The organism is Candidatus Krumholzibacteriota bacterium (genome assembly GCA_016932415.1).
Taxonomy (GTDB): Bacteria; Krumholzibacteriota; Krumholzibacteriia; order Krumholzibacteriales; family Krumholzibacteriaceae; genus Krumholzibacterium.
In genome coordinates, this window is record JAFGCX010000034.1 from 57,672 (window position 1) to 138,955 (window position 81,284).

Below are 81,284 nucleotides of genomic sequence, written 5' to 3' on the forward strand. Positions count from 1 at the left end.
TTCTTTTTTTCGGTTATATCCGCTCATACAAGGGGCTTGAGCATCTGCTCCGGGCGATGCCTGATATACACCGCGCGACGGGAGCGAGATTGCTTGTCGTCGGGGAATTCTATGAGGACAGTGCTCCCTATTTTGATCTTGTTTCGAGACTGGGAGTCGCCGATCAGGTGGAATTTGTCGATCGTTATGTCGGAAACGACGAAGTGGGCAGATATTTTATCGCTTCCGACCTTGTCGTGTTGCCGTATAATACGGCGACGCAGAGCGGCATAGCCCAGATATCAATCGCGTTCGACCGGCCGATGGTCGTCACATCTGTCGGAGGTCTTCCCGAGGTTGTTTCCGAAGGAAAGACCGGATTTATCGTTCCTCCGGGAGATCCCGGAGCGATATCAAGGGCTGTGATCCGGTTTTTCAAGGAAGGGTGGGGAGAGAGGATGGCTCCGAATTTTGAGAAGGAGAAAGAACGGTTTTCGTGGAAAAAGATGGTATCTGTGCTGGAAGGGCTGATCGATGATCTTCGATAGAAAAGGACGACCGGTTTGAAAGATCAGATTCTTGACGTGATCATACTTAACTGGAACGGCGAGGACGTGATCGGCCAGTGTCTCGAATCGCTTGAAAAGGTGAAATCTCCACCTCTGAGGATAACTGTCGTCGATAACGCCTCGACTGACTCCTCGGTCGAAATGATCAGGGAGAGGTTTCCCGAAATCGAACTTCTGATCAACGACAGCAACCTTCTTTTCGCCGAGGGGAACAATGTAGGGATCAGAAAGGCGATGGAGAGGGGTGGACAGTACATTCTCCTGCTGAACAACGATACGGAAGTCGATCCCGATTTCGCGCGGAGGATGATGGAAGCTGCCACCGTTCCCGGCATAGGGATCGTGGGACCGAAGATATATTTTTTTGATGACAGCGATCGGATCTGGTATGGAGGCGGTGAATTCTTTCCCGGAATCTGGATACCAAAGCACAAGGACCTGAGGAAAAGGGACAGTGATTCAGATGGCAGGAGCGTTGAGACCGGGTGGGTGACAGGGTGCGCGATGCTTGTCAGGAGAGAAGTGTTCGAGGATATAGGGCTTCTGGACAGGTCGTACAGGATCTATTGCGAGGATATTGATTTTTGCCTGAGAGCAAAAAAGGCCGGATGGAAGTGTTATTATGAAGAGTCAGCCAGAGTATGGCATAAGGTCAGTTCAAGCAGCGGAGGAGGAATGACTCCCTTCAAGCTGGAAAACCGTATTGCCAGTACTAACAGGCTTTTTATCAGGTTCAGGTCGCTCTGCTGGCGCCTTTTCTTTTTTCCGGCGCATCTGCTTATATTCCTGTCGGTTCTGGGAGTACTGCTTGTCACTGGCAGATGGGCGCTTCTCAGGGGGGCCCTCAGGGGCGCGATGAGAGTGGTATCTTTCGATTGATTCCGTTGCTTCGGGGACGCGGCCCGCCATGCGTATCTCTTCCTGAATCCGCAAATCATCCGTTCTCCGTGACCGGTTCCGGAACGATCGGTGTCCCGATCCCGCCACGCCACGCGGGAGAACCGGCAGGTAAAGATGATAGATTTTGAAGGTTTACTAGGATAGTGGAAAATGTTATTATTATTGAAATTGTAAAATATAACCTTTGAGGAGGCTGTATTTGTCAAAAAATATCAGATCTGGCGATCAGAAGCGGCGCGAGTTTGATCCGGATCAGTTTCTCGATAATGCTGCCGGTTGGCGAAGGGGTATTCTGGTCGCGCTATTTCTTGTCGTTGTGCTGGCGATCGTCATGCCGGAATTGATCTTTCATGGGGATATTTTTCTTGTTCCCGACACAAAGGCTCCGATCAGTTTCAGCGAAGTCGGCAGGGAATATCTTGAATCGGGAAAATATCCTTTGTGGAACCCGTATATATTCTGCGGAATGCCGAGTTATCCCAGCCTGTCGTATACTCCGTATGTCTATCCGATCGCCTATGTGACTTATATTCTTCAAAGATATCTCGGATTCCCCGAGATGACATGGCTGCTGGTCCATTACATCCTGGCAGGAATGGGAATATATCTTCTTCTCCGTTCCTTTGGGGTGAGGAGTTCGATCTCGATGCTGGCAGGTGGCCTTTTCATGATCATGCCTAATCTTGTCGCGAACGGAGCTAACGGGCATGGTTCCCAGGCGTGCGCGGTCGCATATATGCCCTACGTATTTCTGTTCTGCAGGAATATATTGACCGGCAGAGGAAGGGTCGTAAACACTGCCTTTCTCGCCATTGCCCTTGGTTTTCAGATGCTGAGGGGGCATGTTCAGATATCGTATTATACATATCTCATCACAGGCCTTCTTTTTATTATGGAGACGATCCGCCTTGCCCGGACGGGAAAGGGGAAAGAGATCGCGGTGAACTCTGGATTCATTTTCGCGGCGGTCATTCTTTCGGCAGGTATAGCGGCAGTGCTGATCTTTCCGGTGAGGGAATATGCCGATTATTCGATACGAGGCGGAACAGGCGGGGGGCTGGACTATGATTACGCCACCGGGTGGAGCCTTCCTCCGAAGGAATTGCTTACCCTAATCTTTCCGTGGGCGTCAGGTTTCGGAAAAATGACATACTGGGGCGGGATGCCTTTTACCGATTATCCGAATTATCTCGGGATTGTCACTGCGGTCTTTTCGGTTATCGGTTTTTTTATCGTACGCAGCAGATGGAAGTGGTATCTGGCCGTGATCATCATAGTGGCGACTTTTGTCAGTTTTGGCAGGTTTATGCCGGTCCTGTACGACCCGCTCTTCAGGCTTCTGCCCTTTTTCAATAAATTCCGTGTCCCGGTGATGATCCTGATTGTACAGCAACTGGCCGTTACAGTCCTTATGGGACTGGCTATAGAGGAATATCTTCAGCTGGTTGCCAGGGACGAGCTGCCAGCGATCCTTAAAAAAGAAAGTTTAAAATGGGGCCTTCTCGCGGCGGTCGCCCTCTTTCTCCTCGTCATCGCCGCTTCAGGCAGCATAAAACAGGATCTCGCGGCAAGCGAGGCGATAAGAAGCAGGGTCCGTCCAGAGTGGATAATGATGGCAGTCTCAGCCTATTCGTCTGATCTGGTGAGAACTTTATTTTTTCTCGTCGCGACCATAGCCACTCTCTTTTTCGTATCCTGGAAGAGGCCGAAGGGCTCTCTTGCCATCATCATCCTTTCAGTCCTGTTGCTTTTTGATATTATTTCCGTGGACCGATCGATCGTGCATCCGGAAAGTACGTGGAACAACAGCGGGTACAGGATCGTCAGACCGGTAACGGCGAGGGAAAGGTACAAGGAACCCGGTGTCATGGCGAAATATCTAGCCGCGGACACCACTTTTTTCAGGGTCTTTCCCGTTCCCGCTTCAAGGCCTGGAAGCTGGAACCACAGCACTTTCCCTTTCAGCGACAATAGCTATATGATGTCGGGGATATTCTCCATGGGGGGATATCACGCAGCCAAGCTCAAAAACTACCAGGATGTGATGGATCTTCTTTTCGCTACATTCAACAGGGGCGTCGTTCCGAAACAGATATTGAATATGCTCGGAGCGAAGTATTTTCTGTCGATGCATCCGGTCTTCCCGGAAGGATCGGAATATCCTCTGATCTATCAGAAAGATAAAAACTACATCTACAGAAATCCAGAGGCTCTTCCCAGGGTCTATTTCGTCGACAGGATCAAGTTGATGACAAAAGAAGACGCGCTCCTTTCGCTGACGTCGAATGCATTTGATCCCTCACGCGAAGTGATCCTGCAGGCGATGCCCGATGGAGAGATAGATTCAGCCGGAGGAAGCAGAGCCGAGATCACGGCGTATGATCTTAACACGATCAATATAGAGGCTCATGTCGAAAAGTCATGTATAATGGTCGTCAGCGAGGTAGACTATCCCGACTGGAAAGTCACCATTGACGGCAGAGAAGGCGATATCCTGACGGCGAATTACTGTTTAAGAGCGATAGAGCTTCAGCCGGGAGAACATCGGATCGAATTCACATTTGAATCCCCGGTCCTGAACAGATCACTGATGCTTTCGATAATCTCCATCGCGATAGCTCTGTCAACCGTTATCATCTCATTTCTCGTCACTGGCAGAAAGGGGGATTGAGTTGAAGGCTCTGGTCGTGATTCCAACATATAACGAGAACGAGAATATCAGAAATATAATCAAAGCCGTTCTGAGTCAGGATGAGGGGGTGGATATTCTCGTCATAGACGATAATTCTCCGGATGGTACCGGAGCTATCGTTGATGAACTAATCGTATCGGAACCGAGGATCCATGTCATCCACCGGAAGGGGAAGCTTGGGCTGGGGTCTGCGTATATAGCCGGATTCAAATGGGCGCTGGCCAATACTGACGCGAAATATATTTTCGAGATGGACGCGGATTTTTCCCATGATCCTGGCGACATAAAATTTTTTCTCGAGGCGATCAAGGATAACGATCTCGTCATTGGATCGAGATATCTCAATGGGATCCGGGTCGTAAACTGGCCGCTCAGCAGATTGATCCTCAGCACCGGAGCGAATATATATACCGGAATCGTTACCGGGCTTCCCCTGAAAGATTCAACCGGCGGGTTCAAATGTTTCCGTCGCGAGACACTGGCCGGCCTTCCTCTTGATACGATCAGGAGTGACGGCTACTCTTTTCAGATAGAGATGAATTTCTTCTGCTGGAAAAAAGGTTTCAGGATAAGGGAAATACCAATAATATTTTCCGACAGGAGAGTCGGCGTTTCGAAGATGTCAAAAAAGATAATATGGGAAGCGGCGTTCATGGTCTGGCGCCTGAGGTTCATGTCCCCGCGGCGATGGAAGTAAATGGATCTTTCAATAATAATCATTACGCACAACAGCCTTGTCCCGGTCGAAAAGTGTCTGGAATCCCTCGAGGCCTGCCCTCCCTCGGGCAGCTACGAGACGATCGTCATCGATAACGCCAGCAGTGACGGTTGCGCCGACATGATAGAGGAGTCGTTTCCCAGATGCATGGTGATCAGAAACGAGGAGAACAGGGGATACTCCCGCGGGGTCAATCAGGGGATCGATCTTTCGATTTCGGAATTGATACTCATACTCAATCCCGATATCGAGGTGAGAGACGGTTCCATCGACAGGCTCGCCCGGTTCATGAACGATAATCGATCGGCAGGTATGGCTGGATCGAAGCTCCTCTATCCCGATGGACGGCTACAATATTCCTGCCGGGCTTTTTACACAATAAAGGCGCTTTTTTTAAGGCGGACGTTCCTTGGAAGGATCTTTCCGAAGGCGCGCGCTTTGAGAGAACATCTGATGATCGACTATGATCATGAGCAGGCGCGCAAAGTCGACTGGCTCATAGGCGCCTGTCTGATGGTCAGGCGGGAAGCGATAGAAAAGGTCGGCAAGATGGATGAAAGGTTTTTTCTCTATTTTGAAGATACCGACTGGTGCTACCGGATGAATCAGCACGGATGGGATGTCTATTACATTCCCGATTCGGTGATGACGCACCGGTACGAAAGATCAAGCGCGAGGTCGGTATTTAAAAAGCCTTTTCTCATGCATCTTCTCAGTCTTCTGCGATATTACGAGAAATGGAATAAAATATTCTACTTTTTCAGGCGGCACCGGGGCGCCCTGAAATCAATCATATTCGCCGCGTCCGACCTTGTCGCGGCGAACGCGGGATTCTTCATAGCGTATTATCTGCGTGGTCTGTTCCAGTCCCTGTTTACAAACAGCCTGTATCCTCTCGACTGGTACGCTTTCTTTATCTACTTCTATAATTTTATCTTCTTTTTCACATTCCTCTTCGGCGGTCTCTACCAGATCAGGAGGGAGACCGGGGCGGCCCTGGAGTTCTCGAGAGTCGCCAGGTCGGTCTTCGCCTCTTTCGCGATCCTGCTGGGAGCGACATATCTTACCCGGATAAGGATATATTCCCGGGCTGTCCTTGGAGGACAGGCGCTGTTGAGCCTTATTCTCGTCTTTGGTTTCAGGAGGATCATCCGGCTTGTTCACAACCAGCTTGTCAGAGCCTCTTTTGACCTTAAAAGGGTCATCCTGGCAGGTGACGAGGATGAGGTAGAACGGTTCAGGGGACTTGTGCAGGCTGATCCGCATCTGGGAATCGATGTCGTCGGAGATATTTCCGGTGGACCGGGATCTATCGGAAAGATGGAAGATCTCGAGAGTATAATCGACAGGTTCAAGATACAGGAGGTGCTGATACTTCCATCGTATGTCGAGAGGGGCCTGATCTTTCCGTTCCTTTGCATTCATGGTACGCGGATGCTTGAGATAAGAATAGTGTCACCGGTCGCCAGATTCATGGGCAGGGAGGTCAGGGTCCAGAAGATCGGTGATAGTTATATGTTTTCCATCGAAAGAGGGACCCAGTTTCTACTTCTGAGATTATTGCAGCGTTTGTCCGATATCGTCACTGGCGCTGTTTTTCTCCCCCTGTCGGCAGTCTGTCTCTTTTTTTTCAGGATATCCGGAACGGCAGGTCGAAAAGCGTCGGTCTTTTCGGAAAAAAGGACAGGGTACAGGGAAAAGACAATAGACTGGCCGAGAATCATGACTCGATCAGGCAGGGAGGGATCGGACATGATCAAACCGGCACTCTGGGCCGATCTGCTGTTCGGGAGACTGGCTCTCGTGGGACCGCCACCTTCACCGGTATCTGATGACGGTGGTCACGCCGGCCCTGACGGAGGAATGAGGCCGGGGATAAGCGGAAGATGGAGGATCTCTCCCGAAGCTGACTGGAAAAAATCTTTCGAAAACGAGGTAATCGAAACTAGGACACGTTCAATCACTGATTATCTGGAGATACTTTTCAGGTCTGTCGGCATGTTTTTTTCAGGCAGATATCCGGAATGGTATTTTAACAAGGGGGATAACCCGTGAGACGGCTCTGTTCATTTTTCATCCTGATGTCGATACTGTCCACCGGCCAGGCAACGGCAGATCCAGGGGACTGGAATCTATTTCTCGATGCCAGCGCCGTAAACAGGATCACCTGTCTCGGCGACAGTCTCTGGTGCGGAACCAACGGAGGAATCCTGCTTTTCGACCTCACTGATTCGACTATGACACAGTTCTATTCCGGGCTGGGATTGAGATCGAATGAGGTGTCGGCTGTCGCGCTTGATCCAGAAGGCGTCCTCTGGGCGGCATTCAGGGGGGAGGGCCTGGTAAGGATCGAAAATATAGCGACAAACCCGGTAGTGAGCCATTACAACGAAAAATCGACACTCATCCTCAGCGACAGTATCAATTGCCTTCTCTCTGTCGATGAGGATGTATATTACGGCTCTGACAATGGAATAGCCAAATTTTTCGACAAGAGCCATTCCCTGGAACCGAATCTGTCCGATAACCTTGCTGGAAAAAGGATAAACGACCTGCTTCTTGACGATGAAAACCGGTTGTGGGTCGCTCATGAAGATGGCGTGGCAAGCTTTGGCCGCGACACGTTCATTTTTACTGACTATCCCATAGGCACAGCGTTTTCGATCACTTTGCATGAAGGGATGATATATGCCGCAACCTCGACAGGGATAGCGAGATTGAACGGCGAGTCATGGGAGCAGTACGGGACGACTTTTCATAATGGTCTTCTCCCGGTAAGTATAGCTTCAGGTGGAGGCGAGATATACGCGGCGACCGAGGAGAGAGCGTACAGGCATAACGGGTCATACTGGGAGAGTATCGCCACCGCGCAGATGAAGGCTATGTTTCTCGACAATTACAGGATCGGTCAGTATCATCTCCGCTCTGTCGCGGTCGACGGGAGAGGTGACCCCTGGATCGGGGGAAGACTCCCGAGCGGTTCGTCGAGGGGAAGTTATATCTCCGGATTCAATGGCGAAGAATGGGTCAACAGAGCCCTGCCGACATTGAGTCAGAATGACGTCATTGCTATCGGAATCGCCCCCGGAGGAGCGGTATGGTCGAGCACTCTCTACGGGATCAACTACAGATCCGGTACCGGTGACTGGATCAGGTATTCAAAGATAAGATCGGACACGGGAAATGATGACGCTCTTTCATATTTTGCCTACAACCTGGCGCTGCTTCATGATTCCGGTAATATCCTGTGGTGCAATTCTCTCAATTACGACCTCGATATGATCGACCTGGGAAATATCTTCGATAAGGATGATGATATCTGGCGGCATTTCGCGATAGAGGATGGCAATACGATCACGACTGACAGGTTTGTAAAGGCAAAGGAAGACCCGGCCGGGAACAGGTGGTTTCTTTCCGATGACGATTATTACGAATCGAGCGGGATATGGGGAATAAATATCACCGACCAGTCAGCGGATCAGTGGTTCGCCGTAAATCCCCTTCTCAATCCTTCGATGAAAGGCGGCAATATCTTCGACTGCGTCTTCGATCAATTCGGAGTATATCTGGCCATAAAGGGATTTGGAGTCCAGTACTGGAGAACGGGCGGGTTCAGCTGGAGTACACTTACTTCGGAGACCGGTGATATATGGCTCACGCTGATGGATGAATCGAACCTTGTCAGTACGGAGATAGAAGCTATAGAGGTTGGAAGCGACGGAACGGTATGGGTCGGGACGGGAGGCGGCCTGGTCAGGTATCGCCAGGGTGAAATAGAGGTGTATACTGAAAAGGGAGAAGAGACCAATTACGGATTGATCGGACTTTCCGTGAGCGATCTCGAATTCGACAGTTTCGGAAATCTCTGGGTCGCGACAGACAAGGGACTGAACAGGATCGATGCCGACGGGATCATAGACGCGGCGTTTACTACCGCTACTTTCTGGGAGAACAATATACAGGCATTCTATTCAGAGTCGGTCATATCACCCCTTCCGAGTCATGTATGCCAGGTGCTGGCGTGTGATGCCGATGAGGATCTTCTCTGGATAGGGACCGACAGGGGCCTTGCATCTTTCGACGTGAGGCCACTGGTACAGGTTTCGATCCCACTGTCTCGCGCTATACTCTACCCCAACCCGATACATATCGGCCGGGGTGATTCATCCCTTAAGATCTCACGCATCTCGGGAATCGTCGATATAAGCGTCTATAATCTGGAAGGAGAACTGGTGCATGAGATAGAGGGTGTCGCCGAGGGAGAGGATGCCTGGGATCTGCTTACGATAAACGGGTTCACTGCCCAATCCGGGATCTATATAGTAAGAATATCCGGAAGTTCCGGCATAGAGACAAGAAAGGTTGCGATTATCAGGTGAGAAGCTCGAGCAATAAGAAAATACTGGTAGTAGGGGCTGGCGAAGCCGGCCGGATGGTCCTGGGAGAGATAGAAGGACACCCGGAGATCGAATCATCGGTGATCGGATTTCTTGATGACGACGATGAACTGGCGGGAAAAACGGTGCGATCCGTTCCCGTTCTAGGTACGACTGACCGGCTAGAGGAGATCGCCGCTTCGATGGATATCGATGAGGTCATCATCTCGGTGCCGACTGCTCCGGGACGATTCGTGCGGGAGATGATAAGGCGGTGCCGCAGGGCGGGAGTCGTCTACAGGATAGTACCCGGTGTGATGGAGATAATAAAGGGAGATGTCCACATCGACCAGATCAGGGATGTGCGCGTCGAAGATCTGCTTGGACGCGAAACGGTCAGTTTTGACCTGGAGTCGGCAAGATTGGAACTTTCCGGCAGGAAGATCCTGGTCACGGGGGCGGGAGGTTCGATCGGTAGCGAGCTTTGCAGGCAGCTCGCAAGAGTCGGACCGGAAGAACTGATCATACTCGGAAGGGGCGAAAACAGGATATTCATGATAGAGGAGGAGCTCAGGTCCTCTTTTCCCGGTTTGAGGATATCTACTGTCATCTGTAACCTCACCGATATGGCAAAGATAAAAAGGATGATGAAGGAGATCGCTCCCGGTATCGTATATCATGCGGCGGCCCACAAGCATGTCCATTACATGGAAAGGGACCCTTCAGAGGCGGTCATAAACAACGTCGCCGGAAGCATAAATGTAATCAGAGCCGCTGAAGAGTGTGGAGTCGAACGTTTCGTGTTCATATCGACCGATAAGGCGGCGGATCCCGATGGAGTGATGGGAGCGACAAAGAGAATAGTAGAGCTTTACCTCGGGTCTTACAGCGATCACAGCAGGTGCAGGTATATCACTGTGAGATTCGGAAACGTGATAGGGAGCGCCGGAAGTGTTGTTCCTCTTTTTCTCAGGCAGATCGGATGGGGAGGTCCGGTAACGGTAAGTGACGCCCAGGCGACAAGGTTTTTCATGACGGTAAAAGAAGCTGCTTTTCTTGTCATAAGGTCATCGCTCATCGGCAACGGAAAAGAGACATTTATCCTCGATATGGGAGAGCCTCTGAATATCTATGAGATGGCGAAAGATATAATAATGTTGACCGGTCATGAACCGGAGACCGAGATCCCGATCAGGATGTCAGGCTTGCGTGACGGGGAAAAACTCCATGAAGTCCTCGTAAGTAAAAATGAACAGCTTAAGCCTTCCGGTGAGGACAAGATCCTCATTGCCAGTTCAATTGAGAGACCTCCAGAGGGCCTGGAACGTATGATATCGGAGATGATCGAGGCCGCGGGAAAAGGGGACGATGGCGCAGTGCTTGGATTGATGTCGAGTATCATTCCCGGATTCGACCGCGGGGACTGACGGTCAGATGACAGAACGAGGCCGTGGTGAATATTGAGATCGAATATGATATCGACAAGGAAGAGATAAGCGAATTCATCGGATCATGCCGGGGTGCGACCTATTTTCATTCCCCTTCCTGGATGAATATCCTGGTCCGCGCTTTTCCGCGTTTCAGGGGAGGATGGATAACGGCACGTGACGGGAAGTCGCTACGCGGCGTCATGCCTTTTATAAGGATAGACAGGGGAGCGGTATTCTCGATATGGTCGATGCCGTTCGGCACCTACGGAACGCCTCTTTGCGAGCGGGAGAGCGTCAGGCTGGCTCTCGTCGACAGGTTTTCACAGATAGCCGGATCGTCACGCTGCGCGGAGGCTGTGGCATCTCTTTTCGAGATCGACGGCGGCGACGGGAGTATGATCGGAAAGGCCGTGGTGGACAGGAACGAATGCAGCCTGATAATGCTCGATGGTGATTTCACCGAGTACAGGTCGAAGAGGCTCAGCAGGAAAAAAAGGCAGATATGCAACGGATGCGAGAAGGATGGAGTAGAGATCAGGCTGATTGAAAAAGACGAAGACCTGTCGATTTTCTATGACATATATTTTTCGGGGTCGACGGGGTGGGGAGGCGTCCACCCCTATCCCAGGGAGTTTTTCAGGGAGCTTTTTAAAAGAAGGGATGAAGGGATCCTTTTCTGGGGAGCGTTCGTCGAAGGACGGATGCTTGGAGGACATATCGATATTTATTATAAATCGATGGCGCAGGCATGGCAGGCCGGGATCTCGGACGAGTCCCATTCGGCCGGGATCGCCTGCTACCTCGTGTACAGGGCAGTAGAAGAGGCTTATAAAAGGGAAGTAAAGGTCTTCAATCTCGGAAGCAGCTGCGGGGACAGCGGGATGCTGTTCTTTAAAAGATCGATGGGAGGGATCGAACACATTTATCCCGAACTGAGAATTCGAAAGAAATGGTGGAAATGGCTCACGAGGAAATGAGGAAAGGGAGATCGAAGATCGCTGGGAATTCCATCTCCCTGGCCGTGTCCGGAGCCGGTGGGATGTTGTTCACCCTCGTTCAACTCAGCATTCTCAGCAGGACGCTTGAGGGAGATCTTTTCGGCGCATTCGTCGTTCTTAAAGGCTTTTCCCTTTTTCTCGCCACAATCATCCTTATCGGTCTTCCCCAGGTGATAATCAGATTCTTTCCCTCGTACCAGAACCGGGGAGAGAACGGCAAAGCGCTGAGACTTTTCGTAGTATCATCGATCGTCGTTCTTGTCCTTGGTTCCTCGATCTATTTATCCATAGGACGATTGAAGGCTCTCCTGCCGGACGCGCAGAGCGTTTTCTCGACCGACGAGATACTCTACTGGATGGTGATCTCCTCCATTACCGTGGCATTGAAATTGATACTGTACGGAGGATTCAACGGATTGCGGGAGATGCGCACGCAGATGTACTTCGAGATATCTTATCTCGCCGTGCTTACCGCTCTGATCGTGTTTTTCCAGGATTCCCTTTCCCTCACCGCGCTTTTCAGGATGATATCGTTGCTGAATGGAATTGTCTACGTGGCAGGAGCGCCGGTCCTGTTAAATATGATCGGCAGGATGAATGCTTCCACCGGGACAGGGGATGCCGCGCGAGTCGTCCAGCCGGTTTTTTTATCTTATATGGGTTATTCGCTCGTACTCAGTTTTGTGGCGTTGGCCTTTACTGATTTCGACAGGTTTGTGATGTCATCCGTCCTGCCGTTGTCGGCGATTTCGATATTTCACGTCGCGTCGAGGATTAACAGCCTGATAAAAAGATTTCTCGGATTTCCCGTTATCGCGCTTCAGCCCGAAGTCACCAGGATCTACGAAGAGGGAAGATGGGAACAGCTCCCGGAGAAGATCACATTGTTCACGAAGACTACGGTGATAGCCGCTTTCTTTTTTTCCGTCCTTGCCGCCTTGGCCGGTAATGATGTCATCCTTCTTCTGAGCGGGAAAAAATACGAAGCAGCGTACCCGGTCATGCTCGTGCTGCTCGCCGGCGTGCCTATTGCCGCATTCATAGCCCCTGTCCTGACGACGATGAGGGGGCTCAATCATATCAAGTGGGCGGCTCTCTGCGATTTCCTGTGGATGGCGGTATATTTCGGTTCGTTCTTCATATTCGTTACGATCTGGGGCGTGACGGGGATGGCTATCGCGCAGGTTCTGGCATCAATCGTGCAAATGGCCGCGGCGGTCGCGCTTTCGAAGAAAGAGGGGTTCTACGGAGGACTGGGAAAAAATACGGTCAAGGCGATCATCTTTATTCTGCTTCTGGCCATCCCGCTGATAATGGTGACTCGATACCTTGGAATATACGCTGTCATATCAGCCATGGTATTTTCCCCTCTTATCCTTAGGATCCTGCTGGTGAAGCTGAGAATATTCGAATCGGCCGAGATAGCCGTCTTAAAGGGAATGATACCTCAGAGAGCAGGCCAGAGATTCATGGTATGGTTGATCGATCCGGAGGCCTGATTGAATCGAAAAAAGATATTGATGATGATAAATTTTTTCCCGCCATCGGCGGGAGGAGGAGTGTACCGTCCATTATCATTTGTACGGTATCTTTCCGGATCAGGATGGGACGTGACGGTGATCACCCCGAGACCCGGGGAATTCTGGATAAATGATCCCGGACTGGAAAGCAAAGTACCGCCGGAAGTCCGTGTTATAAGGACGAAGTCTTTCTCCGGTCAGAGGATCCTCGCAAACCTTGGAAAAGGAAAGCAGAGTGGCTCATCGAGATCTTCATCACGCTTCGGCCTGATGAGAAAAGCCGGTGAGTTCGTGCTGATTCCCGACACCTATGTCGGATGGGTCCCTTTTGCGGCCGGCGCGGCCGCGAAGCTATGCCGGTCTGAAAGATTCGATATGATATATTCGACAAGCCCGCCGGACAGCACCCATCTCGCAGCGGGAAGGACCTCGAGAAGGTTTCATCTTCCATGGGTAGCGGATTTTCGTGATCCATGGATCTCTCTCTATCTCAGAGATCCCGCGACGCCTATCCACGCGGCGATCCATAAAAATCTGGAAAAGCGGGTTTCAGCCGCGAAGCTCGTTCTCGTGACGACTACATGGCAGAAAGAGAAGCTTCTCTCTCTTTTTCCTTCATGCCGGGTCGAGAAGATCCCGAACGGTTATGAGGAAGAGGATTTTCCCGAAGGTTTGGCGATCCCGGACGGCGACGGAAAGTTGAAGATCGTGCACGCCGGGATGCTTACCCTTGGAAGAAGTTCGCGGCCTTTTCTCGAAGGATTGAGGCTTTTTCTCGACCGAAGACCCGGTGCCGGAGAATCTGTAGAAGTGACCTTTATCGGACCAAGGGAGTCGGCCAATGAGGAATGGGTCGGAAGGCTCGGCCTCGGTGGCAACGTCAGGTTCCGTGATAATATCGCTCACAGCGAATGCGTAAATATCGAGAGGGCAAGTGATCTGCTTCTGCTGATAAAACATGACGATCCGAGATATACAGGTCTGGTTCCCGGAAAACTTTTTGAATATATAGGAGCTAGGCGTCCCATTCTCGCCATCGCTCCCGATGGAGAGGCAGCTTCGATAGTCAGGGATCTGAATCGGGGAGAGGTTGTTCCGGCAGGTGACAGGGAGGCTGTCGCGGCAGTTATCGATAAGTTCTTTATCCTGCATAAAGAGGGCAGGCTGGGCAGTTCATATTCCCTCGGCGTGGTCAGGGAATATTCACGCCGTGTTCTCGCTGGAAAGCTCGAACTGTTGTTAAGGAGTATCGCGGGAAACGACCATAGTCTCGGAGAGGCGTGAACGGATATCAGAAGGCCTGCGGGGCGCGTCTTTCAGGAGTAGCGTGATATGACCATCGATGGAGAATGATCGAATGGAAAGAGCGATGAAGAGAAGCGATTATCTGGTCGTCACGGCATCTGTCGCGTTGATGATAATACTTGCCCTGCCACTCAGGGGTTCGATCACCGACGATACGTATATACATATGCAGTACGCGCGTAATCTGGTCGAAGCGGGTGAACTCTCATTCAACAGGGGGGAGCCGACCTATGGCGCTACCAGTCCACTCTGGGTCCTCCTTCTCGCCACGGTGTACCGGCTCGGTGGCGAGATGGCTCTGTGGAGCAGGATACTTTCGCTTTTTTTCGGCGTAGCTTCGATATATATGGTCTACAGGTTTATGATCGCGATCGGGATGGGGAGTTATCCTTCCGCGATAGCCTCGGCGATCTTCGCTTCGGAAGCATGGGTGATACGATGGAGTATGGTCGGAATGGAATCATCGATGGCAGTTTTCATCGTGATAGCCGCAGTAATGGCAGCTCTGGGAGCTACACGTTCGTTGAGGAGGTCGATGCTGTTTGGAGCCCTTCTCTTCCTTGCCTATCTTGCCAGACCTGAAACACTTTTGCTACTGCCCCTTTCCCTGATCTCATTCAGCCTCTTTCGCGGCGGCGCCGGAGGGGCTCGTCGATATGGGTGGCTGCTGATATTTATTCCCGCGATCGTCATCTGGTTCCTTGTGATAAGGGATCATACAGGCACGTGGTTCCCTCTGACTGCCGGTGCCAAGCAGGGAACGTTCGATTTTTCTCCTGTTCTGCTGACCAGGATGCTCGTCCCGGTAAAAATCCTTTCAATGAGCGTCGGGATCGCGATAATCGTCCTTCTTCTTTTTCTGACCGCCGGTATATTTTTCAACAGGGATCTTCTCCGCGTCGAGGATGAGACGAGGCGCCCCGGTCTGTTTCTCGCGCTGATATGGATATTCGCCCTGCCTGCCGCTTATGTACTGATAGATTTTCAGATAATATCGAGGTATCTCATCCCGGTCTCTCCCTTCATAATCATTTTCGCGACAGGGTCGATCGTGATCTTCTCCGGCCGGCATATCAGAAGAAGGACGAATCTGTTACTGACCGTCTTCGCCGCGGCCGTCATCGCGCAGAACATACTTTTTCTCAATCTCTTCGTAGTGGGACCGACCAGGGATTTTTCGCGGGGGCTCGAGGATGTCCTCGTGAAGATCGGCATATACCTTTCTGAAAACTCCGATCCCGGAGATGTGATAGCAGCTCCCGATATAGGGGCAGTAGGATATTTTTCAGGAAGAAAGATCCTGGATCTCGGAGGTCTGGTCACTCCGGAGATAAATAAAATGCGTTCAAAGGTAGACTACGAGACGCTTATAGAAAGGGGAGACTATCTTCCCCTTGGAGCGGATTACTTTCTCGACCGCAGCAGAGTGCCGGTGAGGTTCAGCGGTCGTGTCATCCGCGGCGTACTTTTTACTCCAGTGATGAGCGGCACGGTCGCCAACCTTGGGATAAGGCAACCGGGGGAAGTGACTTATGTCCTGTATCGACTTGACAGACCCTCGGGTGACGGCGGGTCGGAACTGCCCGGTGTGCCGGAAGAAAAGAGTCTTGATGCGCGGAAGATCTGATCTGCCCGATACTGTCGCGGCAGGACCTGAATTCCAGATGGAGGAAAGATGCTGAAGCTTCCGGAACCGGTGATCCCTGGCGATATCCCCGCGGAAAAGGTCCCGAGCCTTCTCAGTAACTGGTTTCTTGGTTCGAAAGCCAGAAGGTATCTGAGCAGAAGGCGATTCGTGACGGTAACGGGATTACTTCCGGAAGTTTCGCGGGGAAGGGCTCTCGATATAGGCTGCGGCTGGGGATATAACCTCTTTCTGCTGAGATCGAGAGGTTTCGCGACCTGGGGTATAGATATAGTCCAGAACGATTTCTTCGCCGCCAGGAGGATAGCCGACGCGAACGGTTATTCGAATAATCTCCTTGGAGCCGATATGAGCGCGCTGCCGTTTGACGGCTGTTCTTTTGACGCGGTCACTGCTGTCGAGACTTTTGAACATGTATTCCATCCCGATCGGCCCGATGCTGTCCGGGAAGTGGCCAGAGTCCTCAGGAGAGGCGGAAGGTTCGTTCTCTCGACTCCGAATTACTATTCCCTCGTCGAAGCGGGGAAACGATTGATAGTGCGTCTGCCCCTTATGAAAAAAATCTTCCCCCCGATGTGCTACCCGGTCTCTGATATCGAGAGAAGCGATTATCATCCATACAGCTATCACCGGCCGTCGCGATATTCAGAGATAAGAGCCCTCCTCGAGGAGGAAGGCTTTGAGATCACCGAGGTAAAGAAAATAATATTCGTCTGGAAATCTGTCCCTGATCTGTTTTTTGCTCCCTGCGCCGCTCTTGAGGCGGTTCTCGAGAGGTTGCCGTTCCTTAAGGATCTCGCAAGCACTCTTGTAGTATCGGCAGTAAAAAAACAGTAAGGTCCAGGACCGGGCCTTCGCGGTAGATCACCGCCCACGTCAAAGCAATTCCCGGATTCTCTCTCCCCCACATGGAACGCCGCGTCGATTCCCGGCCGGCATCCCTGATCGCTTGAAAGGAAGATCATTTTTTCTCTTTTTACTGGGAGAAAGTGGGAAATCAGTGTTTTTTTCGCGGTTTTATTGAAAAATAATTCAATTATTACGTATCTTATTATATAACAACACAATAAAAATCAACAAAAAACAGACACAATCGGTATTTTCCCTTGACATGGTGGGAAAAAATGGGATAAAGTGGGGCGCAATGGTAGAAAAACAGGTTGATATTGTATCAACTCAGAGTTATTGACAGATCAATTAATGAATCAATAGTCACTGGTTTGGAAGTTTGATGATGCAGAATTTTCTGGGAAATTTCGATTGTACCCTTGATTCGAAAGGGCGACTTATGATCCCGGCCCGTTTCAGGCACCAGATCCCCGAAGCTTCCGGTGGTGAATATGTCATCAGCATGGGAAAAGACAGATGCCTGAATCTTTATCCTCTGAAAGAGTGGGACGAAGTCGTAGTCAAAAAACTGCATGAACTCCCATCGGGTCCGGAAAAAAGGCAGTATATCCGTTTTTACAGCCGGAAATCACGGACGGTCAACCTCGACAAATCCGGACGGATAGCTATACCTGCGAATTTTCTTGAAGCGATAGGGAATCCGGGGAAAGTCGTCGTTGTCGGAGTCCTCAACTATCTGGAGATCTGGACTCCAGAGGATCATGCCAAGATGAGCAAAGATGGAGACGAGGCGTTTCTTGAGGGCGATTGGGAATACTAGTGCGGGAGAGGGCAATGAGAGTATACCGTACCGAATGCGAGGGAGTCTCGATACTGAGGTTGTCCGGAGAGGTGAGAAGCGAGGAGGCACGGATGCTCCTAGATTTCATCGAAGAAACGACATCCTCCAGGCAGGAAGGGTATATTCTCGATTTTCAGGGCGTCGAGCATGTCAACTATCACGTATTCGAACTTTTCGAAGAATGGTTTTCCGTTCACCCGGACGTCCTGATAAGCGGTTTGAGCGATTATATCCTTGATATCCTGGCCTTCGTCCGAAAAGGGGACACCATACCTGTTTTTTCCGACTGGAGAACAGCTTTTCGTTGCCTGAAGGCAGGGAGCAGAAGACTCTCTCCTTCCGGCGCGCGCGAGCTCGTCGCCAGTTGCTGAATTGGAGAACCGCGCAAGTGCATCATATTCCGGTCATGCTCGAACAGGTTGTAAGTCTTCTGATCACGGATCCGGATGGAAGATACGTTGATTGTACGCTGGGTCTTGGTGGACATTCGCTCAGAATACTCGATACTGCCGGCAGCCGGATGGAGATAACAGGAATAGACAGGGATCTGGACGCGATCGAGGAAGCGAAAAGACGTCTGATGAAGTTTGGAAGAAGAATGAATTATATCCATGGCAATTTCGCCGATATCGACCTGCTTCTGGCGGGTGGAAAATACGAAGGATTCCTATTTGATCTCGGGCTTTCCTCATTTCAGATATCTGACAGAAAGAGGGGGTTCAGCTATCTCGACGACCGTCCTCTCGACATGTGCATGGGAAGCGGGGGAGGTTCTGTCATAAAGCTTCTCGCCACGGCATCCGAGGGCGAGTTACATAGAATAATCAGGGATTATGGAGAGGAAAGAAAAGGAAGAGGCATAGCCAGGACGATCGTCAGGATCAGGGGGGAAAAAGAGATCAAAACCACAGGCCAGCTCCGGTCGATCGTTGAGATGGCCGTGCCTTCCGGACATCTTATCAATTCTCTTTCGAGGGTTTTCCAGGCTTTCAGGATATGGGCCAACAAAGAACTGGAGAATCTTGAAGCGGTCCTTCCCAAAGCCGTCGAAATGCTGATGCCTGGCGGGCGGATCGTGGTCATGAGTTACCACTCACTTGAAGACCGAATCGTAAAAAATTTTTTTAGAAGTGAAGAGAAAGGGTGTATATGCCCTTCTGATTTTCCGGTCTGTAATTGTGGGAAAAAACCCGAGTTGAAAGTGCTCACCCGGCGCCCGATGATTCCCGGCGATGATGAGATCGCCGCTAACAGCAGGGCAAGGAGCGCCAGACTCAGGGCTGCAGAGAGGTTGTAACGATGAAAAGTAAGAAAAATTATGTCGACCATGTTTCCATCGTGCTGAGAAGGACTTTTGAAGGCAAATTGAGTCCGATGAATTTCCTCCTGATCCTCGGCTTCTTCTCAAGCCTCGTCATGCTTTACATATCGCTTCACGTGCATTTTTATTCCCTGTCGGAAAAGATTAGCGAGGGTGAAGAAAGAGTGGAGATGCTGCGAGAGGAAAAAATCTATCTTACCGCTGAACAGGACAGGCTGACTTCCCACGAAAGAATCATACCTATCGTTCAGGATCTTGGTTTCAGGGCCGGTTACTCGAGCGAGATAAACCGCGTGGCATTGTATGAGGATCATAGAAAGTTCAGCAATGAAGCCCCCTTCTGGGCGCAGGCGCAGGCGGCGGGAATCGGTCTTTCAAGTCCGTTGTTCAAGCCGGAGCGTTGATGGCAAAGAAATTTCCAGAATGGCGGTTGCGCCTCGTGTCGGTCCTGGCGGCCGTGATCGTCTGTGTCCTCTTTTACCGGATAATCCAGGTTCAGATAATTCGTCACAAGTCATACAAGGAGATAGCTCTCAACCAGTGGCACCTGAAAGTAAAGTGGCAGGCTCGCAGGGGTACTATTTTTGACAGAAGGGGTTATCCTCTCGCTGTTTCGTACAAATCGTACGATATAGGGATCACTCCGGCGGATTTTCCCGAATCAGAAGAAGCTGTGAAGTATCTCGCGGACGTTCTTGGCAGGGACAGAAAATCGATCAGACGTATCCTGAAACAGAAAGAGAGGTATATTCCTCTTGCCAAGGGAGTGAACCTGACCGGGGAAGCCGAAGCGAGGCTTTCTTCACTTTCAGGGATAAAGATCGATTCATTTCCGGAGAGGCTTAATCCTCTAAGTTCTATCGCTCCTGGATTCATCGGTACAATAGACAGGAATGGCAAGGGCATGGGAGGGATCGAAAGCGCTTTCCAGGATGATCTCGGCGGAGTCGACGGATGGCTGCTCATAAACCGGGATGCCAGGGACCATACTTTCAAACCGGTCAATGCTCCGGGGATGGCGCCGATCGATGGAAAGGACATCTACCTTACTATCGATTCGAGGATCCAGTCTATCGTCGATTTCGAACTTCAGCAGGGCGTGGATAAATACGGGGCTGCCGGGGGAGTAGCCCTGATAGTCGATCCTTCCAACGGTGATATAATCGCGATCTCTGAAAAAAAGGGGGAACGCGATAAGACCGGATCAGATGAATACAATGTGGGCAAACTGTTTTCGACGAGCTGTATCTATGAACCTGGATCGACATTCAAACTGATCACCGGAGCCTTTCTCCTCGAATCGAAGATGGTAGAACCGTACGATGTTTTTTACGGAGAAAAGGGAACGGCGGATTTTGAATTCGGAAAATTCAAGGACGATCATCCCGGAGACTGGATGACCTACAAGGAATCGTTCGTTCATTCAAGCAACATATGCACGATAAAAGCTGTCAAGGACGCCGAGATCCAGAAATTCTACAGTTTTCTGCTGAGGATCGGATTCGGAAGCAGGACAAGCATAGATCTTCCCGCTGAATCAAAGGGCAGACTGCAGGACCCTTCGTTATGGTCGGGACGTTCGCTGGCAAGTATCGCGATAGGTCAGGAGATCGGCGTGACTCCGATCCAGATGGCAATGGCATACTGCGCGCTGGCCAACGGGGGGACGCTTCTTGTTCCGAGAGTCGCGTTGATGAAGAGAGACGTTCTTGACGATGAGGTAGAACAAATTCCCGTCATAGAGGTCCGCAGGGTGCTCTCACCGGGAACTGTCGAGACCCTTGTCGATTTCTGCAAGGATGTGATCAGGGAGGGGACGGGGTCAAAAGCAGCCGTAGACGGGATCGATATCGCGGGAAAGACAGGAACCGCACAGAAATCAGACCAGTACGGATATGTCGACGGGAAGTATGTCGCTTCATTCATTGGATTTGCTCCCGCGGAAGACCCGCGCATGGTATGTCTCGTGATGCTCGATGAACCGGAGTACCTCTATCACTATGGCGGTTCATCATCGGCGGTGATCTTCAAAAAGATCATAGAGGGAGTAAATCTCTCCACTGATCTTTTTGTCGATGGAAAATACAGTGATTTCGCGATCGGGTACAAAAAAGGAAAAAGGAACAAAGCACCGAATTTTCTCAGATTGAATGTTTCTGAGGCGGAAGAGCTCGCTTCGAAAAGTAAAGTCGGAATCGTCTATTCCCATGACGCGGGAGAAGTTTTTTCCCAGATACCGGGTCCCGGAACTCTGTTATCCGATGATGAACAGGTCATCCTTTCATTTTACCCGGTCAATAGAGATGAACTGGCCAAAGTAAACGTACCTGATCTGACAGGTCTTTCCATCAGGAAAGCCAGGAGGATGCTTCTCGAATGCGGTCTGAAAAGCATAATCAGGGGAACTGGCACGGTCAGGTCACAATCGCCGGGCGCGGGAAAGTCGATCAACGCAGGAAGCGTCATAAAACTTGATTGCAGACCTGTCAATACCGGTCTGAAAGGGCTGGCTATGAATATTAAGAATAAAATAAAAGCGGGAGAAATCGATTGAAGCTGTCGGAACTTGCAAAAGATCTGGAGATCAGGGAAAAACGTCATTTCGCTGACGTGGATATAACAGCTATTTCTTCTGACTCAAGAAAGGTCGAGGAAGGGTCGCTCTTTGTCGCGATTAAGGGATACACGGTAGACGGGCATGATTTTACGCGCGCGGCTGTCGAATCCGGCGCCTCGGCGATAGTGTCAGAGCGCCCGGTCGAGCATCCCGTACCTGTGATCGTAGTCAGTGACTCGGCGAAGGCGGGAGCCCATATGGCCAGGCGATTCTACGGGGATCCCGCTTCGGGGATATTCCTTGCCGGGATCACCGGGACAAACGGCAAGACATCGACAGCATTTTTTCTGAGATCGATACTTGAGACAGGTATGGGAGCTTCAGGGATCATCGGAACGATAGGATTCGGGTCCTCCAATGATATTCTGCCTACCGCAAATACTACTCCCGATTCGCTCGAGCTTTTTTCCATACTTGCCGGTTTCGTAGCCGGGGGATGCAGTTCAGCCGTCATGGAGGTCAGCTCGCACGCCGCTGTCCAGGGCAGGATAAGCGAGATCGAGTTCGACGCGGGGATTTTTACCAATATCACGCGGGATCATCTTGATTTTCACGGTACCCTGGAAAAATACATGGCAGCCAAGGAGACACTGGCTGAAAGTCTTGTTTCGCCGGGGAGGAAGAAACCTCCAGGATTGCTCGTCTATAATACCGATGACAGGTATGTAAACGAAATCGGTGAAAGATTCCAGGGCAGAAAGATCTCTTTCGGTTTTTCCAGAGGAGCGGGAGTTCGCGCCGAATCCTTGCTCGCCGATATCAGCGGTACAAGGTTCTCACTCGTCACGGACAGGGAGCGTATCGGCATCAAGCTTAACCTCCATGGCAGGTTTTCCGCGTATAACGCTCTCGGAGCTGCTGCCGCCGCGCTGGAAGCGGGGATATCCGTGGAACAGATAAAAGAAGGGCTTGAAAAGATATTAAAAGTGCCTGGCCGGTTCCAGGTCATCAGGCGTGAGGGCCTGCCGACCGTGGTGATCGATTATGCCCATACACCCGATGCTCTTGAAAATCTCCTGGGATTCTGCAGAGAACTCGGTAATGAAAAAGTCATAACAGTCTTCGGCTGCGGAGGGGATCGCGACAGGGGGAAACGCCCGATGATGGGCGCCGTCGCCGCCAGGTTGAGCGACAGGGTCTTTATAACGAGTGATAATCCAAGGTCGGAAGACCCGGAGAAGATAATAAACGATATCCTTGAGGGGATCAAGGATCGATCTGCCGCTATAGAGGTAGAGATAGACCGCGCGATTGCTATTAAGAAAGCGATCGGAGGTTCGTCGGCGGGCGATCTTGTCGTGATAGCGGGTAAGGGCCATGAAGATTACCAGGTCCTCGGTACGGGAAAAATAGATTTCAGCGATTCTGGAGAAGCGGAAAAAGCGTTGAGTGAGATGGAGGATGGATATCAAAACTGATCTCGAATGGATAAGCAGTTCGCTGGGCAAAACGGGTCCTCAGGATGGACTCTTTTCCCGGATCATCGTCGAGGGCGTCGCGATCGATTCAAGAAAGGAATGCGATGGCAAGCTCTTTGTCGCGATAACCGGCGAGAAGACCGATGGACATCTCTACGTCAGCGAGGCGGTATCGAAGGGAGCTCGCGCGTTGCTGGTCGAAAGCGGAAGGGAAGAGAGGATAAGGAATGAGAATCCCGGTATTCCGGTCCTTGATTTTCCCGATACTATTGCCGCTTTGGCGACGCTGGCGCGTAAATGGTGTGAAAAAACCGAGCCTGGTGTACTCGGTATCACAGGTAGTGCCGGAAAGACCGGAATGAAGGAACTTGCCGCTTCAGCCCTCTCCGCCGGGTATGCAGTTCACGCGACCGAGGGGAATCTTAACAACCATATCGGAGTTCCTCTTACGATTCTGGCAATGCCTGAAGATGCCCGGCTGCTGGTCGTCGAAATGGGAGCGAGCAGAAAAGGTGACATAAAGCATCTTACTTCGATCGTCCGGCCACGGGTCGGCATCATAACCAATATAGGATATGGACATCTTGAGCATTTCGGTTCGCTCAAGGGTGTCGCCTCGGCGAAAGCCGAACTGATCCAGGCTCTTGACAGCGACGGGACAGCTGTATTGCCAGCCGATGATGAATTCCTGGAGTTTCTCCGGAAAAAGACAGACGCGGCAGTACTGACTTTCGGCTTTAACGAGGGAGCTGACTATCGCGTGGAAGATATTGAAAAGAAGGAAACGCCGGGATACCGGTTCACAATCGCCGGCTCGGCGATGGAGACATACATGTACGGGAAGCATCATCTCGTCAATGCTGCCGCGGTCGTTGCGGCGGCCTCGGTATTCGGGGTCTCTCCTTCAAGTGTCGCCGGGGCCATTTCCCATCAGGAGGGGGTCGCCGGAAGAGGGACTGTCTTCGATATAGGCGGGATCATTTTTGTCGACGACTCCTATAATTCAAATCCGACATCACTGAGAATAGCGATAGAGGCTTTCATGGAGATGCCGGTCAGTGGAAAAAGATGGTTCGTACTCGGGGATATGCTTGAACTGGGAGAATCGAGCCGGGACCTTCATATAGAGATGGGTGAGTTGTGCGGAAAGGCAGGAGTGGACGGATTGCTCACTCTCGGTAATTTTACCGTCGAATTGAGCAGAGCGGCGGCCATCCAGAGGAAAGCCCCTGAAAATATCAGCCACTTCATAGATACCGGGAAACTGGCGACATATCTCGATTCATTTCTCAACGAAGGCGACTGCGTCCTTGTCAAGGGATCAAGGGGAATGCATATGGAGAAGGTAATCGAGGAGATGGAAAGAAGGAAAGAGACTGAAAAAAGGAGTGTTGGCTGATGTTGTACCATCTTCTCTATCCCTTGAAAGAATATTTTTTCGCGTTCAACGTTTTCCGATACATCACGTTCAGAGCCGCTTATGCCACAGTCACCGCTTTGCTGATCTGTTTCATAATCGGTCCGAAAATGATCCGTTGGCTGGAAAAATTCCAGATCGGACAGAGGATAAGGGACGAGGTGCCGGAGAGGCATATTCAAAAAGAAGGGACTCCGACGATGGGCGGAGTCCTGATGATAGCGGCGATCATAATCCCGACCCTTCTCTGGGCGAACCTTGCGAATCCATATATACAACTGGTCACGGTAGTCACTATCTGGACGGGACTGATAGGATTCGTCGATGACTATCTCAGCGTCGTGAAAAAGCGCGACAAGGGACTGGTCGGAAGGTACAAACTCCTCGGCCAGCTACTATTCGGAGCGGCTCTCGGGATCTATCTGCTTCTCAATCCACTTGTAAGTGAAGGGATCACCCGAACGGCGGTACCTTTTTTCAAGGATCTTTATATTGACTGGGGTTTCTTCTACATCCCACTCGTAATGATCGTCATCACGGGTACCTCCAACGCGGTGAACCTGACCGATGGTCTCGACGGGCTGGCGACGGGAGTGGCGGCTTTCTGTTTTCTCGCATTCGCCCTTCTTGCCTATTTAAGCGGTAATATGGTCTTTTCAGAATACCTCAATATAACTTACCAGGAAGGCGCGGGAGAACTGACGATCTATTGCATGTCAGTTGTCGGAGCAGCGCTCGGCTTTCTCTGGTTCAACACGCATCCGGCGCAGATATTCATGGGCGACACGGGGTCGCTCGCGTTGGGTGGAGCCCTCGGTACTGTCGCGGTATTGCTGAAAAGCGAACTTCTTCTGATCATTTTCGGTGGCGTATTTGTCGCTGAAGCCGTTTCCGTCATATGCCAGGTCGCTTCATTCCGCCTGACGGGAAAACGGATATTCAGGATGGCCCCCCTTCATCATCATTTTGAACTGAAAGGGTGGACAGAAGGGCAGGTAGTCGTCCGGTTCTGGATAATATCAGCGCTTCTTCTGCTTCTTGGTATGAGTACGTTGAAGCTTCGTTGATAGGAAGGAAACGATTCGGCGAGAGGCCTGTTCGCCAGAGAGGATAAATCGATCGAATGAATCGCGGAACAAGAAAAAAGGTACTTGTGCTAGGGTTGGCAAGAAGCGGGCAGGCCGCTTTGCGTCTGCTCGCCTGCGAAGGTCTTGAGGTCAGGGGTGCCGATGATGACAGGTCGGCGAATATTCCCGGAGACCTCGGAGAGATCGAGGTCTTTACCGGAGATCTCGGGCCGGAAATCCTCGACGGTGTGGGCGAGATAGTTATAAGTCCGGGAATAAACCTCGATCATCCAGTCATCAGGGAAGCTTCCGGGATGAATATCCCTTTCATCGGAGAACTCGAGCTTGCCTCAAGGTACGCCAGAGCGCCGGTAATCGCCGTGACAGGCACTAACGGAAAGTCCACCACCGTAGCGATGATTGGAGAGATCCTCCAGGATGATGGCCGCGATGTCATAGTCGCCGGAAATACGGGGACTCCGTTCAGTTCTGTGGCGACCAAGCTCGGTCCGGACGGTATTTATGTTATCGAAGCAAGCAGTTTTCAACTGGAGACTATCAGGGCATTTCATGCCGTCTCGGCAGGTATTCTTAATCTGACCCCCGATCATCTCGATAGATATGAGAGTCTTGAAGATTATTATGAAATAAAAAACCGGATTATCGAAAACAGCGGTCCGGAAGACCTGTTTTTTTATAACGCTGATGATCAGCGCTGTTCTTCAATAGCCGGCGATTTTAGAGGCAGGACAGCGCCTTTTTCAGCGAGCAAGGCATGCAGCGGAGGAGTATTCCTCGACGGGACGCATCTGATCCGCTCGATCCACGGAGAGATGGAAGAGATCGTGATCGAGAAGAAAGAGATCGGAGTCATAGGCAGGCACAACCTTGAGAACGCCATGGCGGCGGTAGCAGCACTACAGGGTCTCGGCGTCGCCAGGGAGTCGTGCGAAAAAGCCCTGCGGAATTTCAGGGGATTAAGGCACAGGATGGAAAAGATCGCCGAGATCGGCGGTGTCGCGTATTACAACGATTCAAAGGCAACAAATGTCGAAGCAGCTGTAAAATCGCTTTCGGGGCTTTCAGGTAAAGTCGTTTTGATAGCCGGTGGTTACGACAAGGGAAGCGATTATTCGATCTTCAGGGAGGTCCTCCCATCGATCAGATCGATCATTACGATAGGAAAGGCCGCTCCCCTGATAGAAGATGCGCTGAAGGGAATGATTGAGATTGAGCGGGCCGGATCAATGATGGATGCGGTAAGAAAAGGATCTGAAAAGGCTCTTGAAGGGGACATGGTGGTCCTTTCTCCCGCCTGCGCCAGTTTCGACATGTTCAGGGACTTTGAGGAACGTGGAGATGTGTTCAGGGATTGCGTCCTTAAGCTTGGGGGCCAGGAGGGTGACTAAAAAATCGAAATATGACCTGACTCTTTTCTGTGTGACGCTTCTTCTCGTCTCTCTGGGCCTTATTATGGTCTTTTCAGCCAGCAACGTTATCGGCAGGGAAAAATTCAAGTCGTCGTTTTTCTTTATGCAGAACCATATGATAAGGGTCGCTATAGGACTCTGCTGTTTTTTCATCTTCACCAGGATACCGGTGAGAATATACCGGAAGTCATCTGTCTGGATACTTGTCACCGGGATTATTCTTCTGGCGGCGTTGTTTGTTTTTGGCAGGAACGTCAGGGGCTGCAACCGGTGGCTGCCTCTTTTCTCCTTCATGCTCCAACCGGTAGAGGTCGCGAAATTCGCTCTCATCATATATATAGCTTCAACGATAACGGAAAGCCGGAAAAAGATCAAAAGGCTGAAAGACGGTTTTCTTCCGCTGATGGGAGTCGTTCTGTTGATCGCTCTCCTTGTGGGGTTACAGCCGAATCTCAGCAACTCGATCCTCATCATCATGCTTTCGTTCGTTCTGATCTTTATCGGCGGATGCAGGCTTGTCCATCTTCTCTCCTTTGGCGCCGGGCTGATAGCGGTAGCAGTGCCCGTTCTGTACAGTTTTGATCATGTCCGCGAGAGAGTCTCCGTTCTCTTCAACAGCGGAGTGGACGCTCAGGGAGCCGGATATCATATCAACCAGTCACTGATCGCCCTCGGATCGGGGTTCATTTTCGGGGCGGGTCCCGGTAATGGACATCAGAAATTCAATTATCTGCCAGATGCCCATACGGATTTCATCTATTCGATAATCGGCGAAGAACTGGGGATAGTCGGAACAGCCACGGTCCTTATCCTGTTTTTCGTGATCTTCAGAAGAGCGGTAAGGATCGCGAAGCGGGCGAATAATGATTTCGGATATCTTTTGTCGATAGGGATCGGACTGATGATCTTCTCGACAGCGCTTATAAATATTTCCATGACGCTCGGATTGATCCCCGTGGCGGGGTTGCCACTTCCATTCGTGAGCTACGGAGGATCGTCTCTTGTCACTTCCCTGTCGGCGATGGGGATCCTGCTGAGTATCTCCTCTTCCGGAAGGGATCAACAGGGAGCGACAAAGAGGATCGCTTCCGCGGCCCGGTCAAGAATCTACGCGAGAAAGGTCGCCCAAGAGGAGACGCGATGAGAGTGGTATTCGCCGGCGGTGGAACAGGCGGACATGTCTATCCAGCACTTGCGGTCGCCGACAGGCTCGCCGAGTTGGATCCCCGGTTCGAAGCGCTCTTCATCGGGACAAGATCAGGCCTCGAATCGAAAATTGTACCTGAAAACGGATACAGGATCGAGTTTATCAGTTCACGAGGAGTGAGGGGGAAGGGAATAACGGGAAAGATAATAAATATGGCGAGTCTCGGGATGGGAGTATTCCAGTCTTCTCTGCTGCTGAGAAGATTCGATCCGGACCTGGTCTTCGGTTCAGGAGGATACGCAAGTGCCGCTGTCGTATTCGCGGCGTGGCTCCAGAGGCGCAGGATAGTGCTCCAGGAGCAGAATTCCGTTCCCGGCATGGCCAATCGTTTTCTTTCTCCTTGCGCGGACAGGATATATCTCGGGTTTGAGAAGGCCGCGTCATATCTGAAAAAGAAAAGAGGAGTAGTATTCACCGGTAACCCGATCCGAAAAAGTATCAACGAGAGTGCTGGCGATCCGGCATCTGTCTTCGGATTGAACGGCGATCTGCCTGTCCTGCTGGTATTCGGGGGTAGCCAGGGAGCCAGCACTCTTAACAAAGCGGCTGTTGAATACCTGCTGGCAAATGAGGGTATCCAAGGGATCATTCAGACGGGGAAACGGGATTTTGATGAAGTAAAAGAGAGACTCGAGCCCGCGGGGAACAGGGTTCATGTCTCTGAATATATATCAAGGATATCAGACGCGTACGGGGCCGCCGATATAGCGCTGGCAAGATCGGGCGCGCTGAGTGTATCGGAACTTATAGCAGTGAGGCTTCCCGCCGTCCTCGTACCATACCCGTGGTCGGTGGACGATCACCAATTATATAACGCCAGCGCTGTCGTCGAGAAAGGCGGCGCGGTCATGATCCCTGATTCTGAACTTGACGGGAAGAGCCTCGATGTGGCGATATCCGGGATCCTTCAGACCGGGGGCAGGATCGAAAAGATGAAAGAGGTCCTTGGAGGGATATCCAGGATCGATTCGACCGGATTTATCGCGGGCGATATTATTGAAATGATAGGGCTGCCGGGACGCCATTCGGAAGGCGAAAACCGGGAAGAAGGTAAATAGGATGGCCGGGAAGAAAAAAATAATGCTCGGGTCAGCGAGACATATTCATTTTGTGGGAATCGGTGGAATCGGTATGAGCGGGATCGCCGAAGTCCTTCTTAATCTTGATTTCATCGTCAGCGGCTCCGATCTCCAGCTGTCCCAGGTGACCGATCATCTTGAATCGGTCGGAGCGACGATCTATGAAGGACACTCAGGCGAGAATATAAAGGATGCCGACATCGTAGTAGTGTCTTCGGCAGTGCCATCGGGCAATCCGGAGATCGTAGCGGCGAAAGAGAACCAGATACCTCTGATACCCCGTTCCGATATGCTTGGTGAACTGATGAAGATCAGGACGGGGATAGCTATTGCCGGTGCCCATGGCAAGACCACGACGACGTCCCTCGCCGCGGTCGTTCTTCAGGAAGCGGGTCTCGATCCGACTGTAGTGGTGGGCGGAAAGTTGAAAAGCCTTAATACTAACGCCAAACTCGGAACAGGGGATTTCCTTGTCGCCGAAGTCGATGAAAGTGACGGGAATTTTGTCCGGCTCTCACCGGCGATAGCTCTCATTACCAATATTGACGCTGAACATCTCGATTTCTATGGAAGCCTCGACAGAATATGCGATGCATTCGTAAGTTTTGCCAGGCAGGTGCCTTTCATAGGCACGGTGATCTGTTGTATAGATGATCCCCAGATCAGGGGGATCCTTCCACGGATCGACAGGACGATCATTACGTACGGGTTCGGAAGCGATGCCGACATCAGGGGTGAGATACTGGATTATCAATCTGATGGAACGAGATTCAGGGTCTTTACGGGAGATGTCGAGACGGGAGAGATATTCATAAAGTTGCCTGGGAGTCACAATGTTCTCAATGCCCTCGGGGTCGTCGCGCTCGCCCATGTCCTCGATATAGATTTCAGGCACATGAAAAAGGCTCTTTCCGGATTCAAGGGTGTAGGAAGGCGTTTTGAAACGAAAGGGACGGCGGCCGGAGTACTCGTGATCGATGATTACGGTCACCATCCGACTGAAGTGAAAGCGGCAGTAGAAACAGCGCGCAGAAGTTTTGACAGGAGAGTGGTAGTAGTTTTTCAACCTCATAGATTCACAAGGACAAGGGATCTTCATAATCGTTTTGAAGGTGTGTTTCAGGCGGCGGACGAGGTTTTTGTCACATCTGTATATCCCGCGGGAGAACATCCCATACCGGGAGTGGAAGGGGAACTTGTCTACAGGAGCGCGCTTAAGGGCGGCGTAAAAAAGATCACCTATTACCCTGAATGGGATGACCTCAGGAAAGCGGTATTCGAATCGATGGGGGAAGGAGATCTTCTCCTCACTCTTGGCGCGGGGGATATTTTCAGACTAGGCGAGGAATTTTTAAGAGAAAAGGAAGAGAATTGATGGTCAAAGGTAAAAAGTCGCGGTTGATGAAAAGAAAGAAGACTTCGCGTGTCAGCATCAGGACCATGGTTGTGGCGGGGATTTCGGTCGTTGCTGCCGGCTCCATCGCTTATCTCGTCTTTTTCACTTCGATCTTCGAGATCAGGGAGATCAGGCTGCATGGTGGAAGGTATCTTCCGATAGATTCCCTCAGGATCGCCGCTGATGGTTATCTCGGGAAAAATATTTTTACCTTCGGCGGCGATGAATTTAAAAAGTCAATGACCTCTTTTCAGGAGATCAGCACGGTGAGTTTCAGACGCAGACTGTTTCATACCGTTGATTGCTACCTTCACGAACGGACTCCGGTAGCGCTCATAGCGATCGATGAGATGGCCGGTGTCGACGCGTTTGGAACAGTCATTCCACAGAGAGCCGGTTCGGTATCATGGGATGTCGATCTACCGGTCATCACGGGGATAGAACCGGGCGAGATCTTCGAGGAAAGTGGAAAGATCAAGATAGCAAGCGCTCTCGAGATACTTGGATTGCTGAAGGATTTCGGGTTTTCGCCGGCCGAGGAGCTCTCCGAGATCCATCTCGACAGCTATGACGTTGTTCTCGTATGGATGGGAGGGGGGACGGAGATACAGATAGGTAAAAAGCGTTTTCATGAAAGGATCAGGAATTTCAGGGCGGTATATGATGCTTTGGGAGAAGCGGGGACTTTTCCCAAATCGATAGATCTGAGATTTGAACGGCAGGTAGTCATTCGTTGACAGGCAGGAGGAGGTGCAGGATCTGATATGAATCCGGAATACCTGGTAAGTGTCGATATCGGGACGACGAAAATAGCAGTACTCGTCGGTGAGTTCAGTGAGGAAGGGAAGATGAAGGTCATCGGGGCGGCGAGCGAACCGTCAGCGGGTATACGAAAAGGCAGCGTCGTCGATCTGGAAGAAGCGGCTTTATCGTTGCAGCGATCGGTAGAGCGGGCTTCCAGGATGGCAGGTGTGGAGATCGAAGGTGTATGCGCCGGTATCTCGGGACCAAGGATCGGCAGCATAAACAGCGGCGGACTCGTCACCATCAACAGGATGAGTAATGAAGTCACATCGGCGGACGTCGCCAGGGTCACTGAAAAAGCGGGGAACATCACACTTCCCGCGGATATGGAAGTAGTTCATATCCTGCCCCAGGATTTTACAGTCGATTCCCAGACAGGGATCAAGGATCCTATAGGGATGGCCGGATTGAAACTGGGAGCCGAGGTCCATCTTGTCACGGCAGAGACGGCGCATATGGAGAATCTGGTAAAAATCTTTGAGAAATGCGGGCTGGATCTGATAAACGCGGTATTTCTTCCGGTAGCGTCGGCCGAAGCAGTCCTTTCAAAGGAAGAAAAAGAATCGGGATCTCTTCTGATAGATATCGGAGGAGGGATAACGGACTTTGCTTTTTATTACGGAGGATCGGTGCGGGCGAGTGGAGTGATACCTGCCGGGGGAGACAATATAACGAGGGATCTCGCCATCGGGTTGAGAGTCTCGGAGAGGGTCGCAGAGGATATCAAGATACGTCACGGTCTCGCGCTCGAATCGATGGCGGGAGAGGATGAGATATTCGTCATGCCGGGAAACCAGGAAAACGGTGGGAGGGAGATAAGGAAACAGATCGCCGCGGCGATCATCGAACCGCGCTGCGAGGAGTTGTTCAGCATGGTCAAGGCTGTCGTATCAGCAAACAGATATTATTCGATGATGGGGGCGGGAGTAATCATAACCGGTGGAGGGTCGAAGGTCATGGGAATGAGAAGCGTCGCTTCCCAGGTATTTGACATGCCGGTTCGCAGGGGAGTCCCTTCCGGACTGGACGGGCTTTTCGAGATCGTGAGTGAGGAATCCTGGAGCGCGGGAGTAGGGCTGCTTCAGTTCGAAAGCGACCGGTTACGGCGCGAAGAGGCAGGTAAAAAGGCGCAAAACAGTATTGACTGGATGTTTAAAAGTATCAGGAAAATCGCGAGTCTCTTTTAACGGGGCCGCGAAAACCAGAAGGGAGCGGATAATGAGGTTTGAATTCGATGAGATCAACGAGCTTGCTCATCTGCGGGTGATAGGTGTCGGGGGAGCAGGTGGAAACGCCATTAACAGAATGATCTCGGCAGGTCTTCAGGGCGTCGAGTTTGTCGCTGTCAATACCGATGCCCAGGTCCTTGAGCTTTCCCAGGCGCACAAGAAGATGCAGATCGGTGGCAGATTGACCAAGGGGCTTGGATCGGGTGGAAATCCTGAAGTAGGAAGAAAAGCGATAGAAGAGGATGAAGACCTTATAAGGGAAATGATCGACGGAGCTGACATGGTCTTTGTCACCGCCGGGATGGGCGGAGGGACCGGGACCGGCGCGTCGCCCTTTGTCGCGAGGATTGCCCGGGAACTCGGCGCTCTTACAGTCGGTATAGTCACCAGGCCTTTTTCCTTTGAGGGAAAACGCAGGGAAAAGCAGGCGCTTGAGGGGATAGAAGCGTTTAAAAACGAAGTCGACACGATGATAGTCATCCAGAATGACAGGCTTCTCTCTCTTGTCCCGGACAACACTCCACTGGCAAAGGCTTTCTCGAAAGCTGATGAAGTCCTTCATCACGCGACAAAAGGTATATCGGATCTTATCATGACTCCCGGTCTGATAAATCTTGATTTTGCCGATGTCCGTTCGATCATGAGCGGTATGGGAGACGCCCTTATGGGGACAGGGACCGCCGAAGGCGAGAACCGGGCCGTCGAAGCGGCGAGGATCGCCCTGAGCAGCCCTCTTCTCGACGATATCTCGATCAAGGGTGCCAAAGGCGTTCTTGTCAACATAACGGGCGACGAGAATATGTCTCTGCACGAAGTCTCCAGGGCTACGGCGATCATCAGCGAGGAAGCGGGGGAAGAGGCCAATGTCATCTTCGGCGCCGTTATCAACAAGGAAGGATCCAAGAGTCTCAGCGTCACCGTGATCGCGACCGGTTTCGAGACCCGCGAAAGAGAGATAATGCCTTCGTTCGTCGAGCAAAACGCGGGCAGAAGTGTCTTTGATATTGAAAACAGTTCAAAAAAACCTGATAATGCGGTAGATATTCATGAAGAGAGAGAATACGATCTGGTAGCTTCCGGTTGCGGTAGTTCCCAGAACCTTGATATTCCGACTTTTCTACGCAAGCAGCTTGATTGATGAGCAGGTGATCTATTTTGTCGATTTGGGGAAGGATATTCGGACTCGAAAAAAATCCCGAGTATGAGCTTGGTATTGAGTATTTCAATCAGGGAAAGTACGGCCTGGCGGTAGAAGCGCTTGAAAAGGCTATTACAGACCTCGGGCCGAGTGATCCTGTCTACGCGCTCGGGATGTTCTACGCTGCTGAATCGCACGTCCATCTTGGAACCGCGCTTTTTCACTCGGGAGATCTTGACGGAGCGTTCAGGCATTTTGAGATCGCGGTCAGGGAGAATCCGACATATCCTGATCTATACTACCGTATGGGCGTGATCTACCACCAGAGGGGCAGCCTGGAAGAAGCTGTCGCGATGCTTGAAAAAGCGATCGATCTTAACAGCAGCTATTTTGAAGCTGTCTGTTACCTCGGGATCATTCTGCACGAAAAAGGCGAGACAGAGGATGCCGACGAGGTCCTTGCAAAAGCGCTCGAACTTGTCGCTGAGAATCCTTCACCGATAAGTAAATTCCTTAGCGATCATATGGCCAGCAGGGAGACGGATATTCCTCCACTGGCAAGGATAAGGGAATATGTAAAAGCCGACTCGGAATTCGAGATCTGCGTAAAAGACGGGATCGAAGCGTACAACACCGGTGATTTCACGCTGGCGATATCCGCGTTCAGGGATGCTTCGGCACTACATCCCGATTATGCCGATATCAGGTTCAAGCTGGGACTTTCTCTTTTGCGCGGCGAGCAAAGATCGGAAGCACGGAAGGAACTTCATAACGCTCTTGAGATAAATGAGAGTTATACCGAAGCAAGGTTTTATCTCGGTATCGCGTACCTCGATGAGAAAATGTTCCGGGAAGCACTGCCTCACTTCGAACAGGCCGTGAGGGAGAAACCAGGGTACGCGGACCTTCAGTGCTATCTTGGCGCCACATATTTTTATCTGGGAGAGATCGCGAAAGGGCGTTCTTCCCTCGAGGAATCCCTGAGAATATCCCCGCATTATTCAAAGGCTGAATACTACTACGGCCTTCTTCTGTACGAGTCAGGGGAAAAGGAAAAAGCGATAGAATATCTGTCGCGCGGGATCGGTGATCATGACAAGCCGGACAATGCCGATATAAGCCTGGCTCTGGTCCATCTGCGCGAGGATAATCTTGAAGAAGCGATGTATGTCCTTAAGGAAATACTGAAGACCGGCGGGGAAAGCGCGGATATACTGTATTTTATCGGCGACGTCTATATGCGGATGAAGAGGACAGGAGAAGCTGAAGAATTTTTCAGGAGATCGCTGGCGATAAACAGTCACTATACGCGCGCCAGAGAGAAACTGGCGTCAATCCTGATCAGGCGGGAAGAATATCAGCAGGCCGAAGAACTTCTCGAAAGCAACGGAGATAATTTCGCCGACCTTTACAAGATCATGGGGGATATTCAATTCTATAAGGGAAATCTTGGGCAGGCTGAGACCTATTACAGGAAAAGCCTGAAAATCAATTCAGAATACAGTGAAGCTATCATCTCGCTGGCCCTGACGATCAGGAAAAAAGGATCGGATAAAGAGGCGGAAGAGCTACTGAGGAATCTTCTAAAGTTCGATCCCGAGAATGTCGTCGCGAGGAATCTTGTCGGCGATGGCGCGATCGGCCTCGATCGTAAAAGATCGCTGTGAGGTCCCCTTGAACTTGCCCTCATCCAGCCGCAAATCAAAAAACCCTGATATAAGGGAAACATTCCTCGACAGATATCCATCAGTCCCAAAGAGGTCTCCTTCCATATATGTCGGTTATCCAGCAAGATACAGTATCGGGATGTCGAATCTCGGTCTGCATTTCATCTACCGGGCCCTTGCTTCGAGGGGGACGATGAATGTCGAACGGTTTTTTTCCGATTCAGTCCCCGGGACTTATGAGACCGGAGCAGATATTTCACAGGCAGAAGCACTGCTTTTCACCATCTCGTATGAAGAAGATTACCTCGAACTTATAAGAATGCTTTCCAGCTCGGGAATTGAACCGCTTCGAACGAAGAGGAAAGAAGGGCCGCTGATCATAGCCGGTGGTCCGGCGATAAGCGCCAACCCCCTCCCTCTTTCCAATATAGTCGATGCCGCGGCCCTGGGAGAGGGAGAGTTGATCATTGAAGATCTGGCCGGCATTCTCGAGAACCCTCGAAATGAAAGCCGATCATCCCGGATCGACAAGATGGGGGCGATCGATGGTATCTATATTCCATCGATACCGGAAAAAGTGCCGGTAATAATGAGGGGATCTCCAGCCAGCTTATTTCCGTATTCATCGATACTCTCCTCCGGGGCTGTTTTTCCCGACACACTCCTTATAGAGACGGGAAGGGGATGCACTGGAAACTGCGGGTTCTGTCTTGCCAGGGTCCTTTACAGCCCGTACAGGGCGACGCCGGTCGAGTCGATAGGCGCTCTTCTCGAAAAGACCGCCGGAAGAGTCGAAAAGATCGGTCTGGTCAGCACGGCGGTCACGTCTCATCCCGATTTCGGCAAGATCATAGAAATGATCCTTCGATACCGGCTGAAGGCTGGATTCAGTTCATTAAAGGCGGAAGATCTTGACAGGGAAAAAGTGATGATGATAGCCAGTACCGGGGTCCGCTCTGCAAGCCTCGCCCCGGAATCAGGGAGCGAACAGGCGCGTTTCAGGCTTGGCAAGAAGGTAGGTGACGATGTCTATATTAACGCAGTAAAAGAACTTGCGTCGAACGGAATCACTAACATAAACCTCTACATGTTGACAGGGTATCCCGGAGAAGACGGAACGCTGTTCGATGAGACAAGAAGATTTCTCACCAGGATCAGGGATGTTTCGGGAAGAAGCAGGATAACTCTTCATACCAATCTTGTCGTTCCAAAACCATGGACTCCTTTTCAATTCTACCCGATTCCCTCCGAACGGGAACTTGGCAGAAGGTTTGCGGCCATTTCCGGGATCTGCAGGGAGACGGGGATCGTCTCGCAATCGAAATCGATCCGTTCTTCCCTGAGGCAGGCTGTCCTTTCGATCGGTGGAGTTGATGTGGGAGAAGCACTTATCAGATATTCAAGAGGCCGTATCTCATGGAAAAAAGCCCTTTCAGAAAACAGGATCGATCCGGAGGGTATACACCGTGAAAGAGGGATAGAGCGGCCGCTTCCCTGGGAAGAGCTGACAGGCGAGGGAACAAACGAAAAACTGGTCAGAAGATACAGGGGGATCGCGGCCGAGGGGAAAAGGTGATCATCACGTTCAGGCGGATGAACCGGCTTGATGGTCAAAAAAAGACCGGAAACAACAATTTCCGGTCAGAAATCCCAGAGGAACAGGGTGCCAGAATGATGTCAAAGGACTTTCTTAGCAGCTCCGCTCCTGATGCAGTTGGTACAGACGTAAGTCTTTTTCATCTTGCCGGCGATCTCTATCCTGATCTTCTGAAGGTTCGGAAGCCAGCGCCTTTTGGTCAGGTTGTGGGCATGGCTTACATTATTGCCAGTCATGGGTTTCTTCCCGCAGATGGCACATTCTTTACTCATAGCATTTCTCCTTATATATTCTTATTAGCAAAAGATTATATAATCTAGAGGATAATAACAGATTTGGCAAGTGTTTTATGGAAAAAGAGATCTTTGATAAAAATATTCTTTCAGGCAGCAGCCAGTATGTAAAGGGAGTAGGACCCGCCAGACAGGTCCTGCTTTCCAGACTTGGGATCGAGACGGTAGAAGACCTGCTGTCGCACTACCCGCGGGATTATTACGACAGGTCGGAGTTGAAAAAGATCAACAATCTGGAGGAAGGCAGACGGACCGGTTTCACCGGTACTGTGCTCGCAGTTTCGAACAGGAGACTCGGTCCGAGGCGGTCGCTCCTGACTGTCGCTGCCGGAGACGAGACGGGGATAATCAACCTGGTATTCTTTAACCAACCGTACCTCGAGAAACAGTTCAGACAGGGGCTTCAGATAGTAGCCAGCGGAACACCCCAGTCATACAGGGGGCAGAAGCAGATCGTCGCTCCCGAATACGAGATCATAGCCGGCGAACTGGGAGATGATCTGATCCACACCGGAAGGATCGTGCCGGTATATCCCCTGACAGCTGGAATATCCCAGAGGATGATCAGAAGGATAATCAGATCGGCGATTGAAAAGAGCGAAGGGATGATAGCGGAAAATCTGCCTGAACGGCTGATGAAATCTATGCACCTACCGGGCAGAGCTGAGGGGATCAGGCAGATCCACTATCCCGATGACTGGAAATCTCTGGAAAGGACGGTCCGTCGGTTCAAGTTTGAAGAGGTCTTTTTCCTCCATCTCCTGATCCACCAGCGGAGGAAGCTTTTCACCGGAGGAAGGCCTAGACCGACTCTGGTCCGTCCATTTAGACTGGTAGATGCTTTCATCGATTCTCTTCCGTTCCATCTGACAGAAGCTCAGAAAAGAGTCCTCTCAGAGATCGAGAACGATATTACCGGCAAGAGGGGTCTTGGCAGGCTGCTTCAGGGAGATGTGGGAAGCGGAAAGACGATAGTGGGAATCGTTGCCATGCTGATGGCGGTGAGCAGTGGATATCAGGCGGCGATGATGGTACCGACCGAGATCCTGGCCGAGCAGCACGCTCAAAAGATAAGGGAATATCTCAAGGACCTTTCGGTCAATGTGGAGCTTCTGATCGGCTCGATGAGACCCTCTGAAAAAATGGCGATAAATGAACGACTCGCCGATGGTTCGATAGATATCGTCATAGGGACGCAGACGCTTATACAGGATGGAATATCGTTCAGGGACCTGGGGCTCGCCGTTATCGACGAACAGCACCGGTTCGGCGTAAAACAGAGAGCCAGACTGGGAAAAGGAGATACGATCCCGCATTTTCTCGTGATGACCGCCACACCGATACCGAGATCCCTCGCCCAGACTGTATACGGAGACCTCGACCTGTCGATCATAGATGAACTTCCGCTGGGCAGGAGAAGGGTCAGGACCGAGATAGTAGAGTATGGCGGGAGGGAGAAGGTATTCCAGAGGATAAGGGAAATATTCGATTCCGGGAAACAGGCGTTCATACTCTATCCACTGGTGGAAGAAAACGAGAAAAGTGATCTGAAAGCTGCCGTAGACGAATACGAAAGGTTGCAGAAAGGGGAATTCGCCGGTTATTCGATCGGTCTTCTGCACGGAAGGATGAGTTTTGAGGAAAAATCGAAAGCGATAGAGATGTTCCGTGAAGGAAAGATAAGCGGGCTGGTCACTACTACCGTGATCGAAGTGGGAGTCGATATTCCCAATGCGACAGCTTTACTGGTAAACCATCCGGAAAGATTCGGACTGGCCCAGCTTCATCAGCTCAGAGGCAGGGTCGGCCGCGGTGGGGACGAAGGTGAATGTTACCTCGTACCAGGCGATAACGCGGGAAGCGGCAGCAGCAGAAGGCTCGTTTTTTTTGCGGGGAATGACGACGGGTTCAAAGTCGCCGAAATGGACCTTAAAATGAGAGGACCGGGAGAGATATGGGGTCTGAGACAGTCCGGATATCCAACTTTCAGACTTATCAACCCCCTTTCCGATAAGGAACTCGTAGAAAGGTCGTGGAGTGAAAGCCTCGCCATACTGCAGGAGGACCCTCATCTGGAAAAGAAAGAAAACGAGGTTGTCTCAAGCTATTATCACGGTTATTATAAGAAAAAAATGGAAATCGCCGACATAGGTTGATTCAGGATCCATAGAAGGGAGAGCCTGTTGATATCGAGAAGTGAAGCCATGAGACTCGTCGAAAAGAAACTGACCAAAAAGAATCTCGTTAAACATGTCCTTGCCGTAGAAGCCATTATGCGAAAACTTGCCGGGAGGTTCGATCAGGACCCTGAACTATGGGGACTTGCCGGATTGCTTCACGACCTTGATTATGAGGATACATTCGAATCTCCGGAAAGACATGGATATCTCACCGTGGATATTTTAAAGGAAATGGATGTGCCTGCCGAGATCGGCCAGGCGATCCTGGCCCACGCGGGCCAGGTCGAGTGTAAATCTCTGATGGATAAGGCTATATACTGTTCTGACCCAGTTACTGGCTTGATTGTTGCATCAGCACTGATGCATCCCGAAAAGAGCCTGGCTGCTACCGATGCCGGATTTGTCGGGAAGCGTTTCAGTGAAAAGAGGTTTGCCGCGGGCGCAAACCGCGAGGCTATTGCAAGATGTAACGAGTTGGGTCTTGATTTGCACGAGTTTCTCGAGATATCGATCGAAGCGATGAGGGGTATCTCGGATCAACTTGGATTATAGAGTCTGCGCGTCGGGCCCATCCAGTAACTTTAAGGAGTGGACAGATGATCGTCACCTGCGGCGGATGTCAGACAAAATATATGCTGGGAGATGAAAAGATCCCGAATAAGGGGATAAGGGTCAGGTGTCCAAAATGCCAGTTCGTCTGGCGGTTGACCCAGGCTGCTCCCGAACCGGTCTTTGAAGTGAGCAGAAGCAGCTTCGACTCCGAACCGGCAATATCGGAGAGACAGGCAAGTGGTTGGGCGGCAGGTGAAAGCAAGGCTTCAGCTGTCATAGCCGAACCCGAGGTCTCGGAGATGGAAAAAGAGTTTGTCATCTCGGAGCCTGAGCCTGAAAAGGAACCTGAGCTCAGGGAGACACCCGAACAGCAGAAAAAAAGAGACCGGACTAAAAGGTTGGCAAGGGTCTTTGTAAGTGATATCCTGATCTACAATCAGGAGAAGCGAGATCACGCTCTCTCGGAGGGGAATCTGATGACAGCTCTCGGGCCGGAGATTAAAAAAGCCTGGGAAGCGTACAAGGAAAAAGTGGGGACGGATATCGTCGAATCGAATGAGTATTTCCGTAATGCCCTTAATGAGATTCTCGCCGACGGGCAGAAAGTATTCTGATTACTGGCGTGAATAAAAAATCTTTATATATTCTGAACCTTGCTCCTGATGTTTACTCCAGGTTCTTCAGCGGGGCGGGCCTGCCTGATGATATCGACGTGAAAGTCTACAAGACTTTCCCCGGTTTTATGAAGGGTTTTCAGGCCCGAACAGAGGATTCACCGAATATAATAATGTTTCTCCGGCAAGCGAGGTTCGATTGCGCCAAGGCCCGTTCGTTGAGATTATCCGACCTGGATTCGCCGATCTATATCGTATCTGACTCATGTGACGAGAAGACCTATCTGATGTACCTTTCGATGGGGATAAACGGTATTATCACGCCTCCATTCAGCAAGGTCGATGTCCACGCGGTACTCAACGGCCGGAGCGAAAGGGAGTTGCTTTTTCCCCGGAATAACGACCTTATTAAAGAAGGCCAGGTCAGGCTTGATTTTCTCGTTCCAAGCAAACTCTCAAGAATACTTGGTGTAAACCGCCTGGTCTCCTTTCTCGCCACCGAATTCGGTTTTCCCAGTGAAGAATGCAGAGTCAACCTGCCGATGGTTATGGATGAAGCGCTGAGCAACGCGATCGAACACGGGAATAACGGAAATGAAGAACTTAAAGTACACGTGCGGATATATATCAGTTCCAGCCGGATCATCATACAGGTTGAAGACCAGGGTGACGGATTCATACCTGAAAATATAGATGACCCGAGAGACCAGGAAAATATTTACAAGGGGTCAGGCAGAGGTATTTATCTGATCAAAGAGATAATGGACAAGGTCACATTCAGGAAGGGCGGGCGGCTCATAGAGATCGAAAAGATTAATCCACTCAGCAGTTGATTCGATCATCGCGCGATCTTCCTATTTACTTTTCTCCCCATTTCTCACGGGATATCTTGTCAAGAAGGCCGTCGATCTGGTTTTTGATCCTGTCATTCTGGTCAGGTTCGAAAAGGACCTTCTTTATACGGCCGTCTTCGTCTTTTTTTACGTATCGAAGAGCTTTTATATTTTCAAGCGGCATAAGGATATCTTTGCTTACCCTGACCTCGATACTCCTGTCATCAAGGTTTTTGTCGTTGCTGTTGAAGGGGTGCATACCCATGCCCCATCCGTGAACGAACATCGAACATATTATCGCCCGGAAGGTGTTCTGGCGCTGAATCGAATCAAGTTCAAACGTGTCCTGGAATTTTTCCATCATCCCGTCTATGACGATCTGCAGTTTATTAAGGACCTCTTGTTTCGGTTCTGTATTAAGAAGCCTGTGGAAAACCTCTTTCAGGATTCTTTCTGTTATTTCCATCATACCCCCAGTCAAGCGCGACTTCCAGAGCGACTACGATTGCCGATGAATTTAAAAACTGTCTGTCAGTCGTAAATATGCAAAAAGAATACCAATATACGATCTCTCCCCGTTTGCTGCTCCCTTTAGGTCATTGATCATACCGGTGAGGGTCCGTAATCGGCAGTCAAGGAAGGAGCGCCGATATGAAAATGGCACAATTCTGGCTTGAATGCGTGTAAGAGATTCATCAGAGGGGAGATATATTGCAGTCTACTATTGAAATCACCATTTTCATGCAAAAAGCGATATATTACTGCAGCAGATTGATTGCTGCCAGAGGTGTCCTCGAACTTACCGACAGGATGCTTAACTTCGAGGTCTCTTCGCTCGACGCTTCTTTCGGGATAAAGAATGTCTCCGTAGACCTGACTGACGTGACCGATATCAGGATCGAGGCAGGAGACCTTAATCCGAGAGTAGTCCTCTGCACGGTCGCTAGGAATTATGAATTCGTCCTGTCCGGCGGACAGGAACTCTATGACAGGCTCAGGGATCTCGTTGCCACGCCTGGAGAGATAGCTATGAGGAGGGATAGAGCCCTGTTGACACTGACATGCAATTGCGGCCGGGAGATCGACGCCCATTATAGATTCTGCCCCTGGTGCGGCACGAAATTATGACCTGCCAGCGAAATATATATTTTTTCAGTTGTTAAAACCTTCCCATTTTATTACATTCTTCTCAGATGGTTTACCGCCTGTTCCAAAGTTGATAATCGGCAGGAGGTCGTTATGAGGCGGATCGTTGGGTCTATATTTACAATAAGTTTAATAATGCTTTTATTTGTACCAGGGTGCAAAGATTCTCAATCTTCAGCCGAAACAGGTTTTGAGCTGTCGACGACTAACTGCGTAGCGATAGGTATCCATGTTCATATCGATGACGAATATCAGGGATTGGCATCAGCCGAGCAGCCTCAGTTTTTCGCTCTTCCAGCAGGCACTTATCATCTTTACGCGCGCAGCAACGCCAGCACTTCGGTTGTTATCGATCCCTTGTGCTGGTCGATGGAGATCTCGATCTCGGACGGGAATATAACCGAGGTGGTCCTCGATTGCACCAACACGATTCCGTGTGAGGATTGAAGCGGAAGAACTCATCGGGCCAATAATCGCAGATTACAAAGCTCTTTCTCAATTTCAGGGAAAGAGCTTTTTTACAAGGTTGCCCTGCAGACGTAAATGCAAGTAATATAACAAGATAAAAAACGATTTGAGGGGAAAAAGGTGGCACATTAATTGCGCATGCAGTTGATGTCGGGGTGGATTATTCCTGATTCTAACGAAGTAATAACACCCTAGCTCAAGTGACGTTAGCCTGCTCCGGATTCTGCTTCCTTCGTCTGTGCATCGAGTGAGTGGGATGGAAGCTGCCCCGACATAAAATTATAAGGAGATCATCAAGATGGCAGTCTATAACTATGCAGGTGGAGAGATCAATGTCAAGATAGTCTATTATGGCCCGGGAGTAAGCGGGAAAACTACGAATCTTGAACTTATGTATTCGAAACTACCCAGAGAGAACAAGGGAAAGATGGTTTCGATGAAGACCCGTACTGACAGGACCCTTTTCTTTGATTTTCTTCCGATTGAAATAGGCGATTTCAAGGGGATGAAAGTGCGTTTCCTCCTGTACACGGTACCAGGCCAGGTCTACTATAACGCCACCCGGAGACTTGTCCTCAAGGGAGTCGACGCGGTAGTCTTTGTCGCTGATTCTTCTCCAGGCAAGATGGATGAGAACATCGAGAGTCTTCATAATCTTGAGGAAAATCTCAACGAGCTTGGAATGTCACTCAGCACGATACCATGGATAATCCAGTACAACAAGCGCGACATCGAAGGATGCATAAGCAGAGATGTGCTTGATATAGAACTGAACACATGGAACGCCGACGCGATAGAATCAGTAGCCGTGACGGGTCAGGGAGTCTATGAGACTTTCGAGGGTATAGCAAGAAAAGTCTTTGAATCACTGAAGGATATGCTGAGCGAATCGGAACCGGAAGAAGAACCGGTGGACGAGGAGCCTGAAGATGAAGATATCAATGTCGAGATAGTTGCTCAGGGTATATCAAGGAATCAAAGCTCAGGGACGGATGAGAGCGAGTCTTTAGGTTACGCAGAGGAGAGAGAAGAGGAGCACGAGTCTGTCTCTGAGTTTGTAGAAAATGTCCTCAAGGAAGGCGATCTGCCTGAGAACAGCATAGATCTGGGAGCAACCAGGGGAGGATACGAGGAGTACGGACACGTCGTGGAACTCGGTGGCACGGGGGCGGAGGGTGAAGCTGAGGAGGCTCCAAAGATGACAGTAGCGGTCGAAGAGAAGAAACCCGACTTTATAACCGACCCACTCGATAATCTGTCGGAAAATGGACCCCGGGCGGATTCTGATAGCAGTGACGGTGAAATGCTTATATCGGACGAATCGTTCGAGAAGCTGGTGACGATTCCAGTCGAGCTGACAGAAGACCAGGTCAGAAACAACATCCCGGTCAAAGTCATTCTCGAGATCAAGGTGACACCCTGATCCGGCGGAGACCGAGGCCGGTCTGATATCTCCGTTCAGGCACACTCCCCGCGATTCCCCTCACTTAAATATTCCTTGACCGGCAACCAAAATAAGACGAAGATATATAACGGGTCCAGTGATGCTGATCCGGAATTTTGCCTGGAGAGGAAGTATGCCTAAAATACTTATTGTCGACGATGAAGCGAATGTCAGAATGCTCTACAGGGAGGAACTTCAGAATGACGGTTACGAGACTGTTCTGGCAGAGAATATCAGTGAAGCGATAGCTTCTGTCAAGAATGACGCTCCTGATCTTGTCATTCTCGATATCAAACTGGACAAAGAAAGTGGAATAGATGCCCTGACAAAGATCATGGAGCAGCGCAAGGACCTGCCGGTGATCCTTAATTCGGCCTATTCAGTGTATAAGGATAATTTCCAGACATGGGCAGCTGACGCATATATAGTGAAATCAGTCGATCTTGATCCTCTGAAGGAAAAGATCAGGGAACTGCTGGACAGGAAAGCAAAGACCGGAGAATCAGAGGTTTAGCGATGTCAAGGATCCAGGCGGTCATTTTCATCCTGTTGATCCTGTCAGCCGGTCGTCTGGCCGGGCAGGAACCGGTGGCCGGGAGTGTATTCGAAGATTATCTCAATCCCTCCACACAGGCACGGTATCTGAATCTTCCCGGGTTGTCGTTCAACAGTTCGATGGGATTCAGTTACTCATCATACGGTAACGACAGATCTCAGGGATATGGTTACTATATGGGGCACATCAGCTACAGGCTTGGTCCCGACTGGTCGCTTAACTGTGATATCGGCGTTCGGACAACGATGATGGCTTCGGATGGTATGCGGGAAAGCTCTGAACTGTTTATTCCAAATTTTGACCTTACCTACCGGCCGAGCAGCAAACTTATGATAAGTTTCCAGTACAGGCAGTACCAGTACCCGGCTGGTTCGAGGTATCTCTTCAGGTGATCCGCCCTGCGTCCGTTTCAGAGAGGAAATCGGTAAAAGGGATGATCAAAATGAAAAAAAGACCATTACTCTCGATATGCTCTGCCTTGATATTCATGCTTTTTCTTGCTTCCTGTGGCGATGAACTTACCGAACCGATCTATGACGGATACACGCTGCAGGGGACAGTGATCGATGATCTGAGCGGAGAACCTCTTGAAGATGTCGAAGTGCTTACAGGGTGGGAGAGTTCGTTTGAGTTCAGATCCCACTCCCTGACTGATTCAGAGGGTTGTTTCGTCTTCCATGGGTTTCCGGGAACGATGCCGAGCCGAGAGGTCTTCCGGTTCGAGAAAGAAGGGTATCGGCCGAATGAGGTCCCGGCCAGCACGGCGACCAGAAAAGCATCTTTCAGGTATCATCTGCAGGTCCGAATGACCGCCGAAGATGATATCTCCTGATCTCCGGAAGGAATCGCGTTCGCTGATGAACGGAGCGAAGTTCCTGCCACAATCGGGAAGCGGGAGCCCGCTCGGCTCGCCGTGCTGATTCGATCTGTTACTAAACTCTTTACCGCTTCTGGAAATCCCTTGACAACAGGCTGTTACTCGGCTAGCCTGCCAGCAGGAACAAGTCTTGACGTACTGAATTCCCGAGGGGAGTCTATATATGAAATTACGCTGGGACAAGCTGCTTGAATTCACCAGGGGTGAGGTCAAGGAAGAGAGCAGAGAAATAGCCCGGCTGAGAAGAAAGTATGATTCCGGCGAAGCCGGAGTCGGCGAGATCCTCGAGCTTGCCAGGTATCTTTTTGAAAAAAAGGAAACGAAGATCTCGGAAAGACTGTTAAACGAACTTCTTACTCATCCCGACATAGATGAACCGGCGTTGTTCGATATATGTTCTCTCTTCGAAAGGGCGGGGAATTATGACGCTGCCTATTGCGGATATGAAAAATATTGCGAATTGTCAAGCGGCGACGCGATGCCTTTGTACCGCATGGGCAGGCTTCTCGAGATGCAGGGAAAACTCGATGAAGCGATAGACCTGCATAACAGGGCGCTTGCTCTTGAGCCTGAAAACCCGGAATGCTTCTACAGGCTCGGTGTCGCCTTTACAAAGTGCCGGAATTTTGATGAAGCGGAGAAGAATTACAGAAAAGCCCTCGAACTCGATCCGACTCATTCGAAGTCATACACAAATCTGGGGTATATACTTGATCTTGGCGGAAGGAGAAACGCAGCCCTTCAGCAGTTCCGTAAGGCTGTCCAGCATAATCCTAAAAGCGCTGAAGCTCATTTCAATCTTGGAGCCCTTTATGGGGAAGAAGGTGACCGCCAGCAGGCGATCAAGGAATTCCGGATCGGACTGGAGATCGATTCCAACTGCATAGAGGGACATTATAATCTGGGAGTGGCTCTTATCAACGAAGGCAGATATGACGATGCCAGAGATGAATTCAAAAGGATCCTGAAGATAGAAGGTGATAATGTAAACGCTCTCTTTTATCTCGGGTTGATATATTACCGCAAGGGGGTCTACGCGAAGGCTTTGAAATATCTTCAGCATGCCGTCAGGTTGAACCCTGGAAATTCGACGATTCTTTACTACCTTGGCGAATCGTATAACAAGCTGGAACAGCCCGACAAGGCGCAGGAATATTTCAAGAGAGTCGCAGAAATAAATCCGGCGGATCAAAGAGTATATTTCAGCATGGGCATTTCCTACGAAAAGCAGGATGACAAGAGGAAAGCAAGGGAATGGTACCGGATGGCTGAAAATGAAAGATCATTGAAAATGGGGGAGTCACACCGGATAACAGGATGAGGAGTGCGAATTCGATATTGATGATCCTGTTGATCGCGGGGGCTTCTTTACTTTTCTCTCCCGAAGCGGTTTACTCCTCAGATGAGAATATAGAGGCAGGTTCCTGGGTCTATTCAGCCCTGAGATCGTTCGAACTCGCCGGGTTTGTAAATCTTCCCCCCGATATTCCATTTACAAGAACAGAGGTCGAATACCATCTCAATACGATCCTGGAAAGGCTCGGAGACGATGGAGAAAAACTATCGCCAAGGCTTGATTTTCTGCTGGAACGTCTTAAAAAGGAATTCCTGGGAAAGGAAAAGAAGCCGACCGGGCGCGAAGACACTCCGCTGTGGTCGATACGCGAAGGGAAGAGATATCTTCTTTTTGATCTAGCAGCAGGCAGTACCGTCCAGAAAAGGCCCGAGAGAGACAACGGTGAGGTCGACGGCCTCGCGATTCCTTCGATCCTTGCCGATCTTGGACAGGGGGTGACCTTTTTCACTTCGTACAGGCTGAAGATGCAGCCGGAACGTGATTCAAATACCGCTGGCGTAAAACCATCGGCGCGTGAAAGATCGTTTCGCGGATTGACCTCCGAATACGAGAGGGCCTATCTGTCGATAACCGGAGACAGATGGAGGGTGCTGATAGGGCGTGACCATATCAACTGGGGTAACGGGAGAGATGAGGGACTTGTGATATCACGCAGCGCCGGGTCCCTGGACCAGGCAGGTGTTTCGGTTTCGCTCGGAAGATTCAGACTGACGACTCTCCAGGTATTACTTGATCCGCAGAGCCGCAGACGCATGGCCGGCCACCGGCTGACGGTACGTCTTCCCGCCGGCGCGTGGCTTGGCGTAAGCGAAACGGTATTGTACTCCGGCAGAGACCTTGATTATTCCTACCTTCTGCCCGCGGGTTCTTATTACGCCAACCAGTACAACGAAAGAGACGATGATAATATACTTGTAGGAATCGACTGGAAGATACCCCTGTTCAAAAGTGTCATTACGTACGGTGAACTGTTGATAGACGATTTTCAGTATGAAGATCGTGGAGATGCTCCGGACAGGCTTGGTTACGATGTCTGCGTCGAAGGCCGCTTGTGCTGTTGGGGAAGGGAGATAGAACTTGGCGCGGAATATACCCGTATCGACATCTTCACGTACGCTCACAAGGAAGATCTCCTTACCCGTTACGTCACCGGAAATGGCGATCAGTACCTGAACCCGCCCATAGGGTCTCCCCTGGGACCTGATTCCGACAGGTGGAGGGTCAGAGCCGCCGCCGCGGTACATAGAAGAGTCGTAATATCGACCGCTTTCGAATATGTCAGGAGAGGTGAGGGGAATGACTTCAGGGAGTGGGACAGGACAGAGGATCCCGACCCGGCCTTTCCCAGCGGGGCTCTTACGATAGAGAGGGATCTATCGCTCACCGCATCTCTCGACCTCGGCAGGGGATCTCTTGTCCGCGCCGGAGGAGGGATAAGGGTCATCGACGGTCCCGGGGATGATGATGAAGAGACGGGATTTGGATGGTTTGAAATTCTCCTGGATTTTTAGATGCGCAGATTTCTCAAGATCATACTGATAATCCGGCCTCACAATGTTGCTGCCGCAGTTCTCTGCGTGAGCGCCGGCTTTGTGCTTGCCTCTTCGACAGGGGATATTCCGATCGCGCTCCTGACAGCGGTAGCCCTTGTAACAGCCGCCGGAAATGTCATCAATGATTACTATGATCTCGATATAGATTCGATTAACAAACCTCGCAGAGCGATTCCATCAGGCTCAGTGTCGGCCAGCCAGGCGAGGGTGATTTATATTATCCTCCTAGCGGCGGCTGCCGCGCTTCTTATGTTGCTCGATCCCGTAGCCCGCGTATGGATAATCGCGTGGATCGTCACGCTGCACATATATTCAGCCTTCCTTAAAAGAATGTATCTCAGCGGAAATCTGGCCGTCTCACTCGTTACGGGAAGCGGTTTCCTCCTTGGCTCGTACTCGGGAGGGAGTATGGCAGCCGGAGTATTTCCATCTGTCTGCACCGCTTTATTCGTTCTTGGAAGAGAGCTGGTCAAGGATTGCGAGGATCTTGACGGAGATGCCAGGTGTGGAGCCCGCACCGTGCCGGCAGTCTCGGGCAGAAAGCCGGCGCTGAGGTCCGCGGCCCTGATATTTTTATTTCTTGCCGTCCTCTTTCCGGCAGCGGGGATCGTCGGGCTTTATAACCATATATATACTGGATTAATGTTTATTTCTGTCTTGCCGATACTTGTCTTATCGGCGATATTCTCGTTACGCGGAAAGTACCATGCTCTTTCCAGCCTTCTTCTTAAACTGGGGATGTTTTTCGGTATCCTCGCTTTTTTATTCGGTTCGACAGGCTAGATCAACGAGAAGGGTGATCGTTATATGTCATTTGAGATGATAAATGTATTGATTCTGGCCGTGATACAGGGTGTGACGGAATTTCTGCCTGTCAGTTCATCAGGCCACCTTGTTCTGGCCGAATCGATTCTCGGCAGTCCCGTCGGAAGAGGGCAGGGATCCCTGATGTTCGAGATTGCGGTCCATACCGGAACGCTCGGCGCGGTAATTGTGATATACCGGGAACGGGCCAGATCCCTGTTGAGCGCCCTGTTCCAATGGGTATCGGGTGCTTTTAAAAGTGATGAGGGAAATATCGGGGAACTTCGCTACCTGGTATGGATACTTCTTGGATCGCTACCTGCCGCTGTAGTGGGGATATTCCTTCGCGTCCACATCGTCAGATTTTTTGATTCCCCCGTCCTGACTTCAGTCTGTCTTCTTGTGACAGGTTTCTTCCTGCTTTTCTCCAGAAGGCGATCGGGCGATTCCGATCTGACCTGGAAGATCGTCCTGTTGATCGGGGCCGCCCAGGCAGTGGCTATTCTCCCCGGATGTTCAAGAAGCGGGTGGACGATTACCGCGGCGCTTCTTGCCGGCGTGGGATTCAGAAAGGCTGCCGAGTTTTCATTTTTTCTTTCGATCCCCGCGGTGCTCGGCGCCCTTCTGCTCGAACTTATCAATGGAGAGGCTGTATTTACAAGCATGGGGGTCATATATCTTTTGACCGGGATGATCGCCGCCTTCGGGTCTGGATTACTCGCGTTAAGACTGCTCATCTATCTTCTCGAAAAAGGCAGGCTTTACAGGTTTTCGTGGTACCTGTTACCGGCGGCAACGGCCGCCCTGTGGTATTTTATAAAGACCGGGTGAGAGATCAGCATCATTGAGGCGACTTCACCATTCAGGAGTCGTTGTTGACCAGGAACGCGCTCTGTGATAGATTTAATCTTTTGAAAATACGGGCCTGACCAGAATCAAGGAGTGACAATGCTCGACAAGGTCTATGATCCGGCATCGATAGACAAAAAATGGAGCCGGATATGGGCGGAAAAAGATGTATTCCACGCCGGTGGCCGTTCCGGCAAGCCTTCTTATTCGATAATACTGCCGCCGCCGAATGTGACCGGAAAACTGACTGTCGGACACGCTCTGGGAACGACTGTCCAGGATATATTGATAAGATGGAAGAGACTTCGCGGATTTGACGCCCTCTGGCTTTCCGGGACAGACCACGCTGGGATCGCGACTCAGAACGTAGTCGAAAAGGCATTGAGGGAGCGGGGGATCGAAAGGTCTGACCTGGGCAGGGAAAAATTCCTTGAAGAATGCTGGAAATGGAAAGAGCAATATCACGGAAGGATAGTCGAACAGCTTGAGAGGCTTGGAGCATCGCTCGACTGGAGCAGAGAGGCCTTTACTCTGGACCCCGGAGTATCGCGCGCTGTCAGAAAGGTATTCGTCTCTCTTTATGAGGAGGGAGCGATCTACAGGGGAAGGTATATAGTCAACTGGTGTCCTTCCTGCCAGACGGCGATCTCGGATGAAGAGGTGGATTTCAGGGAAGAAGACTCGAAACTCTATTATATCAGATATCCATTTACGGACAGGCAGGGGGGCGTCACTGTCGGTACGACAAGGCCCGAGACAATGCTCGGTGATGTCGCCGTGGCCATGAGTCCCGAAGACCCGCGCGCCGGTGAGTTCAAGGGACTCACCGTGCGGCTACCCCTGACAGACAGGGATATTCCGATAATCTTCGATGAAGCAGTCGATCCCCAGTTCGGTACCGGATTTCTTAAAGTCACGCCATCCCACGACTCGACGGATTTCGAAATCGGCCTGAGGCACCGGCTCGACCCCGTCACCGTGATCGACAGGCAGGGGAAGATGAACGATGATGCGGGAGCTTTTGCCGGAATGGATATTCTTACCGCCCGAAAAGCGGTCCTGTCGGAACTTGAAAAAAACGGTTTTCTCGAGAAGATAGATGACTACAGGCACTCGGTCGGGCATCACGACAGATGCGGGGTCGTAATCGAACCATATATATCCAGGCAGTGGTTTTTGAAGATGGAGCAGCTGGCAGCTCCAGCCATATCGGCGGTAGTCGACGGAGAAATAGGGTTTTTCCCCGTTCGATGGAAAAATATCTACCTTAGCTGGATGGAGAATATCAGGGACTGGTGCATATCAAGACAACTCTGGTGGGGCCACAGGATCCCCGTTTGGTACTGCGGCGACTGCAACGCGGAGATAGTCTCGATGGACGATCCCACCGAATGTACGCTCTGCGGGAGCTCTGTTCTGAGCCAGGATGAGGATGTCCTGGACACATGGTTCTCCTCATGGCTATGGACTTTTTCGCCGATGGGGTGGCCCGATGAGACAAAGGACCTGGAAAGATTCCATCCTACCGACGTTCTTGTGACCGGGGGGGATATCATTTTCTTCTGGGTCGCCAGGATGATAATGGCTTCACTGAAGTTCAGGAAAGAGATCCCCTTTTCTTCAGTCTACATCACCGGAATAGTAAGGGATGCAAAGGGTCGAAAGATGAGCAAGTCGCTCGGCAACTCCCCCGATCCTATCGATATCATAGAGAATAACGGAGCAGATGCTTTTCGTTTCTCTCTCATGATGCTTTCACCTCCCGGCCAGGATATCATGTTCGATGAGAAAAAGGTCGAAGTCGGCAGGCATTTCGCCAACAAGATATGGAACGCCACGCGTTTTGTCACGGGCCAGGGTGGAAGCGATCTGGATCTATTCGGAGGGCGGGTAGATCCCGACCAGGATGATCCCGTGATAGACCTCTTCGGGGCCCTTTATGGCAGAGAACCGGCGGGAGAAATCCGATTCGGATGGGAGGACAGGTGGATCCTGAGCCGGCTGGCGACGAGATTCGGGGAATTCGAGAAGAATCTTGATTCTTTCAGGTTTGACGAAGCGGTCAAAACGATCTATGATTTCTTCTGGCATGAGTTCTGTGACTGGTATCTCGAACTTTCAAAGCCGGCGTTCCGCGAAGGGGGAGAAAGAAGTGCCGGAGCGGCAGTGGCGGTGAGGGCGGTACTGGGAGTATCAATGGTGATGCTTCATCCGGTGATGCCGTTCATATCAGAGGAGATATGGAGCATGCTCTCTGAAGATCCTCCTCTTCTCGCGGGATATCATTTTCAGGGGATCGACGGAAGGCTTGTCGATACCGGTCTTGAAGAGGATGTCATCGTATTCAGGGAGATCGTGACCAGCATTAGAAACCTCAGACAGAGTTTCAATATTCCACATCAGCAAGAGGTAAAGGTCATAATTAACTGCGAACAGGGAAAGTCGCTTCCCGAAAAGCTTTCCCGATTCAGCAGCCAGATAGCCCTGATGACCACGGCAGGTTCGCTTCATATAGCGGAAGGGGCGGAGAAACCAGGAGCCAGCGCGGCGGCAGGCCACGCGTCAATAGAGATATACCTTCCCCTCGAGGGGATCATCGATATAGAGGCTGAAAAGGCCAGGATCGAGAAGGAGCTTGGAAAACTGGCAATCGAATGTGATAAGATAGGCGCGAGACTCTCGGGTGGCGGATTCGCGAAAAAGGCTCCTGCCGAAGTGGTTGAAAGGGAAAAGACAAGATTCGAGGAGATGTCTGACAAGAGAAGCAGGCTGGAAAGAATACTGGAGGACCTCCGGTGAACGAGGATAAAAAAGAAGAGAAGGAAGAAAAGAACGAAAAAGAGATCATCGCGGAATCCCTCGATATAAAAGGGGAAAAGACCGTCGGCGAGATCCTCCTGTCCGCGAGGGAAAGATCGGGGTTGAGTCTCGACGCGGTCAGTCTTGAGACGAGGCTGCCAAAAAAATCGCTTGAATATCTTGAGACTGATAATTTTGAAGCGATACCGGCAAAGGTTTATGTGACCGGTTTCCTGAGAACGTACGCCGGCGTCCTCGGCCTTGACGTGCAGCAGATCCTGAGCAAGTATGAAGTCCAGACAGGGCAGACCCATCGCAGCAAGGGGGATTGCTGGGAGATAGAAGAGAGTACGGTCGAGGAAACGCTGGCCTCTCCCAGGATCTTCAGAAAATATCTCCTTCCTGTAATCGGGCTAGGGATCATTATCGCAATCGTGATCTGGCTGGCGGTGAGAACGGGAAGCGACAGTGTCGAATTGCCGGATGATTTTCCGATTGCCACCGGGCAGGGAGTCACCGCAGGGCAGGAACTTCCGATCGATGAGTCCGGCGGAGGGGACGCCGAGTCTTCAGGTGAAGTGCTTCAACCCGAAGAGGTCGAAGCGAAACAACCCGTATCTTCTCAATCTTCTCCGGCGCGCGATGAGAATAACAGTGAGTTTGAACTGAAGATCATCGCCGGCAGGGAGGATACGACCTGGTTTGATATCGTGATCTACACAAGCGTCGATTCGAGACCGGACAGTATCTTACGTGATTTCATCCTGTTCCCCGGACAGGTCGAATCGATCAGGACTAACCGATCGGTTTTTTTCAGGACTATCGGTAATGCCGGCGGGTTTACGATGGAACGAAGCGGAAAGAGACTTCCCTCCTTCGGTAGAAAAGGCGTCGTAAGAAAAAATATTACAATTACCGGCACCGATATCATCAACGATTAGAAACAGTTTCCGGCAGGCAGGATCCCCTGCGCCCTGGCTGGTCTGCCGGCCAGAATCCCTTCTGTCCGGAACTGAAGATTTGGTTCATGCCTATTATGACGCAATACAGGATCAGTACTGATTATTCCCTGACCGGAGATCAGCCTCAGGCGGTCGAACTACTTCTCGACGGGATCGCGAGGGGGAAGAAACACCAGACCCTTCTCGGGGTGACCGGATCGGGAAAGACTTTTACGATAGCGAACGTGATCGCCAGGTCACAGCTGCCAGCACTGGTGATCTCGCATAACAAGACTCTCGCTGCGCAGCTCTATGGCGAATTCACATCTCTTTTCCCTGAAAGCGCCGTGGAATATTTCATCAGCTATTATGATTATTATCAACCCGAAGCCTTTATCCCATCGACCGATACCTATATCGAAAAGGATGTCTCGATCAACGATGATATCGACAGGATGAGACTTCGAGCTACCGGGTCGCTGATGACAAGAAAGGATGTCATCGTCGTTGCAAGCGTCTCCTGCATATACGGTCTCGGATCGCCGGAGTCATTCGCAAGGATGACGTTTTCTCTCAAGGAGGGAGAAGAGTTCGGCCGTGACCGTCTTCTCAGGAAACTCGTCAATATCAGGTACAGGAGAAGTGATATCGATTTTGTAAGAGGGAGCTTCCGGGTCAGGGGGGATACGATCGACCTGATGCCTTCCTACATGGAGAAGGCCCTGAGGATAGAAATGTTTGACGATCAGGTAGAGAGGATCTCGGTGATCGACCCCGTTTCCGGCAAGATCGAGCGCAGGGCTCCTGAGATCTCCGTTTTTCCTTCTTCGCATTTTGTCGTATCGGAAGAAAGTATCGGTTCCGCCGTTGAGGCCATAAGGGCAGACCTTGAGACCAGGGTGGCAGAGCTCAAAAATAACGGGTTCGATTACGAAGCCAGGAGACTTGCCACGAGGACAAAGTACGATATCGAGATGATGCTTGAGATGGGGTACTGTACCGGGATTGAGAATTATTCGAGATATTTCACGGGACGCTCTCCCGGTGAGAGGCCTGCAACGCTGATAGATTATTTTCCCGATGATTTTCTTGTCGTTATCGACGAATCGCACGTGACCATTCCTCAGATAAGAGCGATGTACAACGGGGACAGGAGCAGGAAGCAGACACTTGTAGAACATGGATTCAGGCTTCCTTCAGCTCTCGATAACAGGCCTCTCAAATTCGACGAGTTCGATTCGGTGATCGACAGGTTCATATATGTCTCGGCTACACCATCGGAATATGAACTGGAGAAGTGCCACGGGGAGATCGTTGAACAGATAGTAAGACCGACAGGCCTGCTCGATCCCCGGATCGAAGTCCGGCCGGTGGAGGGGCAGGTTGACGATCTTGTCGGCGAAATACGCAAAAGAGTAGAAAAAAGACAGAGGATCCTAGTCACTACGCTTACAAAAAGGATGGCCGAGGATCTTACCGCGTACCTTGAAAAACTCGGGATAAAGGTACGTTATCTCCACAGCGATATCCACGCCCTCGACCGGATGGAGATCCTCAGGGACCTTCGCTATGGCGAGTTCGACGTGCTGGTCGGTATCAACCTCCTGCGCGAAGGGCTCGATCTGCCTGAAGTCACGCTTGTCGCGGTGCTTGATGCGGACAAGGAGGGATTCCTGAGATCACGAACATCACTGATCCAGACTGCCGGCAGGGCGGCAAGACATACCGACGGCACAGTGATCTTCTACGCGGATCGCGTTACCGGATCGATGGAGAAAGCGATCGAGGAGACGAACAGGAGAAGGGAAAAACAGGAGGAGTATAACTTAAGATATGGCATCGAACCCCGGTCGATAATCAAATCGATCGAAGAAGTCCGGATCTCCACTTCAGTCGCTGACGCGAAGAGCAGGGAGAAAAAACCTGTCGCCGATGACCTGTTATTACCGATTGATATCGATGATCCGCGCCTTATAGAAATAATGGAGATCGAGATGAGGAAGGAAGCGGACGCGCTGAATTTCGAAAAAGCGGCAAGCATCAGGGACAGGATAGAGGAGATCAGGATGAATCTAAGCAGGAGGCAAAGGCGTGCGGACCCATGAACAGGCGGTAGATACTGCCGTACGAAGAGCCCTTGAAGAAGACCGGGCCTTCGAGGACTTGACGTCAAGGCTCCTTGTCGGCGGCCGTATGGCAGGGCGTGGAGCGATCGTGGCGAGGAGAGAGGGAATAATTTCCGGACAGGATGCCGCCATGGCATCGTTCAGGTGCCTCGACGATTCTATCGAATATGACGTCGTCATTCCTGATGGAGGAAAAGCGGGGGCGGGATGCGAAGTGGCAAGGATGTCAGGCCGGTACGCGGCAATCCTGTCGGCAGAGAGGACTGCGTTGAATTTTCTTGGACACCTTTCAGGGATAGCTACTCTGACGTCCGAGTATGTCCTCCGGACTGGTGATACGGGGATTAGGATACTCGATACCCGAAAGACGATTCCGGGAATGAGGATCCTGGAAAAAAAGGCTGTAGCGGATGGGGGGGGAGTAAATCATCGTCCTGATCTCGCTTCATATATCCTTGTAAAGGAAAACCATATAGCGGCAGCAGGCGGGATAGAGGCGGCAGTCGAGATACTCGGCCGGCAGATCACCGACGCTGAAATTGAGGTCTCCTCTCTGAAGGAATTCAATGCCCTCAGACCGGATCCGCCGGCAAGGATCATGCTTGACAATTTTTCTCCTGGGATGATAGACGAAGCTGTTGCCAGTATGGCCGGATGGGAAGGGCGAAAACCGGAGATCGAAGTCTCAGGAGGGATCGATCTTGAAAATATTTCCTCATACCTTATAGAGGGAGTCGACTTTATATCGGTCGGAAGACTTACCTCCTCCGCCCCATCCCTCGACCTGAGCCTACTGCTGGAAGGTGCGGTATGACTGCCTGTGATGATTTCAGATTGGATGACGGTTGTGAATGGGAAGAACTCCATCCGGCAAGGTTGCTCGGTATGATGGCTTCCACCCGGCTGGGCAGGACAGTGACTCTGTATGATGAGATCGATTCGACGAACAGGGCCGCCGCCGAAGCGGCGGCAGGCGGAGCTCCGGAGGGAGCGGTGTTCATAGCGCGGAGGCAATATGCCGGCAGGGGAAGAAAGGGCAGGGATTGGGTCGCAACAGAAGATGGCAGCCTCGTTTTTTCGATAATTCTCAGGCCATCGCGGTCGCCCGAATCACTCACCACGCTTCTCGCTCTGGCAGTGGCCCGGACTGTAGACAGGATATCGCCTGAACTTGAAACATCGATAAAATGGCCGAATGATATATTCATCGATGGGAAAAAAGCCGCGGGGATCCTGGCCGAATCCAAGGGAAATGACGTCATCGTCGGGACAGGGATAGATATAAACGAGACTATTGATGATTTCCCCGAATGGCTGAGGGAGATCGCCGTTTCTCTCAGGATCGTCTCGGGAATGAGGTTTGACAGGGGAAAGATACTTGCCGGGATAATCGCAGAGCTTGAGGATCTCTACTCCAGATGGGAGAGGGAGGGATTGAGCGTTTTGAAGTTCGATGTAGAAAGAAAACTTCTCTGGAAGGGGATGGAAGCCTCGATCGATACAGGTGCCGGAATTTTTTCGGGAGTGATCACCGGTATCACCTCCGAAGGTTATCTCAGGATGATCTCGGCCGGGGGAGAGGAGATCTTTCAGACTGGTGATGTCGCAGCGAAAGCCGGAGGATAGATGAAAAGAATACTCGTTTTCGACAGGGGTAATAACAGCCTAAAAGCAGCTCTTTTCATCTCGGGAGCGATCGCGGAAAGATGGAACTGTTCCCCCGGGCATGATCAGGACGTGATCGATGGGATCATCGAGGAATCGGTCCCGGATGCTGTAGCGTTTTCAAGCGTCGTTCCCGGTTGGGACAGGTCTCTCTTTTCCTGTTCCAGACGCAGTGGCTGCGATGATATTCTCAAGGTGGGGATCGAAAGTGAATTGCCATTCAGGGTACTGACCGACGAGGGTTCGTCGATCGGTACTGACAGGATCTGCGCTGCTGCCGGCGTGGTGGAGGAGGGATCCTCCGAGGCTGTCATAATCGATGCAGGTACTGCGGTGACCGTGGACCTGCTTTCCCGGGAAGGATTCAAGGGAGGGGCAATCTTCCCCGGGCTTGCTCTGCTGCTTTCTTCTCTTCATACCGGTACAGCTGCTCTTCCCCTGCTCTCTACGGGTGGTGATTTTTCTCCTCCACCGGGGAAATCAACCACCGGGGCGATAATGGCGGGGGTACACTTCGGGTTCATAGGGGCTGTAAAGGAGCTAGTCGCGAGGACTATTGCTTCCCACGGTGGGGATATCGATATTTTTCTGACCGGCGGAAGCGCCGGACTGCTGAAAGAATATCTGCCGGCAGAAACGAGAGAAGCCCCCGACCTGGTCCTGAAGGGCCTTCACCTGATATATCTTTCCACAAGGGAGAGATGATGAAAGTACGTGTAGACACCGATCCCCCTGCCGCCTTTCCGTCTGAGAGATATCCGCACGCCATTACTTAAAATAATTCTCAGCGGAGACTTTTTTTTCTTGAAAAAAAATCCTTTTCACAATATATTATGGCTCCCGATTGAGTAGCACTCCGGGGTGTTGAGTGCTAACGTAAAGTTAATAAAAAATTTACAGATGGCTAAAATTAAAAAAGGAGGGTGAAATGAAAATTACGCCACTGGCCGACAGGGTCCTGGTAAAGCCTGTAGATCCTGTGGAAGTAAAGAAGAGCGGGATAATAATCCCCGATACTGCCAAGGAAAAACCCCAGGAGGGTCAGATCATCGCGGTAGGAAAGGGCCGGATGAACGAGAATACCGGGGAGAGGATCGCTCTTGAAGTCAAAAAAGGCGACAAGGTCCTCTACGGAAAATATTCCGGTACCGAGATCACAGTCGATGACAAGGAATACCTTATATTAAGAGAAAGCGATATTCTTGCTATCGTTTAGCCTGCAGGAAGGAGTGAATTTCAATGGCAAAGCAGCTTAAATTTGATGTCGATGCCAGGGATCGCCTGAAAGCGGGCGTTGATACTCTGGCAAACGCGGTCAAGGTGACCCTCGGTCCGAGGGGCCGCAACGTGATCCTTGACAAGAAATTCGGTTCGCCTACGATCACCAATGATGGTGTCACGATCGCCAAGGAGATCGAACTTCAGGACCCATGGGAGAACATGGGTGCTCAGATGGTCAAGGAAGTAGCGACAAAGACCCAGGATGTCGCCGGTGACGGGACCACTACCGCGACGATCCTCGCTCAGGCGATAATCACCGAAGGCCTGAAGAATGTCACAGCCGGAACGAATCCGATGTATATAAAGAAGGGGATCCAGAAGGCTGTCGACGCCGCGGTGGATTTTATAAAAAAACAATCGAAGCAGGTCCGCAAGCGCGAAGAGATATCTTCAGTCGCCACTATTTCCTCAAACAATGACACCGAGATCGGCGAACTCATCGCTGAAGCGATGGAGAAGGTCGGCAAGGATGGCGTCATAACAGTAGAGGAAGCCAAGGGGATGGACACCGCGCTTGAAGTCGTGGAAGGTATGCAGTTCGACAGGGGATATCTCAGTCCCTACTTCGTTACCGACGCGGAACGGATGGAAGCTATCATAGAAAGCGGATATATTCTTATATACGACAAGAAGATATCGGCCATGAAAGATCTCCTTCCGATCCTCGAAAAGGTAGCGCAGCTTAACCGGCCTCTTTTGATAATCGCCGAGGATATAGAGGGCGAAGCACTTGCCACGCTGGTAGTCAACAAGTTGCGCGGGACCCTTCAGATAGCGGCCGTAAAGGCGCCTGGGTTCGGAGACCGCAGGAAAGCGATGCTCGAGGATATAGCGGTCCTCACGGGCGGGAAAGTGATCAGCGAGGATGCAGGATTCAAGCTTGAGAACGCCACTGTGGCCGATCTTGGCCAGGCGAAAAAGATATCGATCGACAAGGATAACACGACGATCATCGAGGGAGCCGGCAAGGTAGCGAAGGTCAAGGAACGTATCAATCAGATAAAGGTCCAGATCGAAGATACCTCGTCCGATTATGACCGTGAGAAACTGCAGGAACGCCTCGCGAAACTGGCGGGCGGTGTCGCGGTCATCAAGGTCGGAGCGGCGACCGAGATCGAGATGAAAGAGAAGAAAGCTCGTGTCGAAGACGCTCTCGCGGCGACAAGGGCCGCCGTTGAGGAAGGAATAGTCCCAGGAGGCGGAATAACACTTCTTCATGCCGCGTCAGCGATAGAAAAGCTCAAGCTCGAAGCCGAGGAAAAGATCGGTGCCGATATAGTCGCGAAAGCTCTTCACGAACCGGTAAGAATGATAGCGATCAATGCCGGCAAGGAAGGTTCGGTCATCGTTGAGCAGATCAAGAACTCCAAGCCGGGGATCGGTTACAATGCCGCTACCGGTATTTTCAGCAATATGGTCGAAGACGGTATCGTCGATCCGACCAAGGTGACGCGTTCTTCCCTTCAGAATGCCGCCAGTATCGCGGCCCTGCTTCTTACTACCGAAGTCACGATCTGTGACATTCCGGAAAAGGACAGAGGCTCTGATATGGGAGGAGCCGGCATGGGTGGAATGGGTGGTATGGGTGGAATGATGTAGGGATCGTCCGCCGTAGTTCGCAGACAGGCGCCCCGGATATTATCCGGAGCGCCTGTTTCTTTAGAATTCGCTTGAAATCTCCCGGGAATATTAATATTTTACAACCGATAAGAGATTAAAATGATCTGGCATATAATGCTGGAAGAGAGCGGGATCAGATTCCGCTGACAGAGTTTGCCTGGACATAAACCTGGAGGTCTCAAGTGAACCGGTGGAAGAGAGTCGGGCCGTGGATGTTGATTCTGGGATTTTCGTTTTACATGGTAATATTTGCTGGCTGCGAAGACAATTCCAGTAATGTCATTCCGGAGAATCCCGATCTGGAAACGCTCAATATAATATGCCACGATCTGTCCCCCAGGCCTGGAGCCGAAGCCACGCTTACGGTGCAGGTCGATGGCTACAGCCCCGATGGCGCTTGGCCTGTTTACACATGGGAAGCCGAGGGAGGATCGTTTCCCGAGGGAAATTCCGGCATATCGATAAAGTGGACGACTCCCGAAGACCCCGGAATTTACAGGGTCTCAGTAATGGGAAGCCTCGAAGGAGTGACAGATACCATATCCAAGTATGTCATGGTGAGGAATTTCGACGAACTCTATACGGGGAGGATATTCAACTGTTCCCCGATCTTTCATTTCGGCGCGCTTTACTTTTTCGCAGAAGCCGGCGCGGTATCGCCCAGGGACATTTCTTTTCTCGGTTTTCATTGTTACAGATATTCAGTGTCAGGAAACGTGACCCTGGTATCAAATACTGAAGAGTCTGTCGGAGGTGGTCTGTTCCTGAAATTAAATACCTCGGGAAACACCGTCTCGGGCTCTTTTATAAGGAATTATTTCCCGACCCTTGTGCAGCAGAGACTCGAAGTATGGATCTTCCCTCTGGCCTTCGGTGACAAGTTCAATATAACGCGCGATGGCGGAGGGATAGTACCAAGGATGAACCAGCATATAACTCCCGAGCAGGATCAATTCGGGCAGAAGGTAGTATGGGAAGCAAGGATAGTGGGCGACCGCCCGGACGGGACCCAGGACCTCTCGAATATCGGGTTCTGGAACAGGGTTGCCAATGACACGATCTACGTTACCAACAGCCACGATTCGATGACTGTCCAGCAGGGTGTCGATCTCAAGGTCATCCACCGGTATTACAATAATATCAAACCTGTCATGACTCCGTCAGGTGACACTTTGATCTATTTCGTCGATACAACGGGAGTCTTCGAACCGTGCAAGATGGGGATCGAAGACAATCCGGTGGTATCTTCAAGAAAAGCGATGATGATCAGCGACGAGGAAGGTATCTTCGAGCAGGCTGGTATCAACATAAATCGCAGTACCCTTTTCATGTGGAACAAGACTTTTGATCTCCTGGGGTTTATTTCGCGGTCGAGACAGCTCTGTTTCCTCGATTACAAGAACGAGACCGTCACAGTAGTCGATGGCGTGGAAAATATCAAGGAATTCGCCTGGTCTCCCGACGAATCGGAATGCGCCGTCGTGAATGATGAGGGCATATGGAGAGTAAGTGTGGCGGGCGCCGTTTCGAACGCGCCGGTCTATGTCAAGGAGAGATCGACCGATGAGATCATAGGGATCAACTGGTCTCCGAATATTGAGGATCCCAAGATCGGATTCAGGATGGTCAGGAAAGGAAAGACTGTAGAGGATTCCTATTCCGCTCTCGTTCTGTGCATGCTCAATACGGGGATCAACGTCTATGCCTCGCCGAGCATCAACTGGTTCTCTACGTATGAACTGAGTTACACATATTCCGATTATTCGTATATGAGGATCTTTTTCACTGACGAGGAAGAGATATACGCGCCATTCCCGACTCCTGCTTGGTCAGGAGACCCGGACAGAAATGTGGAATGCGCGATCTTCCACAGTTATGAATAGGTCTCCAGGGGCGAAAAACGGAGAAGAGAAACCAGATGCAATCAAAGAGGCTCGGTGAACTTCCTCCATACCTGTTTGTCGAAATGGACAGAAGCAAGGCCGCGATGGTCAAAAGCGGCCGCAGCGTGCTGGATCTGGGCATCGGGGATCCCGATCTGGGAGCTTCCAGACCACTGAAAGACGCTCTAGTTAGCGCTCTTGACAACGCAAGATACGACAGGTATCCCTCGGACCGTGGACTTCCACTTCTTGTAGAGGCCATAAAGGAATGGGCAAAAAGAGAACATGGCACCGCGCTCTCGGATGACGAGATCCTGGTCACTATCGGCAGCAAGGAAGCGATAGCCCACCTTCCACTTGCCGTCACGGATCCGGGCGATGTAATACTCATACCCGACCCGGGATATCCCGTTTACAATTCGTCAGCGGTATTTGCCGGAGCTGAACCGTACAGGATGCCACTGCTTGATTCGAACCGGTTCTGGCCTGATCTCGGCAAGGTAGATAAGAAGGTCCTCAGCCGGGCGCGGCTCGCGATATTCAATTATCCGAATAATCCGACTTCCGCTTCCGCCACGGAGGATATGTTCCTTGGCGCGCTGAAGGTCATTTCTGAAAACGATATAATAATGGTCAACGACGCCGCATACAGTGAAATAGTATTCGATCGGGAACCTTCAGCGCTTTTTCCCTTAGCAAAGCGGGAGGGCGCTTCCTATATCGAGTTCTTCTCCTTTTCAAAGACTTTGTCGATTACTGGATGGAGAGTCGGATTTGCCGTCGGTTCTCCCGAAGTTGTATCGGCTCTGGCAAGACTCAAAGCCAACATCGATTCGGGAGTCTTCAGCGCTCTTCAGGAAGCGGTAGCTTCCGTGTTGAACGGTCCGTATAAAAAGGTCAGATCGGGGATCATCGATGAATACAGGGAAAGAAGAGACCTGCTTGCCACAAGCCTGAGGCAGGCCGGGTTCGATTTCAGGATCCCGGACGCGACATTCTATTTCTGGATCCCCATCCCCGGGGGAGGCAGTTCGATTGATTTCTGTGGACACCTGTTGGAAGAGACCGGTATAGTAGCCACTCCCGGCGTCGGATTCGGAATGTATGGAGAAGGATATTTCAGGCTTTCCCTGACAGCTCCGACCGCGACGATAAGGGAAGCCGGTAAGAAATTTATTGAATTCACAAAAAAATAACCACGATTCAGGAGGTAGTCCTTGCTAGATGAAAAGGTCGTTCTTAAAGGGATCACCGTCTTCGGATATTATGGAGTATCACCTACCGAGCGTGAGGTCGGCCAGAAATTACAGATCGATGTAGAGTATTCTCACGATTTTACAAAAGCTTGCGTAAGCGATTCTCTCGAAGATACGGTAAATTACGAGAGAGTCTATTCGAAAGTCATGGAAACAGTTGAAAAAAACAGGTTCAATCTGCTCGAGACTCTTGCCGAATCGATCTGCAATGATATTCTCGAAGATTTTCCGATAAGCAGGATCAGGACTGAAATCAGAAAACTCACTTTACCTTTTCCAAACAGCCTCGATCATGTCGCAGTCATCGTTGAACGAGAAAAGAAATAGAAGCGGCCTCGCCGACGTAATCGTATCCCTCGGATCCAATCTTGGAGATCGGGAATGGAACGTGATCCGCGGCAACAGATGTCTCGGCGGCTATGATGGGATCGAACCCCTCCTTTTCAGTTCACTGTATGAGAGCAAGCCGGAAGGAGAAGGTTTCTCCGGCGACTTCGTAAATGCCGTCTCTCTTGTAAGGACTGCCCATCCTCCCGGCCGGTTTCTTGATATATGCCAGGAGGTGGAGATCCGCTCAGGCCGCGTACGCTCCTCCGTGACAAGGGACAGGACTCTCGATATAGATATCATCCTTTTTGGAGGACTTGAGATCGATAGCGACCGGTTGAGGGTCCCGCATCCCTTGTTCAAAAAAAGGACTTTTGTTCTCAGGCCTCTCCTTGAGATCGTTCCAGGGCTCCATCTTCCGCCCTTTATGACTTCCGTGGCCGAAGCCCTTGAGGCTCTCGGGGACTCGATTGAGACTCGAAAGATATCATCCAGGGCGATTATCTAAACCAATTGATTCATAAACAGTTGGATTGATATTGACATCGAAGTCCTTTTTGACTACCGTAGATGTCATGGATGATTTCAGGGAAAAACTGCTGCTCAGCGGCATCAGGTATATTTCAATCGAGGGAAATGTCGGGGCTGGCAAGACGACTCTGGCCAGGTTGATAGCAGGCGAGACAGATGCCAGGCTTTTTCTTGAGGACGTCGACGACAATCCTTTCATAGAAAAATTCTACCAGGATATGCAGGGGTACGCCTTTCAGGCCCAGATATTCTTTCTGTTGAACAGGTACAGGCAACAGGTCGAGATCGCTCAGCAGGATCTCTTTGCCGATCTTATGATAGCCGATTACCTTTTCGCCAAGGATACGATCTACGCGCACGCTGTACTCGGAGATGATGAACTGGTCCTTTATAACAGGCTTCATTCGATGCTGGAACCGAGGATCGTAAACCCCGATCTCGTCATCTACCTGCAGGCCGATCCTGAAGTGCTGGTTCACAGAATAAAGAAAAGGGGGAGGGGGTTCGAAAAGGGAATCAACGAGGATTATCTGGCCGGACTTAACGATGCCTTCAATCATTTTTTCTTTCATTATGACGACACACCTCTGCTGATCATCAATACAGACGCCATCGATTTCACGAAACACAGGGAACAGCTGGAAGATATATTTACCAGGATCACTGAGAAATCGGAAGGGACACGCTACTATTTCCCTTCGTGGGAAGGGGACCAGTCGTGATAAAAAAAGTCACAAAAAGCACTATTATGAAAATGAAGAAGACCGGTGACAAGATCGCCGCGATTACATCGTATGATTTTCTGACGACGAGACTGATAGATGAGACGGGAATAGATCTTATCCTCGTTGGCGATTCACTTGGAATGGTCATCATGGGGTATGAGAACACGATTCCGGTGACAATGGAGGAGATCATTCATCATCTCAAGGCGGTATCGAGAGCCAGGCCGAAAGCTCTCGTAGTGGGTGATCTTCCCTTTATGTCCTATCAGGCGAGCGTGGAAGATGCTGTCAGAAACGCCGGGCGGCTCGTAAAGGAGGGAGGCGCGGAAAGTGTCAAGCTTGAAGGGGGCGAGAGATATGTCCAGGTCATTGAAGCGATAGTGAACGCGTCTATCCCGGTCGTAGGGCATCTTGGACTTACTCCGCAGTCTCTTCATCAGATGGGTGGTTACAGGATACAGGGCCGTGACAACGAATCGGCGGAAAAGATGGTCAGGGAAGCAAAAGCCCTTGAGAACGCCGGTTGTTTCGCTATCGTTCTCGAAGGTATTCCGTGGACTCTCGCCGGGCAGATAACAGCCAGTGTATCGATACCCACCATAGGGATCGGAGCGGGAGCGCATTGTGACGGACAGGTGCTGGTCCTGAACGATATGCTCGGTATCCATGAAAAACCCCTGCCAAAATTCGTCAAGGTGTACGATCAGCTCGGCGAAAGGATAAAAAAAGCTGTTTCAGCATATGTAACGGAAGTCAAGGATGGCAGTTTTCCGACTATAGAGCATAGTTATTCCGGGAAAAAAAAGAATTCTGAAGAGTGATCCGCGATGAAAAAGTTTAAATCAGCTTCCGAGATCCGCAAGGCAATCGTTGAAATCAGAAAAACAGGGAAGAAGATCGGTTTTGTTCCGACAATGGGGGCTCTTCATGAAGGGCATATCAGCCTGGTGAAGATGGCAGGAAGTGTCTCTGACATGGTAGTCAGTTCGATTTTCGTTAATCCCGTACAGTTCGGTGAGGGCGAGGATTTTGAAAAATATCCGAGAGATGAGGGCCGCGACTGTGAGATCCTGCGCGAAAACGGGTGCGATCTTGTATTTATTCCCGATGCCTCCGATCTGTTTTCCGGATCCAGGAGGATCGGGATATCGATCGACGGACTGGCCGATAACCTCTGCGGGTATTCAAGACCGGGGCATTTCGAAGGTGTCCTGCTGATCGTAGCCAAGCTTTTTAACATTCTTACTCCCGATTTTGCCTTTTTCGGTCAGAAAGACGCTCAACAAGCGCTCATAATACAGAGGATGGCCGCTGATCTGGATTTCCCAGTGAGGATAATGATCGGTCCGACAGTAAGGGAAGAAGACGGGCTCGCCCTGAGTTCAAGGAATATCTATCTGTCGATGGCTGACCGCCAGCGCGCGACAGGGATGATAATTGGATTGAGAGAAGCTTTTTCCAGAGCGCGCGGTGGAGAGAGAGATTCCAGCGTCTTGAAGGATATAGTGACTGGCAGAATGAAAGATTCAGGTTTTGAGATCGACTACGTCGAAATTGTCGATGCAGAGTCCCTTCGACCTGTGGGAAAGACCGATGGAACGGTTCTCATGGCAGCCGCTGGACATCTTTCAGGCACGAGGTTGATAGACAATATTGTCTTTCGGATATCGGCCGATCGCGTTGAGGAAGTACTTCCGGAATTTCACCGTTGGAGCAGATATGAAGAATGACAGAGATATCGCGGCGGTAATCCTTGCCGCGGGCCAGGGGACAAGAATGAATTCCGACCTGGCCAAGGTGCTGCACAAGGTCGCGGGAAAGAGCATGATAAGACATGTCATCGATGCTGTCAGTTCTCTTTCGCCTGAAAGACTGATCGTCGTGGTGGGGCATCAGGCTGAAGCGGTAAAAGAAGAATCCCGGGGCGGGAAAGTCAGGTTCGCGCTGCAATCGGAACGTCTTGGGACCGGCCACGCCGTCCTGCAGGCTCAGCCGCTGCTTGATGATTTTTCAGGTACTGTGATGGTACTGACCGGGGATACGCCGATGCTGAGAGGCAGTACGCTTCGGGCTCTTCTTGAGCATCATATCGGGGAAAAAGCGTCGGCTACCGTCCTGTCGGCCGTCTTCGACGAGGCTGGCGGATATGGCAGAATAGTAAAGGATGAGAAGGACCAATTCCTGAAGATCGTCGAGGACAGAGACGCGTCAGAAGAGGAAAAGGCTATCAGGGAGATAAACAGCGGGATTTTCTGTTTTCAGTCGGAAGACCTCTTCCCAGCTCTGAGGAGGGTGGGAAGGGGAAATAAACAGAAAGAATATTATCTTACCGACGTGATAGGGATCCTTAGGGAGGATGGAAAGAAGACAGCAGTGTTTCTCTGTGGTGACGGCGTAGAAGTCAGAGGGATCAATGATATCGAGCAGTTGAAGGAAGCGGAGAGGTTGATGATAAAAGATGGATAGTATCTACGCTCCCTGGAGGAGCAGGTATTTTACGATGGAAAAACAGGATGGATGTCTCCTTTGCGATATTCAGAAAGAGAAGGACGACGCGAAGGCCGGGATATTGAAAAGGGGAAAAAACTGGTTCGTATTGATCAATCTTTTTCCATATACAAGCGGTCATATAATGGTAGTCGCGTGCCGGCACATTGGAAAGGTCTCCGATATTACCGAAGAAGAGGGCAAGGATCTTGTCGCTTTTCTTTCTCTCGGCGAAAAGGCGATAAATGCGGTGTACAGGCCCGACGCGATGAATATAGGCGTGAATCTCGGCTCATCGGCCGGCGCCGGCATCGTTGGACATCTTCATTTTCACCTTGTTCCGAGATGGAATGGAGATACGAATTTCATGACGGCAATATCCGGTACTAGAGTAGTCTCTGAAGATCCAGAGGAAAGTTTTAAAAAACTCATTTCTTTCTTTTCGGAAACGGATCTCGACTGGTCCTGATGGACTATCAGGGCAGAAGGCATCAGGGGGGATTCGGTGGCAAGGAGAAAAAAGGCAGCCTGGCGAAAAGTGATATCCGCTAAATCTGCCGGAATAGCGGCGGTTTTTGTTGTAATGGGTATTTCTCTTTCTGTAAGATGGTCCGGTGCCGGGAAACATCTGACGGGGATCGAAGAACCTTTTGAGATGGAGGTCCTCAACGGCACGGGAGAACCCGGGCTTGCCAGGATGATAACCAGGCAGCTCAGGATGGCGGGGGTCGATGTCGTGCTGGAAGGGAACGCGTCCCGCTTCGATTTCAAGGAATCGTTGCTGATAGACAATAGAAACAATCCGGCCCTCATGAAAAAGCTCGCCAGGCGATTCGGCTGCAGAAGAGTCTTAAAACAGCAGAGAAATTATTCCGAAGTAGATGTGACTCTGATAATAGGATGGGACAGGGATAGATTGAAGATCGGAGAAGAGAGATGAACGAAAGCAATCAAAGAGGAGTGATGATGGAGGTCATGTCCGGTGAATAAAAGACGAATAGGCCTGGTCGCGATGGTGTTTTTCCTCGGTGTAATCCTCGGGGGCGTGGTAGGCGAGACAATCGGTCTTCTTCTCCCTGAAGGTAACCTGATCCGTGATCTTTTTGTCTCGGGCAAGGAGATCCAGATAGGACCTGTATATTGTAACCTTATAGTTATGACATTTACGTTCGGATTTTCCATTAAAGTCAATCTTGTCAGTGTCCTTGGTATCATACTGATGGCATTTCTGCTGAAATGGTATTGTTAGAAGGGAAGGGTATAATGTCTCTGCTGTCGATATTTTCCGGATACAGACCGGAGTTTCTTCTGATAGGACCGCTCGGGTGGTCTGAACTTCTCATTATTCTGGTGATCGTCCTGATCTTTTTCGGTCCCAGGAGGCTGCCTGAAGTCGCCGAGGCGATAGGAAAATCGCTTCAGAAGTTTAAAAAAGCTTCCCGCGACGTCAAGAATGAGATCGAATCGGAAAAGATGAAGATATCTGAAGATGACGACAAAAAAGGGTAGGTCCTTTTACGCGGCCACCTTTATCATCTGATCTCCGCCGGTATCCGGTCCGGGTGGTATAAGGCGCGCGTACCTTTCCTAATACGGCATATTGCAGGCGCGGGAGGCCTGGAAGCGGGTATCTATCGATGCATGGGCTTTATCTGCCCGCGAACGACTTGATCCGAAAAGCGGTTTTAATTCAAAGTCACTTCCCGCATGTCGACGATGTCGGCTTTTTCTCTCAGTTCCTGGTACCATTCAGCGAGATATTTCGAAGTCTCTTCCTGTAACATCTGGTTGAGTATATCCTGCCGCTGTCTGGCGAATTCGTTCATGTCGGGAGAGGATTTCGAGATGACTCTTATTATGTACCAGGTTTCATTTCCCTCGACAGGGATACTGAAACTGTCTACGGGAAGGACGCGGCAAGCTTCGGAAAATCCGGTGCCGGCGCCTATTCCCGTAATGCTGTCATCTATCTTGAAGGGGCCTGTCTCCTTGAACTGAAGTTCGCGCGAATGCGCGACAGCCTCGAGATCGCCGCTTGTGAGAGCTTCTTTTCTTATAGTTTCGGCCAATCTTCGTGCTTCAGCTTTTCTGTGCTCGAATCGCAACCGCTGGGAGATCTCTTCTCTTACTTCGTCGAGTTTTCTGGCCCTTTCGGCGATCGCTTCGACCACCTTGACGTAGTATACTGAATTCTCGACCTCGATCGGAGAGCTGATGCTTCCGATCTTATGGTTGAAAGCGAAGTTGACGATCCTTGGAAGATATCCGTAATCCTTGATGAAGATTCCATGCGTGAAAGGCTCGACATCTACAGTCTCGAGCCCGAACGATCCGGCTCCCTGTTCAAATCCCTTTTCCTTTATCGCCGCGGTAAGATCCTGAAGAAGAGTGGAAAGCGAGTCGATAGTCTCGTAGCCAGGTTCGACCTTCATGAGTATATGGGAAGCCCTTACCTGTTCTTCTCCATCGACGACCTTTTTTTCCTCTGTCCTGATCAGATGGTAACCGAAAGAGGTGCGCACAGGCATGCTTATTTCTCCGATCCCCAGATCGAATGCCGTTTCTGTGAATATACTGTCGAGGCCTGTCCTTCCAAAAAATCCGAGATCGCCGCCCTTCTGGGCCGAGACATAATCGTCAGAGTTTATTCGCGCCGATTCGGCAAAATCCTCTCCATCGACGATTTCTTTTCTTATCTCTTCCATCTGAATCCTGACATCCTCTTCGTCAAGCAGTGTAGGCTCCTTCTTTATGTCGATGAGATGGATCTTTCTCTTCTCCGGTTCGAGATAATCATCCTTATGCTTCTCGTAGAATTGTACTATCTGATCTTCATCCGGCATATATGAAGGGTCATCCTCGCCGAAGGGAACACTGATGTACCTGGCGTTGATCTCCTCGTTCTGCCTGTTGAACCTGTCAAGGATGGCATCCTGCGGTATATGAGTCATTGAGATAAGATAGGTCTCCAGTTTCATCGAAGGGAGCACTGAAAAGCCCCATTTTTCCAGTTCTGACCAGTCGGCCTGCGGGTCGGAAAGAGCCTGCAGGTAAGCCTGGTAATCAAAATCACCTTTTTCATCTACAAACGTCTGCCGCAGCTGAGGATGTGGAGTGCGCCGCAGGAACGCGACCAGCTCGTTATCGGTAACGGTTATGCCAAGTTTTTTGATCTCTCTGTCGAGAAGGATCTCCTGGATAACGTTCTCCCAGGACTGTTCGAGGATCATATGCTGGTCGGTCGCGCTGAGTTCATAGCTTTCGCCACGCTGCATTTTGACCTGATTGTAGATCTCCTGATATTTATTCGAATATAATCTTCGTGGTATCTCGATACCGTTGATCTTTCCGACGATATCCGGTTCGGAGTTCTCGTTCCCGTCACCCGTCCTTAAATTCATCCCCCAGATACCAAAAATCGATACGACGAATGCAACCACGACGATCCACAGGATGGTCTTGGTATTTTCCCTCATCTGTCTCAACATCTTTTCGACCCTCTTTGTAAATTTTAAAAAAAAGCGCAATATATCGTATTAAAGTATCATATCGACAAGGGAAGCGCAAATGTTTTAAGAAGGATAAGGATGACAGCCTGTTATCTTTTTCTTCTCATCCTGAGCTGTCCGCACGCGGCGTCGATATCGTTTCCCTGGCTTCTTCTTACCGTTACCGCCGGAGCCCTTGGAAGAAGCAGTTTTATGAAGCTGTCTATAGCTTTTTCAGACGGCCTTCTGAATGGGCAACCATTCCACTCGTTGAACGGGATCAGGTTGATCTTAAAAGGCCTCCCTTCAGTCATCGATGAAAGGGCCAGGGCATCTTCCCTTGAATCGTTTATCCCCGAAATCAGTATGTATTCGAGTGTCGTTCTCGTCTTTCTCCTGACGGCGAATCTCTCGGCAGCGTCAAGGACCTCATTGACGTCTCCGGCCGCCGGCATCAGCCTCCTTCTCACCTCATTATTCGTGGCATTCAGGGAGACGGCAAGACCGAATTTCAGGGGGGAGGCTGCTATCGAGTCGATCTGTTCGGGAAATCCGGCTGTGCTTACAGTTATCCTTTTCTCTCCAAGGGCAAAAGCGTCGATCTCATTTATGACGGAGATAGCCCTGCCTGTATTCTCGAAGTTCAGGAGGGGATCCCCCATCCCCATAAAGACGATATTGTATCTTCTCCGGGGGGGGATATGGGCCTTTTTGAAGAAGAGTATCTGATTGAGGATCTCGTCCGCCCTGAGGTTCCGCTCAAAACCGCCTGATCCTGTCGCGCAGAAAGCGCAACCGAGCGGGCACCCGATCTGACTCGATATACAGACGGTGAAGACTCCCCGCGCCTCCATGATGACCGATTCTATGAGATGGCCGTCGTCGGTGGTGAAAAGAAACTTCTGGCTCTTATCTTCTTTCGAGGCTAAACTTCCGTTGACTTTAAGGCTTGTTATCAGGAAATGCTCGTCGAGGCGGGTCCTGAGGGCGACGGATAGATTCGTCATTTCCTGGAAATCCGTGGCGCCTTTCTGATAAAGCCATTGGATGATCTGGGTGGCTCGGTGTCTTTTTTCACCCAGGCCGGTCACAGTCTCATAGATGCCATTGATCGGGAGGTTCTTTATATTTTCTTTTACCGTCTCGTAATTACTCATGACAGGGAATGATAAGTAAAGTCGAAGAGATGTCCAATACAAAAAACGATATAAGAGGGTGCATAGATATAGGGAGCAGTTATTTCAGGCTCCTCGTGGCAAGGGGATCATTCTCCTGTGTGGCTGAACGCGCAGTCGCCGCCAAGCCGGCCACAGGGAATTTCCCGGAGTATCCCGATCTGATGACGCAACGAACGCCAGAGATATTCCCGTTGCATGAATCGCGGCTGTATGTCGGCTGGGGGGCCGATCTTGAGGAAACGGGGGTGATCGGTCCGGAGATGATCGAGGAAGCTGAAAAAGCGCTGGCGCGGCTTGTCGGGGAAGCGGCTCGCGCTGGATGCGCCGAGCCGGTGATCGTCGCTACCAATACGCTCAGGAGAGCGGCCAACAGAAAGTATATTGCCTCGAGGTTCGAGAAGATAGCCGGCCGGCCGGTATCGGTCCTGACCCACCGGGGAGAGGCCGAATTCGCCATCGCTGGCGCGGCTTCACTGTTGGAAAAAAACAAGGATATCATCCTTTTCGATCCGGGAGGGACGAGTACCGAAGCCGCATGGACGGATGCTGGAAAGATCAGCGGTTTTTCGCGATTTCTGACAGGGACACACAGCGTGGACCGGCTGATCCGCCGTCATCACAGGGGTGGTTACCGCCAGAACTGGTTGAAATGCGTTGTGAGAAAAACTGTTCGGGATCTGATGCCTTTTATCGGATCGGCTTTGGGGGACTCGGGTGGGGTGATAAAGGGGGTTTCTCTCTTGTCTGAAAGAGTGGAAAGCTCTACAATACTTTTTACGGGGGGAACGGCTGTAAGCCAGGCAGTCTTTTTCCGGTATATGAATCGAACGCCGGTTTCTTTCAGTGAATTGACCGGTATGACGAGAGATGATCTCAGGTTGATCTCGATGCGCCTGATGGGGATTTTGGGCAGGGGAAGCGTCAAGAGCCTGCCCCTGGAAATGGAGAGGATAAAGTTGATGATCCCGGGGCTGATCCTGATCGAGGCGATCACAGGCAGTCTCGGAATAGAGAGATATTTTGTTGTGACGCGAGACCTCCGGTGGGGAGTGATCCTTTCGGGAGGGATAATGCCGGGAGGGTATCGAACAGATGAGTAAGCAAGTCCTGATAGTCGATGATGAAGAGAGCATACGGAATTCCCTTGAGAAACTCCTCTCGTTCGAAAAATATGGCACATTTTCCGCGCCTGACGGAAGATCCGCCCTGGAACTTCTTCTGAAGGAGAGGATAGATATCGTCCTTCTCGACATTAAGATGCCAGGGATGGATGGGCTTGAGGTCCTCGGAAAGATCAAGGAGAGGCAGCCGGGGCTTCCCGTCGTGATAATCTCCGGACATGGAAACATCTCTACAGCGGTGGAAGCGACAAAACTCGGAGCTTTCGATTTTATCGAAAAGCCGATCGATCTCGAAAGGCTTCTTCTGACGATAAGAAATGGTATCAGACAGGGAGATCTTTCCCGTCAGAACCTCATGCTCAAGAAGGAGGTAATAGGGAGGACAGAGATCATTGGTGAACATAAGGCGATCCTCGATATCCTCGCGACGATAGAAAGAGTCGCTCCGACCAATGCCAGAGTCCTCATCACCGGAGAGAACGGGACTGGAAAGGAGATGGCTGCCAGGAAACTCTATGAGCAGAGTAATCGCAGCGACCAGCCGTTCATAGAGGTCAATTGCGCAGCGATACCGGAGGAGCTGATCGAAAGCGAACTGTTCGGACATGAGAAAGGTTCTTTCACCGGGGCGGTCTCGCAGAGAGTCGGAAAGTTTGAACTTGCTGATGGTGGCACCCTTTTTCTTGACGAGGTGGGCGATATGAGCCTGTCAGCACAGGCAAAGGTCCTTAGAGTACTTCAGGAGGGGGTCTTTCAGCGCGTAGGGGGGTCAGAGACCAAGAAGGTCGATGTGAGAGTAATAGCGGCATCGAACAGAAACCTTATCGAGGAAGCAGAGAAAGGAAACTTTCGCGAAGATCTTTTTTACAGGTTGAATGTTGTACCGGTAAAGATCCCACCTCTTCGGGAGAGAAAGACAGACATAAGGATTCTCTCCGAATATTTCATATCGTTGATATGCCAGGATCTTGGAGTCACGCCAAAGAAGTTCTCCCCGGACGTATACGAAGTCTTTTTCGCCTACGCCTGGCCGGGAAATATCAGAGAGTTGAAAAACCTTATCGAACGGCTTTGTATCCTTGTTCCCTCCGATACGATAGCAGCGGCGGATCTTCCTCTCTTCGAACTTGCCCATGAAACGGGAAGGTCGAACGATCCGTTTGAGGCGAGGACTTATCAGGATTTCAAAGATATTTCAGAGAAGGAATACCTGATAAGAAAACTGCGTGATAACAACGGGAACGTATCGCGTACAGCGAGAGAACTCGGGATGCAGAGAAGCAATCTTTATAAGAAGATCGAGAAATACCAGCTAGATGCCAGGCATGAGGACCGGTCCGGAGAAGAATGACCCCGGAGATCAGGCATGTGGTCAGTAAATTCGATGCTCCGGGCTGTTCGATGAGATGATTTTATATATATTCCGACTCTTTTTCCAGCTATTTTTACTCCGATAAGCTGTTAATATATTGCGAAATAATTACGACAAACCGGTTAACCTCAATCCTGCCAATACTTTTTCATTATATTTTATTTGACTTTATCCGATACTGATGTTAGATTCAAAGTGTGGGTGTTCAGGGTTTGATGTGTGTTCAAGAAGCATGATGCTTCAAGGGAGGAGATGGTACTGATGAAGAGAATCACTCTTCTGCTTTTAGTGACATCGTTCCTTACCATTTCAGCTTCTTCCGCTTTACTGGCTTCTTCGCCGGTCATCAGTGACAAGACTGCCTCTGTATCAGCGATGTTTTCCCGTCATCTTGTATTCTTTCTGAGAACGCTTGATAAAAGGTATGTTCATCCCGGATCTGTTGACAATGATCGAGAAGACCCCATAGTCGGCGGCGATGCTGACGATCTTGCAGATGGAAGGATTGACCCCGATGACGATGATAACATATCGATTGTCATCCCAGGGGTACCGACAAAGAAAAATATATTTTAGCGATTCTTTCGGGCGTTGTTTAACCTGATATGCCACGTTGGGAGTAAGCCGATGCCAGACGACCCGCAAGGAAAAGGCGAGTTCGAATACGATAAAAACCAGCCTGGGAACCAGTACAAATCTGTATGTTCCGAAGAGGAACTTGGAGATATGCACCTGGCAACGGAGAATTACACCGTCGCTCTTGAATATTATGAAAAAGCGCTTCAGAGGGTCCATAAGCAGACCGGTGAACCGGGCGACCTTGTGCGGCTGTACAGGAAGATAAGCGACTGTTACAGGAAAAAAGGGCTTCTAAGGGAAGCATCGACCTTTCTCGAAAGCGCTTCCTCTCACTGTTCAGAAGAGGATCAGATAGGGAAGGGGACGATCGCCTGCAGAAGAGCGATCATAATGAGGGGCCAGGGGCAGATAAAAGAGGCTCTGAGGGAAGGTTGCGCTGCGTACAAGATCCTGCGAAAGAGCGATCAGCATAAAGAAGTAGCCCATACCCAGCTCCTTATAGCAAACTGTTATTTCAGGCTCGGCCAGCATGATGAGGCGGAACAGTTCTTTCTTGACGCGCTTTCATCATATCGGCGGATCAACGATTCCGTGGGAGAATCGTATGTCCTGAACAATCTCGGGCTTTTCCATAAAAATGCCTGCCGCTGGGGCAGGGCCCTTCAGTTCCTCAACAAGGCTATGGCTATATGCGAGGAGATAGGGTTGAGCCAGCACCGGGTACGAGTCACGCTGAATCTCGGTGTCGTGCATCTAAAGAAGAGGGATTTTGCAAACGCGGAAAGTTCGTTTTCAGCAGCGAGAGCGATGGCGAGCAGGATAGGCGATGAACTGAAATATACCCGGGCGACGCTGATGCTTGGCGTGAAGGAGACAAGGTGCGGAAACCTCATCGCCGCAGAAAAACATCTTCTTGAGGCAAGAGTCCTTGCCGAAAGACGAAATTACAGAAGAGAGATCGCTCTGGCCGATGAATTTGCCGGAGATCTGATGCTGATCAGGGGAGACATCAGCGGAGCGCTGGAGAATTACACGATCGCCCTTTCCGAGGCTAAGAAGATCTCACCGGTCAATGATATAGTGGCCGAAGTCGTGCGCAGGATAATGTATGTCCATCTCATTCAGAAAAAGCCCCAGCAGGTCATATCGATGAGTGAAAACGCCATCGGGACCTGTAAAAAAGCGGGAGAACTGCACGAGATAGGTTACATGGAAAGGACTATAGGCCAGGCATATGCACTGATACACGATGACAATGCCGCCGAGAAGAAGATCAATCAGAGCATAAGGACTTTTCTTTCGGTGAATAATCCGTACGACGCGCATATCTCCGGCGTCGCTCTCGGCGAACTTCTAATTAAACGCGGTGACAGGAAATCTGTCGTAATCGCGAGGAAGCTGGTCGGCGAGACGATATCGTTCTTTGAGAGGAATGAGGAATTCAAAGACCTCGCCAACAGCCATTTTCTTCTCGCGAAGATCGAAGAGACGCTTGGAAACAGGGACGAAAGCCTTCTTCATATATATGAATCGGAACGTCTGGCCGAAGACTTGTGTGACCGTAACCTCAACCGGCGGCTGAGAAGGATGAGAAGGAAGATCGAGACCGATACGGCGGGGACGAGCCTGCATGCCGGCGGCGCCTTCAAAGTGCCGCAGGAGCTGTCAGGATGTTTCGTTCATGATCCGCACCTGCATTCCTATCTCGATTATATTCTTAGCGATATGATGAGAAAAGTCGCTGCCGGACACGGTTTTGTGGCGCTGGCCGGTTCAGGGACCACGGGTGAAAGACCTCTGGTCCTGGCGAGGAATGGAATATCGGAAGATAATACCTGCTCTCTCACTGACTGGTTCATGAAGAGAGAGGGAGTCGACCTTACCGAGAAATTCCTCATCACCGATACGCCCAAGGACCGGAGAACAAAGGATGTAAGGGAATTACTCCCCGAAACCGATTCTCCCGTCTATTTCCATCCGATGGTGAAGGATGGAAGACCTTTCGGATTGATATTCTTCCAGTCGGAAAACGACGGAAGCAAGGCTCCCAGAGTAGGTTCGGTCTTTGATGTCGTTTCGACTTATGCCGGGTTTATCGGATTCCTGGTCAGAGGTATCCTCGGGAATGACAACAATGTTGAAGAAGAGAAATTCGACAGGGGTAAATTCCAGAGGATAATAACCCGCAGCGACAGCATGCTGCGGATCCTCGACCTTGCGGAAAAAGTCGCCGGATCGGATTCAACCGTTCTTCTTATGGGTGAGACTGGAACTGGCAAGGGACTTATAGCGAAAGCTATTCACAGGCTGAGCACCCGGGGAAGCAGATCGTTCATCCATGTCAATTGCGCCGCTCTTCCCGAACAGCTTCTTGAGAGCGAACTTTTCGGTCATGTGAAGGGAGCTTTTACAGGAGCGGTGGCCGACAAGAAAGGCCTGCTTGCCGAAGCGGACGGGGGAACGATCTTTCTTGATGAGATCGATAAATCCCCGCTGTCTATCCAGGGAAAACTTCTGCAGTTCCTCGATTCCAGAATGATCAGGCCTGTCGGCGGAAACGAGATGATCGAAGTCGATGTCAGGTTGATATTCGCGTCGAAAATGGATCTGATATCAAAATGCAGCGACGGGACTGTCCTTGAGGATTTTTTCTACAGGATAAACGATTTCCCGATCACTGTTCCGCCTCTAAGGGACAGGATCGAAGATATCACCCTCCTTGCGGAGCATTACCTCAAACTATTCTGCGACGGAATGGGAAAGAAGATCGTGGGATTTTCCGAAGAAGCGGTCAGTTTTCTCAGAGGGAACAGATGGCCGGGGAATGTCCGCGAACTTGAGAAGATCATAAAAAGAGCAGTGATTCTTTCCAGCGATAATGGCGTGATTACGCCTGCTCAGTTGACTGTCGACGGCGCTGTCACCACAGGCAGGCCTTACGGGGAAGAGATGACTCTTCCTGAAAGAATAAGGGAACTGGAGGAAAAATCGGTCTCCGAAACACTGAAGGAGAATTCCTGGAACAGGAAAGCGGCGGCCGAGCAGCTCGGAATAAGTTATCCCACTCTTCTGAAAAAGATCAGGGATTTTGGCCTCTCTTCTGATTGACCACCTTTCATTGATAAATGATCAACATAGCGATAGATATATTTCTGCACGTCATGAAGAATTTCTTTACATCCTGTCTCAGGTAATAAAGGGCAGGAAGACGGCAGTACTTGAATCCCGTCATTCCTGTCAAAGATGTTAAACTCGTAAATGTATTTGTAACAGAAGGTTATAAGGAACCCATCCTGAGTGTAAAGGGTCTTTATATACTTCCTTTCCCGGAGTAAGGGATTAAGATATACCGCAATATAACCGTGTTGTAACATGTTGCATTATAATAAGATAAACGATCGCGCCAAATCGCTGATTAAAATCTTCTGGTATGTCGATTGCTGTAGAGTAATACCGGTATCGGTTGGCGAATGGGAAGTGGCAATCCGGAGAGATGTCTGATTTCAATCCTGTAAGCTCTCTTTGAAGCTTAAATAGGGTACAGGTGGGGTCTCTAGGGAATGGAATCTTGGGCATCTTTCCGGATCAATTATATCTGCTGGTGCATCTACCGAAGAGGCCTGATCATTGATTCGGTTCAGGACCGATTCATTTCCGGCATCCCTTTCACGCGCAATTATTTTTAATATAGGCATACGTACCTATTGACAAAAAAAATGTTTCTTCGGTACTATCTATCATGTCAGGAGTATGACAAACCTACGGAATGGCGAGATCCTTAGGATAGCGAGTATGGACATCCCCTCCGGTGCTCGCAACGTTTGCTCCTGACATTTTTTTGCCATCAACAGAATGTCCTCGATTTTAGACAATATTGTAGATACGATTAGACAATAATCATCCACTCCGTCACAGGCGAGCATACGCCTGACCCCCCTTCATAAAAATCTTTTGTCCTGTAACTGATTCAATTCAAGGTGACTGGCACTATCGGAGAATTAAGGGAAAGCGTCGGCATATCTGTGGCACAGCAGTTGCGTTAAAGAGAGGCATGGAGGCAATAAGAACAAATAAGGCAGCAAGATTTTTTACATCGGTTTTGACCGTCGCGGTATTGCTCATTTCCTGCGGCGAGAAAGAAACCATTGTCGAGGTGGAGGTGGAGGTTCCAGCGGATACACCTCCTTCTCCACCTCGCGGTGTCTATACGGTCAATTACGATCTTCAGGTCTCGATATGCTGGGAGCCGAACCCGGAAGAAGACGTGAGGTACTACGATATATACAGAAGCGAAGAGCTCGATGGTCTTTATGATTTCATAGGTTACATAGAGGACGATTATCCCTCGGAAGACCCCTGGGTATATTGCTACGATGACGTGACGGTGACGAACGGAGTCCGGTATTTTTACAGCGTCGTTGCGGTGGATGCCGGTAATAACGACAGTACTGATCCTTTCGGCGGAGATCTCACGGAGATCGTGTCGGCGACTCCGAGGTTCGAGGGGTCAGTCACCCTCTACGATATGAATGTCGATCCCGATAACAGCGGATTCGATATCGAGGATTATACAGGGTCAGTACCGGTCAATTACCTTGATGCCGAAACAGACATATATTTCGCGGTCACCGCATCCGGATCGATACCTCAGATGCTTGCGATGACACCAAGAGTGATGATACAAGACTACGGGTTTGTTGATTACCAGGCTTACGGATTCGATGTCATCAATTATGTGCCCGCGGATGGGTGGTCGCCTTCCGGGATCGTTGAACTCATCGAGGGGCATGTCTATATTATCAGGATAGGGACGTTGGATCAGTACAATTACGCGAAGCTATGGGTCGGAGAGGTAACTTCCGAGACAACGACTTTCCTGTGGGCTTATCAGACGGATCTTAATAACAGGGAACTGGTCCCCGGACTGACCGGCGGTTCAGGCGGAAGTGAGACGGAATTGATCATCATCGATGACGCGACCGGCGAGAGTCGCGAGATCGAGAAGATAAAAAGAGTTCGGAGAGGTCGACAAGTCCCCCCGACGTCAAAGGGTGACAAAGATGTTGAGTAGAACCTGCAGCATAAAACCTTTCTTTAAGCTGGCACTTTGAGAGGGTTTCCGTTACCCGGAAGGTCGACCAAAGGGGAGAATGAAGAATGCAATTGTCGA

Annotated in this window: 72 protein-coding genes (1 of these 72 only partly in view); 68 read left to right on the forward strand and 4 right to left on the reverse strand. The window is 50.6% G+C overall.

Annotation, left to right across the window (positions count from 1 at the left end; all coding sequences use genetic code 11):
• From JW814_11440 to JW814_11580, 29 genes are all read left to right on the forward strand, one after another.
• Positions 1 to 527 carry the 3' portion of a glycosyltransferase gene (locus JW814_11440; protein ID MBN2072057.1) on the forward strand. It extends 631 nt beyond the left edge of the window, so the window shows 527 of its 1,158 coding nt (coding positions 632-1,158); its start codon lies off the left edge, out of view; it ends in the stop codon at positions 525 to 527.
• Between the two features lie 15 nt (positions 528 to 542).
• Positions 543 to 1,427, forward strand: coding sequence for a glycosyltransferase family 2 protein (locus JW814_11445; protein MBN2072058.1), 885 nt, complete (start codon positions 543 to 545; stop codon positions 1,425 to 1,427).
• A gap of 220 nt (positions 1,428 to 1,647) precedes the next feature.
• Entirely contained in the window at positions 1,648 to 4,119 is a 2,472-nt protein-coding gene (locus tag JW814_11450; protein ID MBN2072059.1) for a YfhO family protein, read from the forward strand.
• Between the two features lies 1 nt (position 4,120).
• On the forward strand, positions 4,121 to 4,837 hold the full coding sequence (locus JW814_11455; protein ID MBN2072060.1) for a polyprenol monophosphomannose synthase: 717 nt from the start codon (positions 4,121 to 4,123) through the stop codon (positions 4,835 to 4,837).
• The gene (locus JW814_11460; GenBank protein ID MBN2072061.1) at positions 4,838 to 6,913 is read left to right on the forward strand and encodes a glycosyltransferase; all 2,076 of its coding nucleotides are present in this window, start codon (positions 4,838 to 4,840) and stop codon (positions 6,911 to 6,913) included.
• Positions 6,910 to 9,237, forward strand: coding sequence for a T9SS type A sorting domain-containing protein (locus tag JW814_11465; GenBank protein ID MBN2072062.1), 2,328 nt, complete (start codon positions 6,910 to 6,912; stop codon positions 9,235 to 9,237). Before JW814_11460 ends, JW814_11465 begins: the two co-directional genes overlap by 4 nt.
• Positions 9,234 to 10,661 carry a polysaccharide biosynthesis protein gene (locus JW814_11470; GenBank protein MBN2072063.1) on the forward strand — a complete coding sequence of 476 codons (1,428 nt, stop codon included), beginning with the start codon at positions 9,234 to 9,236 and terminating at the stop codon, positions 10,659 to 10,661. Before JW814_11465 ends, JW814_11470 begins: the two co-directional genes overlap by 4 nt.
• Positions 10,662 to 10,687: 26 nt before the next feature.
• On the forward strand, positions 10,688 to 11,641 hold the full coding sequence (locus tag JW814_11475) for a GNAT family N-acetyltransferase (GenBank protein ID MBN2072064.1): 954 nt from the start codon (positions 10,688 to 10,690) through the stop codon (positions 11,639 to 11,641).
• Positions 11,623 to 13,161 (forward strand): lipopolysaccharide biosynthesis protein, encoded by a 1,539-nt coding sequence (locus JW814_11480; GenBank protein ID MBN2072065.1) that lies wholly within the window; start codon positions 11,623 to 11,625, stop codon positions 13,159 to 13,161. Before JW814_11475 ends, JW814_11480 begins: the two co-directional genes overlap by 19 nt.
• The gene (locus tag JW814_11485) at positions 13,162 to 14,466 is read left to right on the forward strand and encodes a glycosyltransferase family 4 protein (GenBank protein ID MBN2072066.1); all 1,305 of its coding nucleotides are present in this window, start codon (positions 13,162 to 13,164) and stop codon (positions 14,464 to 14,466) included.
• A 73-nt stretch (positions 14,467 to 14,539) separates the two neighbouring features.
• Positions 14,540 to 16,114 carry a hypothetical protein gene (locus JW814_11490; protein MBN2072067.1) on the forward strand — a complete coding sequence of 525 codons (1,575 nt, stop codon included), beginning with the start codon at positions 14,540 to 14,542 and terminating at the stop codon, positions 16,112 to 16,114.
• Between the two features lie 48 nt (positions 16,115 to 16,162).
• Positions 16,163 to 16,969 (forward strand): class I SAM-dependent methyltransferase, encoded by an 807-nt coding sequence (locus JW814_11495; protein MBN2072068.1) that lies wholly within the window; start codon positions 16,163 to 16,165, stop codon positions 16,967 to 16,969.
• Positions 16,970 to 17,363: 394 nt separating this feature from the next.
• Positions 17,364 to 17,801, forward strand: a complete 438-nt coding sequence (locus tag JW814_11500) for a cell division/cell wall cluster transcriptional repressor MraZ (GenBank protein ID MBN2072069.1) — start codon at positions 17,364 to 17,366, stop codon at positions 17,799 to 17,801.
• Between the two features lie 14 nt (positions 17,802 to 17,815).
• Positions 17,816 to 18,193, forward strand: a complete 378-nt coding sequence (locus JW814_11505) for a hypothetical protein (protein ID MBN2072070.1) — start codon at positions 17,816 to 17,818, stop codon at positions 18,191 to 18,193.
• A gap of 17 nt (positions 18,194 to 18,210) precedes the next feature.
• Positions 18,211 to 19,119 (forward strand): 16S rRNA (cytosine(1402)-N(4))-methyltransferase RsmH, encoded by a 909-nt coding sequence (rsmH, locus tag JW814_11510; GenBank protein MBN2072071.1) that lies wholly within the window; start codon positions 18,211 to 18,213, stop codon positions 19,117 to 19,119.
• A gap of 2 nt (positions 19,120 to 19,121) precedes the next feature.
• Positions 19,122 to 19,547 (forward strand): hypothetical protein, encoded by a 426-nt coding sequence (locus JW814_11515; protein MBN2072072.1) that lies wholly within the window; start codon positions 19,122 to 19,124, stop codon positions 19,545 to 19,547.
• Positions 19,547 to 21,697 carry a PASTA domain-containing protein gene (locus JW814_11520; protein MBN2072073.1) on the forward strand — a complete coding sequence of 717 codons (2,151 nt, stop codon included), beginning with the start codon at positions 19,547 to 19,549 and terminating at the stop codon, positions 21,695 to 21,697. Before JW814_11515 ends, JW814_11520 begins: the two co-directional genes overlap by 1 nt.
• The gene (locus JW814_11525; GenBank protein MBN2072074.1) at positions 21,694 to 23,178 is read left to right on the forward strand and encodes a UDP-N-acetylmuramoyl-L-alanyl-D-glutamate--2,6-diaminopimelate ligase; all 1,485 of its coding nucleotides are present in this window, start codon (positions 21,694 to 21,696) and stop codon (positions 23,176 to 23,178) included. The genes JW814_11520 and JW814_11525 overlap by 4 nt, the downstream gene beginning before the upstream one ends.
• Positions 23,162 to 24,577: a UDP-N-acetylmuramoyl-tripeptide--D-alanyl-D-alanine ligase gene (murF, locus tag JW814_11530; protein ID MBN2072075.1), complete on the forward strand. Its 1,416-nt coding sequence runs from the start codon at positions 23,162 to 23,164 to the stop codon at positions 24,575 to 24,577. Before JW814_11525 ends, murF begins: the two co-directional genes overlap by 17 nt.
• On the forward strand, positions 24,577 to 25,662 hold the full coding sequence (locus JW814_11535) for a phospho-N-acetylmuramoyl-pentapeptide-transferase (protein MBN2072076.1): 1,086 nt from the start codon (positions 24,577 to 24,579) through the stop codon (positions 25,660 to 25,662). The genes murF and JW814_11535 overlap by 1 nt, the downstream gene beginning before the upstream one ends.
• A gap of 56 nt (positions 25,663 to 25,718) precedes the next feature.
• A complete protein-coding gene (gene murD / locus JW814_11540) occupies positions 25,719 to 27,071 on the forward strand; it encodes a UDP-N-acetylmuramoyl-L-alanine--D-glutamate ligase (protein ID MBN2072077.1) in 1,353 nt (450 codons plus the stop codon).
• A complete protein-coding gene (gene ftsW / locus JW814_11545; protein ID MBN2072078.1) occupies positions 27,064 to 28,236 on the forward strand; it encodes a putative lipid II flippase FtsW in 1,173 nt (390 codons plus the stop codon). Before murD ends, ftsW begins: the two co-directional genes overlap by 8 nt.
• Positions 28,233 to 29,357 carry an undecaprenyldiphospho-muramoylpentapeptide beta-N-acetylglucosaminyltransferase gene (murG, locus tag JW814_11550; GenBank protein MBN2072079.1) on the forward strand — a complete coding sequence of 375 codons (1,125 nt, stop codon included), beginning with the start codon at positions 28,233 to 28,235 and terminating at the stop codon, positions 29,355 to 29,357. The genes ftsW and murG overlap by 4 nt, the downstream gene beginning before the upstream one ends.
• Before the next feature lie 22 nt (positions 29,358 to 29,379).
• Positions 29,380 to 30,753 carry a UDP-N-acetylmuramate--L-alanine ligase gene (locus tag JW814_11555; protein MBN2072080.1) on the forward strand — a complete coding sequence of 458 codons (1,374 nt, stop codon included), beginning with the start codon at positions 29,380 to 29,382 and terminating at the stop codon, positions 30,751 to 30,753.
• Positions 30,753 to 31,511: a cell division protein FtsQ/DivIB gene (locus tag JW814_11560; protein ID MBN2072081.1), complete on the forward strand. Its 759-nt coding sequence runs from the start codon at positions 30,753 to 30,755 to the stop codon at positions 31,509 to 31,511. The genes JW814_11555 and JW814_11560 overlap by 1 nt, the downstream gene beginning before the upstream one ends.
• A 27-nt stretch (positions 31,512 to 31,538) precedes the next feature.
• Complete coding sequence (gene ftsA, locus JW814_11565) at positions 31,539 to 32,765, forward strand: cell division protein FtsA (GenBank protein ID MBN2072082.1); 1,227 nt, start codon at positions 31,539 to 31,541, stop codon at positions 32,763 to 32,765.
• A gap of 31 nt (positions 32,766 to 32,796) precedes the next feature.
• Positions 32,797 to 33,945: a cell division protein FtsZ gene (ftsZ, locus tag JW814_11570; protein ID MBN2072083.1), complete on the forward strand. Its 1,149-nt coding sequence runs from the start codon at positions 32,797 to 32,799 to the stop codon at positions 33,943 to 33,945.
• 17 nt (positions 33,946 to 33,962) lie between these two features.
• Positions 33,963 to 35,612 (forward strand): tetratricopeptide repeat protein, encoded by a 1,650-nt coding sequence (locus JW814_11575; GenBank protein ID MBN2072084.1) that lies wholly within the window; start codon positions 33,963 to 33,965, stop codon positions 35,610 to 35,612.
• A gap of 139 nt (positions 35,613 to 35,751) precedes the next feature.
• Positions 35,752 to 37,188 carry a radical SAM protein gene (locus tag JW814_11580; protein ID MBN2072085.1) on the forward strand — a complete coding sequence of 479 codons (1,437 nt, stop codon included), beginning with the start codon at positions 35,752 to 35,754 and terminating at the stop codon, positions 37,186 to 37,188.
• Positions 37,189 to 37,289: 101 nt separating this feature from the next.
• Here the strand turns inward: JW814_11580 and JW814_11585 are convergent, their stop codons facing one another.
• Complete coding sequence (locus tag JW814_11585; GenBank protein MBN2072086.1) at positions 37,290 to 37,481, reverse strand: 50S ribosomal protein L28; 192 nt, start codon at positions 37,479 to 37,481, stop codon at positions 37,290 to 37,292.
• A gap of 77 nt (positions 37,482 to 37,558) precedes the next feature.
• On the opposite strand from JW814_11585, the gene recG reads away from it, so the two are divergent.
• From recG to JW814_11605, 4 genes are read left to right on the forward strand one after another with little or no spacing between them, the layout of a single operon-like run.
• Positions 37,559 to 39,658: an ATP-dependent DNA helicase RecG gene (recG, locus tag JW814_11590; GenBank protein ID MBN2072087.1), complete on the forward strand. Its 2,100-nt coding sequence runs from the start codon at positions 37,559 to 37,561 to the stop codon at positions 39,656 to 39,658.
• A 27-nt stretch (positions 39,659 to 39,685) separates the two neighbouring features.
• Positions 39,686 to 40,234, forward strand: coding sequence for an HDIG domain-containing protein (locus tag JW814_11595; GenBank protein MBN2072088.1), 549 nt, complete (start codon positions 39,686 to 39,688; stop codon positions 40,232 to 40,234).
• Between the two features lie 44 nt (positions 40,235 to 40,278).
• Positions 40,279 to 40,848 (forward strand): zinc-ribbon domain-containing protein, encoded by a 570-nt coding sequence (locus tag JW814_11600; protein MBN2072089.1) that lies wholly within the window; start codon positions 40,279 to 40,281, stop codon positions 40,846 to 40,848.
• An 8-nt stretch (positions 40,849 to 40,856) separates the two neighbouring features.
• Positions 40,857 to 41,681: an ATP-binding protein gene (locus JW814_11605; protein MBN2072090.1), complete on the forward strand. Its 825-nt coding sequence runs from the start codon at positions 40,857 to 40,859 to the stop codon at positions 41,679 to 41,681.
• Positions 41,682 to 41,706: 25 nt separating this feature from the next.
• Here the strand turns inward: JW814_11605 and JW814_11610 are convergent, their stop codons facing one another.
• The gene (locus JW814_11610) at positions 41,707 to 42,147 is read right to left on the reverse strand and encodes a hypothetical protein (protein MBN2072091.1); all 441 of its coding nucleotides are present in this window, start codon (positions 42,145 to 42,147) and stop codon (positions 41,707 to 41,709) included.
• A gap of 245 nt (positions 42,148 to 42,392) precedes the next feature.
• On the opposite strand from JW814_11610, the gene JW814_11615 reads away from it, so the two are divergent.
• From JW814_11615 to JW814_11760, 30 genes are all read left to right on the forward strand, one after another.
• Positions 42,393 to 42,809 carry a zinc ribbon domain-containing protein gene (locus JW814_11615; protein MBN2072092.1) on the forward strand — a complete coding sequence of 139 codons (417 nt, stop codon included), beginning with the start codon at positions 42,393 to 42,395 and terminating at the stop codon, positions 42,807 to 42,809.
• A 111-nt stretch (positions 42,810 to 42,920) separates the two neighbouring features.
• Positions 42,921 to 43,274 (forward strand): hypothetical protein, encoded by a 354-nt coding sequence (locus JW814_11620; protein ID MBN2072093.1) that lies wholly within the window; start codon positions 42,921 to 42,923, stop codon positions 43,272 to 43,274.
• 319 nt (positions 43,275 to 43,593) lie between these two features.
• Positions 43,594 to 44,718: a hypothetical protein gene (locus JW814_11625; GenBank protein MBN2072094.1), complete on the forward strand. Its 1,125-nt coding sequence runs from the start codon at positions 43,594 to 43,596 to the stop codon at positions 44,716 to 44,718.
• Positions 44,719 to 44,872: 154 nt separating this feature from the next.
• Positions 44,873 to 45,253: a response regulator gene (locus tag JW814_11630; GenBank protein MBN2072095.1), complete on the forward strand. Its 381-nt coding sequence runs from the start codon at positions 44,873 to 44,875 to the stop codon at positions 45,251 to 45,253.
• A 2-nt stretch (positions 45,254 to 45,255) separates the two neighbouring features.
• On the forward strand, positions 45,256 to 45,687 hold the full coding sequence (locus JW814_11635; GenBank protein ID MBN2072096.1) for a hypothetical protein: 432 nt from the start codon (positions 45,256 to 45,258) through the stop codon (positions 45,685 to 45,687).
• A 50-nt stretch (positions 45,688 to 45,737) separates the two neighbouring features.
• The gene (locus JW814_11640) at positions 45,738 to 46,127 is read left to right on the forward strand and encodes a hypothetical protein (protein MBN2072097.1); all 390 of its coding nucleotides are present in this window, start codon (positions 45,738 to 45,740) and stop codon (positions 46,125 to 46,127) included.
• A gap of 208 nt (positions 46,128 to 46,335) precedes the next feature.
• The gene (locus JW814_11645) at positions 46,336 to 47,493 is read left to right on the forward strand and encodes a tetratricopeptide repeat protein (GenBank protein MBN2072098.1); all 1,158 of its coding nucleotides are present in this window, start codon (positions 46,336 to 46,338) and stop codon (positions 47,491 to 47,493) included.
• Positions 47,490 to 49,040, forward strand: a complete 1,551-nt coding sequence (locus tag JW814_11650) for a hypothetical protein (protein ID MBN2072099.1) — start codon at positions 47,490 to 47,492, stop codon at positions 49,038 to 49,040. Before JW814_11645 ends, JW814_11650 begins: the two co-directional genes overlap by 4 nt.
• The gene (locus tag JW814_11655; GenBank protein ID MBN2072100.1) at positions 49,041 to 49,865 is read left to right on the forward strand and encodes a geranylgeranylglycerol-phosphate geranylgeranyltransferase; all 825 of its coding nucleotides are present in this window, start codon (positions 49,041 to 49,043) and stop codon (positions 49,863 to 49,865) included. It begins immediately after the preceding gene.
• Between the two features lie 24 nt (positions 49,866 to 49,889).
• Positions 49,890 to 50,717, forward strand: coding sequence for an undecaprenyl-diphosphate phosphatase (locus JW814_11660; GenBank protein ID MBN2072101.1), 828 nt, complete (start codon positions 49,890 to 49,892; stop codon positions 50,715 to 50,717).
• Between the two features lie 117 nt (positions 50,718 to 50,834).
• Complete coding sequence (locus JW814_11665) at positions 50,835 to 53,534, forward strand: valine--tRNA ligase (GenBank protein MBN2072102.1); 2,700 nt, start codon at positions 50,835 to 50,837, stop codon at positions 53,532 to 53,534.
• Complete coding sequence (locus JW814_11670) at positions 53,531 to 54,475, forward strand: helix-turn-helix domain-containing protein (GenBank protein MBN2072103.1); 945 nt, start codon at positions 53,531 to 53,533, stop codon at positions 54,473 to 54,475. Before JW814_11665 ends, JW814_11670 begins: the two co-directional genes overlap by 4 nt.
• A 92-nt stretch (positions 54,476 to 54,567) precedes the next feature.
• Entirely contained in the window at positions 54,568 to 56,580 is a 2,013-nt protein-coding gene (gene uvrB / locus JW814_11675; GenBank protein MBN2072104.1) for an excinuclease ABC subunit UvrB, read from the forward strand.
• The gene (nadC, locus tag JW814_11680) at positions 56,567 to 57,415 is read left to right on the forward strand and encodes a carboxylating nicotinate-nucleotide diphosphorylase (GenBank protein ID MBN2072105.1); all 849 of its coding nucleotides are present in this window, start codon (positions 56,567 to 56,569) and stop codon (positions 57,413 to 57,415) included. The genes uvrB and nadC overlap by 14 nt, the downstream gene beginning before the upstream one ends.
• Entirely contained in the window at positions 57,412 to 58,227 is an 816-nt protein-coding gene (locus JW814_11685; protein MBN2072106.1) for a biotin--[acetyl-CoA-carboxylase] ligase, read from the forward strand. The genes nadC and JW814_11685 overlap by 4 nt, the downstream gene beginning before the upstream one ends.
• On the forward strand, positions 58,228 to 58,971 hold the full coding sequence (locus JW814_11690; protein ID MBN2072107.1) for a type III pantothenate kinase: 744 nt from the start codon (positions 58,228 to 58,230) through the stop codon (positions 58,969 to 58,971). It abuts the gene before it with no gap.
• Between the two features lie 223 nt (positions 58,972 to 59,194).
• Positions 59,195 to 59,482, forward strand: a complete 288-nt coding sequence (gene groES / locus JW814_11695; GenBank protein MBN2072108.1) for a co-chaperone GroES — start codon at positions 59,195 to 59,197, stop codon at positions 59,480 to 59,482.
• 23 nt (positions 59,483 to 59,505) lie between these two features.
• On the forward strand, positions 59,506 to 61,146 hold the full coding sequence (groL, locus tag JW814_11700; protein ID MBN2072109.1) for a chaperonin GroEL: 1,641 nt from the start codon (positions 59,506 to 59,508) through the stop codon (positions 61,144 to 61,146).
• 203 nt (positions 61,147 to 61,349) lie between these two features.
• Positions 61,350 to 63,050, forward strand: a complete 1,701-nt coding sequence (locus tag JW814_11705) for a hypothetical protein (GenBank protein ID MBN2072110.1) — start codon at positions 61,350 to 61,352, stop codon at positions 63,048 to 63,050.
• A gap of 35 nt (positions 63,051 to 63,085) precedes the next feature.
• On the forward strand, positions 63,086 to 64,246 hold the full coding sequence (locus JW814_11710; GenBank protein MBN2072111.1) for an aminotransferase class I/II-fold pyridoxal phosphate-dependent enzyme: 1,161 nt from the start codon (positions 63,086 to 63,088) through the stop codon (positions 64,244 to 64,246).
• A 21-nt stretch (positions 64,247 to 64,267) separates the two neighbouring features.
• Entirely contained in the window at positions 64,268 to 64,633 is a 366-nt protein-coding gene (gene folB, locus JW814_11715; GenBank protein ID MBN2072112.1) for a dihydroneopterin aldolase, read from the forward strand.
• Entirely contained in the window at positions 64,614 to 65,141 is a 528-nt protein-coding gene (folK, locus tag JW814_11720) for a 2-amino-4-hydroxy-6-hydroxymethyldihydropteridine diphosphokinase (protein MBN2072113.1), read from the forward strand. Before folB ends, folK begins: the two co-directional genes overlap by 20 nt.
• Before the next feature lie 67 nt (positions 65,142 to 65,208).
• Positions 65,209 to 65,886, forward strand: a complete 678-nt coding sequence (locus JW814_11725; GenBank protein MBN2072114.1) for a deoxynucleoside kinase — start codon at positions 65,209 to 65,211, stop codon at positions 65,884 to 65,886.
• The gene (gene panB / locus JW814_11730; GenBank protein ID MBN2072115.1) at positions 65,883 to 66,710 is read left to right on the forward strand and encodes a 3-methyl-2-oxobutanoate hydroxymethyltransferase; all 828 of its coding nucleotides are present in this window, start codon (positions 65,883 to 65,885) and stop codon (positions 66,708 to 66,710) included. The genes JW814_11725 and panB overlap by 4 nt, the downstream gene beginning before the upstream one ends.
• Before the next feature lie 6 nt (positions 66,711 to 66,716).
• The gene (locus tag JW814_11735; protein MBN2072116.1) at positions 66,717 to 67,619 is read left to right on the forward strand and encodes a pantoate--beta-alanine ligase; all 903 of its coding nucleotides are present in this window, start codon (positions 66,717 to 66,719) and stop codon (positions 67,617 to 67,619) included.
• A complete protein-coding gene (locus JW814_11740) occupies positions 67,609 to 68,355 on the forward strand; it encodes an NTP transferase domain-containing protein (protein MBN2072117.1) in 747 nt (248 codons plus the stop codon). Before JW814_11735 ends, JW814_11740 begins: the two co-directional genes overlap by 11 nt.
• Positions 68,348 to 68,845 (forward strand): HIT domain-containing protein, encoded by a 498-nt coding sequence (locus JW814_11745; protein MBN2072118.1) that lies wholly within the window; start codon positions 68,348 to 68,350, stop codon positions 68,843 to 68,845. The genes JW814_11740 and JW814_11745 overlap by 8 nt, the downstream gene beginning before the upstream one ends.
• A gap of 36 nt (positions 68,846 to 68,881) precedes the next feature.
• A complete protein-coding gene (locus JW814_11750) occupies positions 68,882 to 69,316 on the forward strand; it encodes a LytR C-terminal domain-containing protein (GenBank protein MBN2072119.1) in 435 nt (144 codons plus the stop codon).
• A 42-nt stretch (positions 69,317 to 69,358) separates the two neighbouring features.
• On the forward strand, positions 69,359 to 69,625 hold the full coding sequence (locus JW814_11755) for a DUF4321 domain-containing protein (protein MBN2072120.1): 267 nt from the start codon (positions 69,359 to 69,361) through the stop codon (positions 69,623 to 69,625).
• 14 nt (positions 69,626 to 69,639) lie between these two features.
• On the forward strand, positions 69,640 to 69,885 hold the full coding sequence (locus JW814_11760; GenBank protein MBN2072121.1) for a twin-arginine translocase TatA/TatE family subunit: 246 nt from the start codon (positions 69,640 to 69,642) through the stop codon (positions 69,883 to 69,885).
• A gap of 176 nt (positions 69,886 to 70,061) precedes the next feature.
• On the opposite strand, the gene JW814_11765 is transcribed toward JW814_11760, so the two are convergent.
• Entirely contained in the window at positions 70,062 to 71,864 is a 1,803-nt protein-coding gene (locus JW814_11765; GenBank protein MBN2072122.1) for a SurA N-terminal domain-containing protein, read from the reverse strand.
• A 110-nt stretch (positions 71,865 to 71,974) separates the two neighbouring features.
• Entirely contained in the window at positions 71,975 to 73,021 is a 1,047-nt protein-coding gene (rlmN, locus tag JW814_11770; protein MBN2072123.1) for a 23S rRNA (adenine(2503)-C(2))-methyltransferase RlmN, read from the reverse strand.
• A gap of 8 nt (positions 73,022 to 73,029) precedes the next feature.
• Between rlmN and JW814_11775 the strand changes: the two genes are divergently transcribed.
• From JW814_11775 to JW814_11795, 5 genes are all read left to right on the forward strand, one after another.
• On the forward strand, positions 73,030 to 74,142 hold the full coding sequence (locus JW814_11775) for a hypothetical protein (GenBank protein MBN2072124.1): 1,113 nt from the start codon (positions 73,030 to 73,032) through the stop codon (positions 74,140 to 74,142).
• The gene (locus JW814_11780; GenBank protein ID MBN2072125.1) at positions 74,135 to 75,514 is read left to right on the forward strand and encodes a sigma-54-dependent Fis family transcriptional regulator; all 1,380 of its coding nucleotides are present in this window, start codon (positions 74,135 to 74,137) and stop codon (positions 75,512 to 75,514) included. Before JW814_11775 ends, JW814_11780 begins: the two co-directional genes overlap by 8 nt.
• Before the next feature lie 282 nt (positions 75,515 to 75,796).
• A complete protein-coding gene (locus JW814_11785) occupies positions 75,797 to 76,111 on the forward strand; it encodes a hypothetical protein (GenBank protein ID MBN2072126.1) in 315 nt (104 codons plus the stop codon).
• 51 nt (positions 76,112 to 76,162) lie between these two features.
• Positions 76,163 to 79,222, forward strand: a complete 3,060-nt coding sequence (locus tag JW814_11790; GenBank protein MBN2072127.1) for a sigma 54-interacting transcriptional regulator — start codon at positions 76,163 to 76,165, stop codon at positions 79,220 to 79,222.
• Between the two features lie 1,051 nt (positions 79,223 to 80,273).
• Positions 80,274 to 81,185 carry a hypothetical protein gene (locus JW814_11795; protein MBN2072128.1) on the forward strand — a complete coding sequence of 304 codons (912 nt, stop codon included), beginning with the start codon at positions 80,274 to 80,276 and terminating at the stop codon, positions 81,183 to 81,185.
• The last annotated feature ends 99 nt before the right edge of the window (positions 81,186 to 81,284 follow it).

Coding starts and splice junctions, on each gene's coding strand:
- JW814_11460 (MBN2072061.1), top strand. CDS start 4,838: ATGGATCTTTCAATAATAATCATTACGCACAACAGCCTTGTCCCGGTC.
- JW814_11480 (MBN2072065.1), top strand. CDS start 11,623: ATGGCTCACGAGGAAATGAGGAAAGGGAGATCGAAGATCGCTGGGAAT.
- JW814_11490 (MBN2072067.1), top strand. CDS start 14,540: ATGGAAAGAGCGATGAAGAGAAGCGATTATCTGGTCGTCACGGCATCT.
- JW814_11495 (MBN2072068.1), top strand. CDS start 16,163: ATGCTGAAGCTTCCGGAACCGGTGATCCCTGGCGATATCCCCGCGGAA.
- JW814_11500 (MBN2072069.1), top strand. CDS start 17,364: ATGATGCAGAATTTTCTGGGAAATTTCGATTGTACCCTTGATTCGAAA.
- JW814_11505 (MBN2072070.1), top strand. CDS start 17,816: ATGAGAGTATACCGTACCGAATGCGAGGGAGTCTCGATACTGAGGTTG.
- JW814_11515 (MBN2072072.1), top strand. CDS start 19,122: ATGAAAAGTAAGAAAAATTATGTCGACCATGTTTCCATCGTGCTGAGA.
- JW814_11520 (MBN2072073.1), top strand. CDS start 19,547: ATGGCAAAGAAATTTCCAGAATGGCGGTTGCGCCTCGTGTCGGTCCTG.
- murF (MBN2072075.1), top strand. CDS start 23,162: ATGGATATCAAAACTGATCTCGAATGGATAAGCAGTTCGCTGGGCAAA.
- JW814_11535 (MBN2072076.1), top strand. CDS start 24,577: ATGTTGTACCATCTTCTCTATCCCTTGAAAGAATATTTTTTCGCGTTC.
- murD (MBN2072077.1), top strand. CDS start 25,719: ATGAATCGCGGAACAAGAAAAAAGGTACTTGTGCTAGGGTTGGCAAGA.
- murG (MBN2072079.1), top strand. CDS start 28,233: ATGAGAGTGGTATTCGCCGGCGGTGGAACAGGCGGACATGTCTATCCA.
- JW814_11555 (MBN2072080.1), top strand. CDS start 29,380: ATGCTCGGGTCAGCGAGACATATTCATTTTGTGGGAATCGGTGGAATC.
- JW814_11560 (MBN2072081.1), top strand. CDS start 30,753: ATGGTCAAAGGTAAAAAGTCGCGGTTGATGAAAAGAAAGAAGACTTCG.
- ftsA (MBN2072082.1), top strand. CDS start 31,539: ATGAATCCGGAATACCTGGTAAGTGTCGATATCGGGACGACGAAAATA.
- ftsZ (MBN2072083.1), top strand. CDS start 32,797: ATGAGGTTTGAATTCGATGAGATCAACGAGCTTGCTCATCTGCGGGTG.
- JW814_11580 (MBN2072085.1), top strand. CDS start 35,752: ATGTCGAATCTCGGTCTGCATTTCATCTACCGGGCCCTTGCTTCGAGG.
- JW814_11585 (MBN2072086.1), bottom strand. CDS start 37,481: ATGAGTAAAGAATGTGCCATCTGCGGGAAGAAACCCATGACTGGCAAT.
- recG (MBN2072087.1), top strand. CDS start 37,559: ATGGAAAAAGAGATCTTTGATAAAAATATTCTTTCAGGCAGCAGCCAG.
- JW814_11600 (MBN2072089.1), top strand. CDS start 40,279: ATGATCGTCACCTGCGGCGGATGTCAGACAAAATATATGCTGGGAGAT.
- JW814_11610 (MBN2072091.1), bottom strand. CDS start 42,147: ATGGAAATAACAGAAAGAATCCTGAAAGAGGTTTTCCACAGGCTTCTT.
- JW814_11620 (MBN2072093.1), top strand. CDS start 42,921: ATGAGGCGGATCGTTGGGTCTATATTTACAATAAGTTTAATAATGCTT.
- JW814_11625 (MBN2072094.1), top strand. CDS start 43,594: ATGGCAGTCTATAACTATGCAGGTGGAGAGATCAATGTCAAGATAGTC.
- JW814_11630 (MBN2072095.1), top strand. CDS start 44,873: ATGCCTAAAATACTTATTGTCGACGATGAAGCGAATGTCAGAATGCTC.
- JW814_11635 (MBN2072096.1), top strand. CDS start 45,256: ATGTCAAGGATCCAGGCGGTCATTTTCATCCTGTTGATCCTGTCAGCC.
- JW814_11640 (MBN2072097.1), top strand. CDS start 45,738: ATGAAAAAAAGACCATTACTCTCGATATGCTCTGCCTTGATATTCATG.
- JW814_11645 (MBN2072098.1), top strand. CDS start 46,336: ATGAAATTACGCTGGGACAAGCTGCTTGAATTCACCAGGGGTGAGGTC.
- JW814_11650 (MBN2072099.1), top strand. CDS start 47,490: ATGAGGAGTGCGAATTCGATATTGATGATCCTGTTGATCGCGGGGGCT.
- JW814_11655 (MBN2072100.1), top strand. CDS start 49,041: ATGCGCAGATTTCTCAAGATCATACTGATAATCCGGCCTCACAATGTT.
- JW814_11660 (MBN2072101.1), top strand. CDS start 49,890: ATGTCATTTGAGATGATAAATGTATTGATTCTGGCCGTGATACAGGGT.
- JW814_11665 (MBN2072102.1), top strand. CDS start 50,835: ATGCTCGACAAGGTCTATGATCCGGCATCGATAGACAAAAAATGGAGC.
- JW814_11685 (MBN2072106.1), top strand. CDS start 57,412: ATGACTGCCTGTGATGATTTCAGATTGGATGACGGTTGTGAATGGGAA.
- JW814_11690 (MBN2072107.1), top strand. CDS start 58,228: ATGAAAAGAATACTCGTTTTCGACAGGGGTAATAACAGCCTAAAAGCA.
- groES (MBN2072108.1), top strand. CDS start 59,195: ATGAAAATTACGCCACTGGCCGACAGGGTCCTGGTAAAGCCTGTAGAT.
- groL (MBN2072109.1), top strand. CDS start 59,506: ATGGCAAAGCAGCTTAAATTTGATGTCGATGCCAGGGATCGCCTGAAA.
- JW814_11710 (MBN2072111.1), top strand. CDS start 63,086: ATGCAATCAAAGAGGCTCGGTGAACTTCCTCCATACCTGTTTGTCGAA.
- JW814_11725 (MBN2072114.1), top strand. CDS start 65,209: ATGGATGATTTCAGGGAAAAACTGCTGCTCAGCGGCATCAGGTATATT.
- JW814_11735 (MBN2072116.1), top strand. CDS start 66,717: ATGAAAAAGTTTAAATCAGCTTCCGAGATCCGCAAGGCAATCGTTGAA.
- JW814_11740 (MBN2072117.1), top strand. CDS start 67,609: ATGAAGAATGACAGAGATATCGCGGCGGTAATCCTTGCCGCGGGCCAG.
- JW814_11745 (MBN2072118.1), top strand. CDS start 68,348: ATGGATAGTATCTACGCTCCCTGGAGGAGCAGGTATTTTACGATGGAA.
- JW814_11760 (MBN2072121.1), top strand. CDS start 69,640: ATGTCTCTGCTGTCGATATTTTCCGGATACAGACCGGAGTTTCTTCTG.
- JW814_11765 (MBN2072122.1), bottom strand. CDS start 71,864: ATGTTGAGACAGATGAGGGAAAATACCAAGACCATCCTGTGGATCGTC.
- rlmN (MBN2072123.1), bottom strand. CDS start 73,021: ATGAGTAATTACGAGACGGTAAAAGAAAATATAAAGAACCTCCCGATC.
- JW814_11775 (MBN2072124.1), top strand. CDS start 73,030: ATGATAAGTAAAGTCGAAGAGATGTCCAATACAAAAAACGATATAAGA.
- JW814_11780 (MBN2072125.1), top strand. CDS start 74,135: ATGAGTAAGCAAGTCCTGATAGTCGATGATGAAGAGAGCATACGGAAT.
- JW814_11785 (MBN2072126.1), top strand. CDS start 75,797: ATGAAGAGAATCACTCTTCTGCTTTTAGTGACATCGTTCCTTACCATT.
- JW814_11790 (MBN2072127.1), top strand. CDS start 76,163: ATGCCAGACGACCCGCAAGGAAAAGGCGAGTTCGAATACGATAAAAAC.